Raw genomic sequence first — 115,343 nt, 5'->3', positions numbered from 1 at the left:
AATCCGCGGTCACTCGCTCCTCCTACTGCTGTCGGGCGCGACGCTTGTCGCCCTGTCGTCGACGATCAAGATCCCCTCCCTGCTGGCGTTGGGCTTCGTCGGAATGGCCCTGGCCAGAAGGTGGGGTGGTTCCGTGAAGGCGGTACTCGCAGCTGCAGCCCTACTGGGTGGGGTCGCCTTGGTGGTCACGGTCTTCGTCAGTACGGCCAGCGGTCTCGGTATGGGATGGATACACACCCTCGGTACGGCGAACGCCGTACGCAGCTGGATGTCCATTCCCACTCTCCTCGGACTCGGCACCGGACTGGCCGGGGTCCTGCTGGGCCTCGGTGACCACACGACCGCGGTGCTGAGCCTGACGCGACCGATTGCGGCTGTCGCTGCGGCATTCATCACAATGCGCATGCTCGTCGCTGTGCTGGTCGGCCGAATTCACGCGGTCGGGGCGCTCGGATTGTCCCTCGGGGCTGTGGTCCTTCTCTTCCCGGTGGTGCAACCCTGGTATCTGCTGTGGGCCGTTCTCCCGCTCGCCGCCTGGGCGACAGCGCCCGCTTTCCGCATACCCGCGATCGTCTTCTCGTCGATCGTCAGCGTCATTCTGATGCCCAACGGCGGCGAATACCCACCCTTCGTCATCGTTCAGGCCGCCATCGCCACCATCTTCACGGCAGGAACGCTGATCGTAATCACCCGCAACAGTCTCCCGTGGCGCGTCGGGTCGGTATACCCGATGAACGCCCCCGAAGTCACCCCAGTCGATACCGAGGCGCAAACTCAGGGCAGCGGCCAGGTCACACCACGCCCAGGCATACGCTGAATCCTCGTGACCTCACGAACGCCCGGATCGACGCACCCTGCTGTACGCCTCGAGAGTGTGGTGAAGACCTTCGGCGGCGTAAGGGCGGTCGACGGACTCGATCTCACCGTCGAGCAGGCACAGGTGGTGGCGTTGCTGGGGCCGAACGGCGCGGGTAAGACCACCACCGTCGAAATGTGCGAGGGTTTCGTCAGTCCGGACAGCGGCAGCGTGCGCGTCCTCGGGCTCGACCCCGTGGCCGATACCGGCGAGGTACGCGGGCGCATCGGCGTGATGCTCCAAGGTGGTGGCGCCTACCCGGGTTCGCGGGCCGGAGAGATGCTCGATCTCGTCGCCGCATACTCCGCCGACCCACTCGACCCCGCCTGGCTGTTGCGAAGCCTCGGGCTCGAAGATGCCCGCCGCACCCCTTACCGGCGTTTGTCCGGTGGTCAACAGCAGCGCCTGTCCCTGGCCTGCGCCCTGGTCGGCCGACCGGAACTGGTGTTCCTCGACGAGCCCACTGCAGGCCTCGACGCCCAGGCCCGCCTGATGGTATGGGAACTGATCGACGCTCTGCGCCGAGACGGAGTCAGTGTGCTGCTCACGACACATCTGATGGACGAGGCCGAAGAACTCGCCGACCAACTGGTCATCATCGACCACGGCTCGATCGTGGCATCAGGTACACCCGCGGAGGTCACTCGACGAGGATCAGAGGGGCAACTCAGACTCGTCGCGCCCGCCGGTCTGGATATCAAACCCCTCGAGGCATCGCTGCCCGATGGTTTCCGTGTGACCGTCCCCACACCCGGCACATATCTCGTCGAAGGTCCGATCGATCCAAAAGTTGTGGCGGCTGTCACGGCGTGGTGCGCAGATCTTGGAGCCTTGATCTGCGATATTCGAGTCGACCAACGCAGCCTCGAGGACGTCTTCCTAGAGCTGACCGGCCGAGAACTCAGGGGATGACCTAAGAATTGAGTATCACCGCCCGCCTGGCGGAGAATCGTCTCACCCCAGGTGCATTCACGCCCAGTCCATGCCCAAGTGTGCCGACGCAATGCTGACCGCCGCACGTAGTCGCGCGCGTTCCGCCACCACCGTACTGGGGCTACTGGTGACCTTGCTCGCGTACACCGCACTTCCTGCGGGTGCCGCGCAGCCCCACTGGGGACCATTCGCGGAACCGAATCCGTATCTCGGTCCGGTCGGAACATCCACGATGCATGGCGACGCGGGTTCGTCTGACACGACGCCACTTCCCGGCCCCGGCACCGGTCCATTGACGATGACCGCTTACCCGCTGGTCTCAGCATGCCCCACAATTCTGCAGGGTTCAGACCTACTCGTCGTCGCCTTGTGCACATCCGCGGTGGGCAGGGTTCCCACCGTCCATCTGATCGACCCGGAGGCACCCACCTCACCCTTCGGTGGTTCCCTCGCCCAATTGAAGCTTGCTAAGGGAAGCCTGCTCGGTGGGGTGTATGCCTTCCTCGACAACAACGACCGCTTGGTCGCGGTGGACGGGGAGCGGCGGCTCCTACGTATCGGGCACTCGCAAAATCCCGGAGGCGACTGGGAGTTGACCGTCGACTCGGTGATCGATCTCTCGGGCATCATTCCGCCTGGCGACAATGTCACGGGGCTGACGCCGGACTGGGATGGCAACGTATGGTTCGCTACCGGCAAAGGCCTCGTGGGGGTAGTGAACACCGTCGGCATCGCGTACACCTACGCGCTTCCGGCGGGTGAGCAGGTCGAGAACAGCATCTCCACCTCACCCGCTGGTACGTCGGTCGCATCGACGCACGCCCTGTACCAGTTCTCGTTCAACGGCGCCGCCATCCAGGAAGACTGGCGCCAAGAGTATGACCGGGGAACTGCCAGGAAGCCGGGGCAACTCAGCTGGGGAACCGGTTCTACACCCACGTACTTCGGCTCGTCGACGGGCAGCGACTTCGTCTCGATCGTCGACAACGCCGACCCACAGGTCAATCTGCTGGTGTACAAGGTCGATACCGGCGAAGAGATCTGCAACATCCCCGTACTCGGTAGCCCAGGCGGCAGCGAGAATTCCCACATCGGCATCGGAGACTCGGTGTTCGTCGCCGGAACGTATGGCTATCCGTATCCCCTCCTCCCTGAGGGAGCGGGACCGGCTGTGCCGGAAAGCGCCCCGTTCACCGGCGGCATGACCCGCGTCGATATCGATCCCGTTGGCTGCCATACGGTGTGGAGCCAAGAAATCCGCAGCTCCGCGGTTCCTCATCTATCGACAGATGACGGTCTGCTGTACACCGTGGTTCGCGAGGGCTCCGACTCGACGACACCACTGGACGGCTTCACGTTCGCGGTGATCGATCCAGCCGACGGCGAGGTTCTCAGCACGAAACCGCTCCCAGGCACCATCGTCAATGACACCTTGCAGATGTCCGGCCTGATCACCGAAAAGGGTGACTACTGGCAGGGAACTGTGACAGGCATCCTGCGCCTTCGCGCCGACGATCACCCCGGAACCGGAAGTTCAGGGAGCGCCGACTCCGGCAGCACTGGTTCGGGCAGCACTGGTTCGGGCAGCACTGGCTGACCACGTCGGCCGGGTTCGAAGACACGTTGGATGCATGTCCTCTACAGATGCATGTCCTCTACATAGGTGAGTCAGCCGCCCACGTCGTGCCGGGCGTCTGACGGGCGCCTAGGGGCACAGCCGGCAGGCGGACCAGGTTGCGCTGGGAAACTACCTCTAGTGTGTGATATCCGTATGGACCGGCGAAGCCACGAGGGCCTCTTGCTGGATCTCACCAGCCGAAGACTCAGAGGATGACAACGAAGTGAGCAGATCCGACCGCCTGGCCGCGAATCGTTTCGCACCGGGCACGTTCACACCGGACGCACGCCCGAGCGGAGTGACCGCAATGTTGCGGGCACAGACCGGGATCGAACTGAAACTGCTCCTACGCAACGGCGAGCAACTGTTGCTGACGATGTTCATACCGATCACACTGCTGATCGGGCTCAGCCTGCTCCCCATCGGCGACCTCGGAACCTCGCGCGTCGACAAGGTCGTTCCGGCGGTGATGATGGTCGCCGTCATGTCCACGGCGTTCACCGGACAGGCCATCGCAGTCGGCTTCGATCGTCGGTACGGGGCTCTCAAACGTCTCGGAGCCACTGCCTTGCCGACGTGGGGCATCATCGCAGGAAAGAGCGCCGCCGTCGTCATCGTCGTCGCGTTTCAGTCGGTTCTGCTGGGATCGATAGGCCTCGCACTGGGATGGCGACCGGGCCCGCTCGGGCTCGCAATGGGCGCGGTGATCATTGCGCTGGGCACCGTGACGTTCGCAGCGATGGGTCTGCTACTCGGTGGAACCCTGAAAGCCGAGATCGTCCTCGCACTGGCCAATATCCTGTGGTTCGTCATGGTGGGAGTCGGCAGTGTGGTGTTCATCACGGGTGACATCCCTTGGCTTCTGCACGTCGGCTCTCGACTGATCCCCTCAGGCGCCTTGGCTCACGCACTCGACGCCGCCCTCTCTTCGTCGATCGACATGCTCAGCATCGTGGTGCTGGTGACTTGGGGCGCGGTCACCGGCATCCTGGCTTCGAAGATGTTCCGATTCACCTGATCGTGGTCACCGGCGGCCGGACAGAGGGCATCTGATCTGCCCACGGCGGACTGTACCCAACTACGCGCTGTAGTTGACCGCCCTCTACCATCGACGGCGTGCTGTATCGCGGGTTTCTGAGCCTGGTAGACCGTCTTCCCCTTCCGTCGCTGAGAGTGCAGCGTGTCATCGCGATCGCGGTAATTCTCACGCAGGGTGGGATCGCCGTCACCGGCGCCGTCGTAAGGGTGACGGCGTCCGGTCTCGGTTGCCCCACCTGGCCACAGTGCTTCCCTGGAAGCTTCGTACCCGTCGGGCACGGCGAGGTCGCGGTGATTCATCAGGTGGTGGAGTTCGGGAACCGGTTGCTCACCTTCGTCGTCGTGGCAGCCGCCGCGGCGATCGTTCTGGCGGTCACGCGCGCGCGCCGCAGGACGGAGGTCCTCGCCTACGCGTGGTTGATGCCCCTCGGCACGGTCGTGCAGGCCATCATCGGCGGTATCACGGTTCTGACCGGACTGGCCTGGTACACCGTTGCGGTTCATCTGCTCGCCTCGATGGCGATGGTATGGCTGGCGACGGTGATGTACGGGAAGATCTGCGAACCGGACGACGGACGGGCGGTCGACGTGATCCCCCGGCCGCTGAGGGGGCTCACCGCACTTTCGGGTGTGGCGCTGGCCGGTGTGCTCGTATCCGGCACGCTGGTGACGGGCGCCGGCCCGCACGCCGGAGACAAGAGCCTCGACCGCGTAGTCCCCCGCCTCCAGATCGAGATCGTCACGCTGGTCCACCTTCACGCGCAACTCCTGGTGGGCTACCTGGCACTACTGATCGGCCTTTGCTTCGGCCTGTATGCAGTCAGAACCACTCGCGCCGTGATGCTGCGGGTGAAGGTCCTTCTCGGACTGGTGGTGGCTCAGGCGCTGATCGGAATCGTCCAGTACTTCACGGGCGTTCCCGAGGTGCTCGTGGCCTTCCACGTGGCAGGAGCCGGGTTGTGCACCGCGGCCACGGCCGCGGTCTGGGCTGCGGGACGCACTCGCGAGCAGGTCCCGCAGCCTGACACCGCGATGGTCTAGCTCTCGTTTCGCGCTTTCGGGAATCGTGTTTGCCGGGCCACCCAGCCCGCCATCTTCTGGAAGTGACCCTTGCGGGGTGTCACGATGCTGGTGATCGCGCGATCCCACTCCGCGACGGTAACGGTATCCAAGGAAGCGACGACAGCGTTTGCCGTGGCCAGGTCCTCGACTACCTGATCCCCGAGGACGCCGTCGGCGCCGACCAGGGTGATGCGAACACCCCCGAGGCCGATCGGCTGAATCACGGCACTGGCGGAGCCACCGTGTTCGGCCACGAACTTCTTGATTGCGCCGACCGTGTGAGATGGCAGCGAGGGCGCCTGTTCCGCGTGGGTATCGGTACTCATGGCCTCGAGAATACTGGGGGGTAGGCACCGGTCATACCTCGCCTCCGAGCGGCGCGCCGGGCAGACCCGTGTAGAACGGACCCATGCGCGCCATACAGGTTTCCCGCACGGGTGGTCCCGAAGTCCTGGAATCCGTGGAGATTCCCGAACCTGCGATCGGAGCATCGGATCTGTTGGTCCGCACCGATGCGATCGGCATCAATTACATCGACACGTACTTCCGGAGCGGGCTGTACCCTCGGCCACTGCCCTACGTCGCGGGCGAAGAGGGTTCCGGCGTCGTGGAAGCCGTCGGCAGCGAGGTCACGGACTTCGCGCCAGGTGACCGAGTGGCGTGGTGCTTCGCCCCCGGAAGCTATGCCGAGAAAGTCTCCGTGCCCGCGTCCGCAGCGATCGTCGTTCCGGATCCCGTGCCGGCAGCGGTGGCCGCTTCCGTCTTGCTGCAAGGTATGACAGCACATTTCCTCGTGCACACGACGTACCCGATCCAGGCCGGGGACACCGTTCTGGTCCACGCCGGCGCGGGCGGTGTCGGCCTCATACTCACCCAACTGGCGACGAAACTTGGTGCCCGGGTGATAACGACCGTGTCCTCCGACGCCAAAGAGAAACTCTCCCGCGAAGCGGGAGCCTTCGAGGTCTTGCGCTACGACGACTTCGCGACCCGTGTACGCGAGTTGACCGACGGCGAAGGCGCGGCAGCCGTCTACGACGGGGTCGGTGCGGCCACATTCGACCAGAGTCTCGAGTCGGTACGTGTCCGCGGCACCCTCGCCCTGTTCGGCGCAGCCAGCGGTCCGGTCCCCCCTTTCGACCCGCAACGACTCAATTCGGCCGGTTCGGTGATGCTCACCAGGCCGACCCTCACCCACTTCATCCGGGACCGGGAGGAATTCAACTGGCGTGCGGGAGATGTGCTCTCCGCGTTGGCCGACGGAACGTTGAAGATTCGAATCGGGGGCGAATACTCGCTCGACCGAGCCGCAGACGCACACCGCGACCTGGAAGGACGGAAGACGACCGGCTCGATCGTCTTGGTGCCCTGAGCCGGATCGAACCAGCAGCGAGACCAGTTAGAGCAGGTTGCCGATGGTCTCGAGGCCCAGCACGGAGTCGACGGCGAGACCCACGAAGACGATCGCCAGGTAGTTGTTGGACTGGAGGAACAGCCGCAGTGGCTTCACCGCGGCGCCCCCACGGACACTCCGATACAGCTGGTGGGCCATGAGCAGGAACCACGCTCCGGCCACGAACGTCACCGCGGCGTAAACGACACCAGCGGCCGGAACCAGCGTCAGAGAGGTGATCACCATCGCCCAGCTGTACAGCAGAATCTGCTTGGTCACGTGCTCTTCGGTGGCAATCACCGGCAGCATCGGGACCCCTGCCGCCTTGTAATCCTCCTTGTACCGCATAGCCAAAGCCCACGTATGCGGCGGCGTCCAGAAGAAGATGACCAGGAACAGCACGATCGGCTGCCAGCTCAAAGAGCCGGTGACCGCTGCCCAGCCGACCATGACCGGCATGCAGCCCGCAGCCCCGCCCCAGACGACGTTCTGCCAGGTCCGGCGCTTGAGCACCATCGTGTAGATGAGCACGTAGAACGCGATGGTCAGCACGACGAGGAATCCTGCGAGCAGATTCGCACGCCACCACAACCACAGGAACGACGCGACCGCGAGGGTCATCCCGAACACGAACGCGTGGGAAGTGGGCACCGCGTCACGAGCGAGTGGCCGCCGCGCGGTGCGCTTCATCACCTTGTCGATGTCGGCATCGACGACGCAATTGAGGGAGTTCGCGCTCGCCGCGCCCATCCATCCACCGAACAGCGTGCTCAAGATCAGAACGATGTCGACGTTGCCGCGATCGGCCAGCAGCATCGCGGGGATGGTTGCCACGAGAAGCAACTCGATCACCCGCGGCTTGGTCAATGCGATATAGGCCAGGACCTTGCCCGCGACGCGACCCAGCACCGTCTCGCTGTCGGTCTCGCGGGGAGCGGGGCTGGGGCTGCCGAAGCCATGTCCACTCGGCTGATGCCCTGTCCGCACGTTTTCTCCTTGCAGCACGCGTAATTCCACATCCTGATACCGACGGCTACCCGCCAAGTCCTGCACGCGGCAGGCGGTCTACTACAGAAGATGGTAGACCGCCGTATTGCCCGAACCGAATCGACCCGGACAGAACCGGGCACTCGAACCGAATCGACCCGGATAGAACCGGGCATTAGGCTGGAGTGGCACAAGAGGCCCATGCATCCTCCGGCTCCACATTCACCCATGTCAGGAGACTTCTGCCCGTGTCGATCACAGACGACATCAATGTCCTCACGAACCCAGTTCTCCCAGCAGACTGGACCGAACTGGATACCAAAGCCGTCGACACCAGCCGCGTACTCGCCGCGGACGCGGTGCAGAAGGTGGGGAACGGCCATCCCGGTACGGCGATGAGCCTTGCCCCCCTTGCCTATACGCTCTTCCAACGTGTGATGCGTCACGATCCCAACGATGCCGATTGGATCGGCCGGGATCGCTTCGTCCTCTCCTGTGGGCACTCGAGCTTGACGCTGTACATCCAGCTCTACCTCTCCGGCTACGGCCTCGAACTCGCTGACCTCGAGTCGCTGCGGACTTGGGGTTCGAAGACCCCGGGGCATCCCGAATACGGGCACACCCGCGGCGTCGAGATCACCACCGGGCCCCTGGGCCAGGGTCTGGCCTCGGCGGTAGGCATGGCTATGGCAGCCCGCCGGGAACGCGGCCTGTTCGACCCCGACACCGAGCAGGGTGAGAGCCCATTCGATCACCACATCTACGTGGTCGCTTCGGATGGTGACATCGAGGAAGGCGTCACGTCGGAGGCGTCGTCCATCGCCGGTCTCCAGCAACTCGGCAACCTCACTCTGATCTACGACGACAACAAGATTTCCATCGAGGACGACACCGCGATCGCCCTGTCAGAGGACACCGCCGCCCGCTACGAGGCGTACGGCTGGCACGTCCAGGTCGTCGAGGGTGGCGAGAACGTCGTTGCGATCGAGGAGGCACTCCGAAAGGCTCGCGAGGAGACCTCGCGTCCGTCGTTGATTCTGCTGCGTACCATCATCGCCTACCCGGCCCCGAACAAGATGAACACCGGTGCAGCCCACGGAGCGGCACTGGGTACCGACGAGGTGGCTGCGGTGAAGCGGACGCTCGGCTTCGATCCCGACAAGACCTTCGAGGTAGCCGACGAGGTCATCACACACACCCGCAAGGTCGTCGAGCGCGGTGCGCAAGCGCACAAGCAGTGGCAGAAGAGCTTCGACGACTGGGCCGTCCGCGAGCCTGAGAACAAGAAGCTCCTCGACCGGCTCCTCAGCCACGACCTGCCAGCAGGCTGGACGGACGGGCTTCCGTCGTGGGCGCCGGACCCGAAGGGTCTGGCCACCCGCAAGGCGTCCGCCGCGGTACTCAACGCCATGGGCCCGGTGCTCCCGGAGCTGTGGGGTGGATCCGCCGATCTCGCCGAGAGCAACAACACCACCATCAAGGGCTCCAAGTCGTTCGGCCCGGAGTCGATCTCCACCGACATGTGGACCGCCACCCCGTACGGCCGCACCCTGCATTTCGGTGTGCGCGAGCACGCCATGGGGTCGATCCTCAACGGAATCGCACTACACGGTCCTACCCGCCCCTATGGCGGTACGTTCCTCGTGTTCAGCGACTACATGCGCCCTGCGGTACGCCTCGCCGCGCTCATGAAGACGGCGGTTACCTACGTGTGGACACATGATTCGATCGGCCTCGGCGAGGACGGTCCCACCCACCAGCCGATCGAGCACCTCGCCGCGCTGCGAGCCATCCCCGGCCTCTATGTGGTTCGCCCAGGCGACGCCAACGAGACGGTTCACGCCTGGCGTGCAGTCCTCGAGAAGAGCACCGACGATGCCACCCGCGCACCCGCCGGTCTTGCATTGACCCGGCAGGATCTACCAGTCCTCGAGGGAACCAACTACGAAGGCGTCTCGCGCGGCGGCTACATCCTCGCGGAGGCGTCGTCGGGCACTCCCGCGGTCGTGCTGATCGGAACCGGTTCGGAGCTGCAGCTCGCCGTCGCGGCGCGCGAAGTACTCGAAGCCGAGGGTATTCCGACCCGAGTGGTATCCATGCCCTGTGTCGAATGGTTCGACGCCCAGGACCAGACCTACCGCGACGGCGTCCTGCCGCCGACGGTGAAGGCCCGCGTCGCCGTCGAGGCCGGTGTCTCCATGCCGTGGTACCGGTTCGTCGGTTCCGACGGCGAGATCGTGTCGATCGAACACTTCGGTGCTTCCGCCGACTACAAGACGCTGTTCCGTGAGTTCGGCTTCACCTCCGAGGCCGTCACCGCGGCCGCGCAGCGCTCACTCGCACGTGTGAAGGGATGACCGTCATGACGCAGAACCCCAATCTCCAGAAACTGTCCGACGCCGGCGTCTCCGTGTGGCTGGACGACCTCTCGCGTGACCGCATCGAATCGGGCAACCTCGCCGAACTCGTTTCCACCAAGAGCGTCGTCGGCGTCACCACCAACCCGTCGATCTTCCAGGCCGCTCTGAGCAAGGGCCACGTCTACGACGCGCAGGTCAACGAACTCGCCGAACGTGGTGCGGACGCCTCGGCCACCGTCCGCACGGTGACCACCGACGACGTACGTGCCGCCTGCGATGTCCTGACTCCACAGTATGAGGCCAGTCATGGCGTCGACGGTCGGGTCTCGATCGAGGTCGATCCGCGCCTGGCCCACGACACGGACAAGACGGTCGCGCAGGCGATCGAGCTCTGGAAGATCGTCGATCGACCCAACCTGTTCATCAAGATTCCCGCAACCGAGGCCGGCATCCCCGCGATCGCCAAGGTGCTCGGTGAGGGCGTCAGCGTCAACGTGACCCTGATCTTCTCCGTCGAACGGTACGAGAAGGTCATGGGCGCCTACCTCGACGGCCTCGAAACCGCGCGGTCTGCAGGCCACGACCTGTCCCGCATCCATTCGGTGGCCTCGTTCTTCGTATCCCGTGTGGACACCGAGATCGACAACCGGCTCACAGCTATCGGAACATCCGAGGCGCTCGCCCTGCGTGGCAAGGCAGGACTGGCGAACGCGCGTTTGGCGTACGCCGCATACCAGCGCGTATTCGAGGTGGAGGCACAGTTCCAGGGCCTCCGCGACAACGGTGCCCGCCCGCAGCGACCGCTGTGGGCGTCGACCGGCGTCAAGAACCCCGACTACCCCGACACGATGTACGTCACCGAGTTGGTTGCACCGAACACGGTCAACACGATGCCGGAGAAGACGATGGATGCCGTCGCCGATCATGGCGAGATCCGCGGCGACACCGTCACCGGTACCGCCGTCGCCTCCCAGAAGGTCTTCGACGACCTGACCACCGTCGGTATTGACCTCACCGACGTGTTCCGGGTCCTCGAGGACGAGGGTGTCGAGAAGTTCGAGACGTCGTGGAACGAGCTCCTGGACGCCACTGCGGAACAGCTGCGCGTGGCGACGCAGAAGAGCTGACCGTGAAAGAACCCATGGCGCCGGAAGAATGGGTCAACCCACTCCGCGACGGTAGGGACAAGCGGCTGCCGCGCATCGCTGGACCGTGTTCCCTGGTGATCTTCGGGGTCACCGGGGACCTCGCCCGGAAGAAGTTGATGCCCGCTATCTATGACCTGGCTAATCGCGGACTACTGCCGCCAGGGTTCGCTCTTGTCGGGTTTGCCCGCAGGGACTGGGCCGCCGAGGACTTCGGCAAGGTGGTTCACGACGCCGTTCGCGAGTACTCCCGCACCCCGTTCCGGGAGGAGGTGTGGGCCCATCTCTCGAAGGGTCTGCGGTTCGTCGAGGGCACTTTCGATAATCCCGATTCCTTCGACAAGCTCTCATCCACACTGGAAGAACTCGACCGCGAGCGCGGCACCGGCGGGAATCACGGGTTTTATCTGGCGATTCCACCGGCCGCGTTCCCGGTGGTCCTCAAGCAGCTGTCGGAGGCGGGCCTCGCGCAGGCACAGGACGGCCAATGGCGGCGCGTCGTCATCGAAAAGCCGTTCGGGCACGACCTCGACAGTGCGCGGCAGCTCAACGCGGTGGTGAACGAGGTGTTCCCGGAGGACACGGTCTTCCGGATCGACCACTATCTCGGCAAGGAGACGGTTCAGAACATCCTGGCGCTCCGGTTCGCGAACCAGTTGTTCGACCCCATCTGGAACTCGCACTATGTCGACCACATCCAGATCACCATGGCAGAAGACATCGGGCTCGGTGGTCGAGCCGGATACTACGACGGCATCGGCGCCGCCCGTGACGTCATACAGAACCACCTTCTGCAGCTACTCGCCTTCACCGCGATGGAGGAGCCGATCTCCTTCGAACCCTGCGAGCTTCAGGCAGAGAAGATCAAAGTCCTCTCAGCGACACGACTTGCCGAGCCCCTCGACGAAACCACCGCACGTGGCCAGTACGCGGGCGGATGGCAGGGTTCACAACCCGTCGTAGGCCTGTTGGAAGAGGACGGATTCGCAGCCGACTCGACCACCGAGACATTTGCTGCGATAACCCTCGAGGTGGACACACGTCGTTGGGCAGGCGTGCCGTTCTACTTGCGGAGTGGGAAACGCCTCGGACGTCGGGTCACCGAGATCGCGGTCGTCTTCAAGCGTGCACCGCACCTTCCGTTCGACCAGACGATGACCGATGAGTTGGGGCAGAACGCTCTGGTGATTCGTGTGCAGCCGGACGAAGGCGTCACAATGCGGTTCGGCTCGAAAGTGCCCGGTTCGAGCATGGAAGTTCGTGACGTCAACATGGACTTCAGCTACGGGCTGGCGTTCACCGAGTCTTCACCCGAGGCGTACGAACGGTTGATCCTCGACATGCTGCTCGGGGAGCCCTCATTGTTCCCCGTGAACGCCGAGGTGGAATTGTCGTGGGAGATTCTGGACCCGGTACTCGACTACTGGGCCGCGGGCGGCGCACCCGAACCGTACGAGGCGGGAACATGGGGTCCGCCGTCGGCAGACGAGATGATGCGTCGCACCGGTCGAGAATGGAGAAGGCCGTAGATGATCATCGATATTCCTTCGACCACCACGGAAGCGGTCAACAAGAAGTTGATCGACGTCCGCAAGACCGGCGGTGTGGTAACGCTGGGCCGTGTCCTCACTTTGGTCGTGTGCACCCGCGATGGTGACAACACCGAACACGTCATCGACGCCGCCAACGAGGCGAGCCGTGAACATCCGTGTCGCGTGATAGTGATCGCGCGAGGCCCGCGGGAGGCCGCGGCGCGCCTGGACGCCCAGATACGAGTGGGTGGCGACGCCGGGGCCTCCGAAGTCGTCGTTCTGCGACTATACGGAGACCTCGCCGATCACGAGAGCAGCGTCGTGGTGCCGTTTCTGCTCCCGGATACTCCGGTGGTCGTGTGGTGGCCTGAGGAAGCGCCCCCGATCCCCGCGCAGCACCCGGTCGGCAAACTGGCGATCCGCCGCATCACCGACGCCACCGACCGCGAAAACCCCTTGGCCGAGATCAAGAGTCGGCTCGACTCGTACACCGCGGGCGACACCGACTTGGCATGGAGCCGTGTCACTTATTGGCGAGCGCTTCTCACGTCGGCTCTCGATCAACCGCCGCACCTGCCAATCGAGTCGGCGATCGTCTCGGGTCTCGCCGAGGAGCCCGCAGTCGACATGATCGCGGGCTGGTTGGCGAGCCGTCTCGACGCCCCGGTCGCACGCCACGCGGGGTTGCTGTACGTGCAGCTGAACTTTGTGGGTGGGGGGACGCTGACGATCAGTCGACCCCAGACCGAAATCACCGCCACATTGCGTCGCACCGGACACCCGGACGCCCTCATCGCACTCGGCCGCCGGGAGACCCGCGACTGCCTGGCCGAGGAGCTGCGCCGACTGGATCCGGACGAAGCCTACGAGGCAGCTCTGGCCGGTCTGACGAAGGTGACCTATGAGTGAGATTCATCTGGAAGTGCATTCGGATACCGCCGCGCTGGTAGCCGCGGCCGCGGCTCTGTTCGTCGAGACTGTCGTGAGGGCGCAGCAGGAACGCGGCTCGGCATCCGTCGCCCTCACTGGCGGTGGGACCGGCATCGGCCTTCTTGAAAAGGTCTGCGAGAACCCTGGGGCGATCGACTGGCGCGCGCTTGACATCTGGTGGGGCGACGAACGGTATTTGCCCACAGGCGATCCCGAGCGCAATGAGGTGCAGGCTCGTGCAGCCCTGCTCGATCATGTCGACATCGATACCGCACGGGTGCATCCCATGGCTGCGTCTGACGGCGAGTTTGCCGACGCCCACGCGGCGGCGGTCGCGTACGAAGAGGAGTTGGCGGCTCACGCGAAGGGTGGGCAGGTTCCAGTCTTCGATGTTCATCTGCTCGGCATGGGTGGTGAGGGGCATGTCAACTCACTCTTCCCCGATACCGACGCTGTGCGGGAGGAACACCGGTATGTCGTCGCGGTGACCGACTCCCCCAAACCACCGCCGGTGCGGATCACCCTGACACTGCCTGCCATCCAACAGGCGAACGAGGTGTGGTTGGTGGTGTCGGGAGATGCGAAGGCCGAGGCCGTGGCAGCGGCAGTCGGGGGCGCTTCCCCAGTCGATATCCCCGCCTCCGGAGCTCGGGGTCGTACAGTCACTCGCTGGCTACTCGACTCTGCCGCCGCATCGCAGCTACCGAAGTGACACCGTTATCGATCGGGACCCTCCTCTTCCTCACTAGGTAGCACGGCAGGGGTTTGTGAGTCCCGGTCGATCGGCAATCTAGTCACCGGGCAGTCGATGACGATTCCACCCGACCGCCGCAGGCCGGCACCCACCCTCCGCCGTGCTCCGATTCCACCGCGCCAATATCCCGGATTGCTTGCGCAATGACTCATTTCGCCCCTCGCTCGAAGTTCGCCGGAAACGCCTCGACTCTCGATCGGTGTGACCAAGTACTTGTTTTGACGTAGGAGCGACCGATTCGGTTCCCATCGCTTGCAAAAACGTTTGTAGCGCGAGGAAGTCGGCACGAGACAGTCGTGCCGTGACTTTTACACAAGTGAAAAAGGGCTACCACAAACCCGATGCAACTGGAGACTCCCGGACATCGGCTGTACCGCCGGTACAGATTGCAGCGGTGGGTAATTCAAGAGCACATTGAACTGGAACGCAGGTCCGGCGAACCTCGTGACGCCGCCTCGTGTAGGGGTGGCGTCACGCGGCCCTGACAGTGGGGATGTCAGCTGAACGTGCTGCCCGTCCCCGAACCGCTGCCCGTCAGTGAACCGAAATCGACGCACAGCGATCCGAGACACCTATCAATGGCAATCACCGACACCGTATCGTCGTTCTGGTTGGTGACGTAGACGCGGGATCCGCCCGGGGACACCGCCACCCCGATTGGGAAGTCCCCGACCGTAATGGTGTCGACGACCGCTTTGGTCAAGGTGTTGATCACCGACACCGTGCCGTCGCCCTGGTTGGTGACGTAGACCCGGAATCCGTTCGGAGACACCGCCACCCCGGACGGACCGGACCCGACCGGGATGGTGTCGACCACCGTTTTGGTCAACGCGTTGATCACCGACACCGTAGTGTCACCGGCAACGGTCACGTAAACGCGGAACCCGAGTGGCGACACCGCCACCGCGGACGGGGCCACCCCGACCGCAATGGCGTCGACCACCGTGTTCGTACTGGTGTCGATCACATCCACCGTGCCGTCGGTCTGGTTGGTGACGTAGACGCGGGATCCGTCCGGAGACACCGCCACCCCGAACGAGAGGGCCCCGATCGTAATGGTGTCGACCACCGAATTCGAGGACGTGTCGATCACATCCACCGTGCCGTTGGCGAGATCGGTGACATAGACGCGGGACCCGTCCGGGGACACCGCCACCCCGAAGGGCGCCGTCCCGACCGGGATGGTGTCGAACACCGTGTTCGTGCCGGTTTCAATCACATCCACCGTGCTGTCGCTGGTGTTGGTGACGTAGACGCGGGACCCGTCCGGAGACACCACCACCCTGGACGGACCGGCCCCGACCGGGATGGTGTCGACCACGGTGTTCGTGCCGGTGTCGACTACGGATACAGTGCCGCCGCTGTTGTTGGCGACGTAGGCGCGGGACCCGTCCGGGGACACCGCCACACCGTCCGGGCGGACCCCGACCGGGATCGTTTCGATGACGGTGTCCGCCGCCGCGGCGCCCGCCCCTACCCCGGCCGTACCCAGCACCATCGCCGACACCGCTGCCACACCCAACACCAGACGCGTCGCGCGCCCCCCGATAGTGCCGCGCTGTCGTAGACCACTGAACCAATTCACGTTTCTCTCCCACCTAGAAGAACAAAACGGACGGGTCGTGTAGTGACGCAAACCGGGCGGCCAGCCCCGGACACCAGCCGAATAGAGGTTAACAACCACAAACCCCGCGCAACCGGAGGCTCGCCAAAGGCACTCACAACACCAGTTGACAGCCGGGTTGAGTACTCAGAGCGTCCATCACGGTTCGCCGCACACGAGAAACGCCGCATGGGAATCGGCTATACCCCAGACTGGTTGCATCGGTGGGTGATTCGAAACCACGGTGGACTACACGTGCAGGCCGACGAACCGAGTGATGCCGCGCTCGTATCAGGGTTGTGGCATCACTCGGTCACTGCAATACAGGTATCAGCTGAAGGTGCTACCCGCCCCCGAACCGCTGCCGGTCAACGAGCCGAAGTCGATACACAACGATCCGAGACACGTCTCGACGGCGATCACTGACACCGTGTCGTCCAGACGGTTGGTGACGTAGACGCGGGACCCGTCAGGGGTGACCGCCACCCCCAACGGTCCGCCGCCCACCGTGACGGTGTCGATCACCGTGTTCGTGCCGGTGTCGATCACCGACACCGTGTTGTCAACACCGTTGGCGACGTAGACACGGGATCCGTCCGGGGTCACCGCCACACCAGTTGGGGAGTTCCCTACCGTAACGGTATCGACGACCGTGTTCGAGCCGGTGTCGATCACCGACACCGTGCCGTCGGACAGATTCGCGACGTACACACGGGATCCATCCGGGGTGACCGCCACACCCCGGGGGAGATTCCCGACCGTAACCGAATCGTCGACGGTGTTGCCTGCGGTCTCGATCACGTCGACGTCGCCATCGCTGTTGTTGGCGACGTAGACGTGGGATCCGTCCGGGGTGACCGCCAAGTCGTTCGGGGCGTCCCCCACAATGACGGTCGCGTCCACCATGTTTGTGCCGGTGTCGATCACTGACACCGAGTCGCTGCCACTGTTGGCGACGTAGATGTAGGATCCGTCCGAGCTTGCCGCCACCCCGGAAGGACCAGACCCGACCGGGACAGTATCGTCGACGGTGTTGCCAGCGGTCTCGATCACATCTACCGCGCCTGCACCAGCCTTCGCGACGTAGACGTGGGATCCGTCCGGGGTCACGGCCACCCCGACCGGCAAGGACCCTGCCCCGAGCGGAACGGTGGTTAGCTCCGTGTTCGTGGAGGTATCTATCACCGACACCGAATTGTCCGAGAAGTTGGCGACGTAGGCGCGGGACCCGTCCGGGGTGATAGCCACCCCCTGTGGGGAGTCCCCTACATCGATGGTGGCGATGACGGTGTCCGCGGCAGCAGCCCCCGCCCCAATCCCGGCCATCCCCAGCACCATCGCCGAAACGGCTGCCAACCCGAGCACCAGACGCCGGACAGGCGCCCGGACCGCGGAGAACCTGCGGAAACTACTGTGGTGATTCACATTTCTCTCCTGACTCAGAAGAACAAAACGGATCAACCGTGCAGTGGGCAACCTGAGCATCGGATCAGCACAGCAGCCCAGGAGAGGTTAACAACCGAGTCGATGCCCCAACCCCAAAACTGCCAAATTGTCACACCAGAACCATCAACCACAACTGCCCCAGTCTTGTGGGGCGAAGCCGTCCGTCGTCGGGTTGAGCTCGGCCGGAGTGGACGGCTGCTCCTCCGGCAACAGCCGCAAGCTATCGAACCACGCCGAGCGCGGAGCCTTGGACGCCAGGAGGTAGCCGGCACGGAAGAGGGGGCCGTCGACCTCGGTGACCGTGCCCTGGCGGTGATGTCCGCCCAATCACGGAACCGCACCTGCTCGCCGATCTCGGGCGTATAGACCTCCGGCACGGCCCGGAGACGCTGGGGATACATCGACTTCTCGATCACCGCATAGTGATCCGGCTTGAAGCCGACATTCGCACCTTCACGCGCGACCGGGCGACCTGGACGATCGTGCCGACCCGATATGCTGGACTGCCGAGCACTTACCCGCGTGTATCGGCCACGTCGAGTGCTTGCGGGGATTCACTCCGACAGCCCGCAGCGCGGTAGCTTCCTCGATGGACAGGTCGTCCACGGTGGCGCGGCGGGCCAGTTCCTGCGCGGCTTCGAAAGCGATGTCCGCGACGAGCTCGAAGTCCGCACCCCGGAAGTGGGTCTTGCCGGACTCGAGCTTGCGCTGGACTCTGTCGGTTTGCAGCAGTTCCCGGTGTTCCTCCTCGAGGCGGCGAGACTCCTTTCCGGCCTGGTTCTGGGCACTCCGCACCGCCTTGTCGGAGAGCAGTCCGGACAACCACGGCGGCACCTGCTCGGTGCCACCGCTCGGCGCGATTGTCGCTCAGGGGTCTCCGAATCCGTTCGCTCGCATGGCCGCGGCCACGTCGGCGACTCGTAGCCCCAACCTATTCGCCACCGCAGGCGGGCAAAGCGCGTAGTCGGCGCGCCGCCGTTGTCGGCGCCTTGTTGCCCGTCTTCCTGGTGTTTGCCGTGGGGTCGTCGTCCATGGAGTTACCCTCCCAGAACGAGACTGGCTTCCTCCCCGATTTCTCAGCCTCGGTGGCAAGCACCCGGGAGTTCTGGGTCGCTACCCGCTGTTGCGCAGTGCGGTGGCGAGCCCGTTCATCGTGAGTTGAATGCCGCGACGGGTCTGGTCGCTGTCGTCCCCGCTGCGGTACCGGCGCAGCAACTCAACTTGCAGATGGTTGAGCGGCTCGAGGTAGGGAAAGCGGTTGTGCAGTGACCGTTCGAGCCCTGGATTATCGGCGAACAGCGTGTCGTTGCCGGTGATCGTCTTGTACATTCGGATGGTGCGCGCGTGTTCGTCGGCGATCTTGCCGAACACCCTGCCCCGCAGTTCCTCGTCCGGCACCAGTTCCGCATACCTGGCAGCGAGACCCATGTCCGACTTGGCCATCACCATCGCCATGTTGGACAGCACAGTCCTGAAGAACGGCCAGGTCTGGTACAGCCGCGACAGGGTTGCCACGTTGCCGGGGTCACGGGCCGTCCACTGTTCGAGCGCCGTACCGGTGCCGTACCAACCGGGCAGCATCACGCGCGACTGACTCCAGGAGAGCACCCAGGGAATCGCCCGCAGATCCGAGATCTCCTTCGTCTGTTTGCGCGATGCGGGCCTGCTCCCGATGTTCAGCGATCCGATCTCGGCGACCGGGGTCGACATCTCGAAGTACTGCACGAAACCCGGTGTCTCATGCACTAGTTCGCTGTATGCGCGGCGCGCCAACGTAGCCAGTTCATCGAGGATGGCGTATGCGGGTTCGGCGTCGTCGCCGAGGCCCTCGACGTCGAGCAGAGTGGCCTCGAGCGTCGCCGCAAGCAATGTCTCCAGGTTGCGTTGCGCGAGAGGCGGTTCCGCGTACTTGGCAGCGATGACCTCGCCCTGCTCGGTGATACGCAGCGAGCCCGACACAGCGCCGGGCGGTTGCGCCAGAATGGCGTCATAGCTGGGACCACCACCCCGGCCGACCGTTCCGCCGCGACCGTGAAACAGTCGCAACCTGATTCCCGTCTTGCGAGCCGTCTCCACCAGGTCCAACTCGGCTCGATACAACGCCCAGTTCGCGGCAAGGTAGCCGCCGTCCTTGTTGGAATCGGAGTACCCGAGCATCACTTCCTGAGAATCGCCGCGCGACGCCACCAGAGCCCGATAGACGGGTACCTGGAGGGTCGCCTCGAGAGTGGCCGCTCCCTGCTGAAGGTCTTCGATCGTCTCGAACAGCGGCACGATTCCGACCGGGCACGACGGTGACTCGCCGCTGCCCGGGTCGAACAAGCCGGCCTCCTTCAGGAGAATCGCGGCCTCGAGCATGTCGCTGACCGAGGTACACATACTGATGATGTAGTTGGGTACCGCGTTCGCACCGATGCTGCGGACAGCGTCCGCGGCCGCGGCGAGAATTGCGAGCTCCTTCGCGGTCAGTTCGCTGAACTCGGCTTTCGCCGTAGTCAACGGTCGGCGCGACGACAACTCCGCCGACAGCAGTTCGATTCGCTCGTCCTCCGACAGTGACCGGTAGTCTTCGTGCACGCCGGCCCAGGCCAACATCTCCGCAACGACCGTCTCGTGGACCTCCGAGTTCTGCCGCATGTCGAGGCCCGACAGGTGGAAACCGAACACCTCGACCGAATCCCGGAGGGCAGCGAGGCCGTCGTCGGCGATCGCGGCGTCGCCGCTACACCGCAGGGACTCGTCGACGATGCCGAGTTCGTCGAGCATCTCCCGTGGCGTCTCATACGGCTCGAGCCCGCTGTCGAGGCCACCATCGGGAATCTCGCCGAGGATGCGCTCGGCGGTGGCCGTGAGCCGTCCGCGGATTCCACGGATCGCCCTCCGATACGGCTCGTCCACGCGGGACGGGGAATCATCACGTGCCGCGGCCGCGAGCAGATCGAGGGCGGGGGTGACCTCCACGAGCCGAGCCGACATCGACAGTTCCTTCTCGAGATTCACCAGTTGCCCGAGATGGTGTTCGATCGCCGCCTCGGCGGCGCGTGTCGTGGCGTGACGCACGACTTCGGCGGTGACATAAGGGTTGCCGTCCCTGTCGCCACCGATCCACGATCCGGGACGCAGAATCGGCTCGCGAAGGAGGCCGGCATCTGGCCAACGCGCCCGTAGAGCATGGCGGAGTTCGGCATTGATCTTCGGTACCACCTCGAACAGGGCGGCGTCGTAGTACCGCAAGCCCACTCCGATCTCGTCCTGGATCCGCAGCCGGGACAACCTGATCAACGCGGTCTGCCACAGGGTGAGGATCTGACGACCGAGCCGAACCTCGACGTCGGCGGTCTCGGATGCGGTGAGTGCGGTCCGCTCCCGATACCGCATCAAGTCGGTGATCCGCGTCTGGGTCTCGAATACGGTGCGACGACGCGTCTCGGTGGGATGTGCCGTGATGACCGGCGACACCAGGGCCCCATCCAATGCGGCCGCGACCAACGCGCTGTCGAGATGCGCGGCGTCGAGTTTGGCGTAGGTGGCGGCCAGGGTGCTGTCGGGGGCAGGCTCGCCCGCTGCCACGTGGACGGCGCGCCGACGCTCGCGATGGATGTCTTCGGCCAGATTCGCGAGGAGCGCGAAATGGCTGAAAGCCCGGATCACCGGAATGGCATCCTCGCTGGACACCCGCGCGAACATCTCCGCAAGATCTGTGCGGTCGATCTCGGAGCGGCGGACCCGGAACGATTCGACCCGGGCCTGCTCTACGAGGTCGAAGACCCTGTCGCCAGCCTGCTCCCGCACGATCTGACCGAGGATGCCGCCCAGCAATCGAATATCTTCACGGAGCGGTTCGGTGGCCTCGCGCGGGGTTTCGATCATTCATCCAGTATCGGCCCGCAGCGGCCTGCCCGCATGATGGGGACGATCAGCCGAACTTGATCTCCAGGCCGATACCGATGATCGCGATCACCCAGATGAGGGCTGTGAAGACGGTGAGCCGGTCGAGGTTCTTCTCGACAACCGTCGAACCGGAAAGGCTCGACTGAACGCCGCCGCCGAACAAGCTGGACAGACCACCGCCCTTGGCGCGGTGCAGCAGCACCAGCAGGACCAGCAGCAAGCTGGTGATAACCAGCAAGATATCCAGGAACAGTGCCATGTCTGTCTACGTCCACCCGTCCAGTAGAAACAACAACAACCCCTACACCCTACAGGCGCCGTCTGCGCCTGTAGGGCAGTGGCCCCGCCTCAGGGCAGCGGTCCGCCTGCCGCGATGGCGGACAGGGTGGCGAACTCGTCCGCCTTCAGCGAAGCACCTCCCACGAGCGCCCCGTCCACATCCGCCTGTCCGACGATCTCGCCGACATTCTTGGCATTGACGCTGCCGCCGTACAGCACACGAACGGTGGAAGCGACCGTCGGGGACGCCAAATCCCCCAACGCGGTCCGAACCGCCGCGCACACTTCCTGCGCATCCGCTGCGCTCGCGACGCGACCGGTTCCGATCGCCCATACCGGCTCGTACGCGATGACGACCCTGGAGACTTCCTCGGCCGACAGTCCGGCGAGCGAGCCGCGCAACTGTTCGACGTTGTAGGACACGTGCTCGCCGGCCTCCCGGATCTCGAGCCCCTCGCCAATGCACACGATCGGCGTCAGCCCGTTCTTCAACGCGGCCTTGGTCTTCGCTTGCACCGTGGCGTTGTCCTCACCGTGCAGGGTCCGACGCTCGGAATGTCCGACGACGACGAAGGTGCATCCCAGCTTGGCCAGCATCGATCCGCTGATCTCACCGGTGAACGCACCCGCGTCCTGGGCCGAGACGTCCTGCGCACCATAGGTGAGCAGGAGTTTGTCTCCCTCGACAAGGGTCTGCACGCTGCGGATGTCCGTGAACGGCGGGATCACCGTCACATCGACCCGCTCGAAGTACTTCTCCGGGAGGGAGAAGGCGATCTTCTGAACCAGCGCGATGGCCTCGAGATGGTTCAGGTTCATCTTCCAGTTGCCGGCGATCAGCGGCTTACGCTTCTGATGGGCCGAAGCGGCGGGAGATGTCAATGTTCAGCCCTCCAGAACCGAGATGCCGGGAAGTTGCTTACCTTCCAGGTATTCGAGAGATGCACCGCCGCCGGTGGATATGTGGGAGAACCCGTCCTCGGGCAGACCGAGCAGTCGGACCGCCGCGGCCGAGTCGCCGCCGCCGACGACACTGAACGCGCCCTTGCCGGTTGCTTCGATGATCGCCTCGGCGACACCCTTGGTACCCGACGAAAACTTCTCGAACTCGAACACACCCATCGGGCCGTTCCAGAACACCGTCTTGGCACCTGCCAGGATCGCTGCGAAGCGATTCACCGACTTCGGTCCGATGTCCAGACCCATCCAGCCGTCGGGAATGTCGAGCACCGACACGGTCTTCGACTCGGCATCGGCGGCGAACGAATCGGCGATCACCACATCTTGCGGGATGTGAATGACGTCGGCGTACCGTTCCAGCAACCCCTTGCACGTCTCGATCATCGGCTCTTCACACAACGAGTCGCCGACCGAAAGCCCCTGCGCTGCCAGGAAGGTGTAGAACATGCCGCCGCCGATGACCAGGGTGTCGACCTTCGGGGCGAGCGCCTCGATAACGGCGAGCTTGTCCGAGACCTTGGAGCCGCCCAACACGACGGCGTAGGGCCGGTCTGGTCCCGCGCCGTCCGCGCCGCCGAGCTTTCCGAGCACCTCGACTTCGGCCGCGACGAGCGTCCCCGCGTAGTGCGGAAGAAGCTTCGCGACGTCGTAGACGGATGCCTGCTCGCGGTGCACGACGCCGAACCCGTCCGACACGAATGCGCCGTCGTCACCGACGAGTTCGACCAGTGCCTCGGCGAGCTTGGTGCGCTCGGCCTCGTCCTTGCTGGTCTCGCGGGGGTCGAAGCGAATGTTCTCCAGCAGGAGTACGTCGCCGTCGGTCAACCCCTCCGACCTCGCCAAGGCGTCCTGTCCGACGACATCGCCGGCGAGCTGGACGTTGCGTCCGAGCATCTCGGAGAGTTTCGCCGCAACCGGGGCGAGGGAGAATTCCGGGTCGGGCGCCCCCTTGGGGCGACCCAAGTGAGCCGTCACAACAACCTTGGCGCCCGCCTCCGCCAACGTCTTCAGCGTCGGAACAGACGCGACAATGCGTCCGGGATCGGTGATCTCGCCACCGTCGAGCGGAACGTTGAGGTCGCAGCGAACAAGCACGCCACGTCCCTCCACTCCGACGCCTAGCAGATCCTGGAGAGTCTGAACTGGCACAGTTACCGGACCTTCGCTCAGAGAGACTTGGCGACGAGACCGATGAGGTCTGCGAGACGGTTGGAGTAACCCCACTCGTTGTCGTACCAGGACACGATCTTGGCCTGATCCTCGATGACCTTCGTGAGTCCCGCATCGAAGATGGACGAGTGCGGGTCCGTCACGATGTCCGAGGACACGAGCGGAGCATCCGAGTACTTCAAGATGCCCGCGAGCGGCCCCTCTGCGGCGGCCTTCATCGCGGCGTTGATGTCCTCGACAGACGCCGTCTTGCGCAGGTTGGCGGTCAGGTCCGTGACCGAACCCGTCGGGATCGGCACCCGAAGCGCGTAGCCGTCCAGCTTGCCGAGCAGCTGCGGAAGCACCAGGCCGATCGCCTTTGCCGCACCGGTGCCGGTGGGCACCACGTTGAGAGCGGCGGCACGGGCGCGGCGCAGGTCGCTGTGCGGTCCGTCCTGCAGATTCTGGTCCTGCGTGTAGGCATGCACCGTGGTCATGAGGCCCTTGACGATGCCGAACTCGTCGTCGAGCACCTTGGCGATCGGGCCGAGACAGTTGGTGGTGCAAGAGGCATTCGAGATGATGTTCTGGCTGCCGTCGTACTTGTCGTCGTTGACGCCCATCACGATGGTGATGTCTTCACCCTTGGCCGGGGCGGAAATGATGACCTTCTTGGCTCCGGCGGACAAGTGCCCCTTCGCCTTGGTGGCGTCGGTGAAGATTCCGGTCGACTCGACGACGACGTCGACGCCGAGATCGCCCCAGGGAAGCGCGGCGGGGCCCTCCTTGATCGCGAGAGCCTTGATCTTCTGATCACCGACAACGATGGTGTCTTCGCCCTCGAGCGACACGTCGTGGGGAAGACGGCCCAGGATCGAGTCGTACTTCAGCAGATGCGCCAGCGAAGCGTTGTCCGTGAGGTCGTTGACCGCCACAATCTCGATGTCGGTAGTTCCGAGCGCCTTCTGCGCATCCACCGCCCTGAAGAAGTTACGTCCAATGCGGCCGAAACCGTTTACGCCTACCCGGACAGTCACAATCTGCTCCTTTGCGCATGTTTCTGGTTGTGCATCTCTGCTCCCGCACCATGACACTCGCGTCATTCACGATTCATGCGCGATGGTCGGGCGTGGGATCCATCATTCGATGTCTCCCCCACACTAGTGCTCCGGATCTGGACGCGCGTACACCACCCATGCAAGGAGGGGACGGTCTCGGCGGGCCCCTACTCGTCGTCGAGAAGATCCGCGGTGACGGCGGACTCGGTGTCGGGAACACCGGTCTCCTTGGCCTTGCGGTCCGCCATCGAGAGCAGTCGCCGAATCCGTCCGGCCACGGCGTCTTTCGTCATCGGCGGGTCCGCGAGTTGCCCGAGTTCCTCGAGTGACGCCTGGCGATGCTTGACACGGAGTTGACCTGCAGCGGCCAGATGCTCCGGAACGTCATCGGCCAAGATTTCCAGCGCGCGCTCAACCCGTGCGGCGGCCGCCACAGCCGCGCGGGCCGAGCGGCGCAGGTTGGCGTCGTCGAAGTTGGCAAGCCGGTTGGCCGTCGCCCGAACCTCCCGGCGCATCCGGCGTTCCTCCCACACCAGGCGGGTGTCCTGGGCTCCCATGCGGGTGAGCAGGGCGCCGATGGCCTCGCCGTCGCGGATCACCACCCGATCGGTACCACGGACCTCACGTGCCTTGGCTGAGATTCCCAGCCTCCGGGCTGCACCGACCAGCGCAAGCGCCGCCTCCGGTCCGGGACAGCTGACCTCGAGGGCCGACGACCGTCCGGGCTCGGTCAGGGATCCGTGTGCCAGAAAGGCACCGCGCCACGCCGATTCCGCGTCGGCGACGCTTCCCCCGACTACCTGAGCGGGCAGACCCCGAACCGGACGCCCTCGCACGTCCAGCAACCCGGTCTGGCGAGCAAGCGCCTCCCCCTCCTTCGCGACACGCACGATGTATCGCGAAGACTTCCGCAACCCGCCCGCACTCAAGACATGGACGTCAGCGTTGTAGCTGAACAGATCGAAGATCTCGCGGCGCAACCGCCTCGCCGTCGACCCGAGATCCACTTCTGCCTCGACCACTACCCGGCCTCCGACGATATGCAATCCCCCGGCGAACCGCAGCAGCGACGAAACTTCGGCCTTTCGGCAGCTCACATGAGTGACGACGAGACGACTGAGTTCATCTTTGACCTCTGCTGTCATTGCCACGAAGCGCTCTCCCTTTCCTCTGGTGTCTCGACCGGTGTCTCGACAGGGGCATCCACTGCTGTCTCGGACACCGCACTGCCCACTGGACCCGGACCGGGATCTTCGGGGAGATGTTCGAGAACGGATGCCAGCTTGCCTGCGTGGTGAATATGGGTTCCGGGTTGCGACACGTCGGCGTAGATGACATGTGCTCGAAATTGCCCGGCGGCCCGGGCGAGATGCTCACGCTCACGCCCCGGCGGCACCGACCCCGAATCCACCACGACGAAGTCGACGGTCAACTCGGGGGCGTGCTGGGACAGTATGTGGAGATGGCGCTCGGTGGAGAAGCCCGCAGTCTCGCCCGGCTCGGGAGCCAGGTTGAGCACCAGTACCTTCCGTGCACGAGTGGCGGTCAGGGCCTCGAGGAGGTCCGGCACCAGGACGTGTGGAATGACACTGGAGAACCACGATCCTGGTCCGAGTACAACCATGTCGGCGGCGCCGATCGCCGCAACAGCATCGGGGCACGCAGGCGGGTTGGCCGGCAACAGTCGCACCCGGCGCACCTTGCCCGGGGTGGTCGCGACCGCGACCTGCCCGCGGATACACCGGCTGACCCGTGGGTCGGCCTCGAGGCCCTGCACGTCGGCTTCGATCTCGAGAGCAATCGGCGACATCGGCAGGACGCGCCCGTTGATCCGCAGCAACCGTGCGAGTTCATCGAGCGCGGCTACCGGGTCGCCGAGGACTTCGGTGAGACCGGCGAAAATCAGATTTCCGACCGAATGTCCTGCCAGGGCCCCGATTCCGCCGAATCGGTGCTGGATGGTCTCCGTCCAGTCCCGCACGTCGGGGTCGTCCGCGGCGAGCGCGGCGAGCGCCATGCGCAGATCACCGGGTGGTATCACACCCAGTTCGGCCCGAAGACGCCCTGACGATCCGCCGTCGTCGGCGACGGTGACCACGGCCGTGACGTCATGGCTGAGTCGGCGCGCGGCACTGAGGGTGGCGAAGAGTCCGTGCCCCCCGCCGAGAGCAACGATCGCCGGCGTTGGGCCTGCACTCATCATTCGCGCCCCAGATCGCGATGGACCACACGCACGTTGACCCCGGAGTCTTTTTCGAGGAGGCCCGCGAGCGCCTCCGACATCGCCACGCTGCGATGTTTGCCGCCGGTGCAACCCACCGCGATGGTCATATAGCGTTTCCCTTCCCGACGATATCCCGCGATCGTCAGATCCAGCAGATGGTGATAGGTGGTGAGGTAGTCCTCGGCACCGTCCTGGTTCAACACGTAGTCCCGCACGTCCGCATTCTGGCCGGTGCGCGGGCGCAACTCGGGTATCCAGTACGGATTGGGCAGGAACCGGACATCGCAGACGAGATCGGCGTCCATCGGGAGACCGTACTTGAAACCGAAAGACTGGACCGTTACCTGCATCGTCCTGTTCCCGGCCTCACCGAAGGCGTCCTCGATCTTCTGGCGCAGTTGGTGTACGGCAAGCGAGGAGGTGTCGATCACCAGGTCTGCAGCCGCCTTCACCTTTGCGAGCTGGTCACGTTCGGCGGCAATGCCCTCGGCGAGGGTGCCCTCCGCTCCTCCGCCCGACAGGGGATGGCTGCGGCGGACCTGCTCGAATCGGCGTACCAGCACCGCGTCGGACGCGTCGAGGTAGAGCACCCGCGTATGCACCGGCTTGCTCTCCAATTCGACGAGGACAGAGCCGAGGTCACCGGTGAACAACCTGCTGCGGACGTCGATGACGACGGCGAGACGTTCGAGTCGGGAATCGGATTCCAGGCTCAGATCCACCATCCTGGAGATCAGTTCCGGCGGCAGATTGTCTGCCACATACCACCCGAGGTCCTCGAGGACATTGGCCGCTGTCTGCAACCCCGCTCCCGAGAGCCCGGTGACGAGAAGAAAGTCCATCGGCCGAACCGTGTGTGTGCTGTTGTTCCCCACGTACTGCTCGTTCACTCGACACCCGTCCGTTGCGAAGCGCTGTATTTCCTACGTCATTTCCGCTGTCCCGCTGTCCCGCTGTCCCGCCCTCTGCTGTTCGATACCTGTGCCGCCCTCTCCGCTCGTGCCCGATTCGTTCCGATCGGGTTCATCATCCCCCACACCCGCCGTCTGCGCAGACAGTTCCTCAGCCCCGAGTGCGGCCAGGACCGCCTTGGCGGTTGCGGTACCGATGCCGGGAACCGCCGTGATTTCCTCAACGCTGGCCTTTTCGAGGCGTGCGACGGATCCGAAATGCGTCACCAGCGCCTTGCGACGGGTGTCACCGAGACCTCGCACCGAGTCGAGCGCGGACGCAGTCATGCGCCTGGAACGCTTGCTGCGGTGGAACGTAATCGCGAAGCGGTGCGCCTCGTCGCGCACTCGTTGCAACAGGTACAGCGATTCGCTGGTGCGCGGGAGGATCACCGGATCCTCCTCCCCCGGAACCCACACCTCCTCGAGCCGCTTTGCCAATCCGATCACCGCGACGTCGGTGATCCCCAGTTCGTCCAACACGGCCGACGCCGCAGCGACCTGCGGGGCGCCACCATCGACGACAAACAGATTCGGCGGGTACGCAAACCGTCTGGGCCTACCGGTCTGCGGATCGATGGCCGACCCAGGTGCCGAGCTGCCGCCGCCATCACCCGGCACCATCGCTGCGTCCGCACCCGTTGCCTCCGTGACGTCTGCGCCCGTTGCCTCCGCCTGCAGTACCCCGATGTCACGGTTGTGCCGGAGGAACCGACGCCGGGTGATCTCCGCGATGCTGGCGACGTCGTCGGAACGGCCGCCGCCCGCGGCCTCCTTGATCGCGTAGTGACGGTAGTCCGACTTGCGCGGCAGACCGTCCTCGAAGACGACGAGCGAGGCCACCACATCGGTGCCCTGCACGTGACTGATGTCGACGCACTCGATGCGCAGTGGAGCCGAATCCAGGTCGAGTGCCTCCTGGATCCCCTGCAGGGCCGCGGACCGTGAGGTGAAGTCGCCGGCGCGGCGCAGCTTGTGTTGCGCGAGCGCCTCCGTTGCGTTGCGTTGCACGGTCTCGGCGAGGGCCTTCTTGTCGCCGCGCTGGGGCACCCGCAACCGGACCGCCGATCCGCGAAGACCACTCAGCCACATCTGGATCTGCTCGGCGTCGGGGGGCAGCACAGGCACCAAGACCTCTCGGGGCACTCCGTGGGTGCCCGCCACGGCGTCACCCGACAACGCCGCCTGCTCGCCGTAGAACTGGGTGAGGAACTGCTCCACGAGCAGCGGCAGGTCCGACCCTGCATCGGAATCGACAGCGGCCCAATCGATGACATCGCCGGCCTTTTCCACCACCCAACCGCGCTGGCCGCGTACCCGCCCGCCGCGGACGTGGAAAACTTGCACCGCGGCCTCTAGCTCGTCGGTTGCGAACGCCACGATGTCGGCGTCGGTTCCGTCGCCGAGCACCACGGCCTGCTTTTCGAGTGCCCTCCGCAGGGCACCCACGTCGTCACGCAGGCGAGCAGCCAATTCGAAGTCGAGTTGTTCGGCCGCCGCGGCCATCCGCGACTCGAGTTCCCTGACCAATTTGTCGGTGCGCCCCGACAGGAAATCGCAGAAGTCCTCCACGATCTGACGGTGTTCGAGAGCAGACACCCTGCCCACGCACGGCGCGGAACACTTGTCGATGTAGCCCAGGAGGCAGGGACGTCCGATCTGGTTGTGACGTTTGAAGACCCCGGCCGAACAGGTGCGAGCCGGAAACACCCGGAGCAGCAGATCGAGGGTCTCGCGGATGGCCCACGCGTGCGAGTAGGGGCCGAAGTAGCGCACCCCCTTGCGTCGGGGCCCGCGGTAGACGAACAGCCGCGGATACTCCTCGTTCAGCGTCACAGCGAGGACCGGGTAGGTCTTGTCGTCGCGGTAGCGGACGTTGAACCGGGGATCGAATTCCTTGATCCAGTTGTATTCGAGTTGGAGCGCCTCGACCTCGGTGCTGACCACCGTCCACTCGACGCTCCCGGCCGTCGTCACCATCTGTCGGGTGCGCGGATGCAGCGTCGAAACATCGGCGAAGTAGGAATTCAACCGTGAACGAAGACTCTTCGCCTTCCCGACATAGATGACCCGGCCATGCGGGTCGCGGAACTTGTACACCCCCGGATCGATCGGAATCGTTCCGGTCGCGGGGCGATATGTCGAAGGATCTGGCACTCCTTCACGTTAGTCGGCGCCACCGACCAACTCCGCATCATCGCTGTCTCGGCGAGGATCCGGGTTGCGATCAGGTCGGCGCGTACTGGGCCACCAGTTCACGGAATCGGCGCACGGCGTCCACCGCGTACTCGCCGTCATTCGACTGGATCGCCATCACGGATATGTACTCGTCGTCGGGTAGTTCGATCCGAGCCCACGCGGCCCCGTCCGGAAAGGACAAGCCCTCGTAGAGATCCCAGTCCACGATGCGCTCGCTGAGCACGTTCCGCACAGCGATCCCCCGTGGGCCTATCTTCACCCTCGGGCGCGTCAACAACAGAACACCTGCTGCCAGTAGAAAGCCGATGCCTGCGAACGCGACCTGGTCGGCGAATCGGAAGTAGACGCCCGTCGAATCGCCGCGTAGCAGAATCGCGAACGTCACATGAACGACGACGATGAGAATGGCCACACCGAACGCGTATCGGCGCGACTTTCGTGGCCTCGCCACAAACTCCCACTCGGATGTTTCGGATGATGATGTTTCGGATGATTCTGAAGTCATGAATTGTTCCCGATCACGCAAGGGACTCCTCCGTCCGGCGCAGCCTCGCCAGGGTGACTGCGGCGTCGAGTGCGGCGGCACACGCCTGGCCACCCTTGTCCTCGACCGAGCCCGGGAGCCCACTGCGCTCGACGGCCTGCTGTTCGGTGTCCGTGGTGAGTACACCGTTTCCGACGGGGGTGCTCTCGTCGAGAGACACCCGGGTCAGCCCTGCCGTCACCGCGTCGCAGACGTATTCGAAGTGCGGGGTACCGCCGCGAATCACGACACCGAGGGCTACGACGGCGTCATGGGTACGGGCGAGGGCCTGTGCCACGACCGGAAGCTCGATTGCACCGGCCACCCGGACCAACGTGACATTCTTCAGGTTCGCCTCGTCCGCCACCCGCTGCGCGCCTGCGATCAGCGCCTCGGAAATCTTGGCGTGCCAGCGGCCGGCAACGATGGCGACCCGGAGATCGCCCGCTTCGTCCAACTCCAGGCCAGGCAGGCCCTCGCCGCTCACAGGATCTCACCCGCGTCGAAATCTTCGAGGCCGATCAGGTCGTGCCCCATCCGGTCACGCTTGGTGCGCAAGTACGTCAGGTTCTCGGCGTTGGCGCGTAGCGGCATCGACACCCGCTCGGTGATCTGCAGCCCGTACCCATCGAGCCCGACCCGCTTGGCGGGGTTGTTGGTGAGCAGGCGCATCGAGGAGATTCCCAGATCCACGAGGATCTGCGCGCCGATACCGTAGTCGCGGGCGTCCGCCGGCAGACCCAAAGCCAGGTTGGCGTCGATGGTGTCCGAACCGTTGTCCTGCAGTTGGTAGGCCTGCAGCTTGTGCATCAGTCCGATGCCCCTGCCTTCGTGTCCGCGCATGTAGAGCACCACACCACGGCCCTCCTGGGCGACCATGTCGAGAGCAGCCTCGAGCTGCGGGCCGCAGTCGCACCTCAGTGAGCCGAAGACGTCACCGGTGAGGCACTCGGAGTGCACGCGCACCAGCACATCCTCGCCGTCACCGTTCGGGCCGGGGATGTCGCCGCGGACCAGTGCCACGTGCTCGACGTCGTCGTAGATGCTCCGGTACCCGACAGCGGTGAACTCGCCGTGTCTGGTGGGGATGCGTGCGGCCGCGACCCGCACCACTTGCTTCTCGTGCCTGCGGCGAAACGCGATGAGGTCTGCGATCGATATCAGCGCGAGGTCGTGCTCGTCGGCGAAGACCCGGAGTTCGTCGGTCTGCGCCATCGCGCCCTCGTCCTTCTGGCTGACGATCTCGCAGATCACCCCGGCGGGGCGCAGGTCGGCCATCCTGGCCAGGTCCACGGCCGCTTCGGTGTGTCCGGGGCGGCGCAGCACGCCGCCTTCCTTTGCGCGCAGTGGCACGACGTGACCTGGGCGGGTGAAGTCATGCGCGCTACTACCCGGATCTGCCAGCAGCCGCATCGTGGCGGCGCGGTCGGACGCCGAAATACCGGTCCCGATACCTTCACGCGCGTCGACGGTCACCGTGTATGCGGTGCCGTGCTTGTCCTGATTGGTGGCATACATCGGCGGCAGTCCCAGGCGGTCACAATCCGCGCCGTCGAGCGGCACACACAGGTACCCGGACGTGTACCGAACCATGAACGCAACCAACTCGGGGGTGGCCTTCTCCGCAGCAAAGATGAGGTCGCCCTCGTTCTCGCGGTCCTCGTCGTCGACGACGACGACCGCTTTGCCCGCGGCAATGTCGGCAATGGCGCGCTCGATACTGTCGAACCTGGTCACGTGCTCGGTCTCCAAAATTGTTGTCCTACGCATCTTCGAATACAGCGGATGCATCCGTGGGATGCTCCTCAACAGTACGACTCAACGGTCGGCCGTTTGCAGCCGCTCCACATACTTCGCGATCACGTCGACCTCGAGGTTGACCACCGTACCGACGGCTGCCGCCCCGAGTGTGGTCAGTTGCAGGGTGGTCGGGATGAGCGAGATTTCGAAGAACTCGTCACCGGGGTCCCCGCCGAGCGCCGAGACGGTCAGCGACACACCGTCGACCGTGATCGACCCCTTCTCCACGACATACCGCGAGATGGCGTCGGGAAGAGTGATCCGCACCACCTCCCAGTTCTCGGACCGACTGCGGCTGATGACGTGTCCGGTCCCGTCGACATGGCCTTGCACGAGGTGGCCGCCGAGCCGGCTGCCGAGCGAAGCCGCCCGTTCGAGGTTGACCCTGCTGCCCACGCCGATCTTCTGCAGGCTCGACCTGTTCAGTGTCTCCTGCATCACATCGGCGGTGAACGAACCGCCCTCCAGTACCTCGACCACGGTCAGGCAGACACCGTTCACCGCGATCGAATCGCCGTGTGACGCGTCGGAGGTGACGACCGAACCGTGCACGGTCAGCCGCACGGCATCGGCCAATTCTTCTTTGCCGACGACTTCACCCAACTCTTCGACGATCCCGGTGAACACTGTGGCGAACTCCTATGCTTCTGGGTGGTCTGGGTCTTGCGCGCTGTCCAGATTGCCGGACACCGCCGGAACCAGAGTCAACAACACGTCGGGTCCAATTGTTTCGACCGACTCGTGGCGGAAGCGCAGAGCGCCGTCGATCGTCCGTACCCCCGCGTCTGCTACCGCAGCGGTCCCGGCTCCGAGTACAAGGGGTGCGAGGTATGCCTGGATCCGATCGACCCGGCCTGCAGCGAGGAACGCGCCCGCAAGTCTCGGCCCGCCCTCGAGCAGAACGTCGGTGTACTCGGCGAGCGCCTCGAGGACCTCGTTCACGTTCCGCGTGGGCAGCAGCAGTGTGGGTGCGGAGTCGTCGAGGACATGGGCGCTTCTCGGAATGTCGGTCAGTCCGACGACGACACGTACCGGTTGATGCGACGCGAGCGATCCGTCGGCCATCCGCGCGGTCAGTCGCGGATTGTCGGCCAGCACCGTTCCCGTGCCCACCACGATCGCGTCGAGTTTCGCCCGATCGGCATGAACCCGCTCCCTCGCCTCCGGACCGGTGATCCACTGGCTGGTTCCGTCGGCGGCGGCGCTACGCCCGTCGAGGGTGGCGGCGTACTTCCAGGTCACATGCGGCCGTCCGGTGCGCTGCTGGTGGAGCCAGGCGCGCAGCGGGCCGCGTTCCACCTCCCGCTCACGCAGCCCGGTACCCACCTGGATTCCGGCCGAGGCGAGCGTTTCTCCACCGCCCTTCGCTTCCGGGTTCGGATCGCCGACCGCATAGTGCACGGCAACGACCCCGGCATCGATGAGAGCCTGAGAGCACGGCCCCGTCCGGCCATGGTGATTGCACGGTTCCAACGTGACGACCGCCGTGCCTCCGCGCGCAGCATCACCCGCCTCGCGCAGTGCCACGATCTCCGCATGGGGTCCGCCCGGAGGCTGGGTCATACCGACGCCGGCGATGCGCCCGGAGGAATCGAGAACCACCGCACCGACCGCGGGATTGGGGCTCGTGAATCCGCGAGCAGATTCTGCGGCGCCGATGGCGATCTGCATTGCTGCATCGAGATCTGCCGCCGAGTTCTTGTGATGCACAAATGTTTTCATGACCCGGACGCCCGCCGCTACAGCGGCGTCAGATGCGGCGATGCTTTGGCCGCGGCAGCCCTCAGGGAACGCACCGCCTCCGCCGGGTCACTCGCGCCGTAGACGCCGGAGCCGGACACGAAGCAGTCCACGCCTGCTTCCGCAGCGGCCTCGATGGTGTCGGCATTGATGCCGCCGTCGATCTCGACGACCAGTGTCAGTTCGCCGGAGTCGACGAGGCGGCGAATCGCTCGCGCCTTCGCCAGGACCTCCGGGATGAACGACTGGCCTCCGAAACCGGGTTCCACGCTCATCACCAGCAGGGTGTCGAAGTCCTTCAAGATTTCCAGGTACGGTTCGATCGGCGTTCCGGGTTTGACGCTGAGTCCGGCCTTGGCTCCTGCCGCGCGAATGTCACTGGCCACCGCACACGGGTCGTCGGTGGCCTCCGCGTGGAACGTGACATTGTGTGCGCCGGCCTCGGCGTAGGACGGCGCCCAGCGGTCGGGCTCGTCGATCATGAGATGACAGTCGAGCGGAATATCCGTCGCGGCGAGCAGGCTCTTCACCACGGGAAGGCCGAGTGTCAGATTGGGCACGAAGTGTGCGTCCATCACGTCGACGTGCAACCAGTCGGCACCGGCGACGGCCTTCGCCTCCTCGGCGAGGCGTGCGAAATCCGCAGACAAAATGGAGGGTGCGATCATCGGGGTGGCCACACGGCAAAGTTTAGTCGTAGGCACCTCCTGGCCCTGGCACGCGGTCCATACTGGGTTTATGCAGACCTGGAAGGACGCGGTGAAGATCGGGTTGTCGCTGCCCGAAGTGGAGGAAGGCACCACCTACCAGACCCCGGCACTGAAGGTGGGGGGCAAGCTCCTCGCCCGTTTGCGGATCGAGTCGGACGGCGCCCTTGCCGTGATGTGCGGACTCGACCAGAAGAGCTCGCTCGTCGACCAGGGCGGCCCGTTCTACACCACACCCCACTACGACGGATACGGCGCCATTCTCGTCGACCTCGACAAGGTCGACGCCGACGAGTTGACCGACGTGCTCCGGCAGGCGTGGTACGTCAAGGCGCCACCCGAGCTGCGCGAGCGCTACGACGAAATCTGACCTGGACCAGGGAGCCCGAACGCCCCTCCTATCGCCCTCGCGGTTCGGATGTCGTCAGGCCGCCGGCTTGCGCAGCGCGGCGAAGAACATCGCGTCGGTGCCGTGGCGATGTGGCCACAGCTGAACGCTCGGACCATCGCCGAGATCCGGCACACCGGGTACCAGCTCACGTGTGTCGAGGGCAGTCACCCCGTAGCGGCGTACCGCGTCCGCGACCACCGTGACGGTCTCCGACAAGTGCGGCGAACACGTTGCGTAGAGGACCACCCCACCGGGGCGCACCAGCGATATCGCCGATGCGAGAAGTTCTCGTTGCAGCTTCGCCAGTCCGGCCACTTCACCGGGCTGCCTGCGCCACCGTGCCTCAGGGCGCCGGCGCAGCGCACCCAGCCCGGTGCACGGGGCATCGACCAGGACGCGGTCGTACCCGTGCTCTAGCCCGGGATCTCGCCCGTCGGCGACCGTTACGTCGACCGGGAGTTCCTTGGTCGTCTTACGGATCAGGTCCGCACGGTGCTCGACCGGCTCGACCGCATCGACCCGGCCACCCACGATTCCCGCCAGGGCACCGAGCAGAGCCGCCTTCCCGCCCGGACCTGCACAGAGATCGAGCCAACGACCACCGTCCGGTCCCTCGAGCGGGGCGAGGGACAGTGCCCGGGCGACCAATTGACTGCCCTCGTCCTGAACACCGGCAAGACCCTCGCGAACGGCGTCGAGCAGGCCCGGATCGCCTCCGTCGAGATAGACCGCATAGGGCGAGTACCTCCCCACCTCACCGCCGGTCACGAGCGCGAGTTCCTCCGCGGAGATCTCCCCCGGCCGCGCGACAAGATGAACCGTGGGCCTGGCGTCATCGGCGACGAGCACGTCCTCGAGTTCACCGGCGTCTGGGCCGAGAGCGTCCGCGAAGGCCTGCGCGATCCACGTCGGGTGGGCATGCGCGAACGCCAGCCGACCCACCGGATCGGTGGGCGCGAGACGCTCCACCCATTCGGACTCCGTACGCTCGGACACCCGACGCAGCACGGCGTTGACGAATCCGGCCTTACCGTGGCCCGATTCCGCACGCACGAGGTCGACCGATGTCGCGACCGCAGCGTGAGGGGCCACCCGTGTGCGCAACAGTTGGTAAGTGCCGAGTTGAAGGACGTCGAGCAGTGGTCCGTCGATCTCCTCGATCGGCCGGCCTGCGCAGTCGGAAATCACCGCATCGAGGAGTCCCCGCGCTCGTGCCGCGCCATAGGCCAGTTCAGTGGCCAGTGCCGCGTCTCGGCCGTCGAGGCGCCGCTCTCGCAGGAGGCCGGGCAGCACCAGATTCGCGTAGGCGTCGCGCTCACGGACGGCGCGCAAAACGTCCCTGGCAGCCACACGAGGCTCGTCCAGCCCGGCCCGGGAGGCATCGGGGCGACGCGCCTGCCGGGGTCTGCTGTTGCGTGCCCCCGAACCGGACTGGCCTCGGCGAGCCGGTCTTCTTGATTCGCTCACTGTGCCCATTCCTCCGCTTTGCTCACTGTGCCCGAGCCTTTTCATCAAGTCGTGCGCCACGGACCCAGTCCAGGGCGGCCATCTGCTTCTTGCCTTGCGGTTGAATGCGATCCAGTCGCACCGCGACCGTCGACGTGCCGACCAGCAATCCTGTCTTGCTCACCGAGATCTCCCCCGGTTCGAGCTGCTCCTCGGTGAGTGCAACAGGGCCGACCTTGAGGCGCAAATCCCCGATCGTGGTCCAGGAACCGGGTGCAGGGGTGACCGACCGGATGTGCCGATCCACCGCCGTAGCCGCCCTGTCCCAACGGATCCGGGCCGCATCGACCGTCACCTTGGGCGCATACGAGACACCCTCTGCCGGTTGCGGGACCGCAGTGATCGAACCGGCCTCGATTCCGTCGAGAACGGACTCGAGGAGTACCGCTCCGCTGTCGGCCAATCTCCCCAGGAGGTCACCGGCGGTGTCGGTATCACGAATCCGTTCGGTGACAACGCCGTAGACCGGGCCGGTGTCCATCCCTGCCTCGAGCCGGAAGGCGCTGGCACCGGTCATGTCATCGCCTGCGCCGATGGCTGCCTGAACAGGCGCGGCTCCGCGCCATGCCGGCAACAACGAGAAATGCAGGTTGACCCAGCCGTGGACCGGGATGTCGAGGACCTGCTGCGGCAGCAGTGCACCGTAGGCGACGACGGGCGCACAGTCGGGCGCGAGCTCGGCCAGGCGGGTGAGGAAGTCCGGGTCCGTAGCCCGGTTCGGCGTGAGAACCTCGATGCCGTGTGAGTCGGCGAGTTCGCCTATCGGCGAGCGGACCACCTTGCGTCCGCGCCCGGCCACCGCATCCGGCCGGGTGATCACTGCCACGACGTCGTGATGCGGCGACCGGATCAGCCGCTCGAGGGAAGGCACAGCGGGTTCGGGGGTTCCGGCGAAGACTACGCGCACGTCGGCGACCCACACGATGGATGGTGGGCCACTGTGCGGGCCGACACTACCTCCACGAAGAAACTCCCTTGCTCGATGATGTGACTGCTCGGTGACATGCTCGCTCGATGACGTGCCTGCTCGAAGATGTGCGCCCAGTCTAAGGAGTCGCGCCGCGCCGACAGCACTCGGCGAGCCCGGTGGGATTCAATAGGACGCAATCTCGAGGCGTAGCGCACTCATCCGAGGCGGGTGGGATCGATTTGCACTCGTGTCGGCTGCGAGTCCTTGCGCGCACTGCGTACCGCTTGTGCGTCCCGCAGCGCCTTGGCCAGAGCACTCCCGTCGCCGCGGGGCACGCGGATCAGCATGCGCTCGACCTCGGTGGGTTCTGGGGAGTCTCCGGAAAACGGAAGCCGCTCCCCCGCAGGCAATTCGACCGGTCCGAGCAGTTCCGCACTCCCCGGCAACTCCGCCGCGTCGAGGAGGTCGGCGATCGCCCGGGCGCTGCCGTCGATCGCCGCCATATGACTGGCGGGCGGAAATCCGACCTCCGCACGCTCGGCGTACTGGGCGCGCGCATGGCCGACCGGATCCCAGCGGATCAGTGCCTGAACCGTGGGGATACCGGAATCCGCGACGACAACCACCTGACCGCCCTCTGCGAAGGGTGCCACCAGCGCCGAGGCCGTCATCCATCTGCGCAGAGTCTCCTCCGCCGCGCGCAGGTCCGGGCGACCCAACAGCGCCCACCCGTCGAGCAGCAGGGCGGCCCCGTATCCACCTGTCATGACGGGTTCGGCGCCGACTGTCGATACCACCAGAATCGGACCCTGTTCCACCTCGTCGACAACATCGTCGCCTCCGGACATCCGGACCGTGATGCCGGGGAAGGCGCGCCCGAGTTCCTCGGCAGTGCGGCCCGCCCCGACGACGACGGCACGCAGCGCCCGCGCACCGCACGCGTGGCAACGATGGGCGGCGTCCGCGACGCCGCACCAGCGGCATGCCGGGGTCGCGGCTCCGTCCGGGCCCGCGGCCGACGGCAAGGCGAGGGGACCGTTGCACCGGCGGCACCGCGCAGCCGCACGGCACTTGCCACATGCGAGGCTCGGTACGTACCCGCGCCTGGGAACTTGGACCAGCACCCCCTTACCCGCACCGAGCGCCTCACGGGCCGCCGCGAATGCGATGGCGGGCAGTCTGGCGGCCCGTGCGCCCGGGTCACGGGCCAGCGCATGGTCGCTGTCGGCGAGGGCAGTGATCTTCGGCGCCGCGGCACGCACGGTATCGCGGGCCGCCACGAGATCGTGTGCCCATCCTGAATCGACCAGAGCCTGAGCCTCGGCGGTCCGTGCGTGTCCTGCGAGCACTACCGCGCAGCCACTGGCGTACGCCCGCAGTAGCGCCACCTCGCGAGCATGCGGATACGGCGCTCGCGGCTCCGAGTGATTGTCGTCCCCGTCGTCCCAGACCACTATCAGCCCGGTTTGTGGTGTCGGAGCGAACACCGCACTTCGCGTTCCCACCACCACCGGGGCCGTGCCGCGTAGCGCGGCCAGCCAACGCCGATAACGCGTCGCCGGGCCGAGGCCCGCTGCCAGTCCGACGACGGCATCGCTTCCCAGCAGTGCCGCCACCGACGCCACCGTACGATCGAGAGTTCGCTGATCGGGGACGACGATCACGGTGCTCGCTCCGGAGGCGACAACCACTCCGGCCAGCTCCGCGAGACGTGCCGTCCAGTCTTCTCCGGGCAGCGCCTGCCATACGGCATGCGGTGAACGCCCCTCCGACAACGCGGTCACGAAAGCCTCGCCATGGACATACCTCGTCCATGCCTCGGTCTCGATCGGGATCGCGTCGGCTCCGGCGGGAACCGAACCGCCAGGCGCGGCCGCGGTCTCGGATTCCGCCCGTGCGTGCCGTGGCGGAACCGCGAGCCGCAACACGTCGGCGCGGGTGCCCGCATACCTGCTTGCGACGAGATCGACCACCCGGCTGATCTCCGGAGTGAGCACTCGCTCCGCCGAGATCACACGCTCGAGCCAGCCGAAGCGTCCCTGATGTTCGCTGGTTGCGCGGCGTGAGACAACGAATCCGTCGACGAGGCGTCCGGCGAACCGGATACGTACCCGGACCCCGGGTCGAGCCTGCTCGTCGAGATCCCGCGGAACCAGATAGTCGAATTCGCGGTCGAGGTGAGCGAGCGGAAGCAGCGGCAGCACCCTGGCAATCGGATCTACCTCTGCCGCAACCTTGCCTGCGCTCACGTGGCGACCGCTACCACCACAGCGCCCACCTCGGGCGGCGACAATCGATCAAAGGCCCGTCGCGGCGCGCAGCTTCTCCGCCCGGTCGACGCTCTCCCACGGGAGGTTGATGTCGGTACGCCCGAAGTGACCGTAGGCCGCGGTCTGCGCATAGATCGGGCGCAACAGATCGAGGTCGCGGATGATCGCGCCGGGGCGCAGATCGAAGGTTTCGGCGATCGCTTGCTGAATACGAACCGGGTCCGTCTTCTCGGTGCCGAACGTCTCGACGAAGAGACCTACCGGTGCCGCTTTCCCGATGGCGTAGGCAACCTGCACCTCGATGCGCTCCGCAAGCCCGGCGGCCACAGCGTTCTTCGCCACCCAGCGCATGGCGTAAGCAGCCGACCGGTCCACCTTCGACGGGTCTTTACCGGAGAATGCGCCGCCTCCGTGGCGAGCCATTCCGCCGTAGGTGTCGACGATGATCTTTCGCCCGGTCAGTCCGGCGTCACCCATCGGGCCACCGAGCACGAACTTGCCGGTCGGGTTGACCAGGAGCCGGATATCCGAGGTGTCGAGCGTCGGCATCTCGAGGTCCGCAAGGACGGAACCGAGAACCTTCTCGCGCAGATCCGGCGTCAGCAGATTGTCGAGGTCGATGTCCGCGGCGTGCTGGGTCGAAATGACCACGGTGTCTAGACGAACCGGCCTGTCGCCGTCGTACTCGATCGTGACCTGCGTCTTGCCGTCCGGGCGCAGATAGGGCAGCACGCCGGACTTGCGAACCTCGGTGAGACGACGTGACAGCCGATGCGCGAGCGCGATCGGCAGCGGCATCAGTTCCGGGGTGTCGGTGGTGGCGAATCCAAACATCAGCCCCTGGTCGCCGGCGCCCTGACGGTCGATCTCGTCGTCGCTGAGTTCTCCGGTGCGGACCTCGTGCGAGTGGTCGACACCCTGAGCGATCTCGGGGGACTGCGCCCCGATCGCCACGTTGACGCCGCAGGAGTTGCCGTCGAAGCCCTTGGCGGAGGAGTCGTAGCCGATCTCGAGCACCGTGTCGCGCACGATCTTGGGGATGTCGGCGTATGCAGTGGTCGTCACCTCACCGGCGACGTGAACCTGCCCGGTGGTGACCATCGTCTCGACGGCGACTCGGGCCCGGGGGTCTTCCGCGAGGAGTGCGTCGAGGATGGAATCGCTGATTGCATCACAAATCTTGTCCGGGTGTCCCTCGGTGACAGACTCGCTGGTGAAAAGCCGACTACCGGACTGGCTCACAAAATTCCCCTCTCGACGGTTGCCCCGGAACGACAGTTGTCCCTGAACAACACTTTAAAGCAGCTTAGCTGCGGAGTAATGCGAACAACCCGAACGGCACCTCCGCAGGTTCATGCCGACGAGCCATGGTCACCGGACCTCGGCGATATCTTCGTTCATCGAGCACGGATCAGTTGTCCGACGCTGTCGAGCACACGACTCGCCATCAGTGCTTTCGATCCGTGTTCGAGCGCCGACTCGGAACCGTCGGAGCCGAGCAACCAACCGTCGTTGTGGTCGACCTCGAATGCCTTACCCTCGCCGACTGCGTTGACGACGAGAAGATCGCAGCCCTTACGCTCGAGCTTGGTTCGTGCATGGGTGAGCACATCACCTTCGGCATCGCCTGTCTCCGCGGCGAACCCGACGATCACGGTGGACGCCGGGACTTGACCGTCTCGGCGAGATTGGACCAGGCCGGCGAGGATGTCCTCGTTCTTGGTGAGAGCGATGGACGCAGGCTCGCCCGCACCTTTCTTGATCTTGGCCGTTTCCACAGACGACGGGCGGAAGTCCGCCACTGCGGCCGCCATGATCACCGCATCGACCTCCGGCGCGTTTTTGACGACCGCGGCTCGCATGTCCTCCGCAGTGCGCACATGCACGATGTCGACTGCGGCGGGGTCTGCGAGGCCGGCGGTATACCCGGACACCAGGGTGACCTGGGCTCCTCGCTGCACGGCAAGTCGGGCGAGGGCGTAACCCTGCTTGCCCGAACTGCGATTGCCGAGGAACCGTACCGGGTCGAGCGGCTCGCGAGTGCCGCCGGCAGACACGAGAATCCGCCGGCCCTCGAGGTCACGGCACAGCGCGTCAGGCCGCTCGAGCAGAAGCGAGGCCAATCCCACGATCTCGTCAGGTTCGGGCAGTCGACCCGGTCCGGCGTCCTTGCCGGTGAGACGCCCCGACGCCGGTTCGATCACCGTCACGCCGCGAGAGCGCAGCGTAGCAACGTTGGCGACAGTGGCCGGGTGTTCCCACATCTCGGTGTGCATCGCAGGCACGAACATCACCGGGCAGCGTGCGGTGAGCAGTGTCGCGGTGAGCAAGTCGTCGGCCCGGCCCGCGACCGCGCGCGCCATCAAGTCCGCGGTGGCGGGCACGATGACGACAAGATCCGCTTCCTGTCCGAGACGCACATGCGGTACCTGCGGTACGTCTGCGAACACCCCGGCGTGCACCGGGTTGCCTGACAGCGCCTCGAACGTCGCCTTTCCGACGAACTCGAGCGCCGACTCCGTCGGAACGACCCGCACATGGTGCCCGCTCTCGGTGAACGCGCGGATGACGGAACAACTCTTGTACGCGGCGATACCGCCGCCGACACCGACGACGATGCGTTTGCCTGCTGTGCCCGACAGATCCGAACCCGATTCCGTCACGTGCCCGGAACCCGGACCCGCAGCCTGTTCAGGCACGGCGCTCCTCCGCTCACTCGCCCTCGGTGTGCTCGAGCAGATCGGAGTGGATCTCACGCAATGCGATCGAGAGGGGCTTCTCCTGAAGACCCGGCTCCACGAGGGGACCGACGTATTCGAGGATGCCGTCACCGAGCTGGTTGTAGTAGTCGTTGATCTGACGCGCCCGCTTGGCCGAGTAGATCACCAGCGCGTACTTCGACGACGTGCGTTCGAGCAGTTCGTCGATCGGAGGGTTGGTAATTCCGAGCGGGACGTCATAGGCCGCGAGGGCGCCGTGGCCGGGTTCTGCTGACGCTGCTGCGGGGGTGCTACTCACTCGGTATCTCCTGGAATCAGTTCTGGCTAGCGGATGTGAGAACTAGTGGATCGGCCCGGACTGTTCCGACCGTCCAACCAACAAGGATACCAACTCGTCGCACGATCGGTTGACATCCTCGTTCACTATGACCTCGTCGAACTCGTCCTGCGCGTCGAGTTCGGTCCTCGCGGTCTTGAGACGCCGCTCCACGACCTCGGCGGATTCGGTCCCCCTGTCGGTCAATCGACGGACCAGCACGTCCCAGCTGGGCGGGGCCATGAAGACGAGGAGCGCCTCGGGCATCGCCGTCCGAATTGCACGCGCCCCTCCCAGATCGACCTCGATCAGCACGGGTTTTCCCTGCTCGATCGCCTGGCGGACCGGGGCTGCCGGGGTCCCCGACAACTGAAGCCCGCCGTGGATCTCAGCCCATTCGAGAAGCTCGCCGGCATCGATCATGCGCTGGAACTCGTCACGAGAGGTGAAACGGTAGTCCTCACCGTCCACCTCGCCCGGGCGTGGCTCACGCGTCGTGGCGGACACGCTGAAGACAAGCTCAGGCATCCGCTCTCGAAGCAGGCGCACCACGCTGGACTTTCCGACAGCCGAGGGGCCGGCCAGTACCACCAGCCGGCCCCTCTGCACTGCTTTTCTACTTTCTGACACCTGTGCGTCAGCAACCACTGTGTTGGCTCAGGCCTCGAAGTCGAACCTGGCGAGCAGGGCCTTGCGCTGCCGATCGCCGAGGCCCCGGAGGCGACGGGTCGGAGCGATTTCCAGCTCGGTCATGATCTCCTGCGCCTTGACCTTGCCCACCTTGGGCAGAGCCTCGAGCAGTGCCGACACCTTCATCTTGCCGAGAATCTCGTCATTCTCGGCATCCTTGAGAACCTGTTTGAGGTCGGTGCCACCACGCTTCAGGCGCTCCTTGAGCTCAGCCCTGGCCTTGCGGGCAGCAGCTGCCTTCTCCAAAGCAGCGGCACGCTGCTCGTCAGTCAACTGGGGAAGGGCCACGGTTCCTCCGTCTCGTCGTTGGCAAATAGTGCAAACCACTGGATAACCAGCAGCGATAGCGACCGTACTCACGCCCGGCGCCGATTGCGAACCCACCCCCGATGCCGAGGCCGAATTCGGGTGGGCTAAGAGAGTGCGGACTCGACCTCGTCACGGGCCTCGAGGGCCGCGGCCCGCAAGGCCGAAACCGATGGCCCATGCCTGAGAATGCCCCGAGAACTGTTTGGCAACAACAGCTTTCGGGACTCGGGGAAAATCTCGGAAAGGTCGGCCGCGGTCGCTCCCTGAGCGCCGAGGCCCGGTGCGAGAATCGGTCCGGAAAAATTCGACAAATCCAGACCGTGTCCGCGTGTCGCGCCCACGACGAGGCCGGCGAGTCCCGGTTCGGTGGCGTTGCGCCGGACCGCCTCGTCCACGATGGACTGCGCCACCGACACTCCCGGGGCGACCTGCGCGGTCTGCAGATCGCCACCTTCGGGATTGGACGTGCGGGCGAGCACGAACAGTCCCCGGCCGTGCTCCGCGGCCAGCGACAGCGCCGGATCGAGAGCGCCGAAGCCCAGGTATGGCGAAACCGTCAAGGCATCAGCGGACAGAGACGACTTCTCGCCCAGCCAGGACTGCGCGTACGCCGCCATCGTCGAGCCGATGTCTCCACGCTTGGCATCGGCGATAACGAGCGTCCCTGCCGCCCTGAGGACCGAGATCGTGCGTTCGAGCACCGCATAGCCGGCGGACCCGTACGCCTCGAAGAAAGCGACCTGGGGCTTCACAACGGCCACCTCACCGACGAAGGCCTCCACACAGGTCTCGGCGAAGGCCTCGAGCCCCTCCGCGTTGGCCGGCAGCCCCCACGATTCGAGCAGGCCCGGGTGCGGGTCGATCCCGACACACAACCGCCCCCGGTGTTCGACCGCCGAGGTCAGCCGCTGCACCCAGGAATGGTGGTGGCTACTCACGACGGGACGGTTTCGGCGACGGGCGCGACGGCTCCGGCGGGCGACCGCAACCTCTCGTGCAGTGCCTGAAGCGATTGGACACCGACGTCGCCGCGGATCGCGGCCTCGATACCCTGCACCGCCGCGGATGCGCCTTGCACGGTCGTGACACACGGAATGTTCATCGCGACGGCCGCGCTGCGGATTTCGTAACCGTCGACACGCGGTCCGGAGTTGCCGTACGGGGTATTGATCACCATGTCGACTTCGCCGTCCCGGATCCGTTCGACGATGGTGCGCTGACCCTCCTCGAGCTTCTCGCCGGAGTGCTTGCGCACCTCCTCGCAGGTGATGCCGTTTCGGCGCAGGACCCCGGCGGTCCCTTCGGTGGCCAGTATGCGAAAGCCCAGGTCTGCAAGGCGCTTGACCGGGAAGATCAGCGAACGCTTGTCCTTGTTGGCGATCGAGACGAATACCGATCCCGAGGTGGGGAGCGAGCCGTACGCGGCGGTCTGACTCTTGGCGAACGCGGTACCGAAGTCCGCGTCGATTCCCATCACCTCGCCGGTCGACTTCATCTCGGGGCTCAGCAGAGTATCCACCCCGGTGCCGTCGGCGCGACGGAATCGGTTGAACGGCAGCACAGCCTCCTTGACTGCGACGGGGGCGTCGGCGGGTGCGGAACCACCGTCACCGGAGGCCGGGAGGACTCCGCTCCCGCGCAGTTCCGCGATCGTTTCACCGAGCATCACGCGAGCGCACGCCTTCGCGAGCTGCACGGCCGTCGCCTTCGACACGAACGGCACGGTGCGGCTCGCACGCGGGTTGGCCTCTAGGACGTACAGGATGTCGTCTTTCAGGGCGTACTGCACGTTGAGCAGACCCTTGACGCCGATCCCCTTCGCGAGCGCCTCCGTGGAACGGCGAACGTTCTCGAGATCGGCGCGACCGAGGGTGATCGGCGGCAGCGCACACGCGGAGTCGCCCGAGTGGATACCCGCCTCCTCGATGTGCTCCATCACGCCACCGAGGTACACCTCGGTGCCGTCGCAGAGGGCGTCCACATCGATCTCGATGGCGTCTTCGAGGAATCGGTCCACCAGGACGGGCCGATCGTCGGAGATCTCGGTGGCGCGGGAAAGGTAGCTCTCGAGCGAGGCCTCGTCGTAGACGATCTCCATGCCTCGGCCACCGAGGACGTAGGACGGGCGCACCAGCACCGGATAGCCGATCCTCGCCGCGATGTCACGGGCGCCTTCGAACGTCGTCGCGGTACCGAACTTGGGCGCAGGCAGCCCGGCGTCGACGAGCACCCTGCCGAACTCGCCGCGATCCTCGGCAAGATCGATGGCCTCGGGGCTGGTGCCCACGATCGGCACCCCCGCGGCCTCGAGCCGCTTCGCCAGACCCAGCGGAGTCTGGCCGCCGAGCTGCACGATCACCCCGGCTACCGTCCCCGACGCCGACTCGGCCCGATACACCTCGAGAACGTCCTCGAAGGTCAGCGGTTCGAAATACAGGCGGTCGGCGGTGTCGTAGTCGGTTGAGACGGTCTCGGGGTTGCAGTTGACCATCACGGTCTCGTAGCCGACCTCGGACAGCGTCAGCGCCGCGTGCACACAGGAGTAGTCGAACTCGATGCCCTGTCCGATCCGGTTCGGGCCGGAACCGAGGATCAGGACCTTCGGCCGCTCGGTCTGCGGCGTCACCTCAGTCTCGGCCTCGGGGTCGAGTTCGTAGGTGGAGTAGTGGTACGGCGTCTTGGCCTCGAACTCCGCCGCACATGTGTCCACCGTCTTGTAGACCGGGTGGACGTTCCACTTCTCACGCAGTGCCCGCACCTCGTCTTCCCCGCCGACCTCGGGGCGCAGCGCCGCGATCTGCCGATCAGAGAACCCGTGGTGCTTTGCCCGCCGCAGCACCCGCTCGGTCAGCTCGGCGGCACGACGCAAATCGGTGCCGAGTTCGTGGATCTGCTGCATCTGGTCGAGGAACCAGGGGTCGATACTGGTCGCGTCGAACAGTTGCTCGACGGTGGCACCGAGGCTCATCGCCTTCTCGATGCCGTACAGGCGCGTGTCGTGCGGGACACGGAGTTCGGCGAGCAGAGTATCCAGGTCCTCGGTCTCGACCTGAGGCCCGGTCCAGAAACCGGCTTGTTTGGTCTCGAGCGAGCGCATCACCTTGCCGAGGGCCTCGGTGAAGTTGCGGCCGATGGCCATCGCCTCACCCACCGACTTCATCGTCGTGGTGAGGGTGCCGTCGGCACCGGGGAACTTCTCGAACGCGAACCGCGGAGCCTTCACCACGACGTAGTCGAGGGTCGGCTCGAAACATGCCGGGGTTTCCTTGGTGATGTCGTTGACGATCTCGTCCAGGGTGTAGCCGATGGCGAGCTTCGCCGCGATCTTCGCGATCGGGAAACCCGTTGCCTTGGACGCCAGCGCGCTGGACCTCGACACGCGCGGATTCATCTCGATCACAACCAGGCGACCGTTGGTGGGGTCCATGGCGAACTGGATGTTGCAGCCACCGGTGTCGACGCCGACCTCACGCAGGATGTCGATCGAGAGATCACGCATCTTCTGATATTCGCGGTCGGTGAGCGTCATCGCGGGTGCGACCGTCACCGAGTCACCGGTGTGCACACCGACCGGATCGACGTTCTCGATGGAGCAGACGATCACGACGTTGTCGCGGCCGTCTCGCATCAACTCGAGTTCGTATTCCTTCCACCCGAGGATCGATTCCTCGATCAGCACGTTCGCGGTGGGCGACGCGGCCAGGCCCCCACCGGCGATACGGGCGAGGTCCTCGTCGTCGTATGCCATTCCGGAGCCGAGTCCGCCCATGGTGAACGACGGACGGACCACGACGGGGTAGCCCAGTTCGGCCACCGTCTCGCGGACCTCGTCCATCGTGTAGCAGACACGTGATCGCGCCGACTCGCCTCCGACCTTGGCGACGATGTCCTTGAACTTCTGCCGGTCCTCGCCGCGCTGGATGGCATCGAAATCGGCGCCGATCAGCTCGACGCCGTACTTGTCGAGAATCCCCTTCTCGTGCAGGGCCACCGCGGTGTTGAGGGCGGTCTGGCCACCGAGTGTCGCGAGGACGGCGTCGATCCGGTTCCCCTTCTCCGCTTCGAGGGCGATGACCTTCTCGACGAACTCGGCGGTGATGGGTTCGACATAGGTGGAATCGGCGAACTCGGGGTCGGTCATGATCGTGGCCGGATTCGAGTTCACGAGGCTGACGCGCAGGCCTTCCTCGCGAAGCACCCGGCACGCCTGCGTTCCGGAGTAGTCGAACTCGCAGGCCTGGCCGATGACGATCGGGCCGGAGCCGATCACGAGGATGTGGGAGAGATCTGTACGGCGTGGCATTACTTCTTGACTCCCTCGAGCAGGCTGGTGAAGCGGTCGAACAGGTATGCGGCATCGTGTGGGCCTGCCGCGGCCTCGGGGTGGTACTGCACCGAGAAGGCCGAATCGTCGAGTAGCCGAATGCCTTCGACGGTGCCGTCGTTGGCGCATGTATGACTGATCACGGCCCTACCGAACGGAGTGTCGAACTCTTGTCCGGCCTCGCCCTCGAGCGCGAATCCGTGGTTCTGTGCAGTGATCGCGATGCGCCCGGTCTCGTGTTCGATGACCGGGATGTTGATCCCCCGGTGCCCGAACTTCATCTTGTAGGTGCCCAGACCCATTGCGCGCCCGAGGATCTGATTGCCGAAGCAGATTCCGAACAGGGGAAGCCCCTGCCCGAGGACCTCTTTCGTGAGATTCACGGCGCCGTCGGCGGTCGCCGGGTCGCCTGGACCGTTGGAGAGAAACACACCGTCCGCCTTCAGATCGAGGATCTGCTCGAGCGATGCGTCCGAAGGCAGCACGTGCACCCGGATACCCCGCTCGGCGAACATGCGCGGGGTGTTGGTCTTGATCCCCAAGTCGATCGCGGCAACCGTGAAGCGGGCCTGTCCCCCAGTCGGTTCCACGATGTACCCGCTCGTCGTGCTGACCTCGCCGGCGAGGTTGGCACCGAGCATCGACGGCTGACTCTTCACGCGTCCGAGAAGTGCATCCGTGTCGGCCAGTGCGTCACCGGAGAACACCCCGGCTCGCATGGAACCCCTGGTGCGCAGGTGCCGAACCAGGGCTCGGGTGTCGACCCCGGCGATCCCGACGACGCCCTGCTTCACGAGTTCGTCCTGCAACGACCCGGTGGCGCGCCAACTCGACGTTCGCCGCGAAGGGTCGCGGACGACGTACCCGGCCACCCAGATCCTGGACTCGGCACTACTGCCGGTAGGGCCGACCGACTCGTCGTCCTCGTCGTTCCATCCCGTGTTGCCGATCTGCGGCGCGGTGGCCACCACGATCTGACGGTGGTAGCTCGGGTCGGTGAGGGTCTCCTGGTAGCCAGTCATTCCGGTGCTGAAGACCGCCTCACCCAGGGTCTGACCGACGGCACCGAACGTGGTGCCGCGGAAGGTCCTTCCGTCCTCGAGGACCAGTACTGCCGAGTCGCTGTCATAGCTGCTCATGCGTTCTCTCCGTTCTGCTCGACCTCACCAGAGTTCGCCGCATTCGCTGGATCTTCACTGTCTGTCTTGTCTTGGGGATCCGCGTCATCCACCCAATCGGGGTAGACCGACTTGTCGTCGCCGCGGAATCCGGTGTCTATCTCGGTGCCGGAGGGCAGTTCCCAGCGGATCACCAGCAGACCGTCCTTGCTCATTACCTTCCCGGCAAGCCCGCGTTCGGTACGGACTGCACGGATCGCGGCCTGCGGAATCCAGATCGCCGAAGCTCCGTCACGCTCGAGCAGGATGCCGGCGGCGTGGCGGGAGATCTCTCCCGCAGCCCGGAATCCGAGGTCGCCGACCGCGATCCGGTCCTGCCAGCTCGGTGCCAGCGTGCTGCCCACATACAGCCCCGTGGTCGGCGCGAGGATCTGTTCGCCGAGGTGCGCAGGCACGACGGGCAGATCACCGACCCGGTCGACCTGACGGCGGGCCCGACCACGCCAACCGATGTACATCAGGTAAATGGCCAGCACCCAGAAGAGGGCGAGCCCGACCACCCAGAGGATCCTTTCCACTCCTACCGCCCACCGAACCGAGCCGGGAACCGGACTTCGCCATCGCGCGCGGTGACCCGACCGCGGAGGATCGTGGTGGTCACGCGGGCCGGAAGTGTCATCGCCTCAAACGGTGTGTTGTGCGAGATACTGGCGAGATCTGATCCGTGAACGGTCCATTCGGCGTCCGGTGCGACCAGTGCCAGGTTCGCGGGCTCACCGACTTCCAGCGGACGTCCCTGGTCGTCGAGTCCGACGATCTCGGCGGGCCGTTCACTCATCACCCGAGCCACCCCTCGCCAGTCGAGCATGCCAGGGCGGACCATAGTCGCCGCGACGATCGACAGCGCCGTCTCGAGTCCGAGCATCCCGGGGCGCGCCGCCGCGAACTCGCAGCACTTGTCCTGTTCGGCGTGGGGCGCATGATCGGTGGCGACGCAGTCGATGGTGCCGTCCGCGAGTCCGGCCCGGAGTGCGGCGACGTCGCTCGCCTCCCGCAGGGGCGGGTTCACCTTGTTGACAGCGTCGTAGGTCTCGAGGCGGGAGTCGTCGAGCAACAAGTGATGCGGGGTGACCTCGGCCGTGATCGAAATACCCTGGCCGCGAGCCCATTTCATCAGCTCGACGGTGCCCGCAGTCGATGCGTGACAGATGTGCACCCGCGCACCGGCATCGCGGGCGAGCAGCGCGTCCCGTGCGACGATCGACTCCTCGGCGGCACGGGGCCACCCGGCGAGGCCGAGCCTGGACGCGGTGGGTCCCTCGTGCGCGACGGCGCCGACGGTCAGTCGCGGCTCCTCCGCGTGCTGCGCGATGAGCACCCCGAGGGAACTCGAGTACTCGAGGGCACGGCGCATGATCAGGGGGTCGTACACGCAATGGCCATCGTCCGAGAACATCTTGACCCGACCGACGCCCGCCGCCATCGTGGCCATCTCGGCGAGCTGTTTGCCCTCGAGGCCTACCGTGACCGCGCCGACCGGGTGTACGTCGACGAGGCCGACCTCCTGGCCGCGCCGCCAGACGTGATCGGTGACGACGACCGAGTCTGCAACGGGGCTGGTGTTGGCCATCGCGAACACTGCGGTGTATCCGCCGAGCGCAGCGGCGGCCGACCCGGAGTCGACGGTCTCGGTGTCCTCGCGGCCCGGTTCACGCAGATGCGTGTGCAGGTCGACGAAACCAGGGAGCAGGATCTGCCCGGTCGCATCGATCACCTCGGTGTCCGAGTCACTGCCCTCGCCTGCATCCGCGCCGATCGCGCGGATCACTCCGTCTCCGAGGAGAACGTCGGTGGGTTCGCCCTCGCCATAGAGCAGCACGTTCTTGATGAGCACCGTATCTCCTATCACTGCACTGCCACCCATCTCACAGCACTGCCACCCATCTCACAGCACTGTCACCCATCTCACTGCCGAGCCACTCATCCGGCAGCGTTCTCCGCTCCGACCAGCAATCGGAACAGCACCGCCATTCGCATGTGCACACCGTTGGTTACCTGTTGCAGCACAGCGGTCTTCGTCGAATCGGCAACGGAAGACGCGATCTCCATGCCACGCAGCATCGGACCGGGGTGCAACACCACCGCGTGCTCGGGAAGCATCGCCAGTCGTTTCTCGGACAGTCCGAAATTGATCGAGTACTCCCGAGGGGACGGGAAGAACCCGCCGTTCATCCGCTCGGCCTGCACCCGCAGCATGAGAACTGCATCGAGCCCGGGCAATTCCGCGTCGAGCGAGTACGAAACCGTAACGGGCCAGGACGACACTCCGACCGGGAGCAGCGTCGGCGGCGCCACCAGGACGACCTCGGCACCGAGCATCGACAGCAGCAGCGCGTTCGAACGGGCGACGCGGCTGTGCGCGATGTCACCCACGATCGCGATGCGCTTGCCCTCGATGCCGCCGAGACGCTGGCGCAACGTGAGAGCGTCGAGTAACGCCTGGGTGGGATGTTCGTGCATCCCGTCGCCGGCGTTGACGACCGCTGGGCCGCCGTCCTCCTGGCGGCCGGTCCAGTGCGCAATCTGGTGCGCCGCACCCGACGCGGGGTGCCGCACGATCAGCGCATCGGCGCCGGCGGCCCGCAACGTCATCGCCGTGTCTCGGAGCGATTCACCTTTGGACACCGAGGAACTGGACGCGCTGACGTTGATCACGTCTGCGCTCATCCACTTGCCGGCGACCTCGAACGAGACCCGGGTACGCGTCGAGTTCTCGAAGAATACGGTCATCACCGTGCGCCCGCGCAAGGTCGGGAGCTTACGCACCTCACGTCCGAGAAGGGCTTGCTCGAACCGCTGTGCTTCGTCGAGAAGTTCGACAGCCGATTCCCGCGTCAGGTCGGCGATCGACAGCAGGTGCTTCACGCGGGCCCTCCTCTGAAGATCATGACCGCGTCACGGCCATCGTGTTCCTCGAGCAGGACCTTCACACCCTCGGCACGTGCGGTCGGCACGTTCTTGCCGACGTAATCGGCGCGCAACGGCAGTTCGCGATGGCCCCGGTCGACGAGCACCGCCAACTGGACGGCGCGGGGCCGCCCTAGGTCTCGCAGCGCGTCGAGGGCCGACCTCACGGTGCGGCCGGAGAACAGGACGTCGTCGACCAGAACCACCAAGGCGTCGTCGATGCCACCCTCGGGCACGGACGTGCGCTCGAGGGGGCGATGCGGCTTGGTGCGCAGGTCGTCGCGGTACAGGGTGATGTCGAGAGAGCCGACTGGCGGGCGAACCCCGGAAAATTCGTGGATCTTCTCGGCCAGGCGCAATGCAAGCGTCGTGCCCCGGGTGGGAATTCCGATGAGAACGACACGCGGAGCCTCACCGCCGGCGTCGATCGCGGTCTTTTCGATGATCTGGTGCGCAATGCGCGCAATGGTCCGTCCCACATCGGCTGCGGACAGCAGCTCTCGTGCGGGTTCGCCGGAAGCGATCGACTCTGGTGTTGCTCCCGCCGGTTCCCCGGCGGCGCGAGACCCTTCGGGTACGCGCATACAACGACCTCCTTCTCCGCCTCACTGGACGGATCGTTAAAGGATGCCTGACGCCGACAGCGTATCAGCGTGCCCCGTGCGCCAGGTGCGTGGCCCTGACCTGAGGCCGCGACTGCGGCCCGCCACTGGTGAATCTGCCGGTGGCGGGCCGGACGGGCACGCAGGAGGGCGCGAACTTACGAGCTGACGTCGTTCGGGTCTCCGGTGGCAGCGTCTCCCGCACGATCATCTGCATGGCGCGACGTCGCCGCCGCTGCAGCACGAACCTGCGGAGCGACCAGAACCACCTGGCCGAGAATGCCGTTGACGAATCCGGGTGAGTCGTCAGTGGAGAGTTGTTTGGCCAACTCCACGGCCTCGTCCACCGCCACCACCGGGGGGACGTCGGTGGCGTGGAACAGTTCCCACACGGCGATGCGCAGGATCGCGCGGTCGACGGCGGGTAGCCGCTCGAGGGTCCAGTCCTGTAGATGCGAGGAAATGACCTCATCGAGGCGGTCCAGGTTCTCGGCAACCCCGGTCACCAATGTGATGGTGTACGGGGCAACCGGTGCCACGGAATCGTCCTTGTCGGACAATTCCGCGCGGTCGACCGCTAGATCGACCGGATCGAGATCTCTCGCCTCGGCCTCGAAGAGGAAGTCGACGGCGCGCTTGCGTGCCTTGTGTCGGGCACCGAGCTTCTTATGCGTACCGGCCACTCAGGAATTCACACGCCCGAGGTAGTTGCCGTCTCGGGAATCGACCTTCAGCTTGTCACCGGTGTTGATGAACAACGGAACGCTGATCTCGGCGCCGGTCTCGAGGGTGGCCGGCTTGGTGCCACCGGTGGAGCGGTCGCCCTGCAGACCGGGGTCGGTGTGCTTGACCACCAATTCGACGGTGACGGGCAGCTCCACGAACAGCGGAACATCTTCGTGCGTCGCGACCTGTACGGCCATGTTCTCGAGCAGGAAGCGAGCGCCTTCGCCGACGATGTCCTCGCTGATCGAGATCTGGTCGTAGGTGACGCCATCCATGAAGATGTAGTCGGAGCCGTCGTGGTACAGGTAGGTCATGTCGCGCCGGTCGACGGTGGCAGTGTCCACCTTGACCCCGGCGTTGAACGTCTTGTCGACCACCTTGCCCGAGAGCACATTCTTCAACTTGGTGCGCACGAACGCGGGACCCTTGCCGGGCTTCACGTGCTGGAACTCGACGATCGTCCACAGCTGGCCATCGATCTTCAGGACCAGGCCGTTCTTGAAATCACTAGTTGAAGCCACTGCTTCGCGTCTCCTCGATAAGGTCGAAACCGTCTAGACGACAGTCAGGTCTTTGGTAGTGAGTGTGAGCAGCTCCGGTCCCTGCTCACGGACCACGAGCGTGTCCTCGATCCGCACGCCTCCGCGCCCGGAGAAGTACACACCCGGCTCGACGGTCACCGCCGCACCGTCGAGAAGTGTACCGGTGCCGAGCTTGCCTATTCCCGGAGCTTCGTGGATCTCCAGACCGACGCCGTGTCCGAGGCCGTGCAGGAATAGTTCCCCGTAGCCCGCATCCTCGATCACGCGGCGGGCGGCAGCGTCCACCGCCGACACCTCCGCTCCGGGGCGCAGGGCCTCTCGTCCCGCCTTCTGTGACCGCTCGACCAGTGCGTAGAGGTCACGTTGCCAGTCCGCAGCCCGCTCGAGAACGTATGTTCGCGTCATGTCCGAGTGGTAGCCGCCGATCTGCGCCCCGAAATCGAGTTTGACGAAGTCGCCGCTGCCCAGCACCGCATCGGTGGGTCGATGGTGCGGGATCGCCGAGTTGGCACCGGTGGCGACGATCGTCTCGAAGGAGATCCCGTCCGCGCCGTGGTCGAACATCAGCCCCTCCAGCTCGCGACCCACCTCTTTCTCGGTGCGACCTGGCCGGAGTCCACCTCGTGCGATCAACTCGGCGAGCGCGGAATCGGCCGATGCGCACGCCGCACGCAGTAACCCGACCTCGTGCTCGTCCTTGACCATGCGCAGTTCCTCGACGAGTCCGGGAACCGGGTCGAGGCGCGCATCCGGCGCGAGCAGCGACCAGGCTGCGAACTCGTCCACGGTGACTACATGGCTCTCGAACGCCACCGACGAGGTGCTGGCCAACGATTCGATCAGAGTCGCCGCACTCGCCCGGGCGATCTCGGCGCGGAGGTCGGGAACCTGTTCACCAACTTGGGTGAGATAGCGCCCGTCGGTGCAGATGACGGTATTGTCCTCGGCACCTTCGTCGTCGGCGGCGTCGACGAGCAGCGCGGCGTTCGAGCCGGTGAAGCCGGTGAGATACCGGATGTTCGTCAGATTCGTCACGAGAAGCGCGTCGAGATCTCGGGCAGCGAGGGCCGCCCGCAGCGCCGCGCGCCGCGAACCATGATCAGCAGGCATGCGTCAAACGTACCGGCAAAGTCCCCGAAGGGATGGTCCACCGCCGCACCGCCGATCGGCGGCGAGAACAAGTTTCAGGCGCACGGGTGTGGGGGAGGCCACTCGACCGAATCAGGCCTCGTTACGCTGTGCCAATGAATGCGTGGGTGGTACGCGGCCTCGGGATGGCCCTGATACATGTTCTCGTTCGTGTGATCCTCGGCGTTTCGATCACACAATGGCCCCTTCTGGGTTCCCCTCTGAGATGGATCTCGCTGGTGATAGTGGTCGTCGCGGCACTGGTCTGGGCCGGGCTGGACGGTATTCGGGACCGCCGGGAGAACCCGAACCCCGCCGACGGCGAAGATCTGACGATGCTATGGCTGAAGGCCGCGCTGCTCGGAGGAGTCGTCGCCGGTCTCGCCAGCTGGCTGGCCGATCTGCTGCCGTTCCTCAATGTCACCCAGAACTCGTTCTTCTTCGAGCTGACGTCCGGCGCCGCGTTCACCGTGCTACTGATCTTCGGACCGGCCATGCTCGCGGTGTTCCTGGGCCGCTTCTTCGTCAGCAGGGAGGCGGCAAAGTCCGCGAGCGAGGGCGGTTCCCTACCGGCGGTGGCCGGGCCCGGGGAACAGGCTGACGAGCAGTTCGGGGACGCACAGGTCCAGGACACGCAGATCCAGGACACGGACTACGCGGGTTCGGACGACGACACCACCGTGTTCGAGCGGATACACGAGTACCGCGAGGACACGTCCGATCTCGACGATCATCCGGAGGACGAGGGCACCGGGCGAGATCACACCGACCAGAGCGATCATCCAGCCGACGGCAGGTCCCGCAGCGAGTAACCACCGCCGCGCGACACCGATATCACGGCGCGACGGTGTGAGAGCATTCGCTCACGCTGTCGCGCCGCGACCCTCGGGTCGGCTACAGGAGAACGGCGTCGTCGCCGTTTCCAGGTGACTGCTCGCGGGCGACCGCTGAGTACGCGGCCGCCAGTAGGGTGGGGTCCGGGCCCTCGAGCCGTCCGGGTTTGGCGAGTCCGTCGAGCACCACGAACCGCAGAACACCCGCGCGGTTCTTTTTGTCGGTCTGCATTCCTTCGACCAGTTGAGCGAACGCGTCCGCATCGTATGTGGTGGGAAGTCCCACCAGTTCCAGGATTGCGCGGTGCCGATCGGCTGTCTCGTCGTCGAGACGCCCGGCCAGACGACCGAGTTCCGCCGCGAACACGAGACCCACGGAGACGGCCGCGCCGTGCCGCCAGCGGTAGCGTTCCCGGCGCTCGATGGCGTGGCCGAGGGTGTGCCCGTAGTTCAAAATCTCCCGCAGACTCGATTCCCGGAGATCGGCGGCCACCACCTTGGCCTTGACCTCCACGGAACGCCGAATCAATTCCGGCAGAACGGTTCCCGCCGGGTCGAGCGCGGCTTCGGGGTCGTCTTCGATGAGGTCGAGGATCACCGGGTCGGCAATGAAGCCGGTCTTGATCACCTCTGCCATCCCGGCCACGATCTCGTTGCGGGGAACCGTCTCGAGAGTGGCCAGGTCGACCAATACCGCGGACGGCTCATGGAAGGAGCCCACCAGGTTCTTCCCGGCCTCGGTGTTGATGCCCGTCTTACCGCCCACCGCCGCGTCCACCATCGCAAGCAAAGTGGTGGGCACGTGGATCACGCGAACACCGCGCATCCAGGTGGCCGCCACGAATCCGGCCAGGTCGGTCGCCGCGCCCCCACCCAGGCTCACCACCGCGTCACTGCGGGTGAGTCCGATCCGGCCCAGCACCTCCCAGCAGAACCCGGCCACGGCCAAGTCCTTGCCCTCCTCCGCGTCGGGGATTTCGATACGGTGCGCATCGATCCCCTCTTCGGCCAGAGCCGTTCGGACCGCCTCAGCGGTCTCGGCAAGCGGCGGCTGATGAAAGATCGCCACCGTTCTCGTGGCAGAGAGTTCGTCCACCAACTCGCCGAGTAGTCCCCGCCCGATGATGACCGGGTAGGGGTTGGCCGTCTGCACCTGCACGCGTACCGGTTCGGTCACTGTCGCTACTCCGCTCCGTCTTGCTGTTCTGTCGTGAGTTTCTCCACCAGGTCCTGCACCACACGGCCGGGGCTCCGCCGGTTCGTGCGGATCCGGATGGACGCCACCTGCTCGTACAGGGGCCGCCGCACACGCATCAACTCGGTGTACTTCTGCCGAGCGTCGCCGGCGAGGAGTGGACGCACGACATTGCTGCGCGTTCGCTTGAGCCCTTCGGCCACGCTGATCTCGAGGTAGACGACCGTGTGGCCCTGCAGTAGTTCCCGTGTGCGTTCGGACAGGATCGCCCCGCCGCCGAGCGAGACGACCCCCTCGCAGCTCTCGATCGCTTGCCGGACGACCTTCTCTTCGAGGGCACGGAATGCGGGTTCGCCGTCCTGGCCGAAGATGTCCGCGATGGTGCGCCCGGCCTCCTCCTCGATTGCGACGTCGGTATCGAGCAGCGGAAGATCGAGAGCCCGCGCGAGACGCTTCCCGATTGTCGATTTGCCTGCCCCCGGAGGTCCGACCAGCACAGCTCTCGGTGCCATCGAGGTCACCTCGGCGAGTCGACTGTAGGCGCGTTGGTCATCGCGCGAGCCGGGCTGCGACGCCGGCCGCGTACTGCTCGAAGTTGGCGGCGGTCTCGGAGACGGAGTCACCGCCGAACTTCTCGAGCGCTGCCTGCGCGACGACCAGCGCCACCATCGATTCGGCGACGACGCCGGCCGCGGGCACGGCACACACGTCGGAGCGCTGGTGAATCGCCACGGCTTCGTCGCCGGTGGACATGTCGACCGTGGCAAGTGCGCGGGGAACCGTTGAGATGGGCTTCATCGCGGCGCGGACACGCAGCGCCTCACCGTTGGTCATGCCACCCTCGAGGCCGCCTGCCCGATTGGTCGAACGCAGGACTCCGTCGGGGCCCGGACGCATCTCGTCGTGCGCCTGGCTACCTCTGCGACGTGCAGTCTCGAAACCGTCACCGACTTCGACGCCCTTGATGGCCTGAATCCCCATCAGAGCCGCCGCGAGGCGTGAGTCGAGTCGGTCCGCACCGCTGATGAACGAACCCAAGCCCACGGGAAGTCCGTGAACGACGACCTCCACGACACCGCCGAGAGTGTCGCCGTCACGCTTCGCGGCTTCGATCTCGGCGATCATCGACTCCTCTGCAGCCTTGTCGAAGGCCCGCACCGGGCTCGCATCGATCGCTTGAATATCCGCCGCAGTCGGCTCGGGGCCGGTGTACGGATCGGACGCGCCGATAGAGATCACGTGGGAGAGAACCTCGACGCCGAATACCTGACGGAGGAAGGCGCGAGCGAATGTCGCGGCCGCTACTCGAGCGGCGGTCTCCCGGGCACTGGCGCGTTCGAGGACCGGGCGGGCGTCGTCGAAGCCGTACTTGAGCATGCCGGAATAGTCGGCGTGTCCGGGGCGGGGGCGGGTGAGAGGTGCGTTCCGTGTCTGATCGGCGAGCACGGCGGAATCGACCGGATCCGCGGACATCACGGTTTCCCACTTGGGCCATTCGGTATTGCCTACCTCGACGGCGATCGGCCCACCGAGGGTGCGTCCGTGCCGTACGCCACCGATGATCGTGACCTTGTCCGCCTCGAACTTCATCCGCGCTCCGCGCCCGTATCCGAGGCGCCGGCGCGCGAGTTGGCTCGCGAGGTCGTCGGACGTCACCTCGACTCCGGCAACCATCCCCTCGAGCATTGCGACGAGAGCAGGACCATGGGATTCTCCAGCAGTTATCCAGCGCAGCACAGTCGCTATCCTCCCACGTCCGCGTAGCCGACGGTGACGGTGGTCCTCCCAACCGGGCGCCACCCGAGCACGACGTCATGTGATGTGCGCAGCGAACAGTGCAACCATCGTCGCGGCGCACATCGCGGGCCCGTGCGGGAGTGTCGGCGCGTTGCGCCGAGCGGCCAGGACCACACAGCCCACTGCCCCGGTCAGCGCCGGTGCGAGGACCGCCGCGAACACCCAGGCCCCACCTCCAGCCAGTCCTGCCGCCGCCCCCACTCCGAGTGCGAGCTTCACATCGCCCGCTCCGAAGGAACCGGGCACACCGAGATGCAGCGCGAGGTACGCCGCCGCCAGCAGGATTCCCCCGACGAAAGCGGCCGAGGCCTCACCCGTCACCGTTCCGATGCCGACGATTGCGAGGAACCCCGGGAGGGTCAACGCGTTCGGGAGCCTCCGCGCGCACAGGTCGGTGGCGCCGAGAGTTACGCACCACCACCAGAAGGCGATCGCGCACAGCAACCGCCACGGCTCCGGTTCACCGACACCGATCCACACCGTTGCAGCGACACCGACCGCACAGACCGCCTCGCACCAGCCACGCCGCACACCCCCGCCCACGAACCGATCCGCGACCTCGCGCGCGCACCGACCGACACCCGCGCCCAGAACCGCACCGACAACGATCAGCCACCACATGAGGGACAGCGTGCCCCGAACCCGCACATCACCGGACCCGGTGACCAGCGCGGACGGTCGACCTGTGGACGCGGGCCGGGCCTGTGGACAACTAGCGCAGGGCGGCCGCCATCGCTGATCGCGGGGCGGGAAGGCCGGTAAACTGCTCCACTTGGCCGAATGCCTGATGGAGGAGCATCTCGAGCCCGCCGACCACTCGCCCACCGGCGTCTTCGACCGCCCTCGCCAACGGTGTCGGCCAGGGGTCGTAGATCGCGTCCAACACGAACGGCGCCCGCCCCAACGTCGCGGTGTGTTCACTGATCGCGACGGACGGCACGGTGCTCACCAGCACAGCGGCATCAGCGCAGCGGGTGCCGAGTTCCCGGCTGTCGAATCCCGACAACCGGGCGTCGAGACCCAGCGACTCCGCGAGTCTGAGAGCGCTCGAGGCCCGCCCGGCATCGCGGGCGACAACGGTCACGGTCGCCACGCCCAGGTCGGCCAATGCGGCCAGCGCAGGCCGGGCAGTCCCGCCGGCGCCGACGACAACGGCTTCGGCTCCGGACACGGGTCCGAGGCCACCCGCGATCAGTGCACCGCTGACACCGTCCACGTCGGTGCAGTCGGCACGCCAGCCGTCTTCGATGCGGACGAGCGTGTTCGCCGACCCGATCGCCACGGCCCGGTCGGTGCGCTCGGTCGCGAAGTTCAGCGCCGCGATCTTCCCCGGCATCGTGACGGACAGGCCGACCCATTCCGGCCCGAGCGCGGACACCAGACCCGGTAGCTCGTCTGCACCACATTCGATGCGGTCGTACGTCCACTCGGTCAGGCCAAGCGCCCGGTAGGCCGCAAGATGCAGTTGCGGCGAGCGCGAATGTGCGATCGGTCTGCCCAGCACGGCGGCCTTTCGCGCGGTCACGTGTTCATCGCCCACTGGCCAGGATCCCATTGCGCAGGGCCTCGTCGATGTTGGCCAAGTGCTCCTCGTAGCTCCTCGTGAACAACGTGGTCCCTTGCGAATCGACCGTCACGAAATAGATCCAGTCACCCGGCGCCGGTTGTTCGACGGCCTCGAGCGCGGCAATGCTCGGTGACGAGATCGGAGTGGCCGGCAAACCGGGGCTCGCGTACGTGTTCCAGGGCGTCACCCGAGCACGGTCGGCGTCCGTGGTGGCCAGTTCGGTGGTGTCGAGCTCGTAGTTGACCGTCGAGTCGAACTGTAGAGGTTGGTTCACCGCGAGGCGGTTCAAGATCACGCGAGCCACTTTCGAGAAATCCGCGGGCAACGACTCGCGTTCCACCAGTGACGCAGAGATCAGCATCTCGTAGGGCGATAGACCGGCCTGAATCCCGTCGGTGAGGATTCCGGTCGCTTCGTAGCTGGCGGCGCTCTGGCTGACCAGGTGCTCGAGAATGGCGGTCGGGCTCCAGGTCGGGTTGAAGTTCCAGGTTCCCGCCGCGATCAGCCCCTCGAGCTGCCGATCACGGTCCGGAACGCTTGCCACCGAGGCCCGCGCCCAGTCCGGCACACCGAGCGCGGTCAAGTCTCCGGCGCCGGCAGCGTTGAGGTCGTCGTAGCTGATACACGTCCGTTGGTCGCCATCGCCGAGGCAACTGGCCTCGGAGATGAGCGAGTAGATCCCGTGCTTCGTCGCGCCGGTCTGCACGTCGGTGGTGTCGTGGAGTTGTCTGCCCTCGGAGATGATCATCTGGCCGACGCGGGATGCGGGATCGATCAGGTCGTTCACCGCCTCGGCAGCAGGGATCTGGGTCGACAGACTGTAGAACCCGGGCTGCAGCGAGGTAATGGCCTCGTTCTGAAGCGCCGCGTTGTAGAAGGCCGCACCGCTCGCCACGACGTCCTGAGCCGTGAGCGCGGACCCGATCTGTTCCGCGGTATCTCCCGGATGCACCTCCACGACGACTTCGGGACCACCTGGCCCGGCGTAGTCTGCCGGTGCGCTGCCACCGAGGAATACCCTGCCACCCACGAACACCAGTCCGCCCAGCACGATCAGGACGACCGCGACCGCCATCACTCCGACGATCTTGCCGCGACGAGCCCGACCCCGGGCCTGCTTGCGCCGTCGGGCCTGCAGCCGAGCTTGCGCGCGGGTTGGCGGAATCACCCTGATGACCTGGGTCTCGGCCTCGGCGAACGCGGACCCGGGACGGTCGTACCGCCCGCCAGGATGGGAACCGCTCTCGTACGGGGAGTCGTCGTAGTCCGGGTATTCGTCGTATTCGTGCCGGCCGTAACCGGTGGGAGACGGACCGTATTCGAATTCGTACCCCGCGCGGTAACCGACATCTCGATGGTCCCAGCCGTCGTTCACCGAGCCGTGTCGGCCAGTCGTGATGTCGTCTGATTGTGGTTGGTGACTAACCGGATCGTCGTCCTCGTCGAGGTAGCGGTGCCGGCGGGGCTTGTTCGAGTGGTATCGGTGGTCTGGTCGCTCGCCCGAAGGTCGCCGATGATTGCTCACTGATCGGCCTCCGGCAGCTGCACGTCTCGACCCGATTCTGTTGCATCGATCGACGGGCTCTCCCCGTCGGTTTCCTTCATCGACGTGCTCCGCTCGTCCAGCCATCCCTGCAAAATTGCCACCGCAGCCACCTGATCGATCACAGGGCGCTGGCCCTTCGCGCTGACACCGCTCTCTCGAAGCGCTCGTGCAGCAGTGACGGTCGACAGACGTTCGTCCGCCATCCGCACCGGTATCGGATCCACTGTCCTCTGCAAACGCTTCGCGAACAAGGTAGCGATCGAGGCAGCCTTCCCCTGCTCACCCCGAAGGGTCTGGGGCAGGCCGACGACAACCTCCACCGCCTCGTACTCCTCCACGATGTCGGCGATCCGCCGAATGTCGGGCGAATCGCCCCCGCGTTCCTTGGATCGTGGCACCGTCTCGACGGGAGTTGCGAGGATCCCGTCGGGGTCGCTCGAGGCGACCCCGATCCGAACGCTGCCCACATCGATGCCGATACGGCGGCCGCGCCCGGGGTCGTCGGCACCAGGTCGATCCGGCCCCTTTTCTGCGCGATTCACCGTTACTTGTTCCCCACCTTGTCTGTGACGTGCTGCCGGACCACGTCGAGAGCATCGGCGATTCCGTTGGTGTCGGAGCCTGAACCCTGCGCCATGTCGGCCTTTCCGCCACCCCGGCCACCGATCTTCGGTCCGAAGTCCTTGACGAGATCACCGGCCGAGAGTCCGAGTTCCTGGGCGGACCCGTTGACGGACACCGCGAAGGGAACCTTGCCGTCGACGTTCCCGAGCAGGACCACCACCGCGGGTTGCGCACCGAACCTGCCGCGGATATCCGCGACCAGCCCGCGCAGGTCGTTGCCTCCGACCCCGGCCGGTGCGGAGTCCGCGACCAGCAGGACAGGTCCCACGCGCTGCGCCTTGTCGACGTAGGTCCCGGCCGCGGCCAGAACTGCCTGGGCCCGCACCTGTTCGAGTTCCTTCTCGGCCGCCCGAAGTCGGTCGACGAGCGCCTCGACGCGGGCGGGAACCTCCTCCGAGGGCACCTTCAGCGAGGCCGACAAACCCGCGAGGAGCGCGCGTTCCTTGGCGAGGTAGCGGTACGAGTCGAGCCCGACGAAGGCTTCGACGCGGCGCACGCCCGAGCCGATGGACTGCTCACCGAGCAGTGTGACGTTGCCGATCTGCGCAGAACTTCCCACATGGGTTCCGCCGCACAACTCCAACGAGAACGGCCCGCCGATCTCGACGACACGCACCTCGTCGCCGTAGTTCTCGCCGAACAACGCCATGGCGCCCATCGCCTTCGCCTTGTCGAGGTCGGTGACGAACGTGTTCACCGAGTAGTCCGCGGCCACCGCTTCGTTGGTGACCAGCTCGATGTCCTGCTTCTGCGCCTCCGACAGCGCGCCCTGCCAGGAGAAGTCGAACCGCAGGTAACCCGGCTTGTTCAGCGATCCGGCTTGAACGGCATTGGGGCCCAGCACCTGCCGCAACGCAGCATGCACCATGTGTGTGCCTGAGTGGCCCTGCGTGGCGCCCTTGCGCCACTCCGCGTCGACCTGCGCGAGAACGACGTCCCCCTCGGCGATCTGGCCTTCCTGCACCGTCACCTTGTGGACCCACAGCTTCTTGGCGATCTTCTGGACGTCATTGACCCTCACCCGCAACCCCGGACCGGTGAGGGTTCCCAGATCCGCGATCTGGCCGCCCGCTTCCGCATACAGCGGGCTGCGGTCGAGGATCACCTCTACGTCCTCGCCTGCCGCTACAACCGGGATCCGCTGACCGTTCGAGATCAGCGCGAGAACGTGTGCCTCGGAAACCAATTCGTGGAAACCGGTGAACTCGGTCGGCCCGCGGTCGAGGAGTTCCTTGTAGACCATGAGATCGGTGTGTGCATGTTTCCGCGCCTGAGCATCGTCCTTCGCGCGCTGACGCTGCTCCGCCATCAGCGACCGGAAACCGTCCTCGTCGACGGACAACCCGGCCTCGGCCGCCATCTCGAGGGTCAGGTCGATCGGGAACCCGTAGGTGTCGTGTAGCGCGAACGCCTGGTCGCCGCCGATCACCGACTTGCCGGATGCCTTGACCGATTCCGCGGCAACGTCGAACAGCTTGGAACCGGACGCCAGTGTCTTGAGGAAGGCCGACTCCTCACCGACCGCGACCCTCTCGATGCGCTCGAAGTCGGTGTCCAGCACGGGGTACGAAGGTGCCATGGTGTCGCGGACGACGGTGATGAACTCACGCATGCTGGGCTTGTCCGCGCCGAGCAACTTGGCGGAGCGCACGATGCGCCGCAGCAGTCTGCGGAGCACGTAACCGCGTCCGTCATTACCGGGATTCACGCCGTCTGCTATCAGCATCGCGGCGGTTCGGGCGTGGTCGGCAATCACCCGGAAACGGACGTCGTCGTCGTGGTTGGCGCCGTACCTGCGACCCGACAGTTCCTCCGCCTTCGCGATCACCGGGCGGACGAGATCGGTCTCGTAGACGTTGTCGACGCCCTGCAGCAGGAAGGCGACGCGCTCGACACCCATGCCGGTGTCGATGTTCTTCTTCGGCAACGGCCCGAGGATCTCGAAGTCGTCCTTGCTGGTGCCGAGGCCGCGTTCGTTCTGCATGAACACGAGATTCCAGATCTCCAGGTAGCGATCCTCGTCGGCCACCGGGCCACCCTCGACGCCGTACTCGGGGCCGCGGTCGTAGTAGATCTCCGAGCACGGACCGCAAGGGCCGGGAATGCCCATGGACCAGTAGTTGTCGGCAACACCACGGCGCTGGATCCGCTCATTCGGGATACCGACCTCGTCGCGCCAGATGTCGGCGGCCTCGTCGTCGTCGAGGTAGACGGTGACCCAGATCCGTTCGGGGTCGAACCCGTATCCACCGTCGTCGACACTCGAGGTCAGCAGCGACCATGCATGCTTGATCGCGTCGCGCTTGAAGTAGTCGCCGAACGAGAAGTTGCCGGCCATCTGAAAGAACGTGTTGTGGCGTGTGGTGTTGCCCACATTCTCGATATCGAGCGTGCGCACACACTTTTGGACGCTCGTCGCCGTCGGATACGGCGGGGTCTCCTGCCCCAGGAAGAACGGCACGAATTGCACCATCCCCGCGTTGACGAACAACAGGTTCGGATCGTCGAGAATCAGCGAGGCGCTGGGCACCTCCGTATGGCCCGCCTTGACGAAATGGTCGAGGAAGCGCCTGCGGATCTCGTGGGTCTGCACCTAGTTTGCCCTTCGCGTGTGACAGTGATTGACGCCGATCACACCGCGCGCACGGCGAATCGAGCACTCCCCAGCTTAACTGTCAGGTGAGGTCGGTTTCCGCTGGGCGCTTGCCGGTGCTCGTCGGGGGCACCACCATTGTGACGCGAAACACGCCCGAGTCCAAGCGGCTAGGCCGCTGAACGGCGTCAGCCGCGCACGATGCGCCGCAGCTTCTCCACACGCCCAGCGATGTCGCGTTCGCTGCCGTGTGTTGTGGGCTGGTAGTAGTCGACGCCCACGAGCTCGTCCGGCGGGTACTGCTGCGGCAACACTCCGTCGGGGTGGTCGTGCGGATAGCGGTATCCCACTGCGTTGCCCAGCTTCGCGGCGCCGGCGTAGTGACCGTCACGCAGATGGGGCGGGACCAGACCTGCCTTCCCTGCCGTCACGTCAGCCATCGCGGCACCCAACGCCGCGATGACCGCACCCGACTTCGGTGCGGTCGCGAGGTGAATGGTGGCTTGCGCGAGCGCAAGGCGTGCCTCCGGCATTCCGATCAACTGCACGGCCTGGGCGGCGGCGATGGCGGTCTGCAGAGCGGTCGGATCCGCCATCCCGATGTCCTCACTGGCGTGAACGACCAGCCGCCGGGCTATGAACCGGGGGTCTTCACCCGCGGTCAACATGCGCGCGAGATAGTGCAGCGCCGCGTCGACGTCCGATCCCCTGATGGACTTGATGAAGGCGCTGATGACGTCGTAATGCTGGTCACCGTCGCGGTCGTAGCGAACCGCAGCCTTGTCGACGCTCGCCTCGACCGTCGCGAGATCGAGCAGAACCGGACGCTGCCCGTCCCCCTCTTCCTCGAGCCCTGCTTTCTCGAGCCCCGCCTGGTCGAGTGCCGCACCTGCCGCAGCCTCCAGGGCGGTAAGTGCACGCCGAGCATCACCGGCGGCCAGGCGCACCAGGTGTTCCATCGCGTCGTCCGCGATCTCGATTTCGCCGGCCAAACCCCGCTCGTCGGTGCGGGCACGCTCGAGAAGCGCCTCGATGTCGTCTGCCGTCAGCGCCTGTAGTTGCAGCACCAGCGAGCGGGAAAGCAGCGGCGAGACGACGGAGAAGGAGGGGTTTTCGGTGGTTGCTGCGACGAGCAACACGATTCGGTTCTCCACCGCGGCGAGCAGTGCGTCCTGTTGGGTCTTGGAGAACCGATGCACCTCGTCGATGAACAGGACGGTCTGCTCCCCTGCTAGCAATCGTCGCCGTGCCAGGTCGATGACCGCACGCACTTCCTTCACGCCGGCGGAGAGCGCAGACAATGCCTCGAAACGTCGGCCCGTCGCACCCGAGATCAGGGATGCCAGGGTGGTTTTTCCGGTCCCTGGCGGACCGTACAGCAGGACTGAAGCCGCACCGGACCCCTCCACGAGGCGTCGCAGCGGCGCACCCGGCCCCAGCAGATGCTTCTGCCCGACCACCTCACCAAGGGTGCGGGGACGCATGCGCACAGCCAGAGGCGCGTGCGAGTTCACCGAAGTGGGGCTGGGGACGGGCTGGGGAGCCGACGCCTCTTCCCGTCCCATCGTTTCGAACAGTCCTACTGACTCGTCCCCGCCCACGTCCGAACCGAAGAGATCGCTCACAAGTTCGACGCTACCGGAGCGCTATCGGCTGACCTTTCCGACCGCGCGGGACGTCATCCAACGGACATCGCCTGCAACCTGTCGGCAATGGCACGGGCCTGATGGGCGACCACGGTGTTGCCGGCGCGGTTCGCCGAACGCGCCAGCTTGTCCCAGCGTCGCATCAACGCCAGCGACCGCGGCACCGACAGCTGGTGCTCGCGCACCGCCGCAATCCGCGTGTGATTGTCGGGCAGGAACAGGTAGGTGCTGAGCCACACCCAGATCAGCTGCGCCTCGACCATGCGAGTGGCGAGCACGTTGTTGTCCGCGAGGGCAGGCCACATCCCCACCACCTCGGCACGCCAGGCCTCGATCATTGCCTGCGTCCGATCTTCGGACAGGTCGAGGCTGCACAGGCAGCACGGGAACGAGACCAGCGCGTAGGCGATGTCGAGCATTGCGTCGCGGAATCCGCCCCACTCGTAGTCCAGGAATCGCACACCCTCGTCGTTGACGATGATGTTGTCCGGGCACAGGTCGGAGGGGCTGAACGCGCGGAACCGGCGACTCTCGAACAGCTTCGCGGCATGCGCCACCTGATCGGTCATGTCCGGGGAGACGTCGATGCCGAGGATCTCGGAGAGGAGCCCCGGCACCGCGGGCACCGCCCGCTCCACCTGACCGGCCACCGTGTCGTCGCAACGCGACACACCCGCGCGACGAAGCAGCGCGGTGAAGTCTTCCTCCCGGCCCACAGTGGCCGCATGCATCCTGCCGAGCGCCTGGGCCATCGCCATCAACGTGTTGGCGACTGTATCCGAGTCGGAATGCTCGAGAAGCGCGCTGATCGGGCTCACGTCACCGAGGTCACTGAGCACGAGCAGTCGAGCATCGAGATCGGATGCGAGCAATTCCGCACCCGGACGGCTATCGGTCGCGAGAGCGGTCGCGAACTGGTACGACACCGCCTCGCGAAGGAACGCGCCACCGCTGTCTCCCGCCAAGTCATCGGGGTCGACGGCCCGGGTTCCAGCAACCCCGGACTCCCTGCGAACCTGCTTGATCACCAAGGTCCGCGGGAGGGAAAACGGATTCTCCGCCACACGCACCCGAAGGACGATGGAACGGCCACTACCCCCGAGATCCACGGGATCTACCAGCGTCACAGATGCACCGGTACGACGGGTGAGCAGCTTTTCCGCTGCGGCAACTACCTCGGAAACGGGGTCTGCCAGCATTACAGTCATCGTGAACCAACTTACCTGCTAGTCACAAAAATGATCGAGTCCTTTTGTGGGGGCCTCGGTGAATTTCAGCACTTCGGTAGGCCCGGTGCGAGCACTTCGAGCAAAGCCACATCAACTGTCACCGCAATGGTGCCGTTTCGTGCCTCTGCCGGCGCGCCGTGAACGAACTCGTAACACCGCACCGATAGCCGAACCCACGATCCCCCCGGCGCCTGCCTACCTCACGGCCCCGCCGACGGACTCTGCCGCTGTCTCAGCCTTCGGCACGGTCTCACCCTTTCGCTGAGAGTCAGCCTTCGGCTCGGGAGTGGCATCGACACCCGATTCCTTGCGCTGCTGCGCTGTGATCGGGGCGGGCGCTTCGGTGAGCGGGTCGACGCCGCCACCCGACTTGGGGAAGGCAATGACTTCACGGATCGAGTCGACGCCCGCCAACAGTGCTGTGATCCGGTCCCAGCCGAACGCGATACCCCCGTGCGGCGGCGCTCCGAACGCGAAAGCGTCGAGGAGGAACCCGAACTTTTCCTCGGCCTCTTCGTGGGAGATGCCCATCACCTCGAACACTCGTTCCTGAATGTCCTTGCGATGGATACGGATACTGCCGCCGCCGATCTCGTTGCCGTTGCACACGATGTCGTAGGCGTAGGCGAGCGCCGAACTCGGATCGGTGTCGAACGTGTCGATCGACTCGGGCTTGGGTGAGGTGAACGCGTGATGCACAGCCGTCCAGGCGCTGTAGCCGAGGGCGACGTCGCCACTGGCGGTGGCCTCGGCGGTGGGCTCGAACAGCGGGGCATCGACGATCCACACGAACGCCCAGGCGTCGGGGTCGATCAGGTCCTGCCGGTGGGCGATCTCCCCCCGAGCGGCACCGAGGAGGGCACGCGAGGACTTGGTCGGTCCGGCGGCGAAGAAGATGCAGTCTCCCGGCTTCGCGCCGACGTGCTCGGCTAGCCCGGCGCGTTCGACATCGGTGAGGTTCTTGGCCACCGGACCACCGAGGGTGCCGTCCTCGCCGACGAGCACATATGCCAGTCCCTTCGACCCGCGCTGCTTGGCCCACTCCTGCCAGGCATCGAGCTGCCTGCGCGGCTGACTCGCGCCACCGGGCATGACCACCGCGCCAACGTACTCGGCCTGGAACACGCGGAAGGTGGTGTCCTTGAAGAACTCGGCGCACTCGACCAGTTCGACATCGAAACGCAGGTCCGGCTTGTCGGTACCGAATCGACGCATGGCCTCGGCATAGGTCATCCGCTGGATCGGGGTCTTGATCTCATGCCCGACGAGCCTCCACAGCGCGGTGAGCACTTCCTCGGCGAGCAGAATCACGTCGTCCTGGTTGACGAAGCTCATCTCGATGTCGAGCTGGGTGAACTCGGGCTGCCGGTCCGCACGGAAGTCTTCGTCGCGGTAGCAGCGGGCGATCTGGTAGTACCGCTCGATGCCTCCGACCATGAGCAGCTGCTTGAACAGCTGGGGGCTCTGCGGCAACGCGTAGAAGCTGCCCGGCTGCAGGCGTGCGGGAACCAGGAAGTCACGGGCGCCCTCCGGGGTCGAGCGCGTCAGGGTGGGGGTCTCGACCTCGACGAACTCGTGGTGCGCCAACACCGCCCGGGCGGCCGCGTTGACCTTCGACCGCAACCGGATGGCGTGTCCAGGACCCTCGCGGCGCAGATCCAGGTAGCGATACTTCAGACGCGCTTCCTCACCTGCCTGATCATCGAGCTGGAACGGAAGCGGCGCACTCTCGTTGAGAACCTCGAGCTCGGCGGCGTTGACCTCGATCGCCCCCGTGGGGATCTCGAAGTTCTGGTTGCCCTCGGGGCGAACCTCGACAACGCCGGTCACCTTGATGCAGTACTCGGCGCGCAGGCGGTGGGCCTGCTCTGCGGCGGCACCCTCACGGAACACCACCTGCGACACACCCGAGGCGTCGCGCAAATCGATGAAGATCACCCCGCCGTGATCTCGGCGCCTGGCAACCCACCCGGTCAGGGTGACGGTCTGCTGGGCCTGCTCGGCTCGCAATGAACCGGCGAGATGTGTGCGCAGCACGGGACTTCCTTTCGAAACATGAGGCAAGGTACTTCGTTGCTTCCAGATCCTGTTGCTTCCAGATCCTACGGAGATGCCTCGCGTGAGCGCTAAACGCGTACCCATTTCACGTGGACCACAAGGGTGAACGACGCCGAATCCATCACCGGTGCGCACCCGTCGACGCTCAGGGTTCGACGACCAGTACGGGCACCTTGGCGTGCTGCACCAGATCGCTGGACACACTGCCCATCAACCTCTTGGAGAGCCCCCGTCCGCGCCGGCTGACGACGAGGAGGTCGACTTCCTGTTCTTCGGCGAACTGACGCAGCGCCTCACCCGGAGGGCCGGCCAATACCTCGTAGTTCGTCCGTACCCCGGGTAGGCGGGAGGCGGCGGCCGCCAGCCGGGCTGTGGCCTCCTCGACCTCGTTCCCGGAGGCACCCTCGCTCGCATCGTCGTAGGAAACCACCTCCGCAAGGATGACGGACCCACATCGGCTTCCCATCAACTCGATCGCGGCCGCGAGGGCTCTTTCCGATTCGGCTGAGCCGTCCAGCCCCACCAGCAGTCGCCGCTCGTCCGCAGAAGCCGATCCCGCGGAGTCCACGCCTTCCGGGCCCGTAGCAGCCAGTACGGGACGGCGCTCCGCACGTTCGAAAGCGATCGGAACGAACAGTGGCCCCAGGATCACCGCGACAATCGTCCACATCGCAGAATGCCCTCTCCGGGCCATCCACAGTCCCGTAATCAGCCCGATCACGATCCAGGCGACTACAAAGACGATCACCGCAGTCGAGTTCATAGCTCAACAATAGCCACCGGTCACCGCGCCCCGTAGCTCCGAACGGCACCTTTTCGTAGGACCATCGGCACCACATGTATCGACACTTCCTACCATGGGGTTGACAAGACATCGTCGATTGCCAGATCGAGAATCCAACCGGGGCAACGCATTCAGCAATATCACGGTCCTTCGAATCCGCCTGGCCGGGCCGTATGCAAGATTCGCGAAATTGCCCCTGACGCAATCCAAACGGCCAATTTCACCACCACGCCTCGAGCACTCACCTGCCCGGCACTTTCTCGATTTGCGTCCGCGCGGGTTCGTGACCGCGCGACAATGAGGCGATGACTCGAGAGCGCGAGCACGCAGAATCTGCAGGCACGGGCGGAGTTCCCCGACGGGCGTTCCTGGGCGGCGCCGGAACACTACTCGCGGCGGGCATGGCGAGCATGGCCGCGAGCGGAAGGCAACCTGCGGCGGCCGAATCGGCCGGCTCACTGCCGCAGCGCCCGAACATCGTGGTGATCATCACCGATCAGGAACGCGAGCCTATGCACTGGCCAGAGGGATGGGCACAGCAGAACCTCCCCAACCGCCAGCGGCTCGCTAACCAGGGCCTCACGTTCAACCGGGCTTACTGCAACAGTGCTATGTGTTCGCCGAGCCGAGCGACCTTCTTCACCGGGCTCTACCCGGCGCAGCACGGGGTGACCAACACACTGACCGAGGGTGGCACTCTCTCCCCATCCGAGCCTCAGCTGCGCCTCGATGAGCAGAACATGGCCAAACTACTGGCCTCGGCCGGGTACAACGTCCAGTATCGAGGCAAGTGGCACCTGAGCAAGAACGCCGACGGTGGCGAACCCAACAGCGCCGATCTTGCGGCCTATGGGTTCGACGGATGGGTTCCGCCCGAGTTGGGCCAGGACATTGATCCAGCCCACTTCGGCGGTGGGTGCGCCGACCTCGACCGCGGCGTCGCCGAACAGGCCGCCGATTTTCTCAGGAACCTCGACCCCACCGACACGAGGCCGTTCGCACTGATCGTCTCCCTCGCCAACCCGCACGACATTCTGGCTTACCCGCAGACGTGGGATCAGCAGGACGGCGACTGCGACAACTACGGCTCCGCAGCGCCTGTGGCGTTCAATCAGGGAATCGATCTGCCGCCCACCGCAGACGAGGTCCTCGCGCTCAATTTCAAGCCGAGCGCGCAGGTGCAGTCCCAGCTCCTGCTCGCCGCCGCGTTGGGCCCGCTTGTCGGCGTGGAGGCGATGAAGAACTACGCCAACTTCTATGCGTACGTTCAGAAGGTGGTCGACAATCACATCGGTACCGTGCTCGACGCCCTCGACGCCACGCCGGGTCTGCGTGAGAACTCGGTCGTCTTCAGGATCTCGGACCACGGCGAGATGGGACTGTCGCACGGCGGGCTCCGGCAGAAGGTGTTCAACGTCTACGAGGAAACAACGAACGTGCCTCTGGTCATCAGCAATCCGGTGCTCTTCCCCGGACCTGTCAAAACCGACGCACTGGCCTCGCTCATCGATGTGATGCCCACCCTCGCCACGCTTGCCCACGTCCCGGACCGCGCGTCGTGGAACTTCCTCGGCACCGACCTGGCACCGGTGATCGCCGAGGCATCCGCACGGCCGGGTGCCCCCGTCACGCCGGTGCAAGAGTTCATCCACTTCACCTACGACGATCAGAATCCCGGAGCCCCCGATGGCCAGTTCATCGTGCAGGAACCGAGTCACATCCGCGCCATCTGGAATGATCGCTGGAAATACGCCCTGTACTTCGACCCTGCCGGCGTCGCTGGCCCGCAATATGAAATGTACGACCTGCTCGAAGACCCGTACGAACTCCACAACATGGCCGTTCCTGGCAACGTCGGATTCTACTCCCCCGAGCAGGCTGCGAACATGCACGCACAACTGATTCAGGTAATGGCAGAGAAGGGGACCACGCCGCCGCCCGGAACCTTCTGACTAGAGCGGGCGCTGTCCTCTTGGAGCGAATAGTCCAGGAAACGCCCTGACCGATCAACACCGGGGACGCTGGCGACTGGCTATGCTTCGCCGGTGAGATTCGCACGAACGACTACCGGCCTTCTCATCGCATTGTTCTCGGCGGCACTTCCTTCGACGTCTGCCGCTCCCCCAAGTGCATCGGCACAGTCGGCGAACGCGACCCCGCAGGCGTGCGGAACTCCCTTGACCGCAGCCGAAATCGATCGCATCGCCTCACTGTCGGACCTCTCGACCCTGCCCGCGACCTCGCCCCTCGAACGCCTCGAGGACGAGGTCGCACGGCACGAGGAGATCACCGAAATTCTCGTGCGGCAACGCGATTGGCGGGGATTGTTCTCGATCGGCCTGGACGCCGTCGAGCGCGCAGCCGTCATGCCGATGCAACGCGACCCCGAGAGCTTCGGTGATCGGGACTGGGGGCACGCCATCAGTTCCGACCTGCTGCGGCGCTACCTCGTCAATCTGCACGCCGAGTTCACCGGAGCACCAGTCGATCCCCATTGGGCGCCGTACTTCACGATGAGCAGGCAGTGCGAGGCATCGCCCGCAGAGGTCGCCATGGCGGGATACAACGCACATCTCACGGTAGATCTGGCATACGCCGTCGCCGCAGCAGGCACCGAACAGTCCGATGTGCCCGACTACTACCGGATCGTGGATGCAATCGCTCTCGAGGCGGACACGATCGTCGAGGGAACCCGCAACGTCTACGGCGCAGATCTGGGGCCGCTGTGGAGCTTCTACGCTCTCGGCGAGGGCCTCGACCGTTTGGCGGGCGAGGGTGTCGCATCCGAGACCCTCCTGCGAGCCGCAGACAGTGGGTACAACACGGTCACGCTCGCTCACGGTTTCGCGCTGCAGGATTCGCGGACCGCACCCGCGGCCCAGACGTCGATCGCCATGCTGCACCGGGCGGTCGACGGAGCGATCGGCGTGCTGTCCGATCTCGGCGGTCTGTGAACGAGGCACCTGCCAGGTCAGTTCGGTCGCTGGGGCAACTCCGCCGCAAGTGCTGTACTGGTGGCATGCCTCTTTCCGGCGAATACGAACCCAGCAAGTCGAAGTTCTTCCTCAGAGGGGAAATGATTGTCGTTGCTGATCAGGTCGAACTGTACGAGAAATCCGGGGGCGCGGAGGGGGCGTTCACCCGAGGAAGTCCCACGGTGGTGATGACAAGCAGGGGCGCCAAGTCCGGCAAACTCAGAAAGACCCCTTTGGCTCGTATCGAACACGACGGCGAGTATGCGATTGTGGGCACGCACCGTGGCGCGACGAAGAACCCGGACTGGTGCTACAACCTGCTCGCCGATCCACACGTCGTACTGCAAGATCGGGCCACGATACGGGACATGATTGCCCGCGAGGTCACCGGAGACGAGAAGGCCCTCTGGTGGGATCGAGCACTACAGATAATCCCGTCGATCACCGAGTACAAGAAGAAGGCTGGACGCGAGATACCGGTCTTCGTTCTCACACCAGAGGCTCCTACCGCCCAGTAGGGGCGCTGCGCACGCACGCGAGGATATCTGCGCACCGTCGCGGTGCCTCGGTTCGTCAGTACCTTGGAAGAGTCTCCGAGGTTGCCTCGGACCCACCCCGCCGCATGCGACGCCGTCGGTCCCCCTGATCTCGGGCGACATACACCCGCTCGAGAGAGGCAATGCAAGTGGCTGTATCCAGCGTATTGAGGCGACGGAACTGGGTCGCCGGAGTGCTCGCCGCGACCGTGGGGGTCACCGCGGCGTGCTCATCGACTACTGAAGAAACCGAACAGTCTCCGCCCGCGTCCAATGCCAGCGGAGTCGTGCAGGCTCCCGCTCTCGCCGGTGAAGGCCAACCGATCTCGTCAATGGACCGCGTCTATGTAGCTGACCAGACATCGAACGGGGTCAGCGTCATCAACCCCGCCACGAACGAGGTCCTGGGATCGATCGCGCTGGGTTCGCAGCGCCTCGACGGAGTCCTCGGGCCACAGTACGTCTCGAACATCGACGTGCACGGCCTCGGATTCTCGCAGGACGGGCAGCATCTCGGTGTGGTCAGCGTGACCACCAACACGGTGACCATCATCAACACCGCCGACAACACCATCGCCAACCAGACCTACGTCGGCCGCGCCCCGCACGAGGGGTTCTTCACCCCGGACGGCAGCGAGTTCTGGGTCGCCGACCGCGCACTCGCCCAGGTCGACATCGTCGACGTCGCGAACGGCGGGGTCACCGGACACATCGAGACCGGTGACGGCCCCTCCAAGGTGCTCTTCAGCCCCGACGGACAAACGGCCTACGTCAACCACATCCGGTCCGCGACCATCGACGTCATCGACGTCGCCTCCAAGCAGGTCTCATCCGTGATCGACGGACTCGCCGACCCCATGTCCTCCGACTTCGGGCTCTCCCCGGACGGTGCAGAACTGTGGGCGCCGCACAAGGGTGTCGGGAAGGCGAGCATCATCGACACCAACTCCGGCACGGTCAAGGCCATCATCGACACCGGCCCGGACGTCAACCACGCGAACTTCGTCACCACCGACGAGGGCGACCTCGTCTACCTCACGGTGGGCGGCACCAACGAGATCCGGGTCTACCAGCGCACGTCCGAGGGCCCACCGGAACTGATCCACACCATCATGTCGACCGGGGTCGAACCCCACGGCATCTGGCCCAGCCCCGACAACACCCGCGTCTACGCTGTCAACGAGCACTCCGACAGCGTGTCGGTCATCGACACCGCCACGCAGTCGGTCATCGCCACTCTCGACACCGGCCAGGAGGGGCAGGCCCTCGTCTACGTCGCCAACGCGGTTCCGGACGGCGACGGCACCGAGAACCTCACCCAACAGGGCATCGGCGCGCGCGTCGAGAACGCCGACATCCCGTTGGACGGACCGGGTTATGCACGGGTCACTGTCCGTGAGGTCGACGGACAAGACATGTTCAGCATCGACGGTGCCGGGCTGATGCCGAGCACCACCTACACCGCGACCGCCGACCTCGACGGCCAGGCCGTTCCGATCCTCTCGTTCACCACCAACGACATCGGCTACGAGATGCAGGCCGCCGCGTTCACCGAGTTCTTCGACAACTACGACATAGGCAGCGTGAGGATTACCCCGCAAACCGAGTGAGGTTTTCGTCCGCGAGTTCGGTATACGGCGGCATGATAGACGCATGACGGCGGTGATTCTGGATCAACTCGAAGCCGTGCTGCCCGACGGCGCGGTTGTGACCGATCCGGACATCACCGCCGGATACCGCCAGGACTGGGCGGCCGACCCGGGTGCAGGCACCCCTGTCGCGGTGGTCCGCGCAACCTGCACCGAGGACGTGCAGGCCGTGATGCGCTGGGCGTCGCAGCATCGGGTGCCCGTGGTGCCGCGCGGCACAGGCACGGGGTTGACCGGCGGGTCGAGCGCCGTCGACGGGGGCATCGTCCTGAGTACCGAACGGATGCGAGCGGTCAGCGTCGATCCGATCGCCCGGGTCGCGGTCGCCCAACCCGGGCTGCTCAACGCCGAGGTGAAGAAGGCCGCCGCAGAACACGGACTCTGGTATCCACCGGACCCGTCGTCGGTCGACATCTGCTCGATCGGCGGCAACGCCGCCACCAACGCGGGTGGGTTGTGCTGCGTCAAATACGGCGTGACCACCGACTACATTCTCGGGATGCAGGTGGTCCTCGCCGATGGCAGCGCCGTGCGTCTCGGCGGGCCGCTGCTCAAAGATGTCGCCGGACTGTCGTTGACGAAACTGTTCGTCGGCAGCGAAGGGACGCTCGGGATCATCACCGAACTGACGCTGCGCCTCATCCCGCCGCAACCGTCGGCGTCGACCGTGGTCGCATCCTTCAGGTCGGTCGAGTCCGCCGCCGACGCCATCCTCATGATCACGAGCCAGATTCGTCCCGCGATGCTCGAATTCATGGACCAAGCAAGTATCAACGCCGTCGAGGACACCGTCCGCATGGGTCTGGACCGTAATGCACGCGCACTGCTGCTCGCCCAATCCGACTCCCCCGGCGCAGCCGGTACCCGCGAGATCGAGACCATCGTCGGCGCCTGCGAAACACATGGCGCCACCGAGGTATTCGACACCGATAATGCCGAGGAGGGCGAGGCCTTCACTGCCGCAAGACGATCCGTGCTGCCCGCTACGATGGCGTTGGGCAGTGTGCTCCTCGAGGACGTCGGAGTCCCGATGCGGCAGCTGCCCTCGCTCATCACCGGTATCGAAGCGATCTCCGAGGACTGCAACATCCTCATCGCCACCGTCGCGCACGCCGGAGACGGCAATGCCCACCCCCTCATCGTCTTCGACTCCACCGACCCCGACGCAACCGAACGGGCCCACGTAGCCTTCAACCGCGTCATGGAACTCGTCATTGCGTTGGACGGCACCATCACCGGCGAACACGGCATCGGACGACTCAAGCGGGACTGGCTGCCAAGACAACTCGGCGCGGATGTCATGGAGTTGAACCGACGGATCAAGGCGGCGCTGGATCCCTTGGGGATTCTCAATCCCGGCGCGGTGCTCGCCTGACCTCAGCTGTTACTGTCTGTCGGCTATCTGTTGCTCGAACCGCCGCAGATCAGCAACCAACTGGTCGTGCTGGGAAATCAGGAGCGGGGAGGCGATATGAGCCGATCGAAGACTCTCGATCTGTCTGATCGAGTCGAGCGAATGGGGGCGCTCGAGGACCGATTCGGAATCACACTCGAGGCAATGTACGCAGTCTTCAAGGAAGACGAGTACGCCAACGAAGTCCGAGTCAACTTCGACGTCGTATCCCCGAACGGCGGTATCGACACCGATCTCCAGATATTTGTCTCCGCCTACAATTCGAGTGGACAGCTCATCGCAACGACGTACACGTACGTCGACGGAGATGACTTCATCGGTCTCGAATCCTGCAGCGAGCGGCTCGACTGTGACGAACCGCCGACCAAGATCCGCGTGTACCCAAAGAGCAACTAGCGCGTCCAGTGAATTATGGGCCAGCACATTTGGTTTGGCTGTCGCGGGCGCAGCAAGCGCTGGCTGTGACGCCTACGTCAGCCGGCGTGTCATAGTGAGCGCATGCGGACGACCTGCTCTCTCTACATCGATGCCGGATACCTACTCGCCTCAGCCGCGACACGCGTCACCGGCACCTCGCTACGCGGCGGGATCTACGTCGACTACTCCACGCTGATCAGTTCACTGGTCGACGCGGCAGAAGCCCGATCGGGCCTGCCGGTGCTCCGGGTGCATTGGTACGACTCGGCAAAGAACGGCGTCCCCGACGCACAGCAGGAGCGCATCGGCGAGCTCCCCAAAGTCAAGCTCCGCCTGGGGCGATTCGGCGTCAACGGCGAGCAGAAGGGGGTCGATCTTCGCATCGGACTCGACCTCGTGGCCCACGCACGCAATAGAGCAGCCGACGTGTTCTTCCTCGTCTCGGGCGACGACGACCTCACCGAAGCAGTCGAAGAGGCACAGGTACACGGCGTCCAAGTCGTGCTGCTTGCCGTGCCAAGCGCTAGCGGCAAGCCACATGGCGTGAGCAGGCACCTGATACGGGCCGCCGACGAGCTCGACTACATCGACGGTGCCGCAGTCGATGCCGCGGTCATGAAGGTCGATCGCCAACCAGCACCTGAGCCGATCACACCAGAACCGACGCCTACGCCGGCACGTCCCGCCGTCGCGCACGCAAAGTCGGCCGTGCGCACTCCCCTCGACCTCGCGGCTATTCCGCAAGGTTCGACTGCGCAGCGCCAGACGAACGTGCTCGCCTACAGTGTCTCGACCGGATCCCCGGCTCAGGTACTGCCGGGGTACGACGAAGACGACGAGCAAGACCACTTGATCGACGAGGTCGTGGCGCGGGTCCTGGCCTCTTTTCGGGAGAGCGCCAGCTATGACGACAAACTCGAACTCCAGCGTGCACGGCCGTCGATCCCCCGCGACATCGACCGCGCGCTCCTGCTCGACGCCTCCGACGCGATGGATAGGTACGACCTGGACGAGAGGATCCGGCACCAGTTGCGTACGCGCTTCTGGGAGAAGTACGACGACTGAGCCAGACTTGGCGAAACGAGATACCGGCAGCATCACGTAGAGCGCACCCATGCTGCGAACGGCCGGTGCTACTCGCGTGGTTGGAACCGGATATGGTGTCGGCGCGTCATATGGGTCGAGGCGGGTGCAGGCCGCGTCGTGTCGAGGGGGGATTTTTGAACGAGCTGATCTATGTCCCGGATCCGGAGTACTTCCAGGGCGACGAGTGGACCCCTGAGAGGTTGTACGACCTCGCCCAGTCGATGTCTCCGGCGACCATCGAGCAGGTGCAGAGCACGTGGCGTTCGCTCGGTGAGGACGCTTCCACGACGATCGGCGCCTTCGTCGACGGGATCCGGCGAGAGATAGCCACCAGTTGGCAAGGACAGGCGGCGAGCAACGCGGACAGCAACGCGAGCGACTACGCGAGAAGCGCAGATCCGACGAGGTCACAGCTCCAGGGGGTGGCGAACGCGCTCGATCCGATCTACCAGGCGGCAACCCAGCTCAAGTCGGGGGCGGTACCGGAGGTTCAGGGCCTGAACTGGTACGACAACCTGACCCCCTGGCTCTCGAATGCGGACCAAGAGTACTACCGCCGCCACGGCGAGGCACTCGACGCGATGAACAACATCTACCGCCCCGGTGTGCAAGACACCGACAGAGAAGTTCCCGTGTTCGACCAACTCGAAGACGTTGTCAAGCCCCCCGATTCGACGGTGCCACGCACGGGATCTTCTCCCGATGGTCACGGTGGTGGCCCGGGCCGTCCGGGCACTGCACCGGTCTCATCGCCCGAATACGGTCAGGGCGACGATGAGCCTGGCTGGGGCCAGACCGGTCCGCCCCCGGGCTCGGGGGACAGTCCAGCATCCACGACGGCCGCATCCGCCACAGGGAGCCCGGTGCCCTCGGGTATGCCTACGTCGGGCGACGCATCCCGGCTTGGTAGCAATCCCGGCATCGGTGGTGGCGGAGGCGGAGTCGGCGGCGGCGTGGCCGCCGCAGGTGGGGGGTTCGCCGGAAGGGCCCCCGGCGCCATGCCGGGTGCGGGAGGTGCTGCCGGGGTCAGGGCCGGTGGACTCTCCGGTGCGGGTGTGCGGGGACCCGGGATGATGGGCGGCGGCATGATGGGCGCGCCTGGAGCCCGCAGCGGCGGCGACGGCGACAAGGAACACAAGACACCTGGCTACCTGGTGACCCTCGACAACGGGAACGAACTGATCGGCAAGTTCCCTGCTGTGGCTCCTCCGGTGATCGGAGCATGAACATGCGCAACTGGCAGTTACGTGGCGAGCAGTTCGGGGCATTGTGGGCGGCCACCGGACACGATCGGCCTCCCTTCCCGTTCAGCCTGATCAGCCCAGCCCGCACCTACAACGCTTTCGAGCACGAGCAGAACCAGATCCGGGAAGCCTTCGCTGCTGACGATCGTCAGAATGTGCGCGCTGCAGTGAACGTCCTCGCCGAACCCGAGGTGTTCGTGGAAGTCGTCGGCCAGACAGTCGACGAGGCGCCGATCAGGATCATCGGTGCGCAACTACAGCGGTGGTGCGCGATCGCGGTGCAGCAGCCCGGCGCGACACCCGCCGTGGGTGGTGACGTCGTGCTGGGTGCGGGCATCACCGACGATCTGGCCTCACTGTTGATCGGATTGATCCCGCAGAACGCCGCCGGACGACGCACCTTCGCGCGCCGTGATGAGCCTGAGCCCGACTACTTCTCGCAGGGCGTTCTCCGCAGCGCCGGCGCCGCATCCGCCGCCCCCAAACTCGAAAACGCCATGCGGAAGGCCTACGCCGGCAGCGGCACGATCCGAGTCCTACAGGGTCCGCGGCACGTGCGCGGCGAACTGAGCACGATGCGGTGGATCGACATCGCAGGCGACGGACGGTACCTCGTCGGCCCCCGCGACCCGAACGCCGCAGCAGCGGCTGGCCCTGAATTGCTGGTGCGCACGCTGACTTCCCTGATCGGTGAGGGACTCCGTATGCAGCGTGAAATGGCCGAGCACCGTTGGTAACGAACGAAATACGCAACGAGGGGCACCCATGACAAATCCGGAGACACCACAGCCGGTACCCGAACCGGACCAGAACCCCGTCCCGCAGAGCACGGAATGGAACCGGATCACCGCAGCGGCCCTGAGCGAAGGATCACTGCGTGTCGATCCGGAGGGGCTGCGTCGGTGCATCACAATGTGTGACGAGCACGCCAAGAACATGCGGAGAATGGCCGAGCGGGCCAGGGAAGAACTGTGGATCGAGTCCCTGGGAATCGGCGAACATGAGTTGGAATCGGCCCGGCTGCTGATCCAGAAGTTCAACGACAAGGCTGTCGGAGGCGGGAAGATTGCCTACGAAAGCTCCGCAGTCGGATTGCTCTTATCCCACGAACGTTACGCACTCGACATGAAAGCGACTTTCGAAGCTGTGCTGAGGGCCTACGAGGAACAAGAAGGCATCACGGCCAGTGCACTTGGCCAGATCGGAGGCGTTCTGTGATAGTGCGACGCAGGCATTCCCGTACCGCCGCGGCGGCTGCAATCGCGGTTGTGACATTACTGACCGGATGCGGCAACTCCCCTGCCGAGGAGTCCGTCGCAGAACCGCTACCACGGTTGACGTTCCACCCCTGCGACGGATTCGGCACCGACGCCCGGGCCGCCGCCGGGATCGACGACGGCGAGCCGGTGAAGTTCGACAATCGAGAAGAGCCGTTCCAGAGGTGGTCGTGCTCATTCAGTTCGGACGATCCGTACTCAGGAGTGGTGGTGTCGTCAAACGCCATCTCCTTGTCGAAAACCGCGAACGACGACCGCCTCACCCTGGTCGAGGACACTAAGATCGCCGGGCACCGCACTCTCCTCAACGACTTCCCTCGCGGCCTGGCTTGTGTAGCGTCGGTCGACTTCGACACCGCCGTTCTCGAGATCATGGTCGGCTACAAGCAGGTTGTCATCGAAACCGCCGACCAGGCGTGCCAGTTGGCACTGAGAGTCACCCAAGACCTGTCACCCTGGTTCCCAGAGCACCTGTGACCCTGCCACACCGGCGCGAAGGGTCCGAGCCGGATCTTCGGGTCCGTCGTCAGCGTGCTCGCCATGGTTGAGATCGCAACCTGCTCACAGCAGCCTGGCGGCCACTGACCCAGCGCGACGCGCCCAGTACGCCGGTTCAACCATGGCACGATCGGGTGATCCTGCCAGTTCGGTGAGGGATACGCCGCAGTCCGGCGGGGCGATTGCCAGTTGGCCCGCGACGACAACCGATCGGGTTCCCACGTGAGCACATCGTTGAAGAACAGATCCGACGAGCTTTCCGGTCAGCGAGGAGTCGTCGAAGCGGCCTTCGCCGGTCACAACGACATCCGCACGTTCGAACTCTTCGGTCAGACCGGTGAGGTCGGCGATGCGGGCCGCACCAGGCACGAGTTTCCCTCCCCACGCGGATAGACCGAAGCCGGTTCCACCTGCGGCGCCGGCGCCGGCCTCGTCAGGTTGACCGGGAAGTACGGCCTGCAGGTTCGTCGCGAACCTTTTCAGGGCGTCGTCGAGGAGCCGGCACATCTCCTCATCTGCCCCCTTCTGCGGTCCGTAGATGTATGCGGCTCCCTCTCTCCCACAGAGCGTTACGGTGGTGTCTGTCAGCAGCTCTACGCCACCGTGAGGAACAGAACGCAGTCCCGTGACGTCGACCGTGTGTAGCTGAGCCAGGGCTGCGCCACCAATCCCTAGTTCGTCACCGTGCGAGTCCAGAAGTCGGGCGCCCATGGACACGAGTGCCCCTGCACCGCCGTCAGTCGAGGCCGACCCACCCAGCCCGACCACCAGCGCTGTAGCGCCGGCGTCGAGAGCGGCGTTGATTACCTGCCCGAGACCCGCTGCGGTCGCGTGTGCAGGGTCAAGGGCGCGCATGAGCGGAAGTCCACTCATCTGCGCGAGTTCGACGACGGCGGTGCCGTCATCGAGGCTCAGCCACCGCCCGGGCACCATTCGGCCGTCGGGCCCACACACATCAGCAATCTCATGCCACACTGCCTCCGGATGGCACGATGCAATCGCGGTGAGAGTGCCCTCTCCACCGTCTGCCTGTGGCAGTAGGACGAGTTGATCCCGCGGGCGGACAGTCGCCCACCCGGTCGCCAGTTCGGCGGACAAAGAAGTCGCATCGAGTGAGCCCTTGAACGAATCCGGAGCGATCACCACCCGCAATGGCCTCGTCTTTGTCGAGTCGGCGCGGTCAGTGGACGTCATCAGGGGATCGGCGCCGTACTGCTCATGTGATCGAATAGCCCCCATCGACAGGCAGCACGACACCGGTCACGTAGCGGGCAGCATCGGAGACGAGGAAGAGGACGACGTCAGCGACGTCATCGCCGTCCGCGAACCGCTGCAGCGGGATTCGGCTCAGCTTTTCGTCGCGGATCGCCTGTTGATCGAGAATCTCCGCAGTCATCGGCGTTTCGACGTAACCCGGGGCAATCGTGTTCACCCGGACCCCCTGCGGTCCGAGTTCAACGGCAAGCCCCTTACCCAGTTGGGTCAGTGCGGCTTTGGTCGCACCGTAGGGGACGATGCCGGGCACTGCTCGGTCCGCCGAGAGCGACGCGATGTTGACGACACTTCCCCGTGTTGCGATGAGCGATTTCGTCGCCTGTCGGGTCAGCCGGTACACAGCCGAGAGATTCACATCCACCAGACGTTCCCATCCATCGTCTTCGACATCGACGGCTGCCGTGCGCAGTTGAATTCCTGCCGCATTGACCAAGATGTCGAGGCGACCGTCGGTCTCGAGCGCAAGGTCCACCGCGGAGGCACTGAAGTCTGGATCCCTCAGGTCCCCACACAGGCCCACGCCACCGAACCGACTCATCACCTCGGTCACCTGCGGATCCGCATCGACGCCGATCACGGTCGCGCCGTGCGCGCCGAGCGTCCGAGCGATCGATGACCCGATCCCGCCGGCCGCGCCCGTCACCAGCGCGACCTTCCGAGTCAACTGGCCTGCCACCACGATTTGTGCTGTTGCACTCACTGGACTCCCTTCGGCCCCGGACGAGCTGCGCCACGACCGCCCGTGAAACTGCTTTCTCACAGAGATTGACCCAAACAAACGGGTCATAGCGCCGTAGATCGTCACCGTATATGCTGGCTTGCGACGACGCAAGAAAGCGCTTACAGGAAGTCTCATGTCATCGTTAGCTCTTCCCGACGCGAACAGCACGGTCACCCACCTGGTTCTCGGTGAGCCGGCGAAGCTCGACACCCGGGCAACCCCGCCGACCAGTCGCGAGGTCTACGCGGCTTCCCATGTCGTAGCTGACCCATTGCGCGCCTCGGCCGAGAACGTCCCGGATCAGATCGACTGGGAGGCGACGCTGCGGTTGCGCCGGGACCTGTGGTCACTCGGACTTGGTGTGGCCGAATCGATGGACACCGCTCAGCGCGGCATGGGCCTGGAGTGGAGTGCTGCCAAGGAACTTGCCGTTCGCACCCTCGCCGAGGCAAAGTCCGTGGGCGGCAGGGTCGTCGTTGGTGTGGGCACAGATCAGCTCACATCCGAACGGCCTTCTCTCGCAGAGATTCGCGACGCGTACGTCGAGCAGATCGACGCAATCGAATCGAGCGGCGGCGACGTCGTCATGATGGCCAGCAGGCACCTCGCCCGAGCCGCGACCGGACCAGACGACTATCGCAAGGTGTATGACGCAGTCCTCTCGGCCGCCCGGCGTCCGGTCATCCTGCACTGGCTCGGCGCGGTGTTCGATCCCGCCCTCGCCGGGTACTGGGGTGTCGAAGATCCCTCTGCCGCAACGGACACCGTTATGGAAATCATCGACGCTCATCGGATCAAGGTGCGTGGAATCAAGGTGTCGGTTCTCGATCAGGCTCTCGAGATCGGACTACGGCGCCGCATGCCGGCCGGGGTCCGTGTGTTCACAGGTGACGATTACAACTACGTCGACCTCATTGCCGGGGACGGAACCCATGCCAGCGATGCCCTCCTAGGCGCATTCGCCGCTGTCGGACCGTTCGCATCGGCGGCCTTCGCCCGCCTCGACGCCGACGATGTCGACGGGTTCAAGAGCGTGCTGGGGCCCACCGAGCCCCTGAGTCGCCTGCTCTTCGCTTCACCCACGCAGTACTACAAGGTCGGTGTCGCATGGCTCGCCTACCTCACGGGCAGGCAGAACCATTTTCGAATGATCGGCGGCTTCGAAGCCGGACGAAGCCTGCTTCACCTAGCAGATCTCGTCCGGGCAGCCAATGCAATCGGCCTGTTCCCCGACCCTGACTTCACTGCCGGTCGCGCGGCGGCGTACTTCGCGGTGCACGGCATCGGCTGACATGCCGGTCAGTCTCGGACAGTACCCGTCGAATCCCGGATGACCACCTTCGCGGGAAGCAGGGGCACAAGAGTACCGGGTTCGCTGCGCAGCGCCTCCTGAAGCAGCCGCCATGCTTGATCGCCGAGCTGAATCTTCGGACTGAGCACGGTAGTCAAGCGTGGAGCAATGTGACCTGCCAACTCGACGTCGTCGAATCCGGTCACCGAGATATCCTCGGGCACACGCACCCCGAGCTCGCGCAGCTTCGAGATCACCCCGACCGCCGTCAGATCGTTGAAGCAAATCAATGCGGTGGGTTCGTGGCCGAGCGCGCTCTCTGTCACGCTGAAGCCGCCCTCGATCGACCCATCCGAGTCAACCTTGAACGCTTCAATACCAAGCACTCTCGCCATTTCGACGGCCCGCCACCGTTCGCGGTTCTGCCACGACAGGTCCGAGCCTGCGATGTACACAACCCGGCGATGCCCCAGTTCGGCCAGATGACCACACAGTTCCATCATCGCCGTGAAATTATCGACCGCGACCATGGGCAGATCGACCCCGAGCTCGACCCTGTTCACCAGAACGACCGGAGTCGACTGCGCAGCCAGATCCTTCAGTCCCGAGACCGGAATCCGTGAGGACAGCAGTATCAATCCGTCGACCTGGCCGAGTAAGTCGACAGCGGTCGCGTATTCGTCGTCCGCAGCCGCCGAATAATCGGCCACGAGCATCCGGTACCCGTCGGCGCGTCCACCATGGTGCATCTGCTTCACCACTTCGAGGAAGTAGGCGTTCGCAAGGTCGGGAACGATGACTCCCACGTTCCGCAGCGAACCCAGTGCCAGACCCCGCGCCGCTCCACTCGGCCGGTACGCCATCTCCTCGGCAGCGGCATGGACCCGTGCAGCCAACTCCGGGCTCACGGCGGGGTTTCCGCTCATCACGCGAGACACGGTTGCGGTCGACACACCAGCAGCCTCGGCGACCATTGAAATGGTCGGGCGCCGAGTACCCGAGGTTGTTCGCGCTTCGCTCAACTATCCGCCTCCTGCCGACTCCCCCACCTGAAAACGCTGCCATCTCGGAATCACGATGCAACCGCTTACAGAATATCGCTTCCTGCTCCGACGGACCGGCCGCCTTCTACGTCAGCCCCTCGCTGTCTCGGCCGCGATACGGCAAGCGCATCTCGCGGATCGTCGAGGTCCCTGTTGCCCGGGTCCGGTGTGATGTAGGTGGTTCCGATCGTGATCAAGGTCAGGATGCATAGGTATCCGGCGATGAAGACCCATGCGCCGAGGCCTGCGCCCGGAACACCCGCGCCTCCATCCGACGCGACGACCATCGCGATGATCCATGCCCCGATCAGTGGGGCGAGGCCTCCGGACAGCACGGCGGATACCTCTCTGGCAACGGACACGCCGAGATAGCGTTGCCGGGATCCGAAGAGTTCACTGAGGAAAGCGCTTTGGGCGCCGAACATGCCCCAGGTCCCGATTCCGAGGCCGAGTGAGATGACGACAATCGTCAGCACCACACTGCCCTTCGAGAGCGCCCACCAGATCGGGAACGCCGATACCAACTGGAAGTATGCGAAGGCGCGGTATGTCCTGACTCGCCCGTACCGGTCGGTGAGTTTTCCTGCGATCGGAACGACGATGGCTCCCAGCGCAGCGGCGAAGACCAACGACAGTGCGCCGATGGGGCCCGTGACACCGACCGCGGCGCTGGTGACGTAGGCGACCGCAAGCGCCTGATACATCGACGAGGAGCCGTTCTCGGCGACCCGTAGGCCGATTCCGCGCAGCAGCGACGGGCGCGAATGCTCGAGCAAATGCCGCAAGGGACGATCGTCGATCTGATGCTTGGCTTCGAGCTTCCTGAACGTGGGCGACTCCTTCAGATTGAGGCGCAGATACATCGCCACGCCGAGGATGACCACACTGGCCAGGAAGGGAACCCGCCAGAGCCAGGTGTCGGTGATCTGTCCGTCCCCGAAGTAGACGAGAAAGTACACCAGTGCGGCCACGACGGTTCCGACCTGCACTCCGAGGAAGGGCAGCGAGGCAAAGAACCCACGCCTGTTCTTCGGGGCGTACTCCGTCATCAGAATCGACGCTCCAGCCATCTCGGCGCCGGCGCCCAGGCCCTGGCAAATGCGCAGTGCGATCAACATGAGCGGCGCCAGCATGCCTACCCCACCGGAGTACCAGTCGCCTTCGCTGCCGTGGTACGTCGGCAGAAGGCCGATTCCGGTGCTGGCGACACCCATCAGGATGATGGTGGCCATCAGCACGAACTTGCGTCCCAACCGGTCGCCGAGTCGGCCGAAGAAGATGCCGCCCAAGGGGCGCACCGCGAAGCCGATGAAGTAGGTGGCGAAGCTGAGTACCAATCCGGTCGACGGGTTGTCGCTGGGGAAGAACAGCGGGCCGAATACCAACGCCGCCGCGAGGCTGTAGAGCGCGAAGTCGTAGTACTCGAGAGCGCTGCCGGCGGAGGCGCCCCATGCGGCCCTGCGAAGGTCTGTGGTCGTTACCTGGGGTTGGTCGTCGGCCGTCGCTTGGGTGTGTTCAACGCCGTCGCCCAAATGGGGAGAGTCGAGAGTCATGGTCTGCCAATGCGATAGGGGATCTGGGAAGGGTCGGAATGAGAGGTTGGAAGTCAGGTGCCGGTGAATGCCGGCGTGGTCTTGTTGCGGAAGGCGGTGACACCAGCAGTGAAATCGTCTGTTCCTGCGGCGAATCCGCTGCCGAGCGCCTCGAGGATGGCAGAGGGAGCACCGGCGGCTGCAGCGTCGACGAGTTGTTTGCTCACCTGCACTGCGGCGGGGGCGCCTTCGAGTATTCGATCGATGAACTCGGCGACCGTGTCGCCGAGCGCGCTGCGCTCGGAAACGGCGTTCAGCAGCCCCCAGTCCAGTGCCACGTCGGAAGGCACCTGACGGCGGGTGAATATCATCTCCTTGGCGCGAGCGGCCCCGACAACATGCGTGAGGCGTTCGGTGCCTCCCCAGCCGGGGATCGTGCCCAGGCCGGTCTCCGGCAACCCCAGACGTGCGGTACTCGCACCGATCCGCAGGTCACAGGCCAGCGCGAGTTCGAGACCGCCACCGAATGCGATGCCGTCGACCACCGCGATCGTCGGCTGCCGCAGTTGTGCGAGGTAGTTGAAGACCCTGTGCCCCTCGCTGATCCAGCGTCTCCACATTTGTGCGGGGTTGAAACGAGAGAACTGGGCGATGTCCGCGCCAACGCAAAACGCCTTTTCCCCGGCTGTGGCAATCAGGACGATCTGCGTATCGGAGTGATCGATGGTCCGCAACTCGGAGTAGAGATCGTCGAGCAGTTCGAGTGTCAATGCGTTGAGTTTTCTGGCGCGATCGATCAGCACGATCGCGACACGGCCGTCACGGGTATGCGTGACGGTGATCTGCCCGGCATCGCTGGATGGGTGAGAAGTGTTCACGGGAGGGGCCTCGGTCGTAGTGGTGTTCGTCATGGCTGAAGTGCCCGCACCCGTGGATGCTCGGGCATCGGCGCGAGCTGTAGGTTCTGCAGCTTCGGCGAAAACAGCTCGCCGCGCATCGTTCTCAGGTTGGGGTCGACGAGGAGTTCGAACTCGGACCTGCCCAGCACGTCGCGCTGCAGATCGACGCCGGGGGCGATCTCGGTGACCGTCAAACCTTCCGGCCTCAGCTCGAGAACCGCGCGTTCGGTGACATAGAGGACCTTCTGACCGTTGGCGAGAGCGCGCCGGCCGGAGAAGGTCGGAGAGTCGACCGCCTTCACGAACTTGGTGTGAGCGCCGTCGGTCCGGATGTCGAGGCGGCCGTCCTCTATTGCGATGTCGCGGCGCCCGGCGGTGAAGGAGCCGACGAACACGATCGACGGCGCCGAGGACGTTATGTCGACGAATCCGCCGACTCCCGCAGTGACGTGCCGACGCTTGGGCAGGCTGTGAACGTTGACGTTGCCGTGGCGGTCGATCTCGAGGAACGAGAGCAGCGAGTGCTCGAACCCACCGCCCTGGAGGAGGGTGAACTGATCGGAGCTCTGCATGATCGCATCGGGATTCTGCGCGACTCCGAAGACGAAATCGAGCAATGGAACACCACCCACCGGTCCCTGCTCGATCACCCAGGACACCGCGTTGGCAAGCCCCTCCTCGACGAGGACGTGCGGCACCAAGGCTGATACACCGAAGCCGAGATTCGCGATTTCGCCGGACTGCAGTTCGGCTGCGGCGCGGCGCGCCATGACCTTCTCCAACGTGAAGGGCACCGGCTCGATGGTGCTCAGCGGTCGTCGTAGCCCACCGGAAAGGGCGGGGTCGTATTGCGTATGCGTGGTCTGCAGCTGCTCCGGGGCGAGCACGAGGGCATCGACGAGGATGCCCGGGACGTGCACTGCCCGTGGGTCCAGGCTTCCGCCTTCGGCGAGGTACTTCACCTGCGCGATGACCACACCGCCGTTGTTGTGGGCGGCATAGGCGAGATCGAGTGCGCCGAGCGGAGACGCCTCTTCCTCGAAGGTCAGATTGCCGTGGGTGTCGGCGGTGGTGGCGCGGATGATCGCGACGTTCGGTACCAGCGCCTCGTAGAACAGCCACTCCTGACCGTCGAGCTCGTGAACTCGAACAAGGGCGTCGGGTGTGATCGCATTCATCCGACCGGCCCCGATTCGTGGGTCGACGAAGGTGTCCAGCCCGACCTTGGACAGGACACCGGGCTGCTTGGCCGCTGCAGCGCGGTGCTGTTGGTACAGGATTCCGGACGGAAAGTTGTACGCCTCGACCTCGTTGTTCTCGATCATCTGCCAAATTCTGGGCGGCTCTGCGGACGACGGGCCGGACGGGAACGAACCGGCAACGACGCGGGCGAGCTGCCCCGGCCGGGCGATGTGATCGATGCCCTTGATACCCCACATGTCACCCGCGGCGATGGGATGCACGCTGGTCAGCCCGGCGGGCGAGTTCGTTTCCTCGTACCGCTGCCCCAGGCCGGCGAGTACCGCGTCCGGGCATCCGAGACCCGACGAAGAGCTGACGGTGATGACGTCGCCGTCATGGACGAGATCGGCCGCCTGACGCGGGGTGAGAACTCGTGGGATATGCAAGTCGACTCCAAACTGTAAGCGCTTACTCACTTGGCGTGATTTAGTTTTCGTGTCCTCGGACGGACGGATGTCAGCGGCGAGGCCGCCACGCGGCTGTGGAGCCGCGCACCCGCAGCGCGGGCGTAACAAGATCGTGGGTGTGCGGACGCGAATCGCGGACAGCACGGCCGCGACTGATCAGCGACTGGCGTATGCGCTCGAGAATCAGTTTCCCGCACTTTTGCCCGATTTCCGTCGGGAAGGTTGCGACTGTGGTCAGCGGTGGCGTGCGATGAGCGGAACCGGCGATGTCGTCGAATCCGCCAACCGCGATGTCTCGGCCCGGCTCGAGCCCTCGACGGCTCAACTCCGCATAAACTCCGACCGCGACGATATCGCTGTAGGCCACGATTGCATCCGGGATCGTTCCCCGGTCGAGCAACCGCCGGGTGGCTTCGGCACCGCCACCGGGAGTCGCCTCCCCAAACAGGCCATCCGGGGGAACAATGGACATCTCCGCGCCCGCGATCGCTGCATGGAAACCTTCCTCACGTTCGCGGCGGGCCGATGTGTGCTGCGGCCCGCCGACCATGGCGACCGTTCGAACGCCCATCTCTCGAAGATGCTCACCGAGCAGGCGGCCTGCTTCGACGTTGTCGGCGCCGACGTAGTCATGACTGAGGTCGAAATGACGCGCCAGAAGGACCAGGGGCATTGCCGATGTGGCGAGTAGGTCATCGATCTCGTCGGCGCGAGTATCGCTCGCCGGCAAGAGGATCAGTCCGTCGATGCTCCGCTCGACGAACCGGCCGAGCAATCGACGTTGTCGCGCTGGGTCGTCCCGACTGTAGCCGACGAACACCGCATAATCGCTGCCATCGGCGACATCCTCGAGCGTCATTGCGAGTTCCGCGAAGTAGGGGTTCTGCACTTCGGTGACGACCAACCCCAAAGTCATCGACCTCGGGTTGCGAAGCATTGCCGCATGACGGTTGTAGACGTAACCGAGCGCCTTCATCGACTCGCGGACGCGCCGACTGGTTTCCGGCGCGACACTTGCGCTGTTGTTGAGCACGAGCGAGGCCGTCGAGCGAGACACACCGGCATGCTGGCTGACATCACTCAGGGTGACTCGCTTCATGACCTGTGCCTGCTTCCTACTCCGTGACCAGCACTCCGCCCACGATAGCGCAGAATTTGGATCGATCCAAGGGCTAAATTGCCTGTTCACTGCGCTTTGTGACAGCTGGGTCCGCTTTTGGCGGATCCGTCTACAGATTTGTCTTGGATCGATCCATAAGCCAAGTGCTGAAGGATTGGTTGCTTGACCGCCCTGCAGATAAGTCTCTGGCCACCGCGACCAGCACGCCGCAGGTGCTGTCCGTCGCCGAACTTTCGGGGTGTGTGGAGCAACACCCCGAGTTCATTACCGCACTGGGCTGTGAGCGGGGAAGACGGACACACCCCCGCTACTGACACCCGCGTGAAGCTCCTGGCAGACGAGGCGGCGTCGTAGCTGACGGCGATGCTGTACGTGGAATCCGGCTCCACAGGCGCACCGAGTGGAAGCCTGTGGGACATGCAGCACGACGAGGATGCCGGCCTCATCGAGGAGAGGATGCTCCGGCCGAAGTACACGAGTGGCGATTTCCGCTCTTGTGGCGGGCGTGATCGTGCCGCACCCCAGGTTGCAGTCGAACAAGCCATACGAGTTGAAGTGCCTGGACGTCCGCGGTACCGAGTCCTGGCCCGGATCGCGCGCCGGGCACAGCGTCAGTCGAGATACTCGGGTAAAGGGAGTTCCGCGGCACGCTGAACCAACTCGAGGTGCCGCCCCAACGCTCCTTCGTACGCGACATCCGGGAGGTATAGAGCCTCCTCCGGCACCGCCCACGCCAGCGGCGTGTAGACGTTTGTACCGGATTCCCCGTTGAACGAGAACACCACGTACAGCTGGGTCCTGCACCATTTCCACGCCGCCCGCAGGGCATCACGCTCATCCGGTGGCAGATTCCACGGCCCGTCCACGGTGCCCTCGGTCATGTAGTGCGCACCGAGGATGTCCGGCCCCGCGTCGAGAGACGACACAAATTCCTGCCGCGCCGCGATCCTCTCGACCGGGTTGTCGTGCGCCGGCATCCGCGGCATCGGGCCGCGCAACGTGGGACACAGCTGCTTTGCCCGGTCGAACAGCAACCGGTGCACCGGATTCCGTGGATGGTCCGGCTCAATGTGTGTCACCGCGCCATTCACCTCCCGCCAGGTCACCGTACCGAGCCGCGCGCCCGTCGCTAAGAGCGCAACGATGGTGCGTTCGTCGCGGTTCCCCTCGGAGATCTCGAAGCGAATGCTGCTCGGGTCGAACACCTCCCGTACCACCGGGACCGTCAGGTCCAACGCAATCGTCGACACTTCCCCCGTATCTGCGAACACCACGGGGTAGACCGCGACACCAAACTTCTGTTGCCGATCCGTACTGCCACGAACCTGACGGCCAGTGATGATTACCTGCCGCCCCGCACTGAGCACCACATCTCCATCCCCGAGCCCGTCTGGGTCAGTGTCCGGTGTGAGTAGAGGCTGCTCACCCACCCACTCCGTCAGCAGCCGGTGCAATGGGTGCAGCGGGTTCGCAGGCCTGATTCCGTGGATCGAACCGTTTCCCGACCACCAGGTCACCTCACCGGCAGTGGTCTCCGAGCCTGCACTGGCCACAGCCCGCGCTGTCCTCAGCCCTTCGCCGCGGCTCCGCACCTCGAAGCGATAATGACTGGAGTCGAACAGCTTCCGGTTCCACTGCGTTCCCGCATCGAGAACCAGTGTCGCTAATCTCCCTCTATCGCACTCAGTAGCAACGGTCCAGAACCTCCGACCGTCCGGATCAGTGTACGACTGTGGGCAGCCCACAACCAGTCTCACCCCACGGAGCAGTATCAGATCACCTGGAACAAGATCACCTGGATCGGGGGTCCAGCGCAACGCCGGGTTCGGCACCTGCAGGATTGGGCACGATTCCTCGGCGCGCGAGATCAGTAGTCGTCGCAGTGGATCGTGTGGACTGCCCGGCGAGATGCCCACGACGACCCCGTCGCTCTCACGCCATGACACCTCCCCGACCCTGCGCCCGTTCAACCGTGCGCTGATCCGCCGTCGATCGCCTCGAGGCACATCGAACTCGAGCTCGTATCGGCTCCCGCGGAACGGGACACGGCACACAAAGGAATCGGCGTCCAGAATGATCCGGCTCGGACGCTGATTGCCGAAGACAACCTCGACGACATGAAACGTCGCGCCGGACGAATCGGTGTACCGCTGCGGTCGACCCACGACGAGTGTGCGCCAACCAATTCCGTCGATACGAATCAGATCTCCCACCACAAGATCGCCGAGATCGGCGATCTCCCCCCGTTCACCTGCGCCGGGAGCCTCATCATCGATCGTCACGTTCCCACCTCTCCCCCGATTTGCGGTGTCGCAGTCGACAGAAAGTTACACCACCGAACCGACACGTCGGTGCGAATACCTCACGGTCGCCAACCACTCCCCTCCGCTCTCCCCGGACTCCCGCCTCCGCCGATATCTCCTCAGCTGTGTCTCCCACCTGCATGGAGAAGTACGACAACCATCGCGAGAAGGAACCGGCTATCGCCAGACTCTCCAGGCATGGCTTCCTGCAAGGCAAGATTTAACTGGTGGTGATGGTCAGTCCCACGTTGATGACGGTGACGTCGACCTCGAGGTCGTCGGCCTGGTCGAGCAGGGTGGTCACCGTCAGCTGTGTCATGAATTGCCGCGAGCCATGGGTGACTACTACGTACCGGGTGGTGGCGGACACAGTCCATTGTTCGGCGATGTAGACGCCCCGGACAAACGCCGATGGGTGGCCCTGATACGGAACGCGATTCGACTCGTTTTCGCGCCAGTCCGGAAGGCGCCGGGAGTCGGTGAAGGCACAGGTCAACAGTTGCTCGGCATCAACAGGCGCGGAGAGTTCACCGTGCAGGAGCACGGCATTGGGGCACCAATTCTCGGAGGTGTTCGTGGGATTGGCGAGGACCGTGTAGGCGCCAGGCACTGCTTCGGGTGGGGCGAGTTCCCAACCGGGCAGTTGCGGAATCGTCACGGACACAGGGGCAGCGGCGTCCGGTTGGCTCGGCGTGCACGTCACCTGTTGGGCGTCGAGGTACTCCTTCACGGTCATCGTGTCCGACCCGATGGGGCGTTCAGGCATCAAGCGCCCCCTTCTTTGCCAGCCGGGCGACCCGGAATCGTTCGCGCAAGGGTGGCGGCGTGAGGAGTTCACGGGCGTCGGGACCGGCAACGATGCCGCGCTGGTCGGGATTGTCCTTCAGGAATAAGAGCAGGGAGAGCAGGGTATTCGGCTCGCCAACGAGTTGATAGGCCATCAGGGTGATTTCGTTCTCAGCATCGAAGTGCAGTTGCTGGTCGACAGGGACGGGCGTCGCTGACTTCAGTTTGATGCGGGGCCTGCCAGTTTCACTCCATCCACCACCGACGACCAATTCATCGGCCGAGATTTGGGCGATGTCGTCCCACGGAAGGAAGGCGTCGTAAGTCCTGAAGGAGAGTCCCCGCCATTGTCGGACGCGACGACGGACACCGGTCGGGTAGATGCTGACGGTAGTCGGCAGGCGAATGGCGAGGAGGAACAGGGCAGCGATCAATGCGACCCCACCGCAGATCCCCATGTAGTTGGCCCCCGAGTTCGTTTCGCGCCCAAAGGGCAATAGGGTTTCGCCGATCCCGAGGTACCAGACGAGTGCGGTCGTCAGGCCAGCGGTCGCGGCACCAAGAAGGGCGGTGATCAGTATCGCGTGCTCGAGACGTTCCTTGGGGACCTGAATGCCTTTGCCGAATCGGTCGCCATCGCAGGGGATGATTCTGCTCGGCAATCCGATTGATCGGAATCCGGACTTTCCCAACATGCCGATGGAAGTCAATCCGAGCATGACCATGAGCGAGACGAATCCGACGACCAACCCGGGCTCGTCATCGTCGACGGCCTTGATCACAGCAACCACCATCACCGCAGCAATACCGACTATGAAAGCGGTGTATACCAGCCAGCTGATTTTCAAGGGCTGGGGCCAGCGCCACGGTAGCCCAGTGTCGGGTAGAGGCGTTCGCAGCGGTGTGACAGAGTCGGGATCGATATCAGTCATTCCAATCTCCTCGAGAGCTTGTACAGGCGAGCGGTTCCTAATCCCACGCCGCTTGAATCCCCTTTGACACACCCCACGTAGCGAGAGCCCCAAAGGCGGCACCGACAACCAGACCTGCGGCCGTGCCTGCGCCTGGAACTACCGATCCGAGGGCGGATCCTGCCACCGCATAGCTGGCGACTGAGCTGAGCCCCATGCCTACACCTAACCCAACCGCCGATCCCGCGCTTTCGGACACGATGGCCTTGGTCGGATCCATGCCACCTTTGATGTCGTTCACGATGGCGGGCACGGTACCGACGACGGCACCGAGCGGGCCGAGGCCCCGCCCGATGTTCCGTGCCACATCGTCGGTATAGGCGGCCGCGGAAGCTTTTGCGGCACTTTCTAGAGCCTTGCCGGTCTTGTCGGTCATCACCCCGATCGTGGATGCGGCGATGGTCGACGGCCAGTCGGGCACCATGGTGAACCCTCCGTCACCGTGGTCGACGACATTGCCAGGCACCGCGGCCTGCCCCGCCTGCTGCAGTGCGTCGATTGCGCCCTGGATGCGGTTGGCGGCGTCGACGGCGGCGTCGCGCGCCTGTCGGAGTGCATCCACAACGACGAGGGTGAGCTCGGCGGCTTCCTTCTCGATCCGCAACCGGGCGGCGTCGCGGGTGTGCTCCGGGGCTAGGACCAGCCAGGCAATGAGCCCAGCCGGGTCGACCCAACCGTCGTCCTCAACGTTGAACCCGCGTCCGCGCGCGTCGGAAACGACGGACACCAGATGCGACCGCGCACCGTCGACGATTCCGGCCGCACCCCGATACTGTTCGGCGACATCCGCCAGGGCACCTGCCACTGCGCTGCCCAACGATTTTTCCTGAACCACGCGCATGGCCGCGGCGTTGGCCGCGGCGCCGCTCCACGTTTCGGCGAGCGCATCCTGCTCGATCATCAGGCCCGCGAATCGTTCGTCGAGGTCGACGGCGATCCGATCGATGCTCTCGGCGGTCGCTCGCAGCGATTCGGGCGTCCACCGGATCACCTCGGGAACGGTCGGGCTCACGACGGAACATCCATGGCACGCAACATGCCGGTGAAGTCGGTCTCGGACACCTCGTACTTTCCTGCTGTGCCCTTTGCGATTTCTGACACCTCTGTCAGCCGGAGGTGCAGGTTCCTCAACGCCGCGGAAGTCTCCTGGACGCCGGCCACGCAGACCTTCGCGAACTCGGTTCCCGGCAACGCCACCTCAGAATCCGCGAACGGGGAACTCACGTCGATCCCGGCAATCGATTCGGAAACCCCGCTCACCGCGTCCGCGAACCCCCGCAGCATCTCGACATCAACGTTCAATCAACAGCCCCCTCGGATCGGTCACCCCGGCGGACAACCTAGCAGCACGCCCAACGCACTGGAGGTCGGGCCCAGACTCAAAAATCCAGAGGGCTACGCGCTCTCGTGCACGTCCGAGTGGGGAAGACATGGAAGGAATGGTCTGCCAGGGATCCTTCCGGTCCACTCACGGTCGCTCCCTATCGGGTTACGTGGATCGTGTTGATGCCGTTGCGCTCCCACATCTCGAGGATGCTCGGATCGTCATCGGCGGCGAAAAGAATCTCTTTGCAGGCCTCGAGCAGTTCGATCAGGATCTCCTCCTTTACGACATGCCCCGGACGCCGATCACCTTTCCGGCGCATGTACAGTCCGGCGTGCTGGGGGAAGTGCTTGGCGAGCCAGCGTTCGGTCTGACCGACCCACGCCCCGTCCCTACCGGTGACGATGACGACCTCGTATCCGCGCTCATGCAACCCCTCTGCCATCGCGAGGACGGACTTGTTTGGCGGGCAGAACTCGCCGAACGTGTAGAAGTCGTCGTAGTTGCGGGGCTCCTCGAACAGGTGATGCACGATCGAGCGGGTATCGACCAGCGTGCCGTCCATGTCGAAGACCACGGTCCGCGCAGGGCTCTGTGTCATATGGTGTTTCCTTGATCTACCGCCGGTCGAAAACGTTCCTCTGGAGCAGTGGGGGACGACGACGTCCCGTTGATCTACTCGGGGCGCATCCTCGGCAAGAGCCGAGACGTCGGTGAGTGCTTGGCCGCGACCGGCGCCTCACGCGTTACGTCCGGTAGCACGATCAGCCACAATGCCGACCGCAGTGACTCATACGTCTGTGCCCAGGCCCGCGCCTCGATTTCACACACGTCGGCTTCCTCCGAATCACCCTTGCCGCGAGCTGTTTCCGCGGACTCGAGCCAGACGATCTCCTGTTCCTTCGTGATCTGCAGGTAGTCGAGGACCGCGTCGCGGTCGTGGCCGCACACCGACGCAACCTCATGCGCAGTGAGCGATCCGTACCCCTCCGAGTCGAGGTGGACCAGTGTCGACAGGGCCGGCGGAAAATCCTGTTCGTTCTCATCCTCCGCATCGTCTCGGCTGCCGGCGTACGTCGGTGTACTCGACGGCACATCGTCTCTATTGCGGAGAGGGCTGTCGGGCGCCCGGTTGCCGACGTTGGGGTTGCGAACGCTGAACCGGCCGACCGCGCGATGCAAGAGGTCGGCGACCTCACGGTCGTACGCGACGAACTTCACGACGCGGACATTCGTCCGAGCGGCTCGGACGGCGGCAACGGCCTGCGTCACGGCATCACCCTTCGGCCACCGGAACGTACCCGACGAGATGAGCGGGAACGCGACCGTCTCGGCGCCGAGTTTATCGGCGACGGCGAGGCTACGCCGGTAGCACGACTGCAGCACCTCGCTGCGGTCCTCCTGCCGGGAGTACCGGGGCCCAACGGTGTGAATCACCCACTTCGCGGGCAGTTCTCCCGCCGTCGTCGCAACGGCCGCTCCCTCGGCGAGCCCATTCGGCAACGTCGTGGTCCGTAGGGTCCGGCACTCCTCGAGGATGGCCGGTCCCCCGCGCCGTTGGATTACGCCGTCCACCCCACCGCCGCCGTCGAGTAGCGACGAGTTAGCGGCGTTGACGATCGCGTCCACCCTCTGCCGGGTGATGTCACCGCGCACGATTTCGATGACGGTCATGCGTACTCCTTTGTGTGGTAGCGACCTTCCACAGCCGCGGGTTCGGGCGAGTCCAGCCGATCGCCTCTGTGTCGTTCATTGCGCCCCAGCAGCATCGAGAACGGTGCGGGGGTACAGCTGCGTCTTTCGACGCAGTACATCACCACCGTCAGCCCCTGCTACCGCAATCGCGGCATGGTGCGGGCGGCGTCGTCCAGGACCACCCAGAATTCGTGACCAGCCATGATCGCGCCGTCGTCGTCTGGGCGCAGCGCCGGGCGCATGGTGTCACGGCGCCGGTGATTGCTTGGCCGCGGCCCGTGTGGCATCAGGTAGGGCGATCACCCGCAGTGCCGACCGCAGCGATTGATACGTCCGCGCCCAGGCCCGCAACTCGTACTCACACGCATCGGCTTCCTCCAAATCACCCTCACCGATTGCTGTTTCCGCGGACTTCCGCCACTCAATCTCTCGTTCCTGCGTGATCTTCAAATACTCGAGGACTGCGTCCCGGTCATGGCCACACACCGTCGCGACCTCGTGCGCAGTGAGCAATCCGTGCCCGCCCGGATCGAGGTGGATCAGTGCCATCAGGGCCGGCGGGAGGCCCGGATCGTCCTCATCGTCCTCGGTCTGGTCGACTGTCAGCGCGGTCGATGGCGCGTCGCGTCGCTCGCTGAGCGGGCCGACGGCGGGCCGGCCCTCGACCGAGGGCGTGAACGGCCTGAACAGGTCGACCGCGCGGCGCAGGAGATCGGCAACTGCACGGTCGTACACGACGAATTTCACGACGCGGACGTTCGTCCGCGCGGCCCGAATGGCGGCGACGGCCTGCGTCACGGCGTCCCTCTTCGGCCACCTGCCCGAAGAGATGAGCGGGAGCGCGACCGTCTCGGCGCCGAGTTCGTCGGCGATAGCGAGGCTGCGCCGGTAGCACGACTGCAGCACCTCGCTGCGGTCCTCGCTCGACGAATACCGTGGCCCGACAGTATGGATCACCCACGTCGCATGCAGCTCTCCCGCCGTCGTCGCAACGGCTGCGCCCTCGGCGAGCCCGTCAGGCAACGACGTGGCCCGAAGGGTCCGGCACGCCTCGAGGATCGCCGGTCCCCCACCTTGGTGGATTGCGCCGGCCACCCCATCGCCGCCGAGTAGCGACGAGTTGGCGGTGTTGACGATGGCGTCCACCCTCTGCCGGGTGATGTCACCGTGTGCGATTTCGATGACGGTCATGCGGACTCCTTCGGTGTGGTGGCGACCTTCCACAGCCGCGGGTTCGGGCGCGCCCAGGGCATTGCTTCGAGAAGGTCATCGGGGTTGTGCCCCAACAGCATCGAATAACGCGCAGCCACCGCGGGGGTGCGGCTGCGTCCCTCGACGCAGTGCAGCGCTACGGTCAGCCCCTGCTGCCGCAATCGCAGCACGGTTCGGGCGGCATCGCCGATGACGAATTCGAGATTCGGGTTGCGTTCCTCGCCGGCATCGATCAGCCAGAACGGAATGTGCTCACCGGCGACCGGGGCGGTACCGGTGCGGCACAGGCTGACAACGGCGTCGAACCGGTCGTCGACTAGTAGGTCCGCTCCCCCCAGAACGACGCCGTCGTCATGCAGGTGCACCGCGCGGCGTCCGGTGTCGTAGCGCCCGTAGTCGACGGTGGGCGACGACGGCCACCCCTCGCGATCGTCGCCTCCCCACGCCGTGCGCACACCCAGACGCACCAGATCCTCCGCACGGTAGCCGGGCCAGCCGTGCAACATCCGGCGCCAGCGCGCCGGGACCGCCGATGCACCCCACCGCGCCCCGAGTAGCCCTCCGGCAATCGCTGCAGTCGTATCGGTGTCGTGACCGGCACGCACCGCCCGCTCCAGTGCCTGCTCGAGGTGCTCGGGCCCCGACGCGTCCGTGGTGGTGATGGCCCACCACGCGGTCAGCAGCGCATGGACAACCCATCCGTTGTTCGGGAAGTCCGCCGGTGCGCCCCGTTCGGCGAGGTCGAGTTGAGGCGCCCAGTACTCACGCGCCGACGCCGTGGCCTCCGCGAGGTATTCGCGTACACCGTCGAACGTGCCGTGTAAAACTGCGTGACGGATAGCGTAGGTCCACATCTCACACGCCTCGACAGCACGTTCGTCGTGATGGGTGAGCAAACTGATCGCCCGCGCCGCCCGCAGACACCCGTCAACGTCGCCGAGGTAGGCCAGCGCGACCGGGGCGGTCCGCATGAGCAACCCGTTGCCTCCCTTGCGCCCCGGAAGAGCCCAGGCGATCTGCCGCATCTCGTCAGCCGACGCGGGCCGGTTCGACAGAACTGCCGACGTCTGGATCCCAATGTCGGGCGGCCCCGACTCATACCACCGAACAAACTGCGCCGCAACCGCATCCAACCCCGGGCCACCGGATATGTCGACGCCGGTCGTGGCAACCTCCGCAATCGCGATCGCCATCGACGTATCGTCGGTCCACTCACCTGGGGCGAACGAACCGATTCCTCCACCGATCATCTCGATCGCCACATCGGGACCCGGCGTCGTGAACTCGTAGCCGGCACCGAGCGCATCACCGGCCGCGGTCGCGAGGAGCACTCCCGCGCCACGGTCGGTTCGTTCCTCGGACAACCTCACAGAACCCCCCTTTAGATCGCATTCGCTCTAAACATTAGATCACCATTGCGCTAATCTGCAAGGGTGACTCCACACGCCGCACCAACCGAGTGGCGCGATGCCGACGGCAAGGCGCTCACCGACTACCCCCGGCCGTCCGTAGCCGTCGACGTGGCGGTCCTCACCGTGCATGCCGGCCAGCTCCACGTCCTGGTTGTCGAAAGACCCGATGACGCTCTGGCACTTCCGGGTTCCTTCCTACGCCCCGGCGAGCGGCTGGCCGACGCGGCCGAACGCGCTCTGCGCACCAAGGCCGGACTGGTCGGCACCGACTTCCATCAGCTCGCGATGTTTGACTCCCCCGAACGCGACGCACGCGGATGGGTGCTGTCGATGGCGCACCGTGCGACACTGCGCCGCGACCAACTTCCGACCGACGCCACGCTGGTCCGCATCGACGGAAGGACGGCGACGGCGACGATGGCCTTCGACCACGCCGACATGGTCTCGCGCGCGGTCGACGATCTACGTGCCCGGTACGCTCGCCGGGTCGACCCATCTGGGCTGCTCGCCAACACCTTCACCGTGCTCGAACTCCGCCACCTGTACGAGACCGTCTTCGACCGGCCACTACCCAAGGATTCGTTCCGGCGACTCGTCATCGACGCGATCCAGGCAACCGGACAGATGTCGAGCAGCGGGGCCGGGCGGCCGGCCGAACTGTTCTGCCGTGGAGCAGACGCCGAGCTGTCAGCCGGAGCGGCTGGGATGCTTACAGATTGAACGGGACCGGCCTGCCGTACTCGGACTTGCCGGCGCGGCAGCAAGCGGCAGTGACGCATTCTCGTTCACTACCAACGACATCCGCTACGAGATGCAGGCGTTGCATTCACGCAATTCTCCGGCAACCACGAGTCAACCGCGTCAGGAGCGCGCCCGAGATCCCGTGACAGGGAGCCAACTCAGGGCGATACGAGCCCTGAGAGCGTTCCCTCCGGCAGGTGAATCCAGCCCTCACGTCCGACCACGCCCCGGTCCGGTTCTTCCGGCCCACACGTTCGCCCGAGGGCCGCTGCTCGGGCGATAACCGCCGCAACGACCGAGTCGAATGCGTCATCCGACGCCTCACAGGTCCCCCGGAAGGCACCGAAGTCCAAGCGTCCCATCTGCTCGGCTAAGTGCGCGACCATGTCGACCAGAGCCGCCCGATTGGCCGATCCCTTGTATCCACGGAACCGGCAGCCCCACTGCTGCAGCGCCGCCGCCGGATAGACCTCGACCACTGAACCGTCGACACGATCGACGTCAATGCCCGCCGCATCGAGTCGCGCCAGCAATCCGGCGCACCGGAGGGCGACGTGCGCAATCCGATCAGCCGAGACGCTGAGCGGCACGACCCCGGTCAACTCGTGGACAACACGATCGGTACGCCGGCGAACCAGGGGGAGCCGGCCCGCTCTACTCCCCAACTCGAGTTCGAGACGGGGTTGTCGCGCACGGTGAGCGCACACGAAGTCGACGAACGCATCGGGCCACCCGAAAGGTGCGTCGATCCCACACTTGTCGGCGCCGACGACCGCCTCGACTAGTTGCTCGTCGGTCGCACCGAGCCGGAGGCCAACCACACGAGCGGAGTCTTGGCTCCAATCGACCCACGCGACGGCCGTTTTCACGGGCTCGGCGGCCAGATCAATGCCCAATGTTCTCATGTTCAACCATCCGTGTTCGGGCGATCGATCGTACCGATCAGAGGGGAAGCGCGGACACCACCATCTAGTATTCGATCTCCTTCAGCGATCCCGGCACGAATCTTCTCAACAGAGTCACGCAGTCCGTCGGAGAGTAGAGCCTGTGCTACACCATCGATATCGGAGATCTCGTTCCGCGTCTCGGCGACCACCTGCGTCCACCCGGCGAGCGCAAGATTACTGGCTTCATTGACGAGCTTGTCCGCCTGAAGTTGGACGGCCGAGCGCTCCTGTTCCTCAGATTCTCGCTTGGCTCGATGTTCATCAATCATTCCGACTATCTCTACGGCGATCGGCAACACTGCGGCAGCGACTTGAACACGATCCCCAAGCGACAGAGCCTCCCGGCCGGATTTGCCAATCCTCGCGGCACCTACGGCGCCTCTCGCGGCCGTACCGGCCGGTCCGCGGCGTTCGTACTCGCGTAGCGCTTCGACCAGCGAGGTGCCGATTTTGTCCACAACCGGAGCAATCGCCTCGATCCGGGCGGCCGGAGCGGGGTCGCTTCCGTTGCGAAGTGCCGACGCGACCTCCTCGAGCTTTTTCCATGAGAGCTGCTTCTTCTGCCGCTCAGAGGACTTCGTCACGTCCTGCAGAAGCCGTTCGAGGTTTCGATAGTGCTTTTGATACCAGTTGTCCAGCGTCGACTGCAGGTCCGCCACAACTTCTTCTACGTTCCGCGATCCGCCAGCGAATGCCATCCTGACCGATTGCCCCAACACGCCATGCAAGTCCGCTCTGGCCGCGCTGTCAACGCTGCCAAGTGCTGTGACCGACTGCTGGTGCCGAACCGTGGCCTCATCGGCTGCGACGAGGAGGCTATTCGACTCCGCCAACTGGAGTTTCAGATTCTCCGTCACACTCCGAGCGACATTGCGCCAGTATCGCTCCTCCGTCGCTCCTCTGATGGCAGCGACACCCCGCTCTCCGACTCGCTCGAGTTCGCGCTCCAGGGCATCCATGCCGTCCCACTCGCGCGAGTCGTCCCAAATACCTGCTTCCACGTCTCTCGACGCGCCCGCGAACTGGGCGAAGTCCTGCGACACCACGTGAACGGGATAGTCGGACGAAAAGCCCAGAGATTCCCTGAGTTCCTCGATCTTCCGGCCTGCTAGCTGCCGATACCCGTCAAGATCGTCGTCCGGATCGACCCCCGCTTCATCGAAACGCGAGATCACAAACCACAGACTCTCTCCGGTCCAGCCACGACCGATGATCTCCTCGACTACATCGCGTTCACCGGTCGCCAACTGAGGGGAAACCGTGACGACGGCAATGTCGGTTAGGTTGATGGCTTCCCGAGCGAGTCTCGTGTTCGATTCGCCACGCACGTCTTCCGCCCCGACCGCGAGCCCAGGCGAGTCTCGCAGAAGGCAGCCGGCCCACTCCACTTGGTTGACGTCGAACGTCTCGTGCCGTCCACTGATGGTCAGCCAATCTGGCACTGTTACACCACCATCCACAAGAATTCGGCGAATCAACGAGCTCTTTCCGGTGTCATAAGATCCGAAGACCGTGACCAAAGGCTCGGATATCGAACTGAACTCGTTCCACTGCTCGCTGTAGTCACGGGCACGTGCTCCACTCGGCAGTGCATCGAGCCATTCCTTCACCTGCTGCACGTCCACTTTCGTCACTCCAAATCTCCTTCTTGGTGACGCAGATTCTCGCCCTCAGCCAGCAAGTGCTCGATGCCCGAGAGCAACTTCTCCTGAGCTTCGATCTCGACCATCGCCACCGACTGTTGGAGCTCGAGATCACTCTTGTGTTCAGTTAGCGCGCACACACACTCCTGGAGAAGGGGCAACGGGCCGTCGTTGGCATCTCCGCTCAACACGCGACTCACTAGGTCGGCCTCATTACGGGAAATGAAGTTTGCCGCATCGGCGCGGTACTTCTCGCGGTCCTTCTTGGCACTCTCGTCTTTGACCATTGCGTAGCCGTCGGCGGCCACCCCGACCGCAGCCAGGATCGGAGCGGCCTTAGCCACCCTACCGGCCGCTTTGACCGCACCCCAAGGCTTGAATTTCACTCCGATCGCCTTGCCGATCCCGTAAACGGTGTCGCGCTTGGCAATCGCCTTCGCGACCTTCGAGCCCTCCTTGGCGGCGCGCGCGATCCATTTGCCAACAGCCATCTCCGCAGTCTGTGGTCCCGCGAAACGATCCTCGGTTTTGAATGCCGTGGCCCTGAAGCTCCAGGACTCCATTTCACGGCCGATGACCGACGAGTGAACTCGAGCCCACTGCTCAATATCTCTCAACGAGTCGATCACGACTTGTTCGATATCCGACTGGAGTTTGCCGTCCTCCCACCACGCGTTCGACGTTGAAACCAGCTTGTGGATTTCCGCCGGACCCGCGTTGTGCACTTCCTCTCGGGCCTTGCTCGCATGCGGATCAACAGTGCGACGCACACGCTCACGAATCGATGACTCCAGCAGTCGACTGTCCTGCTCGCTGTTCTCGACCGACTGCAGCAGCGAGGTTAGTGCCTCAGTTTCTGATCGAAGTTCCCGCAACGTCTTCCCGATCTGAACACGCGCATGAAGCAGGGCGCTCAATGCCGCATCGAGGCGTGCACCCGCGGCACCTGCACGCCCTTGCTCCGCGGAGAACGAGTCGAGAACCCGCACCAGTGAATCAGCTCCATCCCAATCGCGATGTTGACTGAAGTCCGCGCGACTCACGTCTGTCCGCGCACCTACCTCCCCGAACGGGTCACCTGACAAGGTATGCACTTGAACTGGATCCACCTGGATGCCACGCGATCGCAGCGCTGCTACGAGCTCAGCTTCCTTCCGACGCTTCAGCAGGAGGAAGTCCTCAGGCGCGACGAGAGGATCAACACCCAACTCGTCGCACCGGTTGATCAGATAGATTATCCGGCCCCCTTTGGCAACAGTGCGCTCCGTTCCCCCGGCCATCGCCTCGAGCAGCGACATATCTCCGATGAGTAGGTTGACGTGCAGCACGATCAACACCAGTGCGGCGCTGGTCGCGGCGTTTAGCGCAACTTCATCGTGGTCACTATTGCCGTTCTGGAGACCCGGGGTGTCGCGAAGTCGAACCCAACTCAACTCGTAGGTATGCACGGTGTCTGTAGCGGCACTACCCCGTATGTGCAGGTCGTTTTGGAACCCCTGCACCCAACTCCACCAGAAGTCGCTTGACCAGGCTGGATTTCCCCGAGCTGTAATCACCCAGAACAGCGACGGTCGGCTTCTCGTCCTGCCGGTCACGCAAGTCGCCGACCTGCCCAATCATCCGCGAATCGCTCGCGATGAAAGCCTCGATCACACGAGCCAGATCTACGACCGCGGCGTGTGAGGTGCCCCATGCACGGCCCAGAGCCCGTCCGAGATCACTTCGATCGGCCGCACTCTGCTCGGTGAATATCAACTGATGCTGCTGATCCGTTGCGTCTTCGTCGGTCGAGGTGCCGGCATCTTCGAGCCAATCTTCCCCCAACCACACGCGACGACCGAACGCTGAGTCGCTTGAGCCGAGCATTGCGAACGCGCCTGACTGTAGGGCCAGATGCTGTTCCAGTACACGGGCGCGTGCCCGCGCGACAACGATCTCGGCGCCATCCGATTTCGGTATCGCCGATGATGCTTGTCGGAGGAGGAGTGTCAGCTTCCCCAAAGCCGACCGATTCCTTCGCAACGCGACAGCCTCCGTCGCCGTCTCCCTGAAAATCGGCGCAGCCTCCTGCCATGCCAGCTCTCTACCCTCCGCTAGCATCTCTCGTTCCATCCGGTCGTAGGTCTGGTGAACCGCTCCCCTACATTCGCGCACGGCCAAGGATTTTGCTGCTGTGCTCTGCCGTTCTGCACTCTCCGCAGCGCGCGAGCCGAGATTCTTGCTCAGCTCCGAGACCGCACCCAGCGCGATCACGGCGGCGGTCGAAGCCCACCCAGCTGGGTTCCAAATGTTCACCACCGCAGGAACTGCGGCAACCCCAGCTAGAGCACCCGTGGCCAGACCCCAGGATTTCATCGCTTGCCCAACGTTGCGCTTCTTTCGACCTGCCCGGCCATCCAGCGTCGCTGACTCGGTCGATTGTTCGGGCACGGGGGCCACGGCAGGCCCGGAGATTTGCAGTTCCCGCCAGAGGAACGCCGATGCCGACCTGAACACTTCCAATATGCCAGCCTCGATGTCCTCCTTCCTGAAGACGGTCCTTTCGAACCCGCTCTCATCAACAAGCGTGCCATCGCTGAATGCGGAGTCCACCAACTCGTCAGCCTTTCCGAGGGAATCCTCGCGCGGCCCGGATAAGTGTGATCTCAGTAGGTCGCCCACATACCTATCGAGACGGCCCTCGAGGTCGGATGTGAAACGGACTCCACGCGCCGCCTCCACTGCGGTGAGCAGGTCCGTCCCGTTGCTGCCGAGGTACTTCTTCCGGTCGGTTCCCTCGATGTATCCCAGCACGTCGAGAAGGTCCTCGATGCGCCGCTCGTTCGCAGCGATTCGTAGGTCGATGTCTCGTGTCAGCAGATCGAGTTCGTCGGCCTTGGTATCAAGCATTCCGCGCAGCCCCTCACGTAGCGCGGTTTTACGGAGCTCTGCCCCGCCTTCATCGATCGAGGCAGCGATCAGTTCTTCGAGCACGGCGAAGTTTGACCAGCGAGACAGGTAGTCGACACCGAACCGTTCGCGGTCCGACTCGAAGTTTGCCGCCGCTGGCCCTTTGAAGGGTGTAGCGGCACGAGAAAACAACGCGCGCCGACTCTGGACGGCGACAATGGACGTATCGGGCAGGCCGATTTTGGCCAACTCGGTCCGAATGTTGCCGACGTGCTCACGCACACTCCGCGACAGCGATTGCCGCGCCGATTCACTCGCAACTCTCGCAGGATGTCGCCACCGCAGATTGCGCACGTTCAGGACCGCCACAACGGGCTTTCCATACTCGCGAACCCACTCGGCGACCCTCGCGAACTCCGATGCCTGCTGACTCTGGGTGTCGAAGCACAGCAGCACCGTGTCGGCGACCTCAACGGCACGCCGGGCGGTTTCCTCGAGCTCGGCGCGCGACTGTGTGCGGCCCCAGCCGTTGATGCCCGGTGTGTCCCATAATCTGCATCCACGCCATGCGATCTCCGTGACGCCCGTGGTCCAGTCACTCTCGCCCGGCGACACATATTCGCCGTCGAGTTGACCGAACGCAGAAAGGAGCGTGCTCTTACCTGTGCCCGTCCTGCCGAAGAACGCGACATTGAAGGTGGACAGTGCATCACGTTGCCTGGCCAGGTGGGCACGGAGTGTCTCGCCGAACCCTTCGGCTACCCGGACGAGTTCACCCCCGAGACCGGATTCTGGCGCGACCTCCAACCCCGTGACCTCCTCGAGATCCTCGAGGAGAGACCCAATCATCCCGTCGAAGTCATCCAGTTCACGCTCACCACTTCGCACCGCCCTCTCGACGGCATCGAACAGCGCATCTCCAAAATCTTCCACGTGCCCTCCCCTCGGCCCTCCATCCAACAGGAGGTAGCTGTCTGGTTATACAGGCAAGGTCCGACGGTGGATCGCTGAAGCGCGATGTACGCCGGCCTGATTCGCCCGTAGCGCAACGAGCTGTTCGTGAACGGCGGGTCCCCCACTACCGGGGACCTGCCGTCTCGACGCCGCTACCGAACCCGAGCACGAGATCACACCCCGGGACTGGCCAGTTCATCGCGTCAATAGTCCAACCGACCACCAAGAACACTGGACTTTATCCGGAATTCTGTCGACTCATTGCGAATTGGCCGAATGCCAGCGTGTTCGCATCCTCCGAACGAGACCTACAACAGCGCTTTGGACTTGACCAAGTGCGCCGCACACTGTTTGGTACGCCTCTTGCGGCCGAACGTGCGCAACGTTTCACTGTCGAGATCGGCCTCGCTGATTCCTGGCGTGCGTCGCTGAAGGAACCTCATGGCATTGGCGATCTCAACCGGACTGACATGCAGGAAAGGGCGATCAACCTGGCTAGTGTTCGGTCTGAACTCAGCCCACACCTCTGGGTCAACGTCCGCGGGCCACACGAACTTGGCCTCGTCGATGACGAACCCAGCGGCCTTGACCTGACGTATGATCTTGGCGGCCCGATTGGCGTGGAGCTTCTGGAGGCCGAAGGAGGCGGCGATTAGCTGTGCGAGCCGGTCCATGCAAATCGGACCTTCGGCCTCTACGATCTCTACCGCGACCGCGCGAACCTTCTGCTTTGCGGCGACCTTTGGGAGGTCGTCAAGCACGGTTATGTCGCCGATCGGCACTAGTTCCCAGGGCTCGAACTCGAGGCGGCTGTCACCGACGACGCTGACCTGGTCAGACGGTTCGCGTGAATAGACCTCCGGGTCTGGGGTCACCACCTCCGGTTCATCGTCCGCGTCTGACTTGACCGCGGCTGGGGCTGGCTCTTCTTCCTCTGACTCCTTCTGCGGGGCGGACGAAACCGGCACTGGAACCGGAGCGATGCCCTGCTCCTCGACATACGCGATGAGGGCGCACTGCCGAAGTTCGTTCGCCTTGACCAACCCCGTAGCGTCGCCGAAGTGTTCCAGAAGGCGTACGGCGTAGTCATGCGCCCTCCAAGCGTCAAGACAGGTGAACGGGTCACCATGTGCACGGGAATTGCGCACGATAGTCAACTCGCGTCCAAGCGTTCCGACAGTCTGCCTGTTGTCGTCGAACGGGAACCCCAGGTTTCCAAGGCGTCGCGTGAGAATCTTCAACTGCGATTGAAGGTCAGTCGTGCTGTACACCTTCCGCGGCCTGCCCGCAATCTGGTCCAGTTGATCCAGAATCACCGTCCATGGATGGCTTCCCACGTCGGCCTCGAACTTGGCGGTGATGATCGGATCAAGTCGTTCGGCAAGGTGATCGAGGCCTTCGGTGACTGACAACTTGGGATCAAACGTCATTCGGTCGTCTCCTCCTACTAGGTGCGTCGTTGACCGTCTGCGGGTTGATCGCGCCCCAGCAGACGAGATGGAATCAGGCCATGGCCAGCCTTTCCGACGACCTCCTGACCGGCGGAGCTGGCTGCCCCCGATCGGTACGTGCGAGGACGCCGCAGCGCAACTCGCGGGAGGCAATCAGCACTTGGCTTGTGAGGCGGGCGGCTGGCTGAACCTTGGTTGATACCAGTAGCTCGGCAATCGCACCTTTCACGCCAGCCCATTTCTGTTCAGCAGGAGCCACGGTCGCAGCTAACTCGACCTGCTGCAGATACGGTCCGGAAATCGCCGCTCGGCCCTCATCGGGGCCGCAGACGGTGACCTGCCATTCAATGGGCGTCGGGTAGCCAACAACGAGTCGCACTGGACTCGCGGGTCGGTCCCACCGCTTGCGAAGGCCCTCCATGGTCGGGGCCGAGTCCGCCGACGCCCGCGATACTTCGAGCACGTTCGATCCCCAAGTAGATTCCACACGAGGGAGATTGACCGCGACAGGCCCTCCATCCGGAGGTGTCCAATCGATCCTGTTCGTGGAGGTTGCTTCGTCGAGGAAGGCCTCGATGTCGTATTCGTCGATGCTCGCGATCCGCCTTTCTCCGCCTCGAGCGGCCCAATGCCAGACGTAAGGCTAGTTTGTAGGGGATTACCCCAGGATCAGTAGAGGCTCTCGATGACCCGCTCAGCGGTTCCGGGGTTCCGGGGTTCCGGGGTTCCGGGGTTCCGGGGTTCCGGGGTTCCGGGGTTCCGGGGTTCCGGGGTTCCCTGAATGTTAGTAGGGCTGTTCGACATCGGCGGGTGCGGCCATCCTGACCTCGTCGAGGGCCAACGGCGGACCGAACCAATCGATGTAATCGGCGACCGCGATTTCGAGGTCACCGATCGACCTCCACGGGCCCTTGTTGAGCCTGCGTAACCGAACCGGTCGCCCGATCGTGCAGCAGACCCTTCCTCAGGTGTCGCTTCGAGCTGGTGAGGGCCTCTTCACAAGCCGATGGCCCTTGAGTGCGACGCCGCAACGCTCCAATTCGGCAGCCCACCCGACCTCGAGGCCGATACGTGTGGGTTCGCTATAGAGCCCGGCACGTACCTCCGCCGCCGTGAGTCGTCGATACTTTGGGGCCACAGGATCGTCTGCGGCCAGAAACTCTTCCTTGCGATGTAACAGCGGCTTGTTCGCTCTGTCAGCGAAAGATTGGTATTGGCTCTCGAGTGACGTCATGTCTACGCCATAAGTCCAATTCAGAGTTGGATGTGGATCCGAATCGAATTTCGGGTATGACGACCACGAGACCCGTCGACCACGATGATCCAACTTGAGAATGTTCCATCCTTCAGGCCTGCCGGCTGCGACGAAGCCGCAATGCTCGTAGAGGCGGAGAACCACGGGCATGGAGGGAGTCGCTCGTTGATGCACATAGAGTGCCGTCGCGGTCAATTTTCCGACGGAATTCCGCATTGCGCCCCGAATGTAGGTGTCGTCGCGAATTTTTAGTAGCAGCCTATCCGCCCGTGCGCATGCCTCTTGATAGCTACGGAAGCAGTTCTTTATATCTGCCTGAATCGAAACTGGCAAATCAACTAGCTGCGTACGTCCATTAAAGATTGATGTGCCGAGATACAGAAGTGTGTCGAGAGTTGTCCTTTTGACACCCTCTGCGACCTTATTTGGATCTGCACCTTTTTTGATCAGGCGAATCAGCGTGGAGTGGGAGATTTTTCCAAGCAGTGGAACTACGTCCGTGGGAATTTCCTCGAACATGGGAACTCTTCCACGCTTCTCGGTAAAGGAAACGACTTCAGCAAGCGCCGATACATAGTCTGCGCTGTCTGTCCAATTGAATTCGGAAATAGTGCCGCGAGCAAGATATGCCAGGCGGTCCTCCTCGCGGCGGAAGGCATAAACTACCCCAGGCACGGGGGACGCACAGTACCCATTCGTTACATTCTCGACCAAAGATCGCAGCTCGCGTGCGCTGTAGAAGTGCTGGAATGTGCCACGACTTGTGACTAGTCCGTCTCCGGCAGCATGACCTCGGAGCGGTTGCTGTTCCCAATCCATCCGGCAGCTGACGACAAGCGCCTTTCCAGCGAGCTGCCATGCAGTCGACAGCGCCTGCCGCCGCTCCTTCGGGTCTTCAATGACGTTCAGCACGTAGGTGAGCATGACGACGTCGTGCTCGTCCAACGGATTATCTGGCGAGAAAAAGGGGTCCCACCCGTGTGCCTCGATGCCCATCTGCTCGAGTCTGCGGACATCCTGACCGCGGCCGCATCCGTAGTCGAGAACGGTGTAGTCCTGCGTCAAGACGTCATCCAACAGAGCCTGCCGGAGAGGCATCGAGAGGCCGGAACGGCCAATAGCCGTGCGTTGCCGTTGGGTAGTCCATCCGGTTGCACCCGACATAACCAATTCCTTCCGCCGATACGTTTTGCGACTGCACCCCGCCGCACGCACGAATCAAGCCGACGAACGAAGCCTGCCAAGTCACGTATATCGTTGTGCGCGTTACGCTGTGATGCTGAGTATTATGCCGCGAATCGAACGGATTCGTCTAGCGACCTGGTCGAAAGCTTCTGGACCGTCATTGTGTAACAATCAAGCCGCAACGGCAAGACCTCATACCGGCGCTCGAACTCGGTCAACGGCACGGACTCAGCTCGCGTACGTGAAACTACCGGCTAGAGACGATCTGGCAATGATAGAAGATCACGTTCGCCGGATCAGCAGACGATTCTTGATAGGTCGGATGGAGGAGATCACTGTGTGTCTCGGTACCGAGCAATCGCTCGCCGTTGGCGGGCCTAGCGGGTCGCTGACGGCCTAGAGCCTCACCCGCAACCGGAACGGTTTGACTCGTACCTGAGCTTGCGTCAATCCACCGAAAGAGCAACTACTGAAGAGCTTCACGAGTTCACGTTCAGGCAGGTCTTCCCAATTTGTGGCTCTCGCCCCCAACGACTGTCTGCCCACAAGTTCATGGCAACTTCGGTTGCTTCTGGGTCAAGGGAGTCGCCACCTTCCTGGCTCTTCTACCTCCGTCGTCCCCTTGGCTGTATTTCAAGAACCTTCCTGATCACACGCAGTCGGCGTTGTATGTCCTGGATGACTTCGACGAGAACAGCAGCGGGATCACCGTTCTCCTCCATCTCCGCCTTGATGTCCGCGCTGCTAAGCGACCTCGTGTTGAAAATGTCGTCAGTCGAAGAGGCTATTTCACTGAAGTTTCGCGCCGACTGTTTGTTGTTGGTCACACCGAACACCTCGTCCAGCGCGGGTGGGAAGTCGACTTCGACACCCCACCACCGTTCCCACGGTTGGTAGCCGATTGCCAAGGACTGTTCGAGCTCGAGCTCGCGCCCGGCTCGCATGAGACTCACACCGACGTTTCGCGCAGCGTGCTTGCCGTAGGGCGTTGCTCCTGCGTTGCGGGGTTCTCTTGCCACAGCCTTCGCGACGCTGAAGCGAATCGTCACGGCGTGCATCCGACCGCCAGCACCCTCGACCTTACGTTGGAGTTGCCACGTGTCAGCATCTCCATCGGGTTCGAACATCGGCTCGCTATCGTAGGGGGCCGGAGTGCTCGACGGGGCCATGAGATAGAGAGGGTCATTGACCCGAGCATGCCTTTCCTTCGTCGTCTTCGACCTATCCCCAATGTCAAACTCGGCCAGACGAATGGTTACCCGGTTCCCGTAAAGGAACCGCCGGTACAAGCGACCGATGATGTCTTCGGACCGATCGATGATCGCTGACGCCCTCTTCCACAGGACTCGGTCGAGTTTCGACCAGACCACCAGTGTGCCCGACGATCCGACGGATTCGGCTAGGTCACGCCAGCTCTGCGGGACAGGGACAACTACGGGCACTGGAACCGTGCTTCGCTGTCCGTTCTCGATCTCGTCGAGATCGAGGAAGGTGTAGTTGGCACGGTCGGGTGAGTCGGTCCAAGACCAGACATCGACCCTCTTGGCTTGCGAGATAGACGCGCTCGGCAGACCCATTCCGAAGCGGCCGATACCGGAACGATCGTCGAGACGGGTCCCGTTGCCGAATTGAAGTGCCATCCGCAAGGTTTCGGCGTCCATCCCACAGCCATCGTCGAGCACACCGAGTTCTTTGATACGCGGTCGGTGCCGCCGTTGAACCAGATATTGATACTCGCCTGCGAGAAGCTCCACATGTTGGGCTCCGGCTTGGATGGCGTTGTCGATCAACTCAGCGATCGCATAGGTTGTGTTCTTGTACCCGTTATCCCGCATGGCAGCAATCGCGAGCCGGGTCGGCACCAGATCGAAATCAGAATTGTCAGGCATCCCACACATCTTCCCATCTCGAAAAAGCTTCGGACACACCGTCTAAACCGGCAGCGAGGTGTCGACGATCGTAACAACACGGGCCGATTCGTCACCTCCAGCTGCCACCCCGCGTGTCATCCGACCAACCATTTGACTTTTCCAGCATAGAAGATTTTTGGGTCAGGGTATGATCGCTGCACTGGTTCGAGGCGCATCCAGCCGGCACCAAAGCCACGGTCTATACGCGAAGAGCGCCGCTTACATCCCCCCATGATTTCTATCGGAGTCGCCCACGGGAAGCAGTCACCGAAACCCGCACCCACAAGTTCGGACTCAACTACCGGGCGATCGCCTGTCAGGCACTGACGCGCGAATGACCTCCGAATAGTTTCCGCGGGTGAACTCGAATCGTTCTGGTAGGAAACGCTTTAGCCAGCGATACAGCGTCTGTGTCTGACGGGCCGGGTCGGCAACATCTGGATACCGTTCAGCTATCCAGGCTTTCACCGCACCGAATCGTTTTGGTTCCCTTGCAAACTCAAACACGTCT

Annotated in this window: 100 protein-coding genes and 1 pseudogene (2 of these 101 cut by a window edge); 26 read left to right on the top strand and 75 right to left on the bottom strand. The window is 64.7% G+C overall.

Going from position 1 to position 115,343, the window contains the following annotated elements; genetic code table 11:
• The 5 genes from mptB to BFN03_RS07520 form a co-directional block, all read left to right on the top strand.
• On the top strand, window positions 1-817 hold the 3' portion of the coding sequence (mptB, locus tag BFN03_RS07540; RefSeq protein ID WP_070378500.1) for a polyprenol phosphomannose-dependent alpha 1,6 mannosyltransferase MptB. The gene continues 959 nt to the left of window position 1, outside the view; the window shows 817 of its 1,776 coding nt (coding positions 960-1,776); the start codon falls outside the window, past its left edge; it ends in the stop codon at window positions 815-817.
• A 6-nt stretch (window positions 818-823) separates the two neighbouring features.
• Entirely contained in the window at window positions 824-1,768 is a 945-nt protein-coding gene (locus BFN03_RS07535; protein WP_070378499.1) for an ABC transporter ATP-binding protein, read from the top strand.
• 70 nt (window positions 1,769-1,838) lie between these two features.
• On the top strand, window positions 1,839-3,386 hold the full coding sequence (locus tag BFN03_RS07530) for a hypothetical protein (protein ID WP_070378498.1): 1,548 nt from the start codon (window positions 1,839-1,841) through the stop codon (window positions 3,384-3,386).
• A 244-nt stretch (window positions 3,387-3,630) separates the two neighbouring features.
• The gene (locus BFN03_RS07525; RefSeq protein ID WP_070378497.1) at window positions 3,631-4,425 is read left to right on the top strand and encodes an ABC transporter permease; all 795 of its coding nucleotides are present in this window, start codon (window positions 3,631-3,633) and stop codon (window positions 4,423-4,425) included.
• A 98-nt stretch (window positions 4,426-4,523) separates the two neighbouring features.
• The gene (locus BFN03_RS07520) at window positions 4,524-5,486 is read left to right on the top strand and encodes a COX15/CtaA family protein (protein ID WP_070378496.1); all 963 of its coding nucleotides are present in this window, start codon (window positions 4,524-4,526) and stop codon (window positions 5,484-5,486) included.
• Here BFN03_RS07520 and BFN03_RS07515 read toward each other — a convergent pair.
• Window positions 5,483-5,833, bottom strand: coding sequence for a hypothetical protein (locus BFN03_RS07515; protein ID WP_070378495.1), 351 nt, complete (start codon window positions 5,831-5,833; stop codon window positions 5,483-5,485). The genes BFN03_RS07520 and BFN03_RS07515 overlap by 4 nt on opposite strands.
• An 83-nt stretch (window positions 5,834-5,916) precedes the next feature.
• Here BFN03_RS07515 and BFN03_RS07510 point away from each other — a divergent pair, with 83 nt between their 5' ends.
• Complete coding sequence (locus BFN03_RS07510; protein ID WP_070378494.1) at window positions 5,917-6,879, top strand: quinone oxidoreductase family protein; 963 nt, start codon at window positions 5,917-5,919, stop codon at window positions 6,877-6,879.
• A gap of 27 nt (window positions 6,880-6,906) precedes the next feature.
• Here BFN03_RS07510 and BFN03_RS07505 read toward each other — a convergent pair whose 3' ends face one another.
• A complete protein-coding gene (locus tag BFN03_RS07505; protein WP_070380704.1) occupies window positions 6,907-7,887 on the bottom strand; it encodes a heme o synthase in 981 nt (326 codons plus the stop codon).
• Between the two features lie 248 nt (window positions 7,888-8,135).
• On the opposite strand from BFN03_RS07505, the gene tkt reads away from it, so the two are divergent.
• The 5 genes from tkt to pgl are packed head-to-tail and all read left to right on the top strand — an operon-like array spanning window position 8,136 to window position 14,566.
• Entirely contained in the window at window positions 8,136-10,244 is a 2,109-nt protein-coding gene (gene tkt / locus BFN03_RS07500; protein ID WP_070380702.1) for a transketolase, read from the top strand.
• A gap of 5 nt (window positions 10,245-10,249) precedes the next feature.
• Complete coding sequence (tal, locus tag BFN03_RS07495; protein WP_070380703.1) at window positions 10,250-11,374, top strand: transaldolase; 1,125 nt, start codon at window positions 10,250-10,252, stop codon at window positions 11,372-11,374.
• 14 nt (window positions 11,375-11,388) lie between these two features.
• Window positions 11,389-12,921 (top strand): glucose-6-phosphate dehydrogenase, encoded by a 1,533-nt coding sequence (zwf, locus tag BFN03_RS07490; protein ID WP_070378493.1) that lies wholly within the window; start codon window positions 11,389-11,391, stop codon window positions 12,919-12,921.
• A complete protein-coding gene (opcA, locus tag BFN03_RS07485) occupies window positions 12,922-13,833 on the top strand; it encodes a glucose-6-phosphate dehydrogenase assembly protein OpcA (RefSeq protein ID WP_070378492.1) in 912 nt (303 codons plus the stop codon).
• Complete coding sequence (gene pgl / locus BFN03_RS07480) at window positions 13,826-14,566, top strand: 6-phosphogluconolactonase (RefSeq protein WP_070378491.1); 741 nt, start codon at window positions 13,826-13,828, stop codon at window positions 14,564-14,566. Before opcA ends, pgl begins: the two co-directional genes overlap by 8 nt.
• Window positions 14,567-15,104: 538 nt before the next feature.
• On the opposite strand, the gene BFN03_RS07475 is transcribed toward pgl, so the two are convergent.
• The 19 genes from BFN03_RS07475 to rpe all read right to left on the bottom strand — a co-directional run bounded on the left by BFN03_RS07475 (window position 15,105) and on the right by rpe (window position 35,110).
• Window positions 15,105-16,193 carry a beta-propeller fold lactonase family protein gene (locus tag BFN03_RS07475; protein ID WP_232320459.1) on the bottom strand — a complete coding sequence of 363 codons (1,089 nt, stop codon included), beginning with the start codon at window positions 16,191-16,193 and terminating at the stop codon, window positions 15,105-15,107.
• Between the two features lie 348 nt (window positions 16,194-16,541).
• Window positions 16,542-17,636 carry a beta-propeller fold lactonase family protein gene (locus BFN03_RS07470; protein ID WP_198163422.1) on the bottom strand — a complete coding sequence of 365 codons (1,095 nt, stop codon included), beginning with the start codon at window positions 17,634-17,636 and terminating at the stop codon, window positions 16,542-16,544.
• Between the two features lie 144 nt (window positions 17,637-17,780).
• A complete protein-coding gene (locus BFN03_RS07465; protein WP_070378488.1) occupies window positions 17,781-17,984 on the bottom strand; it encodes a hypothetical protein in 204 nt (67 codons plus the stop codon).
• Between the two features lie 126 nt (window positions 17,985-18,110).
• Window positions 18,111-18,491, bottom strand: coding sequence for a hypothetical protein (locus BFN03_RS07460; protein WP_070378487.1), 381 nt, complete (start codon window positions 18,489-18,491; stop codon window positions 18,111-18,113).
• Window positions 18,492-18,770: 279 nt separating this feature from the next.
• Window positions 18,771-21,527, bottom strand: a complete 2,757-nt coding sequence (gene ppc, locus BFN03_RS07455) for a phosphoenolpyruvate carboxylase (RefSeq protein WP_070378486.1) — start codon at window positions 21,525-21,527, stop codon at window positions 18,771-18,773.
• Window positions 21,528-21,573: 46 nt separating this feature from the next.
• Window positions 21,574-21,807 (bottom strand): preprotein translocase subunit SecG, encoded by a 234-nt coding sequence (gene secG / locus BFN03_RS07450; RefSeq protein WP_070378485.1) that lies wholly within the window; start codon window positions 21,805-21,807, stop codon window positions 21,574-21,576.
• A gap of 89 nt (window positions 21,808-21,896) precedes the next feature.
• On the bottom strand, window positions 21,897-22,709 hold the full coding sequence (gene tpiA / locus BFN03_RS07445) for a triose-phosphate isomerase (RefSeq protein ID WP_269748459.1): 813 nt from the start codon (window positions 22,707-22,709) through the stop codon (window positions 21,897-21,899).
• Window positions 22,710-22,712: 3 nt separating this feature from the next.
• Entirely contained in the window at window positions 22,713-23,936 is a 1,224-nt protein-coding gene (locus BFN03_RS07440) for a phosphoglycerate kinase (RefSeq protein WP_070378484.1), read from the bottom strand.
• 17 nt (window positions 23,937-23,953) lie between these two features.
• Window positions 23,954-24,973 (bottom strand): type I glyceraldehyde-3-phosphate dehydrogenase, encoded by a 1,020-nt coding sequence (gap, locus tag BFN03_RS07435; protein ID WP_070378483.1) that lies wholly within the window; start codon window positions 24,971-24,973, stop codon window positions 23,954-23,956.
• Window positions 24,974-25,161: 188 nt separating this feature from the next.
• Window positions 25,162-26,145, bottom strand: coding sequence for a DNA-binding protein WhiA (whiA, locus tag BFN03_RS07430; protein ID WP_070378482.1), 984 nt, complete (start codon window positions 26,143-26,145; stop codon window positions 25,162-25,164).
• A complete protein-coding gene (locus tag BFN03_RS07425) occupies window positions 26,136-27,194 on the bottom strand; it encodes a gluconeogenesis factor YvcK family protein (RefSeq protein WP_198163420.1) in 1,059 nt (352 codons plus the stop codon). The genes whiA and BFN03_RS07425 overlap by 10 nt, the downstream gene beginning before the upstream one ends.
• Entirely contained in the window at window positions 27,194-28,060 is an 867-nt protein-coding gene (rapZ, locus tag BFN03_RS07420) for an RNase adapter RapZ (RefSeq protein WP_198163418.1), read from the bottom strand. Before rapZ ends, BFN03_RS07425 begins: the two co-directional genes overlap by 1 nt.
• 81 nt (window positions 28,061-28,141) lie before the next feature.
• The gene (gene uvrC, locus BFN03_RS07415) at window positions 28,142-30,325 is read right to left on the bottom strand and encodes an excinuclease ABC subunit UvrC (protein ID WP_084385536.1); all 2,184 of its coding nucleotides are present in this window, start codon (window positions 30,323-30,325) and stop codon (window positions 28,142-28,144) included.
• 70 nt (window positions 30,326-30,395) lie between these two features.
• Window positions 30,396-30,872 (bottom strand): PH domain-containing protein, encoded by a 477-nt coding sequence (locus BFN03_RS07410; RefSeq protein WP_070378479.1) that lies wholly within the window; start codon window positions 30,870-30,872, stop codon window positions 30,396-30,398.
• Between the two features lie 13 nt (window positions 30,873-30,885).
• The gene (gene ribH, locus BFN03_RS07405) at window positions 30,886-31,377 is read right to left on the bottom strand and encodes a 6,7-dimethyl-8-ribityllumazine synthase (protein ID WP_070378478.1); all 492 of its coding nucleotides are present in this window, start codon (window positions 31,375-31,377) and stop codon (window positions 30,886-30,888) included.
• Complete coding sequence (locus BFN03_RS07400) at window positions 31,374-32,627, bottom strand: bifunctional 3,4-dihydroxy-2-butanone-4-phosphate synthase/GTP cyclohydrolase II (RefSeq protein WP_070380699.1); 1,254 nt, start codon at window positions 32,625-32,627, stop codon at window positions 31,374-31,376. Before BFN03_RS07400 ends, ribH begins: the two co-directional genes overlap by 4 nt.
• Window positions 32,628-32,708: 81 nt before the next feature.
• Window positions 32,709-33,317 carry a riboflavin synthase gene (locus tag BFN03_RS07395; protein WP_070378477.1) on the bottom strand — a complete coding sequence of 203 codons (609 nt, stop codon included), beginning with the start codon at window positions 33,315-33,317 and terminating at the stop codon, window positions 32,709-32,711.
• Between the two features lie 12 nt (window positions 33,318-33,329).
• On the bottom strand, window positions 33,330-34,400 hold the full coding sequence (gene ribD / locus BFN03_RS07390) for a bifunctional diaminohydroxyphosphoribosylaminopyrimidine deaminase/5-amino-6-(5-phosphoribosylamino)uracil reductase RibD (protein ID WP_084385752.1): 1,071 nt from the start codon (window positions 34,398-34,400) through the stop codon (window positions 33,330-33,332).
• Between the two features lie 29 nt (window positions 34,401-34,429).
• Window positions 34,430-35,110, bottom strand: coding sequence for a ribulose-phosphate 3-epimerase (gene rpe / locus BFN03_RS07385; RefSeq protein ID WP_070378475.1), 681 nt, complete (start codon window positions 35,108-35,110; stop codon window positions 34,430-34,432).
• A 58-nt stretch (window positions 35,111-35,168) separates the two neighbouring features.
• Here rpe and BFN03_RS07380 point away from each other — a divergent pair, with 58 nt between their 5' ends.
• Window positions 35,169-35,507 carry an MmcQ/YjbR family DNA-binding protein gene (locus BFN03_RS07380; RefSeq protein ID WP_070378474.1) on the top strand — a complete coding sequence of 113 codons (339 nt, stop codon included), beginning with the start codon at window positions 35,169-35,171 and terminating at the stop codon, window positions 35,505-35,507.
• 54 nt (window positions 35,508-35,561) lie between these two features.
• On the opposite strand, the gene BFN03_RS07375 is transcribed toward BFN03_RS07380, so the two are convergent.
• From BFN03_RS07375 to BFN03_RS07290, 18 genes are all read right to left on the bottom strand, one after another.
• Complete coding sequence (locus BFN03_RS07375; RefSeq protein ID WP_084385751.1) at window positions 35,562-36,995, bottom strand: RsmB/NOP family class I SAM-dependent RNA methyltransferase; 1,434 nt, start codon at window positions 36,993-36,995, stop codon at window positions 35,562-35,564.
• 22 nt (window positions 36,996-37,017) lie between these two features.
• The gene (fmt, locus tag BFN03_RS07370) at window positions 37,018-37,941 is read right to left on the bottom strand and encodes a methionyl-tRNA formyltransferase (RefSeq protein ID WP_070380698.1); all 924 of its coding nucleotides are present in this window, start codon (window positions 37,939-37,941) and stop codon (window positions 37,018-37,020) included.
• Between the two features lie 218 nt (window positions 37,942-38,159).
• The gene (locus BFN03_RS07365; RefSeq protein WP_084385535.1) at window positions 38,160-40,193 is read right to left on the bottom strand and encodes a primosomal protein N'; all 2,034 of its coding nucleotides are present in this window, start codon (window positions 40,191-40,193) and stop codon (window positions 38,160-38,162) included.
• Window positions 40,194-40,241: 48 nt separating this feature from the next.
• Window positions 40,242-41,456 carry a methionine adenosyltransferase gene (gene metK / locus BFN03_RS07360; RefSeq protein WP_070378472.1) on the bottom strand — a complete coding sequence of 405 codons (1,215 nt, stop codon included), beginning with the start codon at window positions 41,454-41,456 and terminating at the stop codon, window positions 40,242-40,244.
• A 155-nt stretch (window positions 41,457-41,611) separates the two neighbouring features.
• Entirely contained in the window at window positions 41,612-42,913 is a 1,302-nt protein-coding gene (gene coaBC, locus BFN03_RS07355) for a bifunctional phosphopantothenoylcysteine decarboxylase/phosphopantothenate--cysteine ligase CoaBC (RefSeq protein ID WP_070378471.1), read from the bottom strand.
• A 13-nt stretch (window positions 42,914-42,926) separates the two neighbouring features.
• Complete coding sequence (gene rpoZ, locus BFN03_RS07350; protein ID WP_070378470.1) at window positions 42,927-43,232, bottom strand: DNA-directed RNA polymerase subunit omega; 306 nt, start codon at window positions 43,230-43,232, stop codon at window positions 42,927-42,929.
• A 42-nt stretch (window positions 43,233-43,274) separates the two neighbouring features.
• Entirely contained in the window at window positions 43,275-43,841 is a 567-nt protein-coding gene (gene gmk, locus BFN03_RS07345) for a guanylate kinase (protein ID WP_332309188.1), read from the bottom strand.
• A 66-nt stretch (window positions 43,842-43,907) separates the two neighbouring features.
• Window positions 43,908-44,228, bottom strand: a complete 321-nt coding sequence (gene mihF / locus BFN03_RS07340) for an integration host factor, actinobacterial type (RefSeq protein WP_070378468.1) — start codon at window positions 44,226-44,228, stop codon at window positions 43,908-43,910.
• Window positions 44,229-44,353: 125 nt separating this feature from the next.
• On the bottom strand, window positions 44,354-45,163 hold the full coding sequence (gene pyrF / locus BFN03_RS07335; protein WP_070378467.1) for an orotidine-5'-phosphate decarboxylase: 810 nt from the start codon (window positions 45,161-45,163) through the stop codon (window positions 44,354-44,356).
• A 20-nt stretch (window positions 45,164-45,183) separates the two neighbouring features.
• Window positions 45,184-48,552 (bottom strand): carbamoyl-phosphate synthase large subunit, encoded by a 3,369-nt coding sequence (carB, locus tag BFN03_RS07330; RefSeq protein ID WP_070378466.1) that lies wholly within the window; start codon window positions 48,550-48,552, stop codon window positions 45,184-45,186.
• A complete protein-coding gene (gene carA / locus BFN03_RS07325) occupies window positions 48,552-49,712 on the bottom strand; it encodes a glutamine-hydrolyzing carbamoyl-phosphate synthase small subunit (RefSeq protein WP_070378465.1) in 1,161 nt (386 codons plus the stop codon). The genes carB and carA overlap by 1 nt, the downstream gene beginning before the upstream one ends.
• Window positions 49,709-50,269 (bottom strand): PH-like domain-containing protein, encoded by a 561-nt coding sequence (locus tag BFN03_RS07320; protein ID WP_070378464.1) that lies wholly within the window; start codon window positions 50,267-50,269, stop codon window positions 49,709-49,711. The genes carA and BFN03_RS07320 overlap by 4 nt, the downstream gene beginning before the upstream one ends.
• 2 nt (window positions 50,270-50,271) lie before the next feature.
• The gene (locus BFN03_RS07315) at window positions 50,272-51,615 is read right to left on the bottom strand and encodes a dihydroorotase (protein ID WP_070378463.1); all 1,344 of its coding nucleotides are present in this window, start codon (window positions 51,613-51,615) and stop codon (window positions 50,272-50,274) included.
• A 56-nt stretch (window positions 51,616-51,671) separates the two neighbouring features.
• A complete protein-coding gene (locus tag BFN03_RS07310; RefSeq protein ID WP_070378462.1) occupies window positions 51,672-52,616 on the bottom strand; it encodes an aspartate carbamoyltransferase catalytic subunit in 945 nt (314 codons plus the stop codon).
• Window positions 52,613-53,242: a bifunctional pyr operon transcriptional regulator/uracil phosphoribosyltransferase PyrR gene (gene pyrR, locus BFN03_RS07305; RefSeq protein ID WP_070378461.1), complete on the bottom strand. Its 630-nt coding sequence runs from the start codon at window positions 53,240-53,242 to the stop codon at window positions 52,613-52,615. The genes BFN03_RS07310 and pyrR overlap by 4 nt, the downstream gene beginning before the upstream one ends.
• A 176-nt stretch (window positions 53,243-53,418) precedes the next feature.
• A complete protein-coding gene (nusB, locus tag BFN03_RS07300) occupies window positions 53,419-53,943 on the bottom strand; it encodes a transcription antitermination factor NusB (RefSeq protein WP_070378460.1) in 525 nt (174 codons plus the stop codon).
• On the bottom strand, window positions 53,944-54,507 hold the full coding sequence (gene efp / locus BFN03_RS07295; protein WP_070378459.1) for an elongation factor P: 564 nt from the start codon (window positions 54,505-54,507) through the stop codon (window positions 53,944-53,946).
• Window positions 54,508-54,540: 33 nt separating this feature from the next.
• Window positions 54,541-55,638: a M24 family metallopeptidase gene (locus BFN03_RS07290; RefSeq protein ID WP_070378458.1), complete on the bottom strand. Its 1,098-nt coding sequence runs from the start codon at window positions 55,636-55,638 to the stop codon at window positions 54,541-54,543.
• Between the two features lie 134 nt (window positions 55,639-55,772).
• Between BFN03_RS07290 and BFN03_RS07285 the strand changes: the two genes are divergently transcribed.
• Window positions 55,773-56,468, top strand: a complete 696-nt coding sequence (locus BFN03_RS07285; RefSeq protein WP_070378457.1) for a B-4DMT family transporter — start codon at window positions 55,773-55,775, stop codon at window positions 56,466-56,468.
• A gap of 82 nt (window positions 56,469-56,550) precedes the next feature.
• Here the strand turns inward: BFN03_RS07285 and aroB are convergent, their stop codons facing one another.
• From aroB to BFN03_RS07225, 12 genes are all read right to left on the bottom strand, one after another.
• Window positions 56,551-57,666 carry a 3-dehydroquinate synthase gene (gene aroB / locus BFN03_RS07280; protein ID WP_070378456.1) on the bottom strand — a complete coding sequence of 372 codons (1,116 nt, stop codon included), beginning with the start codon at window positions 57,664-57,666 and terminating at the stop codon, window positions 56,551-56,553.
• A 5-nt stretch (window positions 57,667-57,671) separates the two neighbouring features.
• On the bottom strand, window positions 57,672-58,196 hold the full coding sequence (locus tag BFN03_RS07275) for a shikimate kinase (RefSeq protein ID WP_070380696.1): 525 nt from the start codon (window positions 58,194-58,196) through the stop codon (window positions 57,672-57,674).
• A 37-nt stretch (window positions 58,197-58,233) separates the two neighbouring features.
• A complete protein-coding gene (aroC, locus tag BFN03_RS07270) occupies window positions 58,234-59,421 on the bottom strand; it encodes a chorismate synthase (RefSeq protein WP_070378455.1) in 1,188 nt (395 codons plus the stop codon).
• A 75-nt stretch (window positions 59,422-59,496) separates the two neighbouring features.
• Entirely contained in the window at window positions 59,497-60,102 is a 606-nt protein-coding gene (locus BFN03_RS07265) for a prepilin peptidase (protein WP_070380695.1), read from the bottom strand.
• Between the two features lie 91 nt (window positions 60,103-60,193).
• Window positions 60,194-61,021, bottom strand: a complete 828-nt coding sequence (locus BFN03_RS07260; protein WP_084385533.1) for a shikimate dehydrogenase — start codon at window positions 61,019-61,021, stop codon at window positions 60,194-60,196.
• Complete coding sequence (locus tag BFN03_RS07255) at window positions 61,011-62,573, bottom strand: endolytic transglycosylase MltG (protein WP_070378453.1); 1,563 nt, start codon at window positions 62,571-62,573, stop codon at window positions 61,011-61,013. Before BFN03_RS07255 ends, BFN03_RS07260 begins: the two co-directional genes overlap by 11 nt.
• Window positions 62,570-63,136 (bottom strand): Holliday junction resolvase RuvX, encoded by a 567-nt coding sequence (ruvX, locus tag BFN03_RS07250; protein WP_070378452.1) that lies wholly within the window; start codon window positions 63,134-63,136, stop codon window positions 62,570-62,572. The genes BFN03_RS07255 and ruvX overlap by 4 nt, the downstream gene beginning before the upstream one ends.
• A gap of 2 nt (window positions 63,137-63,138) precedes the next feature.
• Window positions 63,139-65,811 (bottom strand): alanine--tRNA ligase, encoded by a 2,673-nt coding sequence (gene alaS / locus BFN03_RS07245; protein ID WP_070378451.1) that lies wholly within the window; start codon window positions 65,809-65,811, stop codon window positions 63,139-63,141.
• Window positions 65,812-65,999: 188 nt separating this feature from the next.
• Complete coding sequence (locus BFN03_RS07240) at window positions 66,000-67,436, bottom strand: replication-associated recombination protein A (protein WP_070378450.1); 1,437 nt, start codon at window positions 67,434-67,436, stop codon at window positions 66,000-66,002.
• A gap of 53 nt (window positions 67,437-67,489) precedes the next feature.
• A complete protein-coding gene (locus tag BFN03_RS07235) occupies window positions 67,490-68,665 on the bottom strand; it encodes a phosphotransferase family protein (RefSeq protein WP_070378449.1) in 1,176 nt (391 codons plus the stop codon).
• A gap of 216 nt (window positions 68,666-68,881) precedes the next feature.
• Entirely contained in the window at window positions 68,882-70,723 is a 1,842-nt protein-coding gene (gene aspS / locus BFN03_RS07230; protein ID WP_070378448.1) for an aspartate--tRNA ligase, read from the bottom strand.
• Between the two features lie 166 nt (window positions 70,724-70,889).
• Window positions 70,890-71,507, bottom strand: coding sequence for a universal stress protein (locus tag BFN03_RS07225; protein ID WP_070378447.1), 618 nt, complete (start codon window positions 71,505-71,507; stop codon window positions 70,890-70,892).
• A 326-nt stretch (window positions 71,508-71,833) separates the two neighbouring features.
• Between BFN03_RS07225 and BFN03_RS07220 the strand changes: the two genes are divergently transcribed.
• The 11 genes from BFN03_RS07220 (at window position 71,834) to BFN03_RS07170 (ending at window position 82,603) form a co-directional block, all read left to right on the top strand.
• A complete protein-coding gene (locus BFN03_RS07220) occupies window positions 71,834-73,480 on the top strand; it encodes a sulfatase-like hydrolase/transferase (RefSeq protein WP_070378446.1) in 1,647 nt (548 codons plus the stop codon).
• Between the two features lie 93 nt (window positions 73,481-73,573).
• On the top strand, window positions 73,574-74,482 hold the full coding sequence (locus BFN03_RS07215; protein ID WP_157109574.1) for a DUF5995 family protein: 909 nt from the start codon (window positions 73,574-73,576) through the stop codon (window positions 74,480-74,482).
• Between the two features lie 65 nt (window positions 74,483-74,547).
• Complete coding sequence (locus BFN03_RS07210) at window positions 74,548-75,021, top strand: nitroreductase family deazaflavin-dependent oxidoreductase (RefSeq protein WP_070378445.1); 474 nt, start codon at window positions 74,548-74,550, stop codon at window positions 75,019-75,021.
• A gap of 167 nt (window positions 75,022-75,188) precedes the next feature.
• Window positions 75,189-76,649, top strand: coding sequence for a YncE family protein (locus BFN03_RS07205; RefSeq protein WP_198163411.1), 1,461 nt, complete (start codon window positions 75,189-75,191; stop codon window positions 76,647-76,649).
• 43 nt (window positions 76,650-76,692) lie between these two features.
• Window positions 76,693-78,063 (top strand): FAD-binding oxidoreductase, encoded by a 1,371-nt coding sequence (locus BFN03_RS07200; RefSeq protein ID WP_070378443.1) that lies wholly within the window; start codon window positions 76,693-76,695, stop codon window positions 78,061-78,063.
• A 96-nt stretch (window positions 78,064-78,159) separates the two neighbouring features.
• Window positions 78,160-78,498, top strand: coding sequence for a hypothetical protein (locus BFN03_RS07195; RefSeq protein WP_157109573.1), 339 nt, complete (start codon window positions 78,160-78,162; stop codon window positions 78,496-78,498).
• 102 nt (window positions 78,499-78,600) lie between these two features.
• Complete coding sequence (locus BFN03_RS07190) at window positions 78,601-79,584, top strand: NYN domain-containing protein (RefSeq protein WP_084385531.1); 984 nt, start codon at window positions 78,601-78,603, stop codon at window positions 79,582-79,584.
• A 155-nt stretch (window positions 79,585-79,739) separates the two neighbouring features.
• Window positions 79,740-80,831, top strand: a complete 1,092-nt coding sequence (locus tag BFN03_RS07185) for a hypothetical protein (protein WP_070378441.1) — start codon at window positions 79,740-79,742, stop codon at window positions 80,829-80,831.
• 2 nt (window positions 80,832-80,833) lie between these two features.
• On the top strand, window positions 80,834-81,586 hold the full coding sequence (locus tag BFN03_RS07180; protein WP_232320457.1) for an ESX secretion-associated protein EspG: 753 nt from the start codon (window positions 80,834-80,836) through the stop codon (window positions 81,584-81,586).
• Window positions 81,587-81,614: 28 nt separating this feature from the next.
• Window positions 81,615-82,067, top strand: coding sequence for a hypothetical protein (locus BFN03_RS07175; RefSeq protein WP_232320455.1), 453 nt, complete (start codon window positions 81,615-81,617; stop codon window positions 82,065-82,067).
• Window positions 82,068-82,117: 50 nt separating this feature from the next.
• Complete coding sequence (locus tag BFN03_RS07170) at window positions 82,118-82,603, top strand: DUF3558 family protein (RefSeq protein WP_198163410.1); 486 nt, start codon at window positions 82,118-82,120, stop codon at window positions 82,601-82,603.
• Window positions 82,604-82,687: 84 nt separating this feature from the next.
• Here the strand turns inward: BFN03_RS07170 and BFN03_RS07165 are convergent, their stop codons facing one another.
• Both BFN03_RS07165 and BFN03_RS07160 read right to left on the bottom strand, forming a co-directional pair.
• Window positions 82,688-83,818 carry a glycerate kinase gene (locus BFN03_RS07165; protein ID WP_070378438.1) on the bottom strand — a complete coding sequence of 377 codons (1,131 nt, stop codon included), beginning with the start codon at window positions 83,816-83,818 and terminating at the stop codon, window positions 82,688-82,690.
• A gap of 22 nt (window positions 83,819-83,840) precedes the next feature.
• A complete protein-coding gene (locus BFN03_RS07160; protein WP_070378437.1) occupies window positions 83,841-84,599 on the bottom strand; it encodes an SDR family NAD(P)-dependent oxidoreductase in 759 nt (252 codons plus the stop codon).
• A 154-nt stretch (window positions 84,600-84,753) separates the two neighbouring features.
• Here BFN03_RS07160 and BFN03_RS07155 point away from each other — a divergent pair, with 154 nt between their 5' ends.
• The gene (locus BFN03_RS07155; RefSeq protein WP_070378436.1) at window positions 84,754-85,911 is read left to right on the top strand and encodes a dihydrodipicolinate synthase family protein; all 1,158 of its coding nucleotides are present in this window, start codon (window positions 84,754-84,756) and stop codon (window positions 85,909-85,911) included.
• An 8-nt stretch (window positions 85,912-85,919) separates the two neighbouring features.
• On the opposite strand, the gene BFN03_RS07150 is transcribed toward BFN03_RS07155, so the two are convergent.
• The 14 genes and pseudogenes from BFN03_RS07150 to BFN03_RS07085 all read right to left on the bottom strand — a co-directional run.
• Window positions 85,920-86,885: a LacI family DNA-binding transcriptional regulator gene (locus tag BFN03_RS07150; protein WP_070378435.1), complete on the bottom strand. Its 966-nt coding sequence runs from the start codon at window positions 86,883-86,885 to the stop codon at window positions 85,920-85,922.
• A 113-nt stretch (window positions 86,886-86,998) separates the two neighbouring features.
• Window positions 86,999-88,507, bottom strand: a complete 1,509-nt coding sequence (locus tag BFN03_RS07145; protein ID WP_084385529.1) for an MFS transporter — start codon at window positions 88,505-88,507, stop codon at window positions 86,999-87,001.
• Between the two features lie 53 nt (window positions 88,508-88,560).
• Window positions 88,561-89,364 carry an enoyl-CoA hydratase/isomerase family protein gene (locus BFN03_RS07140; protein WP_070380691.1) on the bottom strand — a complete coding sequence of 268 codons (804 nt, stop codon included), beginning with the start codon at window positions 89,362-89,364 and terminating at the stop codon, window positions 88,561-88,563.
• A 29-nt stretch (window positions 89,365-89,393) separates the two neighbouring features.
• Window positions 89,394-91,013, bottom strand: coding sequence for an acyl CoA:acetate/3-ketoacid CoA transferase (locus tag BFN03_RS07135; protein ID WP_070378434.1), 1,620 nt, complete (start codon window positions 91,011-91,013; stop codon window positions 89,394-89,396).
• Window positions 91,014-91,083: 70 nt separating this feature from the next.
• Window positions 91,084-92,133: a LacI family DNA-binding transcriptional regulator gene (locus BFN03_RS07130; RefSeq protein WP_070378433.1), complete on the bottom strand. Its 1,050-nt coding sequence runs from the start codon at window positions 92,131-92,133 to the stop codon at window positions 91,084-91,086.
• 632 nt (window positions 92,134-92,765) lie between these two features.
• Complete coding sequence (locus BFN03_RS07125) at window positions 92,766-94,436, bottom strand: hypothetical protein (protein ID WP_070378432.1); 1,671 nt, start codon at window positions 94,434-94,436, stop codon at window positions 92,766-92,768.
• 241 nt (window positions 94,437-94,677) lie between these two features.
• Window positions 94,678-95,223: an LpqN/LpqT family lipoprotein gene (locus BFN03_RS07120; protein ID WP_070378431.1), complete on the bottom strand. Its 546-nt coding sequence runs from the start codon at window positions 95,221-95,223 to the stop codon at window positions 94,678-94,680.
• A complete protein-coding gene (locus BFN03_RS07115) occupies window positions 95,216-96,175 on the bottom strand; it encodes a hypothetical protein (RefSeq protein ID WP_070378430.1) in 960 nt (319 codons plus the stop codon). The genes BFN03_RS07120 and BFN03_RS07115 overlap by 8 nt, the downstream gene beginning before the upstream one ends.
• Before the next feature lie 37 nt (window positions 96,176-96,212).
• Window positions 96,213-97,226: a WXG100 family type VII secretion target gene (locus BFN03_RS07110; RefSeq protein WP_070378429.1), complete on the bottom strand. Its 1,014-nt coding sequence runs from the start codon at window positions 97,224-97,226 to the stop codon at window positions 96,213-96,215.
• Window positions 97,223-97,516 (bottom strand): hypothetical protein, encoded by a 294-nt coding sequence (locus BFN03_RS07105; protein WP_157109571.1) that lies wholly within the window; start codon window positions 97,514-97,516, stop codon window positions 97,223-97,225. The genes BFN03_RS07110 and BFN03_RS07105 overlap by 4 nt, the downstream gene beginning before the upstream one ends.
• A gap of 179 nt (window positions 97,517-97,695) precedes the next feature.
• On the bottom strand, window positions 97,696-98,139 hold the full coding sequence (locus tag BFN03_RS07100; protein WP_070378427.1) for a phosphatase domain-containing protein: 444 nt from the start codon (window positions 98,137-98,139) through the stop codon (window positions 97,696-97,698).
• A gap of 74 nt (window positions 98,140-98,213) precedes the next feature.
• Window positions 98,214-99,212, bottom strand: a complete 999-nt coding sequence (locus tag BFN03_RS21015; protein WP_084385527.1) for an O-acetyl-ADP-ribose deacetylase — start codon at window positions 99,210-99,212, stop codon at window positions 98,214-98,216.
• A 267-nt stretch (window positions 99,213-99,479) separates the two neighbouring features.
• A complete protein-coding gene (locus tag BFN03_RS20935) occupies window positions 99,480-100,424 on the bottom strand; it encodes an O-acetyl-ADP-ribose deacetylase (RefSeq protein WP_084385749.1) in 945 nt (314 codons plus the stop codon).
• Between the two features lie 446 nt (window positions 100,425-100,870).
• A pseudogene (locus tag BFN03_RS07085) lies at window positions 100,871-101,815 on the bottom strand (ADP-ribosylglycohydrolase family protein); the annotation flags it as partial.
• Between the two features lie 63 nt (window positions 101,816-101,878).
• Between BFN03_RS07085 and BFN03_RS07080 the strand changes: the two are divergent.
• Window positions 101,879-102,577 carry an NUDIX hydrolase gene (locus tag BFN03_RS07080; protein ID WP_070378426.1) on the top strand — a complete coding sequence of 233 codons (699 nt, stop codon included), beginning with the start codon at window positions 101,879-101,881 and terminating at the stop codon, window positions 102,575-102,577.
• Between the two features lie 179 nt (window positions 102,578-102,756).
• Here BFN03_RS07080 and BFN03_RS07075 read toward each other — a convergent pair whose 3' ends face one another.
• The 8 genes from BFN03_RS07075 to BFN03_RS20780 all read right to left on the bottom strand — a co-directional run.
• Window positions 102,757-103,503 carry a DUF429 domain-containing protein gene (locus BFN03_RS07075; RefSeq protein ID WP_070378425.1) on the bottom strand — a complete coding sequence of 249 codons (747 nt, stop codon included), beginning with the start codon at window positions 103,501-103,503 and terminating at the stop codon, window positions 102,757-102,759.
• A 2-nt stretch (window positions 103,504-103,505) separates the two neighbouring features.
• Window positions 103,506-105,179, bottom strand: a complete 1,674-nt coding sequence (locus BFN03_RS07070) for a GTPase domain-containing protein (protein ID WP_070378424.1) — start codon at window positions 105,177-105,179, stop codon at window positions 103,506-103,508.
• On the bottom strand, window positions 105,176-106,690 hold the full coding sequence (locus BFN03_RS07065; protein WP_157109570.1) for a LeoA/HP0731 family dynamin-like GTPase: 1,515 nt from the start codon (window positions 106,688-106,690) through the stop codon (window positions 105,176-105,178). The genes BFN03_RS07070 and BFN03_RS07065 overlap by 4 nt, the downstream gene beginning before the upstream one ends.
• Window positions 106,653-109,010, bottom strand: coding sequence for a GTPase (locus BFN03_RS07060; protein WP_070378422.1), 2,358 nt, complete (start codon window positions 109,008-109,010; stop codon window positions 106,653-106,655). Before BFN03_RS07060 ends, BFN03_RS07065 begins: the two co-directional genes overlap by 38 nt.
• A gap of 329 nt (window positions 109,011-109,339) precedes the next feature.
• Window positions 109,340-110,461, bottom strand: coding sequence for a DUF3320 domain-containing protein (locus tag BFN03_RS07055; protein ID WP_070378421.1), 1,122 nt, complete (start codon window positions 110,459-110,461; stop codon window positions 109,340-109,342).
• Window positions 110,462-111,446: 985 nt separating this feature from the next.
• On the bottom strand, window positions 111,447-112,901 hold the full coding sequence (locus BFN03_RS07045; RefSeq protein WP_070378419.1) for a DNA phosphorothioation-associated putative methyltransferase: 1,455 nt from the start codon (window positions 112,899-112,901) through the stop codon (window positions 111,447-111,449).
• 626 nt (window positions 112,902-113,527) lie between these two features.
• The gene (locus BFN03_RS07040; protein WP_070378418.1) at window positions 113,528-114,811 is read right to left on the bottom strand and encodes an ATP-binding protein; all 1,284 of its coding nucleotides are present in this window, start codon (window positions 114,809-114,811) and stop codon (window positions 113,528-113,530) included.
• Window positions 114,812-115,126: 315 nt separating this feature from the next.
• On the bottom strand, window positions 115,127-115,343 hold the final stretch of the coding sequence (locus BFN03_RS20780; RefSeq protein WP_232320454.1) for a hypothetical protein. It continues 278 nt past the right edge of the window; the window shows 217 of its 495 coding nt (coding positions 279-495); the start codon falls outside the window, past its right edge — the gene reads right to left on this strand; its stop codon occupies window positions 115,127-115,129.

This window comes from Rhodococcus sp. WMMA185 (assembly GCF_001767395.1).
Taxonomy (GTDB): domain Bacteria; phylum Actinomycetota; class Actinomycetes; order Mycobacteriales; family Mycobacteriaceae; genus Rhodococcus_F.
Note: the sequence above shows the minus strand (reverse complement) of the source record. Positions and strands in the feature narration are given on the sequence as shown.

Bases quoted from the DNA above. Each gene is read 5' to 3' on its own strand.
- BFN03_RS07515 (WP_070378495.1), bottom strand. From the start codon at position 5,833: ATGAGTACCGATACCCACGCGGAACAGGCGCCCTCGCTGCCATCTCAC.
- BFN03_RS07285 (WP_070378457.1), top strand. From the start codon at position 55,773: ATGAATGCGTGGGTGGTACGCGGCCTCGGGATGGCCCTGATACATGTT.
- BFN03_RS07115 (WP_070378430.1), bottom strand. From the start codon at position 96,175: ATGACTGATATCGATCCCGACTCTGTCACACCGCTGCGAACGCCTCTA.
- BFN03_RS07130 (WP_070378433.1), bottom strand. From the start codon at position 92,133: ATGAAGCGAGTCACCCTGAGTGATGTCAGCCAGCATGCCGGTGTGTCT.
- BFN03_RS07045 (WP_070378419.1), bottom strand. From the start codon at position 112,901: ATGTCGGGTGCAACCGGATGGACTACCCAACGGCAACGCACGGCTATT.
- BFN03_RS07175 (WP_232320455.1), top strand. From the start codon at position 81,615: ATGACAAATCCGGAGACACCACAGCCGGTACCCGAACCGGACCAGAAC.
- rapZ (WP_198163418.1), bottom strand. From the start codon at position 28,060: ATGGACTTTCTTCTCGTCACCGGGCTCTCGGGAGCGGGGTTGCAGACA.
- BFN03_RS07150 (WP_070378435.1), bottom strand. From the start codon at position 86,885: ATGGTCGCCGAGGCTGCTGGTGTGTCGACCGCAACCGTGTCTCGCGTG.
- ppc (WP_070378486.1), bottom strand. From the start codon at position 21,527: ATGATCGAAACCCCGCGCGAGGCCACCGAACCGCTCCGTGAAGATATT.
- BFN03_RS07275 (WP_070380696.1), bottom strand. From the start codon at position 58,196: ATGGCACCGAGAGCTGTGCTGGTCGGACCTCCGGGGGCAGGCAAATCG.
- BFN03_RS07165 (WP_070378438.1), bottom strand. From the start codon at position 83,818: ATGACGTCCACTGACCGCGCCGACTCGACAAAGACGAGGCCATTGCGG.
- BFN03_RS07265 (WP_070380695.1), bottom strand. From the start codon at position 60,102: ATGTGGTGGCTGATCGTTGTCGGTGCGGTTCTGGGCGCGGGTGTCGGT.
- BFN03_RS07055 (WP_070378421.1), bottom strand. From the start codon at position 110,461: ATGACGTTTGATCCCAAGTTGTCAGTCACCGAAGGCCTCGATCACCTT.
- BFN03_RS07100 (WP_070378427.1), bottom strand. From the start codon at position 98,139: ATGACACAGAGCCCTGCGCGGACCGTGGTCTTCGACATGGACGGCACG.
- BFN03_RS20935 (WP_084385749.1), bottom strand. From the start codon at position 100,424: ATGACCGTCATCGAAATCGCACACGGTGACATCACCCGGCAGAGGGTG.
- BFN03_RS21015 (WP_084385527.1), bottom strand. From the start codon at position 99,212: ATGACCGTCATCGAAATCGTGCGCGGTGACATCACCCGGCAGAGGGTG.
- BFN03_RS07290 (WP_070378458.1), bottom strand. From the start codon at position 55,638: ATGCCTGCTGATCATGGTTCGCGGCGCGCGGCGCTGCGGGCGGCCCTC.
- BFN03_RS07040 (WP_070378418.1), bottom strand. From the start codon at position 114,811: ATGCCTGACAATTCTGATTTCGATCTGGTGCCGACCCGGCTCGCGATT.
- BFN03_RS07225 (WP_070378447.1), bottom strand. From the start codon at position 71,507: ATGAACTCGACTGCGGTGATCGTCTTTGTAGTCGCCTGGATCGTGATC.
- BFN03_RS07145 (WP_084385529.1), bottom strand. From the start codon at position 88,507: ATGACTCTCGACTCTCCCCATTTGGGCGACGGCGTTGAACACACCCAA.
- BFN03_RS07380 (WP_070378474.1), top strand. From the start codon at position 35,169: ATGCAGACCTGGAAGGACGCGGTGAAGATCGGGTTGTCGCTGCCCGAA.
- BFN03_RS07120 (WP_070378431.1), bottom strand. From the start codon at position 95,223: ATGCCTGAACGCCCCATCGGGTCGGACACGATGACCGTGAAGGAGTAC.
- BFN03_RS07190 (WP_084385531.1), top strand. From the start codon at position 78,601: ATGCGGACGACCTGCTCTCTCTACATCGATGCCGGATACCTACTCGCC.
- BFN03_RS07315 (WP_070378463.1), bottom strand. From the start codon at position 51,615: ATGGGTGGCAGTGCAGTGATAGGAGATACGGTGCTCATCAAGAACGTG.
- zwf (WP_070378493.1), top strand. From the start codon at position 11,389: ATGGCGCCGGAAGAATGGGTCAACCCACTCCGCGACGGTAGGGACAAG.
- BFN03_RS07235 (WP_070378449.1), bottom strand. From the start codon at position 68,665: ATGACTGTAATGCTGGCAGACCCCGTTTCCGAGGTAGTTGCCGCAGCG.
- BFN03_RS07530 (WP_070378498.1), top strand. From the start codon at position 1,839: ATGCCCAAGTGTGCCGACGCAATGCTGACCGCCGCACGTAGTCGCGCG.
- pyrR (WP_070378461.1), bottom strand. From the start codon at position 53,242: ATGCGCGTACCCGAAGGGTCTCGCGCCGCCGGGGAACCGGCGGGAGCA.
- BFN03_RS07180 (WP_232320457.1), top strand. From the start codon at position 80,834: ATGCGCAACTGGCAGTTACGTGGCGAGCAGTTCGGGGCATTGTGGGCG.
- BFN03_RS07195 (WP_157109573.1), top strand. From the start codon at position 78,160: ATGAGCCGATCGAAGACTCTCGATCTGTCTGATCGAGTCGAGCGAATG.
- secG (WP_070378485.1), bottom strand. From the start codon at position 21,807: ATGGCACTGTTCCTGGATATCTTGCTGGTTATCACCAGCTTGCTGCTG.
- BFN03_RS07075 (WP_070378425.1), bottom strand. From the start codon at position 103,503: ATGAGAACATTGGGCATTGATCTGGCCGCCGAGCCCGTGAAAACGGCC.
- BFN03_RS07220 (WP_070378446.1), top strand. From the start codon at position 71,834: ATGACTCGAGAGCGCGAGCACGCAGAATCTGCAGGCACGGGCGGAGTT.
- tal (WP_070380703.1), top strand. From the start codon at position 10,250: ATGACGCAGAACCCCAATCTCCAGAAACTGTCCGACGCCGGCGTCTCC.
- BFN03_RS07155 (WP_070378436.1), top strand. From the start codon at position 84,754: ATGTCATCGTTAGCTCTTCCCGACGCGAACAGCACGGTCACCCACCTG.
- BFN03_RS07510 (WP_070378494.1), top strand. From the start codon at position 5,917: ATGCGCGCCATACAGGTTTCCCGCACGGGTGGTCCCGAAGTCCTGGAA.
- BFN03_RS07410 (WP_070378479.1), bottom strand. From the start codon at position 30,872: ATGACTTCAGAATCATCCGAAACATCATCATCCGAAACATCCGAGTGG.
- carB (WP_070378466.1), bottom strand. From the start codon at position 48,552: ATGCCACGCCGTACAGATCTCTCCCACATCCTCGTGATCGGCTCCGGC.
- BFN03_RS07210 (WP_070378445.1), top strand. From the start codon at position 74,548: ATGCCTCTTTCCGGCGAATACGAACCCAGCAAGTCGAAGTTCTTCCTC.
- BFN03_RS07200 (WP_070378443.1), top strand. From the start codon at position 76,693: ATGACGGCGGTGATTCTGGATCAACTCGAAGCCGTGCTGCCCGACGGC.
- opcA (WP_070378492.1), top strand. From the start codon at position 12,922: ATGATCATCGATATTCCTTCGACCACCACGGAAGCGGTCAACAAGAAG.
- pgl (WP_070378491.1), top strand. From the start codon at position 13,826: ATGAGTGAGATTCATCTGGAAGTGCATTCGGATACCGCCGCGCTGGTA.
- carA (WP_070378465.1), bottom strand. From the start codon at position 49,712: ATGAGCAGCTATGACAGCGACTCGGCAGTACTGGTCCTCGAGGACGGA.
- BFN03_RS07425 (WP_198163420.1), bottom strand. From the start codon at position 27,194: ATGAGTGCAGGCCCAACGCCGGCGATCGTTGCTCTCGGCGGGGGGCAC.